The 113,164-nt window shown below is 64.2% G+C and carries 110 protein-coding genes and 2 tRNA genes (2 of these 112 running past the window's edge); 75 read left to right on the top strand and 37 right to left on the bottom strand.

Annotation, left to right across the window (positions count from 1 at the left end; genetic code table 11):
• From ruvB to gloA, 14 genes are all read left to right on the top strand, one after another.
• A protein-coding gene (gene ruvB / locus A8950_RS18760; RefSeq protein ID WP_208109935.1) for a Holliday junction branch migration DNA helicase RuvB crosses the window boundary here: on the top strand, positions 1-503 show its 3' portion. The gene continues 562 nt to the left of window position 1, outside the view; the window shows 503 of its 1,065 coding nt (coding positions 563-1,065); its start codon lies beyond the left edge, outside the window; its stop codon occupies positions 501-503.
• Positions 503-946: a tol-pal system-associated acyl-CoA thioesterase gene (gene ybgC / locus A8950_RS18755; protein WP_133615216.1), complete on the top strand. Its 444-nt coding sequence runs from the start codon at positions 503-505 to the stop codon at positions 944-946. Before ruvB ends, ybgC begins: the two co-directional genes overlap by 1 nt.
• A gap of 9 nt (positions 947-955) precedes the next feature.
• The gene (gene tolQ / locus A8950_RS18750) at positions 956-1,744 is read left to right on the top strand and encodes a protein TolQ (protein WP_133615215.1); all 789 of its coding nucleotides are present in this window, start codon (positions 956-958) and stop codon (positions 1,742-1,744) included.
• Positions 1,744-2,223, top strand: coding sequence for an ExbD/TolR family protein (locus A8950_RS18745; RefSeq protein WP_133615214.1), 480 nt, complete (start codon positions 1,744-1,746; stop codon positions 2,221-2,223). Before tolQ ends, A8950_RS18745 begins: the two co-directional genes overlap by 1 nt.
• A gap of 2 nt (positions 2,224-2,225) precedes the next feature.
• Complete coding sequence (locus A8950_RS18740; RefSeq protein WP_133615213.1) at positions 2,226-3,137, top strand: hypothetical protein; 912 nt, start codon at positions 2,226-2,228, stop codon at positions 3,135-3,137.
• 101 nt (positions 3,138-3,238) lie between these two features.
• Positions 3,239-4,564, top strand: a complete 1,326-nt coding sequence (gene tolB, locus A8950_RS18735; RefSeq protein ID WP_133615212.1) for a Tol-Pal system beta propeller repeat protein TolB — start codon at positions 3,239-3,241, stop codon at positions 4,562-4,564.
• A gap of 161 nt (positions 4,565-4,725) precedes the next feature.
• Positions 4,726-5,232 carry a peptidoglycan-associated lipoprotein Pal gene (gene pal / locus A8950_RS18730; protein ID WP_133615211.1) on the top strand — a complete coding sequence of 169 codons (507 nt, stop codon included), beginning with the start codon at positions 4,726-4,728 and terminating at the stop codon, positions 5,230-5,232.
• Positions 5,233-5,406: 174 nt separating this feature from the next.
• Positions 5,407-5,919 (top strand): peptidoglycan-associated lipoprotein Pal, encoded by a 513-nt coding sequence (gene pal, locus A8950_RS18725; RefSeq protein ID WP_133615210.1) that lies wholly within the window; start codon positions 5,407-5,409, stop codon positions 5,917-5,919.
• 199 nt (positions 5,920-6,118) lie between these two features.
• Positions 6,119-7,126: a tol-pal system protein YbgF gene (ybgF, locus tag A8950_RS18720; RefSeq protein WP_133615209.1), complete on the top strand. Its 1,008-nt coding sequence runs from the start codon at positions 6,119-6,121 to the stop codon at positions 7,124-7,126.
• A 33-nt stretch (positions 7,127-7,159) separates the two neighbouring features.
• The gene (gene tilS, locus A8950_RS18715) at positions 7,160-8,473 is read left to right on the top strand and encodes a tRNA lysidine(34) synthetase TilS (protein WP_133615208.1); all 1,314 of its coding nucleotides are present in this window, start codon (positions 7,160-7,162) and stop codon (positions 8,471-8,473) included.
• A 119-nt stretch (positions 8,474-8,592) separates the two neighbouring features.
• Positions 8,593-10,488, top strand: a complete 1,896-nt coding sequence (gene ftsH / locus A8950_RS18710; RefSeq protein ID WP_133615326.1) for an ATP-dependent zinc metalloprotease FtsH — start codon at positions 8,593-8,595, stop codon at positions 10,486-10,488.
• A 71-nt stretch (positions 10,489-10,559) separates the two neighbouring features.
• Positions 10,560-11,609, top strand: a complete 1,050-nt coding sequence (folP, locus tag A8950_RS18705) for a dihydropteroate synthase (protein ID WP_243735708.1) — start codon at positions 10,560-10,562, stop codon at positions 11,607-11,609.
• Between the two features lie 32 nt (positions 11,610-11,641).
• Entirely contained in the window at positions 11,642-12,994 is a 1,353-nt protein-coding gene (glmM, locus tag A8950_RS18700; RefSeq protein ID WP_133615207.1) for a phosphoglucosamine mutase, read from the top strand.
• Positions 12,995-13,031: 37 nt separating this feature from the next.
• Positions 13,032-13,421, top strand: a complete 390-nt coding sequence (gene gloA, locus A8950_RS18695) for a lactoylglutathione lyase (protein WP_133615206.1) — start codon at positions 13,032-13,034, stop codon at positions 13,419-13,421.
• Positions 13,422-13,446: 25 nt separating this feature from the next.
• On the opposite strand, the gene A8950_RS18690 is transcribed toward gloA, so the two are convergent.
• On the bottom strand, positions 13,447-14,058 hold the full coding sequence (locus A8950_RS18690; protein ID WP_133615205.1) for a dimethylsulfonioproprionate lyase family protein: 612 nt from the start codon (positions 14,056-14,058) through the stop codon (positions 13,447-13,449).
• A 96-nt stretch (positions 14,059-14,154) separates the two neighbouring features.
• Positions 14,155-15,549 carry a citrate synthase gene (gltA, locus tag A8950_RS18685; protein ID WP_133615204.1) on the bottom strand — a complete coding sequence of 465 codons (1,395 nt, stop codon included), beginning with the start codon at positions 15,547-15,549 and terminating at the stop codon, positions 14,155-14,157.
• Positions 15,550-15,835: 286 nt separating this feature from the next.
• On the opposite strand from gltA, the gene A8950_RS18680 reads away from it, so the two are divergent.
• The 6 genes from A8950_RS18680 (at position 15,836) to A8950_RS18655 (ending at position 22,928) form a co-directional block, all read left to right on the top strand.
• The gene (locus A8950_RS18680; RefSeq protein WP_166645277.1) at positions 15,836-16,810 is read left to right on the top strand and encodes an ABC transporter ATP-binding protein; all 975 of its coding nucleotides are present in this window, start codon (positions 15,836-15,838) and stop codon (positions 16,808-16,810) included.
• Positions 16,807-18,234, top strand: coding sequence for an ABC transporter permease (locus A8950_RS18675; RefSeq protein WP_133615202.1), 1,428 nt, complete (start codon positions 16,807-16,809; stop codon positions 18,232-18,234). Before A8950_RS18680 ends, A8950_RS18675 begins: the two co-directional genes overlap by 4 nt.
• 129 nt (positions 18,235-18,363) lie before the next feature.
• Positions 18,364-19,719 carry a glutathione-disulfide reductase gene (gene gor, locus A8950_RS18670; protein ID WP_133615201.1) on the top strand — a complete coding sequence of 452 codons (1,356 nt, stop codon included), beginning with the start codon at positions 18,364-18,366 and terminating at the stop codon, positions 19,717-19,719.
• A 56-nt stretch (positions 19,720-19,775) separates the two neighbouring features.
• Positions 19,776-20,237: a hypothetical protein gene (locus A8950_RS18665; RefSeq protein WP_133615200.1), complete on the top strand. Its 462-nt coding sequence runs from the start codon at positions 19,776-19,778 to the stop codon at positions 20,235-20,237.
• A gap of 158 nt (positions 20,238-20,395) precedes the next feature.
• Complete coding sequence (locus A8950_RS18660; protein ID WP_133615199.1) at positions 20,396-21,775, top strand: class II 3-deoxy-7-phosphoheptulonate synthase; 1,380 nt, start codon at positions 20,396-20,398, stop codon at positions 21,773-21,775.
• On the top strand, positions 21,747-22,928 hold the full coding sequence (locus A8950_RS18655; protein WP_407644244.1) for a nicotinate phosphoribosyltransferase: 1,182 nt from the start codon (positions 21,747-21,749) through the stop codon (positions 22,926-22,928). The genes A8950_RS18660 and A8950_RS18655 overlap by 29 nt, the downstream gene beginning before the upstream one ends.
• On the opposite strand, the gene A8950_RS18650 is transcribed toward A8950_RS18655, so the two are convergent.
• Positions 22,929-23,243 carry a hypothetical protein gene (locus A8950_RS18650; protein WP_133615198.1) on the bottom strand — a complete coding sequence of 105 codons (315 nt, stop codon included), beginning with the start codon at positions 23,241-23,243 and terminating at the stop codon, positions 22,929-22,931.
• Between the two features lie 127 nt (positions 23,244-23,370).
• On the opposite strand from A8950_RS18650, the gene A8950_RS18645 reads away from it, so the two are divergent.
• From A8950_RS18645 to A8950_RS18630, 4 genes are read left to right on the top strand one after another with little or no spacing between them, the layout of a single operon-like run.
• The gene (locus A8950_RS18645) at positions 23,371-25,029 is read left to right on the top strand and encodes an NAD+ synthase (RefSeq protein ID WP_133615197.1); all 1,659 of its coding nucleotides are present in this window, start codon (positions 23,371-23,373) and stop codon (positions 25,027-25,029) included.
• A gap of 44 nt (positions 25,030-25,073) precedes the next feature.
• Complete coding sequence (gene gltX / locus A8950_RS18640) at positions 25,074-26,417, top strand: glutamate--tRNA ligase (RefSeq protein ID WP_208109933.1); 1,344 nt, start codon at positions 25,074-25,076, stop codon at positions 26,415-26,417.
• A gap of 11 nt (positions 26,418-26,428) precedes the next feature.
• The gene (gene cysS, locus A8950_RS18635; protein WP_133615195.1) at positions 26,429-27,805 is read left to right on the top strand and encodes a cysteine--tRNA ligase; all 1,377 of its coding nucleotides are present in this window, start codon (positions 26,429-26,431) and stop codon (positions 27,803-27,805) included.
• A gap of 25 nt (positions 27,806-27,830) precedes the next feature.
• Positions 27,831-28,304 (top strand): PAS domain-containing protein, encoded by a 474-nt coding sequence (locus tag A8950_RS18630; RefSeq protein WP_166645276.1) that lies wholly within the window; start codon positions 27,831-27,833, stop codon positions 28,302-28,304.
• A gap of 3 nt (positions 28,305-28,307) precedes the next feature.
• On the opposite strand, the gene A8950_RS18625 is transcribed toward A8950_RS18630, so the two are convergent.
• Positions 28,308-28,976: a LysE family translocator gene (locus A8950_RS18625; protein WP_208109932.1), complete on the bottom strand. Its 669-nt coding sequence runs from the start codon at positions 28,974-28,976 to the stop codon at positions 28,308-28,310.
• 77 nt (positions 28,977-29,053) lie between these two features.
• Here A8950_RS18625 and cimA point away from each other — a divergent pair, with 77 nt between their 5' ends.
• From cimA to rpsD, 5 genes are all read left to right on the top strand, one after another.
• Complete coding sequence (cimA, locus tag A8950_RS18620) at positions 29,054-30,655, top strand: citramalate synthase (RefSeq protein ID WP_133615193.1); 1,602 nt, start codon at positions 29,054-29,056, stop codon at positions 30,653-30,655.
• Positions 30,656-30,657: 2 nt separating this feature from the next.
• Positions 30,658-31,398: an RNA methyltransferase gene (locus A8950_RS18615; protein ID WP_322090937.1), complete on the top strand. Its 741-nt coding sequence runs from the start codon at positions 30,658-30,660 to the stop codon at positions 31,396-31,398.
• A 53-nt stretch (positions 31,399-31,451) separates the two neighbouring features.
• Positions 31,452-31,721, top strand: a complete 270-nt coding sequence (locus tag A8950_RS18610) for a MoaD/ThiS family protein (protein ID WP_133615192.1) — start codon at positions 31,452-31,454, stop codon at positions 31,719-31,721.
• A gap of 11 nt (positions 31,722-31,732) precedes the next feature.
• Positions 31,733-32,797 carry a WD40/YVTN/BNR-like repeat-containing protein gene (locus tag A8950_RS18605; RefSeq protein WP_133615191.1) on the top strand — a complete coding sequence of 355 codons (1,065 nt, stop codon included), beginning with the start codon at positions 31,733-31,735 and terminating at the stop codon, positions 32,795-32,797.
• 170 nt (positions 32,798-32,967) lie between these two features.
• Positions 32,968-33,582 carry a 30S ribosomal protein S4 gene (gene rpsD, locus A8950_RS18600; RefSeq protein WP_133615190.1) on the top strand — a complete coding sequence of 205 codons (615 nt, stop codon included), beginning with the start codon at positions 32,968-32,970 and terminating at the stop codon, positions 33,580-33,582.
• 60 nt (positions 33,583-33,642) lie between these two features.
• Here the strand turns inward: rpsD and metC are convergent, their stop codons facing one another.
• The gene (metC, locus tag A8950_RS18595; protein ID WP_133615189.1) at positions 33,643-34,812 is read right to left on the bottom strand and encodes a cystathionine beta-lyase; all 1,170 of its coding nucleotides are present in this window, start codon (positions 34,810-34,812) and stop codon (positions 33,643-33,645) included.
• A 291-nt stretch (positions 34,813-35,103) separates the two neighbouring features.
• Here metC and A8950_RS18590 point away from each other — a divergent pair, with 291 nt between their 5' ends.
• The 4 genes from A8950_RS18590 to A8950_RS18575 all read left to right on the top strand — a co-directional run bounded on the left by A8950_RS18590 (position 35,104) and on the right by A8950_RS18575 (position 39,404).
• Positions 35,104-36,141, top strand: coding sequence for an amino acid ABC transporter substrate-binding protein (locus A8950_RS18590; protein ID WP_166645275.1), 1,038 nt, complete (start codon positions 35,104-35,106; stop codon positions 36,139-36,141).
• Positions 36,142-36,232: 91 nt separating this feature from the next.
• Positions 36,233-37,447: an amino acid ABC transporter permease gene (locus tag A8950_RS18585; RefSeq protein WP_133615188.1), complete on the top strand. Its 1,215-nt coding sequence runs from the start codon at positions 36,233-36,235 to the stop codon at positions 37,445-37,447.
• 7 nt (positions 37,448-37,454) lie between these two features.
• Positions 37,455-38,609, top strand: a complete 1,155-nt coding sequence (locus A8950_RS18580) for an amino acid ABC transporter permease (protein ID WP_243735707.1) — start codon at positions 37,455-37,457, stop codon at positions 38,607-38,609.
• 15 nt (positions 38,610-38,624) lie between these two features.
• Positions 38,625-39,404, top strand: a complete 780-nt coding sequence (locus A8950_RS18575; protein ID WP_133615187.1) for an amino acid ABC transporter ATP-binding protein — start codon at positions 38,625-38,627, stop codon at positions 39,402-39,404.
• A 15-nt stretch (positions 39,405-39,419) separates the two neighbouring features.
• On the opposite strand, the gene A8950_RS18570 is transcribed toward A8950_RS18575, so the two are convergent.
• The 4 genes from A8950_RS18570 to A8950_RS18555 form a co-directional block, all read right to left on the bottom strand.
• A complete protein-coding gene (locus tag A8950_RS18570) occupies positions 39,420-39,950 on the bottom strand; it encodes a thiamine phosphate synthase (protein WP_133615186.1) in 531 nt (176 codons plus the stop codon).
• 86 nt (positions 39,951-40,036) lie between these two features.
• Positions 40,037-40,957 (bottom strand): class I fructose-bisphosphate aldolase, encoded by a 921-nt coding sequence (locus A8950_RS18565; protein ID WP_133615185.1) that lies wholly within the window; start codon positions 40,955-40,957, stop codon positions 40,037-40,039.
• Between the two features lie 133 nt (positions 40,958-41,090).
• A complete protein-coding gene (locus tag A8950_RS18560; protein WP_133615184.1) occupies positions 41,091-41,444 on the bottom strand; it encodes a hypothetical protein in 354 nt (117 codons plus the stop codon).
• Positions 41,441-41,875, bottom strand: a complete 435-nt coding sequence (locus A8950_RS18555; RefSeq protein WP_133615183.1) for a group III truncated hemoglobin — start codon at positions 41,873-41,875, stop codon at positions 41,441-41,443. Before A8950_RS18555 ends, A8950_RS18560 begins: the two co-directional genes overlap by 4 nt.
• 245 nt (positions 41,876-42,120) lie before the next feature.
• On the opposite strand from A8950_RS18555, the gene A8950_RS18550 reads away from it, so the two are divergent.
• The 9 genes from A8950_RS18550 (at position 42,121) to A8950_RS18510 (ending at position 50,945) form a co-directional block, all read left to right on the top strand.
• Positions 42,121-43,827 carry an ABC transporter permease gene (locus A8950_RS18550; RefSeq protein WP_243735706.1) on the top strand — a complete coding sequence of 569 codons (1,707 nt, stop codon included), beginning with the start codon at positions 42,121-42,123 and terminating at the stop codon, positions 43,825-43,827.
• A complete protein-coding gene (locus A8950_RS18545) occupies positions 43,824-44,957 on the top strand; it encodes an ABC transporter ATP-binding protein (protein ID WP_133615181.1) in 1,134 nt (377 codons plus the stop codon). Before A8950_RS18550 ends, A8950_RS18545 begins: the two co-directional genes overlap by 4 nt.
• 127 nt (positions 44,958-45,084) lie before the next feature.
• On the top strand, positions 45,085-45,306 hold the full coding sequence (gene tatA, locus A8950_RS20040; protein ID WP_133615180.1) for a twin-arginine translocase TatA/TatE family subunit: 222 nt from the start codon (positions 45,085-45,087) through the stop codon (positions 45,304-45,306).
• A gap of 102 nt (positions 45,307-45,408) precedes the next feature.
• Entirely contained in the window at positions 45,409-45,930 is a 522-nt protein-coding gene (gene tatB / locus A8950_RS18535; RefSeq protein WP_133615179.1) for a Sec-independent protein translocase protein TatB, read from the top strand.
• Positions 45,931-45,948: 18 nt separating this feature from the next.
• On the top strand, positions 45,949-46,752 hold the full coding sequence (tatC, locus tag A8950_RS18530) for a twin-arginine translocase subunit TatC (RefSeq protein ID WP_133615178.1): 804 nt from the start codon (positions 45,949-45,951) through the stop codon (positions 46,750-46,752).
• Positions 46,753-46,872: 120 nt separating this feature from the next.
• On the top strand, positions 46,873-48,150 hold the full coding sequence (serS, locus tag A8950_RS18525; RefSeq protein ID WP_133615177.1) for a serine--tRNA ligase: 1,278 nt from the start codon (positions 46,873-46,875) through the stop codon (positions 48,148-48,150).
• The gene (gene surE / locus A8950_RS18520) at positions 48,143-49,027 is read left to right on the top strand and encodes a 5'/3'-nucleotidase SurE (protein WP_133615176.1); all 885 of its coding nucleotides are present in this window, start codon (positions 48,143-48,145) and stop codon (positions 49,025-49,027) included. Before serS ends, surE begins: the two co-directional genes overlap by 8 nt.
• Positions 49,024-49,701, top strand: coding sequence for a protein-L-isoaspartate(D-aspartate) O-methyltransferase (locus A8950_RS18515; RefSeq protein ID WP_133615175.1), 678 nt, complete (start codon positions 49,024-49,026; stop codon positions 49,699-49,701). The genes surE and A8950_RS18515 overlap by 4 nt, the downstream gene beginning before the upstream one ends.
• A gap of 74 nt (positions 49,702-49,775) precedes the next feature.
• Positions 49,776-50,945: a LysM peptidoglycan-binding domain-containing M23 family metallopeptidase gene (locus A8950_RS18510; protein ID WP_166645274.1), complete on the top strand. Its 1,170-nt coding sequence runs from the start codon at positions 49,776-49,778 to the stop codon at positions 50,943-50,945.
• On the opposite strand, the gene A8950_RS18505 is transcribed toward A8950_RS18510, so the two are convergent.
• The 3 genes from A8950_RS18505 to choX all read right to left on the bottom strand — a co-directional run bounded on the left by A8950_RS18505 (position 50,942) and on the right by choX (position 53,519).
• Positions 50,942-51,802, bottom strand: coding sequence for an ATP-binding protein (locus tag A8950_RS18505; RefSeq protein WP_133615173.1), 861 nt, complete (start codon positions 51,800-51,802; stop codon positions 50,942-50,944). The genes A8950_RS18510 and A8950_RS18505 overlap by 4 nt on opposite strands.
• Before the next feature lie 82 nt (positions 51,803-51,884).
• Positions 51,885-52,439, bottom strand: coding sequence for a PAS domain-containing protein (locus A8950_RS18500; protein ID WP_166645273.1), 555 nt, complete (start codon positions 52,437-52,439; stop codon positions 51,885-51,887).
• 141 nt (positions 52,440-52,580) lie between these two features.
• Positions 52,581-53,519, bottom strand: a complete 939-nt coding sequence (gene choX, locus A8950_RS18495; RefSeq protein ID WP_133615171.1) for a choline ABC transporter substrate-binding protein — start codon at positions 53,517-53,519, stop codon at positions 52,581-52,583.
• A gap of 142 nt (positions 53,520-53,661) precedes the next feature.
• Here choX and betI point away from each other — a divergent pair, with 142 nt between their 5' ends.
• Complete coding sequence (betI, locus tag A8950_RS18490; protein ID WP_133615170.1) at positions 53,662-54,270, top strand: choline-binding transcriptional repressor BetI; 609 nt, start codon at positions 53,662-53,664, stop codon at positions 54,268-54,270.
• A 12-nt stretch (positions 54,271-54,282) separates the two neighbouring features.
• Here betI and A8950_RS18485 read toward each other — a convergent pair.
• Positions 54,283-54,357 (bottom strand) — tRNA-Thr (locus tag A8950_RS18485).
• Between the two features lie 198 nt (positions 54,358-54,555).
• On the opposite strand from A8950_RS18485, the gene A8950_RS18480 reads away from it, so the two are divergent.
• From A8950_RS18480 to A8950_RS18420, 13 genes are all read left to right on the top strand, one after another.
• Positions 54,556-54,759 carry a hypothetical protein gene (locus tag A8950_RS18480; RefSeq protein ID WP_133615169.1) on the top strand — a complete coding sequence of 68 codons (204 nt, stop codon included), beginning with the start codon at positions 54,556-54,558 and terminating at the stop codon, positions 54,757-54,759.
• A gap of 166 nt (positions 54,760-54,925) precedes the next feature.
• Complete coding sequence (dcd, locus tag A8950_RS18475; protein ID WP_133615168.1) at positions 54,926-55,480, top strand: dCTP deaminase; 555 nt, start codon at positions 54,926-54,928, stop codon at positions 55,478-55,480.
• Between the two features lie 18 nt (positions 55,481-55,498).
• Positions 55,499-56,782, top strand: coding sequence for a UDP-N-acetylglucosamine 1-carboxyvinyltransferase (gene murA / locus A8950_RS18470; RefSeq protein WP_133615167.1), 1,284 nt, complete (start codon positions 55,499-55,501; stop codon positions 56,780-56,782).
• A 37-nt stretch (positions 56,783-56,819) separates the two neighbouring features.
• On the top strand, positions 56,820-57,293 hold the full coding sequence (locus A8950_RS18465; protein WP_166645272.1) for a DUF2948 family protein: 474 nt from the start codon (positions 56,820-56,822) through the stop codon (positions 57,291-57,293).
• Between the two features lie 2 nt (positions 57,294-57,295).
• On the top strand, positions 57,296-57,946 hold the full coding sequence (hisG, locus tag A8950_RS18460) for an ATP phosphoribosyltransferase (RefSeq protein WP_133615165.1): 651 nt from the start codon (positions 57,296-57,298) through the stop codon (positions 57,944-57,946).
• A gap of 9 nt (positions 57,947-57,955) precedes the next feature.
• Entirely contained in the window at positions 57,956-58,456 is a 501-nt protein-coding gene (locus A8950_RS18455; RefSeq protein ID WP_133615164.1) for a UPF0262 family protein, read from the top strand.
• Between the two features lie 6 nt (positions 58,457-58,462).
• Positions 58,463-58,909 (top strand): arsenate reductase ArsC, encoded by a 447-nt coding sequence (locus A8950_RS18450; protein ID WP_133615163.1) that lies wholly within the window; start codon positions 58,463-58,465, stop codon positions 58,907-58,909.
• A gap of 166 nt (positions 58,910-59,075) precedes the next feature.
• Positions 59,076-59,294 carry a translation initiation factor IF-1 gene (gene infA, locus A8950_RS18445; protein ID WP_133615162.1) on the top strand — a complete coding sequence of 73 codons (219 nt, stop codon included), beginning with the start codon at positions 59,076-59,078 and terminating at the stop codon, positions 59,292-59,294.
• Positions 59,295-59,342: 48 nt separating this feature from the next.
• The gene (locus A8950_RS18440) at positions 59,343-59,945 is read left to right on the top strand and encodes a Maf family protein (RefSeq protein WP_133615161.1); all 603 of its coding nucleotides are present in this window, start codon (positions 59,343-59,345) and stop codon (positions 59,943-59,945) included.
• Positions 59,945-60,904 carry a ribonuclease E/G gene (locus A8950_RS18435; protein WP_166645271.1) on the top strand — a complete coding sequence of 320 codons (960 nt, stop codon included), beginning with the start codon at positions 59,945-59,947 and terminating at the stop codon, positions 60,902-60,904. Before A8950_RS18440 ends, A8950_RS18435 begins: the two co-directional genes overlap by 1 nt.
• Positions 60,897-61,082 (top strand): DNA gyrase inhibitor YacG, encoded by a 186-nt coding sequence (locus tag A8950_RS18430; protein WP_133615159.1) that lies wholly within the window; start codon positions 60,897-60,899, stop codon positions 61,080-61,082. The genes A8950_RS18435 and A8950_RS18430 overlap by 8 nt, the downstream gene beginning before the upstream one ends.
• Positions 61,083-61,171: 89 nt before the next feature.
• Positions 61,172-61,247: transfer RNA gene (locus tag A8950_RS18425), tRNA-Phe, on the top strand.
• A 111-nt stretch (positions 61,248-61,358) separates the two neighbouring features.
• A complete protein-coding gene (locus tag A8950_RS18420; RefSeq protein WP_133615158.1) occupies positions 61,359-62,486 on the top strand; it encodes an acyltransferase family protein in 1,128 nt (375 codons plus the stop codon).
• On the opposite strand, the gene A8950_RS18415 is transcribed toward A8950_RS18420, so the two are convergent.
• On the bottom strand, positions 62,483-63,178 hold the full coding sequence (locus A8950_RS18415; RefSeq protein WP_133615157.1) for a ChrR family anti-sigma-E factor: 696 nt from the start codon (positions 63,176-63,178) through the stop codon (positions 62,483-62,485). The genes A8950_RS18420 and A8950_RS18415 overlap by 4 nt on opposite strands.
• Positions 63,175-63,711, bottom strand: coding sequence for a sigma-70 family RNA polymerase sigma factor (locus tag A8950_RS18410; RefSeq protein ID WP_133615156.1), 537 nt, complete (start codon positions 63,709-63,711; stop codon positions 63,175-63,177). The genes A8950_RS18415 and A8950_RS18410 overlap by 4 nt, the downstream gene beginning before the upstream one ends.
• 382 nt (positions 63,712-64,093) lie before the next feature.
• Here A8950_RS18410 and A8950_RS18405 point away from each other — a divergent pair, with 382 nt between their 5' ends.
• From A8950_RS18405 to A8950_RS18385, 5 genes are read left to right on the top strand one after another with little or no spacing between them, the layout of a single operon-like run.
• A complete protein-coding gene (locus A8950_RS18405) occupies positions 64,094-65,524 on the top strand; it encodes an NAD(P)/FAD-dependent oxidoreductase (RefSeq protein WP_133615155.1) in 1,431 nt (476 codons plus the stop codon).
• A 4-nt stretch (positions 65,525-65,528) separates the two neighbouring features.
• Complete coding sequence (locus tag A8950_RS18400) at positions 65,529-66,356, top strand: DUF1365 domain-containing protein (RefSeq protein ID WP_133615154.1); 828 nt, start codon at positions 65,529-65,531, stop codon at positions 66,354-66,356.
• Positions 66,340-67,563 carry an SAM-dependent methyltransferase gene (locus A8950_RS18395; RefSeq protein ID WP_208109930.1) on the top strand — a complete coding sequence of 408 codons (1,224 nt, stop codon included), beginning with the start codon at positions 66,340-66,342 and terminating at the stop codon, positions 67,561-67,563. Before A8950_RS18400 ends, A8950_RS18395 begins: the two co-directional genes overlap by 17 nt.
• The gene (locus A8950_RS18390) at positions 67,560-68,867 is read left to right on the top strand and encodes an MFS transporter (RefSeq protein ID WP_133615153.1); all 1,308 of its coding nucleotides are present in this window, start codon (positions 67,560-67,562) and stop codon (positions 68,865-68,867) included. Before A8950_RS18395 ends, A8950_RS18390 begins: the two co-directional genes overlap by 4 nt.
• Positions 68,868-68,890: 23 nt before the next feature.
• The gene (locus tag A8950_RS18385; protein WP_133615152.1) at positions 68,891-69,511 is read left to right on the top strand and encodes a DUF3833 domain-containing protein; all 621 of its coding nucleotides are present in this window, start codon (positions 68,891-68,893) and stop codon (positions 69,509-69,511) included.
• Here the strand turns inward: A8950_RS18385 and A8950_RS18380 are convergent.
• The 13 genes from A8950_RS18380 to A8950_RS18320 all read right to left on the bottom strand — a co-directional run bounded on the left by A8950_RS18380 (position 69,470) and on the right by A8950_RS18320 (position 80,253).
• Complete coding sequence (locus tag A8950_RS18380) at positions 69,470-69,919, bottom strand: nuclear transport factor 2 family protein (RefSeq protein ID WP_133615151.1); 450 nt, start codon at positions 69,917-69,919, stop codon at positions 69,470-69,472. The two genes, A8950_RS18385 and A8950_RS18380, sit on opposite strands and share 42 nt — an antisense overlap.
• A gap of 16 nt (positions 69,920-69,935) precedes the next feature.
• Positions 69,936-70,676, bottom strand: coding sequence for an SDR family NAD(P)-dependent oxidoreductase (locus A8950_RS18375; protein ID WP_133615150.1), 741 nt, complete (start codon positions 70,674-70,676; stop codon positions 69,936-69,938).
• Positions 70,673-71,395, bottom strand: coding sequence for a DUF6134 family protein (locus A8950_RS18370; protein ID WP_133615149.1), 723 nt, complete (start codon positions 71,393-71,395; stop codon positions 70,673-70,675). The genes A8950_RS18375 and A8950_RS18370 overlap by 4 nt, the downstream gene beginning before the upstream one ends.
• 76 nt (positions 71,396-71,471) lie before the next feature.
• Entirely contained in the window at positions 71,472-71,630 is a 159-nt protein-coding gene (gene ccoS / locus A8950_RS18365; RefSeq protein ID WP_133615148.1) for a cbb3-type cytochrome oxidase assembly protein CcoS, read from the bottom strand.
• Positions 71,627-73,999, bottom strand: a complete 2,373-nt coding sequence (locus A8950_RS18360) for a heavy metal translocating P-type ATPase (protein WP_243735704.1) — start codon at positions 73,997-73,999, stop codon at positions 71,627-71,629. The genes ccoS and A8950_RS18360 overlap by 4 nt, the downstream gene beginning before the upstream one ends.
• Positions 73,996-74,493 (bottom strand): FixH family protein, encoded by a 498-nt coding sequence (locus tag A8950_RS18355; protein WP_133615146.1) that lies wholly within the window; start codon positions 74,491-74,493, stop codon positions 73,996-73,998. The genes A8950_RS18360 and A8950_RS18355 overlap by 4 nt, the downstream gene beginning before the upstream one ends.
• A gap of 14 nt (positions 74,494-74,507) precedes the next feature.
• Entirely contained in the window at positions 74,508-75,917 is a 1,410-nt protein-coding gene (gene ccoG, locus A8950_RS18350; RefSeq protein ID WP_243735703.1) for a cytochrome c oxidase accessory protein CcoG, read from the bottom strand.
• Between the two features lie 25 nt (positions 75,918-75,942).
• Positions 75,943-76,812: a cytochrome-c oxidase, cbb3-type subunit III gene (gene ccoP, locus A8950_RS18345; protein ID WP_133615144.1), complete on the bottom strand. Its 870-nt coding sequence runs from the start codon at positions 76,810-76,812 to the stop codon at positions 75,943-75,945.
• On the bottom strand, positions 76,805-76,987 hold the full coding sequence (locus tag A8950_RS18340) for a cbb3-type cytochrome oxidase subunit 3 (RefSeq protein ID WP_133615143.1): 183 nt from the start codon (positions 76,985-76,987) through the stop codon (positions 76,805-76,807). The genes ccoP and A8950_RS18340 overlap by 8 nt, the downstream gene beginning before the upstream one ends.
• The gene (gene ccoO, locus A8950_RS18335; RefSeq protein ID WP_133615142.1) at positions 76,987-77,727 is read right to left on the bottom strand and encodes a cytochrome-c oxidase, cbb3-type subunit II; all 741 of its coding nucleotides are present in this window, start codon (positions 77,725-77,727) and stop codon (positions 76,987-76,989) included. The genes A8950_RS18340 and ccoO overlap by 1 nt, the downstream gene beginning before the upstream one ends.
• 13 nt (positions 77,728-77,740) lie before the next feature.
• Positions 77,741-79,219: a cytochrome-c oxidase, cbb3-type subunit I gene (gene ccoN, locus A8950_RS18330; RefSeq protein ID WP_133615141.1), complete on the bottom strand. Its 1,479-nt coding sequence runs from the start codon at positions 79,217-79,219 to the stop codon at positions 77,741-77,743.
• Positions 79,216-79,404 (bottom strand): hypothetical protein, encoded by a 189-nt coding sequence (locus A8950_RS18325; RefSeq protein WP_133615140.1) that lies wholly within the window; start codon positions 79,402-79,404, stop codon positions 79,216-79,218. Before A8950_RS18325 ends, ccoN begins: the two co-directional genes overlap by 4 nt.
• Positions 79,405-79,443: 39 nt before the next feature.
• Positions 79,444-80,253, bottom strand: coding sequence for a DUF2189 domain-containing protein (locus A8950_RS18320; protein ID WP_166645270.1), 810 nt, complete (start codon positions 80,251-80,253; stop codon positions 79,444-79,446).
• A gap of 237 nt (positions 80,254-80,490) precedes the next feature.
• Here A8950_RS18320 and A8950_RS18315 point away from each other — a divergent pair, with 237 nt between their 5' ends.
• Positions 80,491-81,240 (top strand): sulfite exporter TauE/SafE family protein, encoded by a 750-nt coding sequence (locus A8950_RS18315; protein WP_133615138.1) that lies wholly within the window; start codon positions 80,491-80,493, stop codon positions 81,238-81,240.
• 9 nt (positions 81,241-81,249) lie between these two features.
• Here the strand turns inward: A8950_RS18315 and A8950_RS18310 are convergent, their stop codons facing one another.
• Complete coding sequence (locus A8950_RS18310) at positions 81,250-83,403, bottom strand: ATP-binding protein (protein ID WP_166645269.1); 2,154 nt, start codon at positions 83,401-83,403, stop codon at positions 81,250-81,252.
• A 179-nt stretch (positions 83,404-83,582) separates the two neighbouring features.
• Between A8950_RS18310 and shc the strand changes: the two genes are divergently transcribed.
• Entirely contained in the window at positions 83,583-85,565 is a 1,983-nt protein-coding gene (gene shc, locus A8950_RS18305) for a squalene--hopene cyclase (protein ID WP_133615136.1), read from the top strand.
• The gene (locus tag A8950_RS18300; protein ID WP_133615135.1) at positions 85,565-86,209 is read left to right on the top strand and encodes a phosphorylase family protein; all 645 of its coding nucleotides are present in this window, start codon (positions 85,565-85,567) and stop codon (positions 86,207-86,209) included. The genes shc and A8950_RS18300 overlap by 1 nt, the downstream gene beginning before the upstream one ends.
• Here A8950_RS18300 and hpnH read toward each other — a convergent pair.
• Positions 86,180-87,334 carry an adenosyl-hopene transferase HpnH gene (gene hpnH / locus A8950_RS18295; protein WP_133615134.1) on the bottom strand — a complete coding sequence of 385 codons (1,155 nt, stop codon included), beginning with the start codon at positions 87,332-87,334 and terminating at the stop codon, positions 86,180-86,182. The genes A8950_RS18300 and hpnH overlap by 30 nt on opposite strands.
• A gap of 70 nt (positions 87,335-87,404) precedes the next feature.
• Positions 87,405-88,346 (bottom strand): 4-hydroxy-3-methylbut-2-enyl diphosphate reductase, encoded by a 942-nt coding sequence (gene ispH, locus A8950_RS18290; protein ID WP_133615133.1) that lies wholly within the window; start codon positions 88,344-88,346, stop codon positions 87,405-87,407.
• Between the two features lie 434 nt (positions 88,347-88,780).
• Here ispH and dxs point away from each other — a divergent pair, with 434 nt between their 5' ends.
• A complete protein-coding gene (gene dxs, locus A8950_RS18285) occupies positions 88,781-90,694 on the top strand; it encodes a 1-deoxy-D-xylulose-5-phosphate synthase (RefSeq protein ID WP_133615132.1) in 1,914 nt (637 codons plus the stop codon).
• Complete coding sequence (locus A8950_RS18280; protein ID WP_133615131.1) at positions 90,691-91,317, top strand: ABC transporter substrate-binding protein; 627 nt, start codon at positions 90,691-90,693, stop codon at positions 91,315-91,317. Before dxs ends, A8950_RS18280 begins: the two co-directional genes overlap by 4 nt.
• On the opposite strand, the gene A8950_RS18275 is transcribed toward A8950_RS18280, so the two are convergent.
• The 4 genes from A8950_RS18275 to A8950_RS18260 all read right to left on the bottom strand — a co-directional run bounded on the left by A8950_RS18275 (position 91,301) and on the right by A8950_RS18260 (position 96,668).
• Positions 91,301-93,895: an MMPL family transporter gene (locus A8950_RS18275; protein ID WP_133615130.1), complete on the bottom strand. Its 2,595-nt coding sequence runs from the start codon at positions 93,893-93,895 to the stop codon at positions 91,301-91,303. The two genes, A8950_RS18280 and A8950_RS18275, sit on opposite strands and share 17 nt — an antisense overlap.
• Before the next feature lie 4 nt (positions 93,896-93,899).
• On the bottom strand, positions 93,900-95,561 hold the full coding sequence (locus A8950_RS18270; RefSeq protein ID WP_133615129.1) for a copper resistance D family protein: 1,662 nt from the start codon (positions 95,559-95,561) through the stop codon (positions 93,900-93,902).
• A gap of 11 nt (positions 95,562-95,572) precedes the next feature.
• The gene (locus A8950_RS18265) at positions 95,573-95,941 is read right to left on the bottom strand and encodes a copper resistance CopC family protein (RefSeq protein WP_133615128.1); all 369 of its coding nucleotides are present in this window, start codon (positions 95,939-95,941) and stop codon (positions 95,573-95,575) included.
• A 154-nt stretch (positions 95,942-96,095) separates the two neighbouring features.
• Positions 96,096-96,668 (bottom strand): ABC transporter substrate-binding protein, encoded by a 573-nt coding sequence (locus A8950_RS18260; protein ID WP_133615127.1) that lies wholly within the window; start codon positions 96,666-96,668, stop codon positions 96,096-96,098.
• Positions 96,669-96,696: 28 nt separating this feature from the next.
• On the opposite strand from A8950_RS18260, the gene A8950_RS18255 reads away from it, so the two are divergent.
• Complete coding sequence (locus A8950_RS18255) at positions 96,697-97,779, top strand: NAD-dependent epimerase/dehydratase family protein (RefSeq protein ID WP_243735702.1); 1,083 nt, start codon at positions 96,697-96,699, stop codon at positions 97,777-97,779.
• Positions 97,780-97,782: 3 nt separating this feature from the next.
• Here A8950_RS18255 and A8950_RS18250 read toward each other — a convergent pair whose 3' ends face one another.
• On the bottom strand, positions 97,783-98,328 hold the full coding sequence (locus A8950_RS18250) for a CHAP domain-containing protein (protein ID WP_243735701.1): 546 nt from the start codon (positions 98,326-98,328) through the stop codon (positions 97,783-97,785).
• Between the two features lie 430 nt (positions 98,329-98,758).
• Between A8950_RS18250 and sucC the strand changes: the two genes are divergently transcribed.
• The 8 genes from sucC (at position 98,759) to A8950_RS18210 (ending at position 111,815) form a co-directional block, all read left to right on the top strand.
• On the top strand, positions 98,759-99,952 hold the full coding sequence (gene sucC / locus A8950_RS18245; RefSeq protein ID WP_133615125.1) for an ADP-forming succinate--CoA ligase subunit beta: 1,194 nt from the start codon (positions 98,759-98,761) through the stop codon (positions 99,950-99,952).
• A gap of 3 nt (positions 99,953-99,955) precedes the next feature.
• On the top strand, positions 99,956-100,828 hold the full coding sequence (gene sucD / locus A8950_RS18240) for a succinate--CoA ligase subunit alpha (protein WP_133615124.1): 873 nt from the start codon (positions 99,956-99,958) through the stop codon (positions 100,826-100,828).
• Positions 100,829-100,981: 153 nt separating this feature from the next.
• Positions 100,982-104,089: a phosphoenolpyruvate carboxylase gene (locus tag A8950_RS18235; RefSeq protein ID WP_166645267.1), complete on the top strand. Its 3,108-nt coding sequence runs from the start codon at positions 100,982-100,984 to the stop codon at positions 104,087-104,089.
• 110 nt (positions 104,090-104,199) lie between these two features.
• The gene (locus tag A8950_RS18230) at positions 104,200-105,702 is read left to right on the top strand and encodes a leucyl aminopeptidase (protein WP_133615122.1); all 1,503 of its coding nucleotides are present in this window, start codon (positions 104,200-104,202) and stop codon (positions 105,700-105,702) included.
• Positions 105,703-105,983: 281 nt separating this feature from the next.
• A complete protein-coding gene (locus A8950_RS18225) occupies positions 105,984-107,048 on the top strand; it encodes a putative 2-aminoethylphosphonate ABC transporter substrate-binding protein (RefSeq protein ID WP_133615121.1) in 1,065 nt (354 codons plus the stop codon).
• Between the two features lie 222 nt (positions 107,049-107,270).
• The gene (locus A8950_RS18220; protein ID WP_133615120.1) at positions 107,271-108,356 is read left to right on the top strand and encodes a putative 2-aminoethylphosphonate ABC transporter ATP-binding protein; all 1,086 of its coding nucleotides are present in this window, start codon (positions 107,271-107,273) and stop codon (positions 108,354-108,356) included.
• Positions 108,349-110,091: a putative 2-aminoethylphosphonate ABC transporter permease subunit gene (locus A8950_RS18215; RefSeq protein ID WP_133615119.1), complete on the top strand. Its 1,743-nt coding sequence runs from the start codon at positions 108,349-108,351 to the stop codon at positions 110,089-110,091. Before A8950_RS18220 ends, A8950_RS18215 begins: the two co-directional genes overlap by 8 nt.
• Positions 110,092-110,180: 89 nt before the next feature.
• Positions 110,181-111,815 (top strand): Na/Pi cotransporter family protein, encoded by a 1,635-nt coding sequence (locus A8950_RS18210; protein WP_208109929.1) that lies wholly within the window; start codon positions 110,181-110,183, stop codon positions 111,813-111,815.
• A gap of 3 nt (positions 111,816-111,818) precedes the next feature.
• Here the strand turns inward: A8950_RS18210 and A8950_RS18205 are convergent, their stop codons facing one another.
• On the bottom strand, positions 111,819-113,164 hold the 3' portion of the coding sequence (locus tag A8950_RS18205; RefSeq protein ID WP_133615118.1) for a DEAD/DEAH box helicase. 385 nt of this gene lie beyond the right edge of the window; the window shows 1,346 of its 1,731 coding nt (coding positions 386-1,731); its start codon lies beyond the right edge, outside the window — the gene reads right to left on this strand; it ends in the stop codon at positions 111,819-111,821.

Below are 113,164 nucleotides of genomic sequence, written 5' to 3'. Positions count from 1 at the left end.
ATACCCATGCCGAGCTGGAACTGATCGTGCGGCGTGGCGCCCGTGTCCTCGGCCTTGATCTTGCCGACAGCGGCGCCCTCGAGATCGCGCGGCGCGCGCGGGGAACGCCGCGCGTCGCCGGCCGCCTGCTGCGGCGCGTGCGCGATTTTGCGGCGGTCGCCAAGGCGGGCAGGGTGGACGCCAAGCTTGCCGACCAGGCGCTCAACCGACTGGAGGTGGACCAGTTGGGCCTTGATGCCATGGACCGGCGCTATCTCACCTGCATCGCCGAGAATTACGACGGCGGGCCGGTCGGCGTGGAGACCATGGCGGCCGCTCTCTCGGAACAGCGCGACACGATCGAGGATGCGATCGAGCCCTATCTGATCCAGCAGGGCCTGCTGCAGCGGACGCCGCGCGGCCGCATGCTGACCCTGAATGGCTACAAGCATCTGGGGCTGACGCCCTCTTCAAACGCTGCGCAGGCCGATCTGCTGGGACCGAATGTGGGGGAGGAGGCGTGATGACCCTCACCGCCCTGAAGCCGCAGCCCGAGCCAGCGCACATTTTCCCCATCCGTGTCTATTACGAGGACACCGATGCCGGCGGCATCGTCTATTACGCCAACTATCTGAAATTTGCCGAGCGGGCGCGGACCGAGATGCTGCGCGAAGCGGGCTTCCATCACACGGCGATGCTGGAGCAGGACGCCATCATCCTCGCTGTGCGGCGCTGTTCGGCCGAGTATCTGAAGCCCGCGAAACTCGATGACCAGCTCAGCGTTTCGACGCGGATCGGCGGCCTCGGTGCCGCCACCATCGATCTTGCCCAATCCATCCGGCGCGGCGGCGATGAACTCTGCCGCGTCGATGTCACCATTGCCTGCGTGGGCCGCGACGGGCGGCCGGTCCGGCTGCCCGCGGCCCTGCGCAGCGTTCTCTCAACCGACCCAGCCCTACGGAAGTGAAGACACCCCATGGATCCGCAAACCCCGCCAGCCGTACCCGTTGAAGCCGTCGATGGCGCTGCCCTCGAAGGTGTGCAAGCCGCCGCCCAGGGCGCCGTCGGCCTGCCCAGCGTCGCGCATGACCTCTCGGTCTGGGGCCTGTTCCTGCAGGCCGACTGGATCGTCAAATCAGTCATGATCTTCCTGATCCTGGCCTCGATCTGGTCCTGGGCGATCATCTTCGACAAGATCATCCGCATCCGCCGCCTGCGCGAGCAGGCCCGCCAGTTCGAGGAAGCGTTCTGGTCCGGCGGTTCGCTGGAGGACCTCTACGACCGCATCAGCAATCGGCCGGCCGACCCGATGTCCTCGATCTTCGTCGCCGCCATGCGCGAATGGCGCCGCTCGGCCGCCAAGGGGCTGCTCGCCTCCGAGCATCTGCGCGAGAACCTGCAGGACCGCATCGAGCGCGTCATGAACATCACGCTGGGCCGCGAGATGGACCAGATCGAGCGCTATATGGGCTTTCTCGCCTCGGTCGGATCGGCTGCCCCCTTCATCGGCCTTTTCGGCACGGTCTGGGGCATCATGAACAGCTTTGCTGCCATTGCCGGTTCGAAGAACACGACGCTCGCGGTCGTGGCGCCGGGCATTGCCGAGGCGCTGTTCGCGACGGCCCTTGGTCTCGTCGCCGCCATCCCGGCGGTGCTGGCCTATAACAAGCTTTCCGGCGACATCAACCGCTACGGCAACCGCCTGGAGGCCTTTGCCGGCGAGTTCGGCGCAATCCTCTCGCGCCAGCTTGAGGAGAAGCACTGATGGCGATCAAGCTCGGCGGCGGCGGCAGCCCGTCCCGCGGGCATTCGGCCCGGCGCAAATTCACGCCGATGTCCGAGATCAACGTGACGCCGATGGTCGACGTCATGCTGGTGCTGCTCATCATCTTCATGGTGACGGCGCCGCTGCTGACGGTCGGTGTCGAGGTTGAGCTGCCCAAGACCAGTGCCGAGGCGATGCCGAACCCGGAAGAACCGCTGGTGGTCACCGTGCGGAGCGACAATGTCGTCTTCCTGCAGGAGACCCAGATCAATATCGAGGAATTGGGTCCGCGCCTCGTTGCCATTACGTCGAACAAGCCGGACACCACCATCTATGTCCGCGGCGACGCCCAGGCCAATTGGGACGGCATTGCCCAAGTTTTGGCGGAATTGCAGGCTAATGGATTCACCAAGGTCGGCATCGTCACCGATACCAAGGACGGTGCGGCCACGGGCGAGCCGGCGCAGGATGCGAACTAGGCATGAGTTTTCTTGAGGAAAAGCTGGGCTGGGAACCGGAGCTTAACCAGGGCCTGATGGCCTCGGTGGTATTCCACATTGCCTTGCTTCTGGTGGTCTATTTCGGCGTCCCCAACATCTTCGAGGATGAAATCATCGTGGCGCCGATGGGGATCGAGGCGGCCCTCGTTTCCGACATCACCGCGGCGCCGAAGGTCGACAAGGCGGGCAAGCCGACGGAAAAACCGAAGCAGCAGCAGGCCGAGCAGACCAAGAAGAAGGAAACGGCACCGGCACCGGAAAAACCGAAGCAGACCGCCTCCGTGACGCCGCCCCCGCCACCACCCGAGGAAAAAGTGGTCGCGTTGCCGGACAAGGAAAAACCTAAGGAAGAAGAAAAACCGAAGGAAAAAGAGCCGGAAAAACCCAAGGCAGAAGAAAAGCCAAAGGAAAAGCCCAAAGATAAACCCAAGGAACAGCCCAAAGAAGAGCCGGATCCGCTTGCCGCATTGTTGAACACCGTTCTGGACGAACCGGCGGCGGAACCTACTCCGGAGAAGCCTAAGAACCAGGCCAGGCCGGAGCCGGCCGAGCCGACCACCGGACCGCAGACGGCGGAGCTCTCGGTCGTGCCGCTGAGTGCGATGGATGCCGACAATATCGGCGCCCAAATCGGCAAAAACTGGTCGGTGGACATTGGTTCGCTGCCGGACCCATCGCAATATCTTGCTTGGGTCAGGGTGAAGTTCGACGGGGCCGGTAGGGTTCTCGGTGTGGAATTCATGGAGCCGGGCCGCATGTCCGATCCGCGCTACCGGATGGTGGCGGAATCCTGCCGGCGCGCTTTCATGATCACGGAACGTGTACAGTTCCCGCCCGGCAAGGAGCAGCCGGTCATTCAGTTCGGTTGCGATCCCCGTTATGCCGGCTTTTGAGCGAACCGCAGCCGACATCGTCAGGCGATGGACAGAATCGCCGGTTCCTGCTGTGATTTGTACAGATATGCGCAATAGCCAAGCGAAGTGAGGCAAGAGCAATGACGCAAGCTATGAGGCTGGCGATTCGGGGACTGAGTGTTCTGCTCGTAGTCCTGATGCTGCCGATGACGGCATCGGCCGAGCCGAGGATCATCATCCAGCCCGGCAAGCAGCCGACCCCCATGCCGATCGCGGTCCCGGATTTCTTCGGCGCCTCGCCGGCCGATGGCCAGGTGGCCCGGGACATCGCCATGGTGGTGGCGGCCGATCTCGAGCGTTCGGGCCTCTTTGCCCCCATCGACAAACGCGCCTTTATCCAGGATTCAGCCTCGTTGCAGCAGGGGCCGCGCTATCAGGACTGGCGCCTGATCAATGCCGAGGCGCTGGTCTCCGGCAACGTGACGACCCAGTCCAGCGGCCAGATCTCGGTCGAGTTCCGCCTGTTCGACGTCTTCGGCGAGCAGCAGATGACCGGCTTCCGCTACAACGCGGTCGCCACCAACTGGCGCCGGGTCGCCCACAAGATCGCCGACGAGATCTACAAGCGTATCACGGGCGAGGAAGGGTATTTCGATTCGCGCATCGTCTACGTGTCCGAGACCGGGCCCAAGCAGCAGCGCATCAAGCGCCTCGCCATCATGGACCAGGACGGCGAAAACCATAAGAACCTGACCGACGGCTCGTCCCTGGTGCTGACCCCGCGCTTCTCGCCGTCGAAGCAGGAAATCACCTATATGTCCTATTACGGCAACAAGCCGCGGGTCTATCTGTTCAGCCTCGATACCGGCCAGCAGGAGATCCTGGGCGATTTCCCGGGCATGACCTTCGCCCCGCGTTTTTCGCCGGATGGCAGTCGGGTGATCATGAGCATGGCGCAGAGCGGCAACACCGACATCTATGTGATGAATCTCGCCACCCGCAGCAGCCAGCGCATCACCAATTCGCCGGGCATCGATACGGCGCCCAGCTATTCCCCGGACGGGTCGCAGATCACCTTCGAGAGCGATCGCGGCGGCTCGCAGCAGATCTATGTGATGAATGCGGACGGCTCCAACCCGCGCCGCATCAGCAAGGGCCAGGGCAATTACGGCACCCCGGTCTGGTCGCCGCGCGGCGATCTCATTGCCTTTACCCGTATCTTTCAGGGCAGCTTCTATATCGGTGTCATGCGCCCGGACGGCTCGGGCGAGCGGATGCTCTCCCAGGGCTGGCTGATCGAGGGGCCGACCTGGGCGCCCAATGGGCGCGTCCTCGCCTTCTTCAAGCAGGAGCAGAGCGGCAAGACCCAGCTCCACAGCATCGACCTGACCGGCTTCAATGAGCGCGTCATGAAAACGCCGCTGGATGGTTCGGATCCGGCCTGGTCGCCCTTGCTACAGAACTGAGAATGGATTATGTTCCGCCCCGTTTCCTAGGTCAGCTTGACCATGGAATAGATTGATTCAGCGCGGAAAATTCTCGGCTTCGGGCCGTTCATGTCTTGCAACCGGGGGGTGCAGGCAGGGCGGTACGCGAAGTCAAAGATGGACACAGAGGAAACTTAGAAATGCGTCTTTCGATCCTGTCGGCCTTTGCTGCGGCCGCTCTCCTGGCAGCCTGCTCCTCCGACGTTCCCGTTAACGATGCCGGCGGCGCCGGTTCAGGTGCCCAGACGGCGGGTACCACGGACAGCTCGGGCATTACCCAATATGCGCCGGGCTCCAAGGAGCAGTTCGACGCCGAAGTCGGCAACACTGTCTATTTCGACTATGACAGCTACAGCCTGACCTCGGAGGCCCAGAGCCAGTTGCAGCGCCAGGGCGCCTGGCTGCAGCAGTTCCCGGCCGCGACCCTCACCATCGAGGGCCATTGCGACGAGCGCGGCACCCGCGAGTACAACCTCGCCTTGGGTGAGCGCCGCGCCAATGCGGTCGCCAACTACCTGGTTGCGCTCGGCGTCAACTCGAACCGCCTCAGCGTGATCTCCTACGGCAAGGAGCGTCCGCTCTGCGTGCAGTCCGACGAGTCCTGCTGGTCGCAGAACCGTCGCGGCGTGAGCGCGATCAACCAGTAATTCGCCGCCTTCCAGGTTGGTGAATTGGACGCCGGCCCGGGGCAACCCGGGCCGGCGTTTCGTTTTGCGCACGATCACTTTTTCGTGATCTCGCGCCACTTCCGCCGCAATCCGGCCCATTTTGCCGTCGAGTGTCTCCCGGTTGGAAAATTCAACCTTGAATAGGGGACACCCATGATGAAGAAGCGCGGCCGCCGGACTTTTGCCCGGTCGGTCTTGCCCATGGTTCTGCTGCTCGCCGCCTGCCAGGGCAGGCAGGTTGCCGACACCGCCACGACCCCGCCCGAGATTCCGCCAGTTATCGATGGCAGCCCGACCGCGATGACCGTCGACCCGCTGGCCGAGTTCAATGGAACGATCGGCAACACCGTCTATTTCGAGACCAATTCATCGGTCTTGACGGCCACCGCCGAGGCCGTCTTGCAGCGCCAGGCGCAATGGCTGGCCCGGAACCCGACATATACGTTGACCATCGAGGGCCATGCCGACGAGCGCGGGACGCGCGAATACAATCTGGGGCTCGGCGAACGCCGGGCCAATGCGATCGCCGGCTATCTCGCCGCCCTGGGCGTGATTCCGGGCCGTCTAAGCACACTCTCCTTTGGCAGGGAAAGGCCCCTGTGCAGCGAGGCGGCGGAGGCCTGCTGGGCGCAGAACCGGCGCGGTGTCAGTGCCCTCAACCCCTAGATGCCGGATGGCACCGGGGGCGGCCTGGCCGGCCCCGGCGCCAACTTGCATCCGACCGAGTCCCTTTGGCATTGTCGGCTCGCCAATTCGTGATGCCGGAGGTCGTCCGCAAGGCCGGCGCACGCCATATTTCTGCCGGTTTCCGCCCGCAGCATCGGGCTTGGGACCCTGCTGCACGGGACGGGAAGGTGATCATCCGATGGGTATGCATGCTCTGATGCTGGGACGACACATGAAGGGGGTTCTCCGCGCCTCGCTGGTCGTCGCTGTCCTGGCAATGGCCGGTGTTGGGTCGGTGCAGGCGGACGAGGTCGACGATCTGCGCGCCGAGGTGGAACGCCTCAAGCAGCAGATGCTGTTCCTGCAAAACCAGATCCCGCAGGGCGGGGCCCAGACCGGGGTAGCCGCCGGCGGTACCGTAGCGGCGCAGAACGAGGTCCGCTTCCAGCAATTCGACCAGCGCATCGCGCAAGTGGTCGGCCAGATCGAACGGGTCGAATTGCAGCTTAACGATCTCGCCCAGAAGATCGAGCGCATGCAGAAGGATACCGAATTCCGCCTGAGCGAACTGGAAAGCCGCGCTGCCGGCATGCCGATGGGCGCCGACGCGATGGCAACAGGCGAGGCGGGGGCAGCCACCGCCGGAGCCGCGCCCACCAGCGGGATGGGGACGGAAGCGACCGCGGCGCCGCCCGCGCCGACCCAGCCCGGCGTCCTTGGCACTTTAAGCGCCGAGCAGATGCAGAACCTGCCGCAGGCGCCGGCTGGTGCCGCCGAGCAGGCCGCCAGTGCCGCGGCTGCTACCGTGGTGCTGCCCGGCAATACGCCGCAGGAGCAGTACAATTACGCCACCGGCCTGCTCCAGCGCGGGGCCTATGCCGAGGCCGAGATCGCGCTCAAATCCTTTGTCGAGCAGTATCCCGGCGATCCGCTGGCTGGCAATGCGCAGTACTGGCTGGGCGAGACCTATTACGTGCGCAGCGATTTTAAGAATGCGGCTGTCGCCTTTGCGGCCGGCTTCCAGAAATATCCGCAAAGCAGCAAGGCACCGGACAACCTCCTCAAACTCGGCATGTCGCTCGGCCAGACCGGCCGCAAGCAGGACGCCTGCACGGCCTTCGCGCAGTTGGACAAGCGGTTCCCCGACGCCTCCCAGGCGATCAAGGACCGCGCCCAGCGGGCCAAGCAGCGCTACGAGTGCAAGTGAGCCTGACTTGGGGATAAGTCCCGTCCACCTTCATTGAGCGAGTCGCCGGCAGAATTGTCGGATGCCGGCTTTGCCCGGGTGATGGATTGCCTGGGGCCGTTCGAGGCGCGCCCGCATATCGCGGTGGCGGTCTCCGGCGGGCCGGATTCCCTAGCATTGATGCATCTGCTGACCGCCTGGTGCCGCGCGCGAGGGGGGCATCTGACTGCTGTCACGGTCGATCACGGCCTGCGCCCGGAATCGGGCGCGGAGGCGCAAAAGGTCGCCGGCTGGGCGCGCGGGATCGGCGCGTCGGCGGTAATTCTCACCTGGCTGGGGGAGAAGCCGCAATCGGGGCTGCAGGCCGCCGCGCGGCAAATGCGGTACGAATTGTTGACGGATTGGTGTCGCCGGGCCGACGTGCTGCACCTTGCCCTGGCGCACCAGGCCGACGACCAGCGCGAGACCGTCGCCATGCGGCAGGCGCGGGCAGGGAAGGACGAGCCGCCGGGCCCGGGACTCGCCGGCATGAGTGCCATCACCGTGCGTCACGGCATCCGGCTGCTGCGGCCGATGCTCGGCTTCTGCCGCGCCTCGATCGCCGCCTATCTGGACCGGATCGGCCAGGACTGGATCGAGGATCCCAGCAACCGGTCCCTGCGCTTCGAGCGCGTCCGCTGGCGCAGCGGGCTGATGGGCCGGTTGCCGGATGGGGCCGACATTCAGACGGCCGGTGAGCGGCGTCGGAGGCTTGAATTTGCGGCGGCAGATCTGCTCATGTGCGCGGCGGAAATTGCGCCCGCCGGATATGTGCTGCTCGATCCGGTGCCGATCCGGGCAGCGGCGGTGGAGGTTGCTGAATGGGCCCTTGGTCAGGTTCTCATGATGGTGGGTGGCGGCTCCTACCGTCCGGCCCGGGCAGCGCTGCGCCGCGACATGACGGTCGCCCTGGCCGGAAAAGGGGTGCGGTCGCTCGCCGGATGTCTCTTCGGGCTCTGGCGGCAGCGACTCCTCATCTGCCGCGAAACCGGCGCGGCGGCCGGGATCGTCGAGGGGCCGGGCTCCTTCATGTGGGATCGCCGCTTCCGGGTGACCTGCGGCGCCGGAGGTCCCGCCGGCTTTCCGCTTGAGATCGGGCAATTGGGCGAGCGAGGCCTGCGCGAACTGGAAAAAACCCCGGAATCCAGCCAGTTTCTGGGGCCGATTCCAGCCCTGGCGCGCCCGTCGCTGCCGGTTTTCAGGGATGCGACAGGTCGCCTCATCCTGGTCCCGTTTACCGGATATGACCCCGTTGGCTGCCGGAATGAACTGAATTGCCGATTCGACCCGTATAATTCGGCGACATCAATCGGCTTTACAGTTGCGTAAATCGTGCCTCACACTATTTAACTGTCGTGGACAGCGGTCGGCCTATGGCTTGAGCCGGGGTGCCGTTGCCAGATCGCCACGGGATAGGGATTAAGATTGTGAACTGGGGTAAGAACCTGATGATCTGGGTGGCGATCGGCCTGCTGCTGATCGCTCTCTTCAAGATGTTCGAGGGTGATTCACAGCGCAGCGGCTACGCGCAGCTCAGCTACTCCCAGTTCCTGGCCAAGGTCAACGAGGGTGCGGTCAGCGACGTTACCATCCGCGGCCCCGAGATCACGGGCCATGCCAGCGGACAGCAATTCACCACCTATGCGCCCGAGGACCCCAAGCTGGTCGAGACGCTGTCTGCCAAGGGCGTTGAGATCAAGGCCGGCCCGCTGGAGGACGGCACCAGCCCGTTGATGCAGATCCTGATCAGCTGGGCACCGCTCATCATCATCGTCGGCATCTGGATCTTCTTCATGCGCCAGATGCAGGGCCAGGGCGGCAAGGCCATGGGTTTCGGCAAGTCGCGCGCCAAGCTTCTGACCGAGCGCACCGGTCGCGTCACCTTCGACGACGTCGCCGGCATCGAGGAGGCCAAGGGCGAACTCGAGGAGATCGTCGAGTTCCTGAAGGACCCGCAGAAGTTCCAGCGCCTGGGTGGCAAGATCCCGAAGGGCTGCCTCCTGGTCGGTCCTCCGGGTACCGGCAAGACGCTGCTCGCCCGCGCCATCGCCGGTGAGGCCAACGTGCCGTTCTTCACCATTTCCGGTTCCGACTTCGTCGAGATGTTCGTCGGCGTCGGCGCATCCCGCGTCCGCGACATGTTCGAGCAGGGCAAGAAGAATGCCCCCTGCATCATCTTCATCGACGAAATCGACGCGGTCGGCCGCCATCGCGGTGCCGGCCTCGGCGGTGGCAATGACGAGCGCGAGCAGACTCTCAACCAGATGCTGGTCGAGATGGACGGCTTCGACGCCAATGAGGGCGTCATCATCATCGCCGCCACCAACCGGCCGGACGTGCTGGACCCGGCGCTGCTGCGCCCGGGCCGCTTCGACCGCCAGATCACCGTGCCGAATCCGGATATCAACGGCCGCGAGCAGATCCTCAAGGTCCATATGCGCAAGGTCCCGCTGGGCCCCGATGTCGACGCCCGCGTGATTGCGCGCGGAACGCCCGGCTTCTCTGGCGCCGATCTCGCCAACCTCGTCAACGAGGCGGCGCTGATGGCGGCCAGGTTCGGCAAGCGCGTCGTCACCATGTCCGATTTCGAGCAGGCGAAGGACAAGGTGATGATGGGTTCCGAGCGCCGCTCGATGGTCATGACGCCGGAGGAAAAGCTCGCGACGGCCTATCACGAGGCCGGGCATGCCATCGTCAATCTGGAAGTGCCGGAGGCCGACCCGCTCCACAAGGTGACGATCATCCCGCGCGGTCGCGCCCTGGGCCTGACCATGTCGCTGCCGGAGAAGGATCGCTACAGCATCTCCAAGCGCTGGCTGGAAAGCCGCATCGCGATCTGCTTTGGCGGCCGCATTGCAGAGCAGTTGATCTATGGCGAGGAGCACCTGAATTCCGGTGCGTCCAACGACATCCAGCAGGCGACCGAGATGGCGCGGCGCATGGTGACCGAATTCGGCATGAGCGACAGGCTGGGCCCGCTGCGGTACACAGACAACGATCAGGACGTGTTCCTCGGCTACCAGATCGGGCAGCAGCGCAAGAACATGTCCGACGAAACCAGCAAACTGATTGACCAGGAAGTCCGCCGCATCGTCGAGGCGGGCGAAGGCAAGTGCCGCGACATCCTCACCGCCAATCTCGAAGCACTGCACAAGGTAGCGAAGGCCCTGGTCGAGTTCGAAACCCTGAGCGGCGAAGAAGTACGCGCCCTGATGAAGGGCGAGGACATCCGCCGGGATACGGGCCAGGGTGGCGGCGCCGCGGCTCCCGCCAAGCCGCGCTCGCCGATCCCGACCAGCACCGTGGTGCGGCCGCTCGATCCGAAGCCGCAGCCGGGTACCTGATCGGGCCAGCCTGCCGTGACGCAACGCGAAGCCCCGCTTGACCGGCGGGGCTTCTGCATTGAGGGAAAGACGTGTCCGCAGATTATCTCGTTCCAACGGGAATGCTGACCGGGGCCGCCGCCGCGCGGGCGATCGCGGCTGGGACTGCGCTGCCGCTGGCCGGCGGGCCGGTCGCCTTCGGCGGCGGGGAAATCGTGCGTCGTGATGGAGCCGGGCAGGGCGTGCGCGAGGCAGCCTCGCTGACCGAGATCGAACGTCATTCTGCCGACCTCCTGGCTGGCTTTCTGCGCCCGCGCGCCCAATGGGCGGGCCTAGACCTCGGCATGCCGCGCATCATGGGCATCGTCAATGTGACGCCGGACAGCTTCTCGGATGGCGGCGACTATGCTGACCCCGCGGCGGCGATCGCCCGGGGCGTTGCCCTTGCCGCAGCCGGCGCCGACATCCTCGATATCGGCGGGGAATCGACCCGGCCGGGCGCTGCCCCGGTGACGGTCGAGGAGGAACTGAACCGCGTCATCCCGGTGATCCGGGCGCTGGCGGAACGAGGCCATTGCGTCTCGGTCGATACGCGCCATGCCGCGGTCATGGCGGCGGCGGTCGAGGCAGGCGCGCGCATCATCAATGACGTGACGGCCCTTACCGGCGATCCCGCGGCGGAGGCGGTCGCTGCCCGTTCCGGCGCCGCCATCATCCTGATGCACATGCAGGGCGAGCCGCGGACCATGCAGGCCGATCCGGTCTATGCCGATGCGACGCTGGACCTCATCGACTATTTCGCGGCGCGGATCGCCCGGCTTGAGGCGCTGGGTGTCGACCGCGCGCGGGTGTCGCTCGACCCCGGCATCGGCTTTGGCAAGAAGGATCCGCACAACCTGCTGATCCTGAACGAGCTTGCCGCCTTTCACGGATTCGGCTGTCCGCTCACCCTGGGCGTCTCCCGCAAGAGTTTCATCGGTCGCCTGTCGCGGGGCGAGGCGCCGAAGGAGAGGCTGGGAGGGTCGGTTGCGATTGCCGCACTGGCCCTGGACCGGGGCGTCCAGATTGTCCGGGTGCATGATGTCGCGGCGACCTTCCAGGCCCGCGCTATGGTTCTGGCGCTGGCCGGCGCCGGGGCTTAGAGTACGCGCCAGATCATGAGGCAAATTCCCAGATGACCCGCAAATTCTTCGGTACCGATGGTGTGCGCGGGCTCGCCAATGCCGAGCCCATCACGGCGATGACCGCGCTGAAGCTGGCGCTGGCCGCCGGCGCGCATTTCCGGCGCGGGCGCCATCGGCATCGCGTCATCATCGGCAAGGACACCCGCCTTTCCGGCTACATGCTGGAAACGGCCCTCACGTCCGGCTTCCTCTCCATGGGCATGGACGTGATGCTGCTGGGGCCCCTGCCGACCCCCGCGGTCGCCATGCTGACCCGCTCGATGCGCGCCGATATCGGCGTCATGATCTCGGCCTCCCACAATCCCTATGAGGACAACGGCATCAAGCTGTTCGGCCCCGATGGCTACAAGCTCTCGGACGAGATCGAGGCCGAGATCGAGGCGCGCATGGCGGCGGACGAGGTGCAGAACCTGGCGCCATCCGCCCAACTCGGCCGCGCCAAGCGCATCGATGATGCGCCCGGCCGGTATATGGAATTCGTCAAGGCCAGCTTCCCCAAGGGGCTCAGCCTGGAGGGCCTCAAGGTCGTCATCGATTGTGCGCACGGCGCCGCCTATAAGGTGGCCCCCACCGTCCTCTGGGAATTGGGTGCCGAGGTGGTGGCGATCGCGAATGAACCCAATGGCACCAATATCAATGCCGGCTGCGGGGCGGTTCATACCGAAAAGCTGTGCCAGACCGTGATCCGCGAAAAGGCTGATCTCGGCATCGCCCTCGATGGCGACGCCGACCGGGTGATCGTCGCCGACGAGACCGGTGCCGTCATCGACGGCGACCAATTGATGGCGCTGATCGCGGCCGATTGGCGGGCGACCGAACGGCTTGCAGGCGGCGGTATCGCGGCCACCGTCATGTCAAACCTCGGGCTGGAACGCTACCTGCAGGGTCTCGGCATCGCCCTCTATCGCACCCCGGTCGGCGACCGCTATGTGGTCGAGGCGATGCGCCGCTTCGGCCTCAATCTGGGGGGCGAGCAATCCGGCCATATCGTGCTCAGCGATTTCGCGACTACCGGCGACGGGCTTATCGCCGCCCTGCAGGTCTTGGCCGTACTGAGGAAGTCCGGGCGTGCCGCCAGCGAAGCCGGGCGCGCCTTTGCGCCACTGCCGCAAATGCTGAAGAACGTGCGCTTCGGCGCGGGTACGCAACCGCCGCTCGACCAGCAATCGGTCAAGGCAGCCATCGCGGCGGGCGAGGCCGCGCTCGATGGCTGCGGTCGCCTGCTGATCCGCAAGTCCGGCACCGAGCCGCTCATCCGAGTCATGGCCGAAGGCGAGGATGAGGCTCTGGTCGCCCGCGTCGTAGACGACATCGTGGCTGCCGTCGAGGCGGTCGCCCGCTGACGGTTCTGCCGCCAAGCCCAGGAAAGAGGAAGAGAGAATGCCCAATCGCCTGCTGCATACCATGATCCGCGTCATGGACATGGACAAGTCGATCGATTTCTATACGCGCCAGCTCGGCATGCAGCTGCTGCGCAGGAAGGATTATCCGACCGGCAAGTTCACCCTGGCTTTCGTCGGCTATGGCGGCGAGGACGACAATGCGGTGATAGAGCTGACCCATAACTGGGGCCGCGAGGAGCCATACGAGATCGGCACGGCGTTCGGCCACCTCGCGATCGGCGTCGATGACATCTATGGCACCTGCGAGCGCCTCGCCAAGGAAGGCGTCAAAATTCCGCGCCCGGCCGGTCCAATGGCCCATGGCGGCTCGGTCATCGCCTTCATCGAGGATCCGGACGGCTACAAGATCGAGCTGATCCAGAAATAGCGGCCCTCCGCCGGCACGGAAAGGTCTAGAGATAGACCGACGGCGCGTCGAGATCCCCCTGCCACGCATAGACTGCCAGCAATGGCTCGCTATGGGTCTGCATGGCATGGGGCTGGCCAGACCGGTGCAGCACAAAGCCGCCCGGCGGAACCACGCGCGCTTCGCCCGGAACCTGCCAGGTCGCATGACCCGACACGACCAGGTAGAGCTCGACGGCCGGGTGCGCGTGCATCGGATAGAAGGTGTCCGGCCCGATCAGCGTAAAGCCGAGCCGTGCGTGTGCGGTCTGCAGCGGCCCCATCGGGCCGGCGAATTCGGCAAAGGCAATGTTCGCGCCGAGGTCCTGATCGCCGTCATGGGCGGGATAATTGTAGTGCCAGGGCAGTGCGCCCATCACGGGGCGCGTGGCGCGCGCCACATCTGCCAGCACAAAATCCTCGGCCAGATCGAGCGCGGGCTCGAGAAGGTGGTTGTAGGTGCGCAAGGGGACAGTGGGCGTATAGGCCGGATTGGGCCTTGCCTCCAGCGCCGATCGGGCCATGTGCCGGATGGCAGAGTCGAGCTCGCCATCGGCGGATTTCTGGCGCGAGGTGAAGTCGTACAGCGCCCGGGCGATGGCGATGAAGTATTGACTCACGCAACGATCCGTCGGCCAGGAGTAATTCGTGTCGGAAAGTGGCGATGGCCGGCGGCAGCCCGGCCATCGCCCTTTTCGGAATAGTGCCGGCTCGGCCTATTTGCGCTTGTTCATCGGCACATAGGGCCGTTCGCCATAGCCGGTATAGAGCTGGCGCGGGCGGCCAATGCGCTGGCTGGGATCCTCGATCATCTCCTTCCACTGCGCCACCCAGCCCACGGTGCGGGCCAGGGCGAACAGCACGGTGAACATCGAGGTCGGGAAGCCGATCGCCTGCAGAATGATGCCGGAATAGAAGTCGACGTTCGGATAGAGCTTGTGCGAGATGAAGTACTCGTCATTGAGCGCGATCTTCTCAAGCTCCATGGCCAGCTTCAGCAGCGGGTCGTTGCGCATGCCGAGCGCGTCCAGCACCTCGTGGCAGGATTTACGCATCACCGAGGCACGCGGGTCGTAATTCTTGTAGACGCGGTGGCCGAAGCCCATCAGTCGGGTGTTGTCCTGCTTCGACTTCACCTTGGCGATGTATTCCTTGATGTTCGCGGTCGAGCCGATCTCGTGCAGCATCTTGAGGACCGCCTCGTTGGCGCCGCCATGGGCGGGACCCCAAAGGCAGGCGATACCGGCGGCAATGCAGGCGAAGGGATTGGCGCCGGATGACCCAGCCATGCGCACGGTCGACGTGGACGCGTTCTGCTCGTGGTCGGCGTGCAGGATGAAGATCTTGTCCATGGCCTTTGCCACGACGGGGTCGACCTTGTAATCCTCGGCCGGCACCGCGAAGGTCATGTTGAGGAAGTTCTCGGCATAGGACAGCTTGTTCTGCGGATAGACGAAGGGCTGGCCGACCGAATACTTGTAGGCCATGGCAGCGATCGTCGGCATCTTCGCGATCAGGCGGTGCGAGGCGATGGTGCGTTGGCGCGGGTCATGAATGTCGGTGCTGTCGTGATAGAAGGCGGAGAGCGCGCCCGCCACTGCTACCATCACCGCCATCGGATGCGCGTCGCGGCGGAAGCCGGAATAGAAGCGCGTGATCTGCTCGTGCAGCATTGTATGATAGGTGATGTTCTTCTCGAACTCCGCCTTCTGCTTGGCGTTCGGCAGTTCGCCTTCCAGCAGCAGATAGCAGACTTCCATGAAGTCGCTGTGCTCGGCCAGATCCTCGATGCGATAGCCGCGGTGGGTCAGGATGCCTTCGTCGCCATCGATATAGGTGATGGCCGACTGGGTCGAGCCGGTTGAGCCATAGCCGGGGTCATAGGTGAACAGGCCGTGTTCGCCATAGAGCTTGCGGATGTCGACGACGTCGGGACCGACCGTCCCTTTCAGGATCGGCAGTTCGAACTTCTTTCCGGTGCGGCTGTCGACGACCGATGCGGCGGCATAGGGCTTGGGCGCTGCCGGCAGGATTCCGCTGTTCTTGGTCTTTGAGACGCCGGCTTTCGCATTTGCCTTGGCGGCCTTCTTCTTTGTGGTCTTCCCAGCCATTGTGCTTCCCCTTTTCAAACCGAATATTCGATGCAGATGCGCGACGACACGGCCGAACCGCCGAATGCCACAGGCAAGTCTCCTACCGCGGGCGACAGGGCGACTGCCGGGCCCCCGTTGCTGCACATGCTAATGGGGTAAGGTTAACGGATGGTGACGTATCTGTCATCTGGCGAGAATGGCCTTGTCGCGATTGTTGCGCCCCGTACCATATCCTCTGAAAAACAATGGGTTACTGGCGAGAGTGGGGCTTCCATTCGCGGCGCAAAGCCGCGACACTGGCGCCATGCTGAGGGTAGAGAATCTGATCTACGATTATCCCGGCCATCGAGCCCTGGACGATGTCTCCTTCGAGGTCGAGGCGGGAAGCATCACGGCATTGGTGGGCCCGAATGGCGCCGGCAAATCCACGTTGATGCGCGTCTGCGCCGCCCTCGAGCGACCCTTCGCCGGAAGGGTCCTGCTCGCCGGCGCGAACGTTCACGACAATCCGCGCGCAGCGCATCGGCGCATGGGCTTTCTGCCGGATTTCTATGGCCTTTATGACGAACTGACCGTGGCGCAATGCCTCGACTACCGGGCCGCGGCCCAGGGCATCGCCCGGACCGAAAGGGCGGCGATCGTCGCGATGGCGGCTGCCCGGCTCGAGATCGCCGACCGTATCGACCAGCGGGCCGGGACGCTGTCGCGCGGGCTTCGCCAGCGCCTCGCCATAGCCCAGGCTATCCTGCACGATCCTGCCTTCCTGATGCTGGACGAGCCGGCTTCCGGCCTCGACCCGGCGGCGCGGATTGGCCTCTCCGCCGTCTTGCGGCAGTTGGCGGGCGAGGGGATGACCATCCTTGTCTCCTCGCATATCCTCGCCGAATTGCAGGATTATTCGACCCATATCCTGATGCTGAAGGCCGGCCGGGTGGTGGAGCATGCCTCGCTGGAACGTATCGCCGCCGAGGGCGGTGCCTCGCGTGACATCCGCCTTGGATTCGCGGCGAACATCCCGGACCTGCGCCGACGCCTGTCAGCCATAACGGAACTAGAAGTGATAACCTGCGGATCGGACGAGGCGCTGGTGCGTTTGACGGACGATCCCGCGATCCGGGCCGCTATCCTCGCCAGGCTTGCGGCAGAGGGATTGGGGCTGACCTGTTTTGCACCGGAGCGGCGCAGCCTGCAGGATATCTATCTTGAGCGCATGCGCGACCGGCCGCCAGCAAGGCCCGGCCTGCTGACCGGGCCGGAAAACGGCGAGGCCGGAACATGATGCCGGAACTCAACCCAGAACTCCGCCGGAACCTGTGGCTGCAATGCGGCTGGCAGCGTCTCGCCGGCGCCTTGGTCGTCGGCGTTACTATTGCCTATGCGCTCTATGCCTTCGGCGGTTTTGCCCGAGTTCTTTTCGGGGCCAATCTTGCCATTCTGGTCATCTTCGGCATGTGGGGGCCGCGCCGCGCCGCGGATTCGCTGGCCGAGGAAGTGGGAACCGGCACCTGGGAAATGCAGCGCATGTCCGGCCTCTCGGCATGGTCGATGGTCTGGGGCAAGCTGGTGGGCGGTACCGCTTTCGTCTGGTATTGCGGTGTACTTGCGATCCTCGCCTATGTGCTGGCCGGCCAACAACTCGATTTTCCGCCTGGCCGCGCCGGGAACTTCTGGCTCGGGGTCTATCTGGCCCTGATCGGCGCGGCACTCGCACATACCACGGCCTTCGCCATCGTGCTGCTTTTGATGCGCAAGACGGTATTCTATCGGCGCCTGACCATCACCCTGGCGCAGACCATCGGCTTCTTCGTCTATGTCGTCGTCAGCGGGGTAGAATCGGTGCGCCTGCTGGAGCAGGTCGACGTGGCGCCCCGCATCGGCCGCATCGGCGAGAGCGAAGCCACCTGGCCGCTGATCGGGGCCATTCTTGGCAGCTTCCTCTTCCTCTGGGCGATCATCGCGGCCTATCGGCTGATGCGCAACGAACTGCAATACCGGGCCTGGCCCTGGGTCTGGCTGCTGTTCCTGGCCTTCGCCATTTTTGCGGCGGAGCGCGTGGCGCTCTGGCCCGGCAGCAGCGATCTCGTCGGGATCGTTTCGGTACCGCTCATCCTGATGCTGATCGTCTATGCCGCCGCCCTGGCCGATCCGCGCGACCCGATCCGCTACCGCTCCGGCCTGATCGCGCTGGCGCAGTGCGATCTGCGGCGCGGTCTCGCCGAGACTCCTTGGTGGCTGTCCGGCTATGTCGTCTTCCTGGCCTATTGCGCGGTGATGGTGACGACCATCCTGACCATGCCGCAGGACGGCCTGCCGCGCGGGTTGCTCTACGCCATGCTGCGCTTCGACATCTTCCTGTCCTTCGAGAATCTGGCGCATTCGGGAGTTCTGCTGGCGCTTTTTGTGCTGCGCGATCTCCTCGTCCTGCTTTGTCTCAGCTTCGGGCCCTGGCGCCATCGCGCGGACATGACCTGGCTTGTCTATCTCGCCCTGGTCTACTGGCCACTAGCCGTCATTCTCACCTTCGGCGGCTATCTCGACTACATCACCCTGGTTCTGCCGGTGGCGGGTGACAATGCCTGGCTCAATTTTGCCCCGATCATGCTCCAGGTCGCCGTGGCGGCCTTCGCCGTGCGGCATTTCTGGCGCCAGGCAACAGGACATGGCGCGTCGGGCCTGCCGCAAGTTGGGGCGGAGACGGCGTAAAAGTAGCCGGAGGGCGAAATCCATTTCGTCCTTACGGGTTATGCCGCAGATCCGGAATGAATGGCCGAAATGATTGACCCAATCATGGGGTAACGTGCAAAGCTGCCGGCCAAAGGCAGGAGCTTTGCGATGTCCCAGTTCGATTACGACCTCTTTGTCATCGGTGCCGGCTCGGGCGGCGTGCGCGCGGCCAGGATCGCCGCCGGGTATGGCGCCAAAGTCGCCATCGCCGAGGAGAGTCGCGTCGGCGGCACCTGCGTCATCCGGGGCTGCGTGCCGAAGAAGCTGCTCTCTTATGCCGCCCATTTCCACGAGGATTTCGAGGATGCCCGCGCCTATGGCTGGTCGTCGGGCGAGGCGAGGTTCGACTGGCCGACCCTGATCGCCAACAAGGACAGGGAGATCGACCGCCTCAATGGCATCTACAAGAAGCTGTTAGCGGGTTCGAACGTGGCGCTGCTGGAAAGCCGCGCCGTGCTGCTCGACCCGCATACGCTGGATGTCGGCGGCAGGCGCGTTACGGCACGGAACATCCTGGTCGCCGTTGGCGGCTGGCCGGAAATGCCGCCGGTGCCGGGGATCGAACTTGCCATCACCTCGAACGAGGCCTTCCACCTGGAGCAAATGCCGCGGCACGTCGCCATCGTCGGCGGCGGCTATATCGCGGTCGAGTTTGCCGGCATTTTCAACGGCCTTGGTGCCGAGACCCATCTGCTCTATCGCGGCGAGCAGATCCTGCGCGGCTTCGATGACGATATTCGCCATTTTGCGGCTAGTGAGATCGTCAAGAAGGGCATCAATCTGCAGACCAAGGCGGATGTCGTGAAGATCGAGGCGGTCGGGGCAGGGCGGCGGGTGACGCTGAAATCCGGCGCCACGATCGAATGCGACGCCGTCATGTACGCGACCGGCCGCAGGCCAAAGACGGATGGCCTGGGACTGGAAGCCGCCGGTGTGGCACTCGGCAAGGGCGGCGCCATCGCGGTCGACGCGTTCTCGAAGACCAATGTCGACAACATCCATGCCGTGGGCGATTGCACCGACCGGGTCAATCTGACTCCGGTCGCGATCAAGGAAGGCCATGCCTATGCCGATACGGTGTTCGGCAACAGGCCCTGGTCGGTCGACCATGCTGTCATTGCCACCGCCGTCTTCAGCCATCCGCCGATCGGCACCGTCGGCACGACCGAAGCCGAGGCGCGGGGCGAGGGCAGGGAACTCGACATCTACAAGGCGGATTTCAAGCCGTTGAAACACACGCTCTCCGGCCGTGACGAGCGGACCTTGATGAAACTCGTGGTGGATCGAGCGAGCCAGGTCGTGCTGGGCGCGCATATGGTGGGCCAGGACGCGCCGGAGATCATCCAGGCCCTTGGCATCGCCGTGAAAATGGGCGCCACCAAGCAGCAATTCGATGCCACCATGGCGGTGCACCCGACGGCTGCCGAGGAATTCGTCACCATGCGAAATCCCGTGGCGGCGTGATGGCATTCACGGCGTCGTGATCAGCCAGCGTCGCCATCCGGACTAAACTGGCTGACATGAAGCAGTTTCTTGCCACCGCGACCTTGTTCTTGTTGCCCTTGTCCACGGCCTGGGCGGATGTTGATACCCTTGAATGCAATACCGCGGCGGCGATCCGCATCACCTATGCCGAATCCAGCCAATCATCCATCGACGACCTTTTCGGGGCGCACTCTAACGGAGAGATCTGCCTTGTCCGCGATGCGCCGGCAACCGTGATCGATCTCGGCGGCTATCCGATCTCGCTCCGCTATGTCGTACAGCACGGGAGCCCGGACCGTGCGGCGACGACATTGGCCGCGAAGTCCTTCTCCAGCGAGATCGTGTTTACGCCGGATGATCTTGCCGGCGGGTCCTTTATCCACCGTCGGATGATCAACAAGCCGCATTACTCGGAAACAGACGGTGACTGGCGGTACACGCCTTTACGGATGGTGTTGACGGAGCCGACACTGTTCATATTCGGCGGCGATGGTTGACCCGTCCGTTTGGGATTAAATATCAACTATTTCAATGAATTGCGCGCCTTTCTTGCATCATTTGCAAGGCCGGCCCATAAATCGTATATCGAAGGCGGCTGTTATCCACAGCCTGTCAGGTTCAACCCATGAGCGCGGGCGCGCGCAGAGGCTGCAAGATGAGCACGAAATGGTCGCCGGAGAGCTGGCGTGGCAAGCCGATCTCCCAGGTTCCCGAATATCCGGACGCCGCCAAGCTGGCGTCGGTCGAGGAGCGCCTGCGCGCCTATCCGCCGCTCGTTTTTGCTGGCGAGGCGCGGCGCCTCACCGAGGTGCTGGGCAATGTGGCTGAAGGGAAGGCCTTCCTGCTGCAGGGCGGCGATTGCGCCGAAAGTTTCGCCGAGTTCTCGGCCAACAATATCCGCGATACCTTCCGCGTCCTGCTGCAGATGGCGGTCGTGCTGACCTTCGGTGCGGCCATGCCCGTGGTGAAGATCGGCCGCATGGCTGGCCAGTTCGGCAAGCCGCGCTCCTCGCCGACTGAGGTGATCGACGGCGTCGAACTGCCGAGCTATCGCGGCGACAATGTGAACGGCATCGAGTTCACCAGGGAGGCGCGCATTCCGGACCCGGAGCGCCTCATCCAGGCCTATAACCAGTCGGCGTCGACGCTCAATCTGCTGCGCGCCTTCGCCCAGGGCGGCTTTGCCGATCTTCACAAGGTGCATCGCTGGAACCTCGATTTCGTGGCCGACAGCCCGCTCGGCCACCGCTACAAGGAACTGGCCGACCGGCTTTCGGAAACACTTGAGTTCATGGCCGCCTGCGGCCTCACCTCCGAGACGGTGCCGCAGATCCGCGAGACCGAATTCTTCACCAGCCACGAGGCGCTGCTGCTCAATTTCGAGCAGACGCTGACCCGCGTCGATAGCCTCACCGGCAAGTGGTATGCCTGCTCGGCGCACATGCTGTGGATTGGCGACCGCACGCGCCAGCTGGACGGCGCCCATGTCGAGTTCATGCGCGGCATCCAGAACCCGATCGGCGTCAAATGCGGGCCCACCATGGAGCCGGACGAGCTGCTTCGCCTGATCGACATCCTCAACCCGCAGAACATACCGGGTCGCCTCACCCTCATCGCCCGGATGGCGCATGACAAGGTGGAGCAGAAGTTGCCGCCGCTGGTCCGCGCCGTGAAGCGCCACGGCGCCAAGGTCGTCTGGTCCTGCGATCCCATGCACGGCAACACGATCAAATCCTCGACCGGCTACAAGACGCGGCCCTTCGACCGGATCCTGGCCGAGGTGAAGGGCTTCTTCGCCGTGCACCGCGCCGAGGGCACCCATGCTGGCGGCGTGCATTTCGAGATGACCGGCCAGGACGTTACCGAATGCATCGGCGGCGCCAAGGCGGTGACCGAGGATGCCCTGGCCGACCGTTATCATACCCATTGCGACCCGCGCCTCAATGCGACGCAGGCCCTGGAACTTGCCTTCCTGATTGCCGAGCAATTGAAAGCGGAGCGCGCCGGTGGACAACGCATCGCCGAAGCCTCGTAACGACAATGCCAGGTCGGAGGCGGGGCCGGTTGCAGGCCCTGCTTCCGCTGCCATTGCCGACTGGTCCGACCAGTATTTCCTGAAGACCAAGGCGACCGTCGAGAAATTCGGCGATTGCAGGGTCACCTATGCCGTCTTCATGCGGCGCCCGGTGGTCTCGGCGCCGCGTCTCGCCATCGACTGGCTGCACGGCATCGCGGCCGAACGGGGCGCCGAATTCAAGATCGATCTGCAATATGACGAGGGCCGCTGGGTCGGTGCCGGCGAGCCGATCATGTATGTCAGCGGCTCCTTCGTGCATCTGGCCGACCTCGAGACGCTGCTGCTGATGAAACTGGGGCCGGCCTGCGTTGCCGCGTTCAACGCCTTCACCATGTGCGCCGATCTCCCCAAGGTTGCCTTCCTCGCCATGGATGCACGCCATTGCGCCGGGCTGGAGATGGCAGAGATGATGGCCTATGCCGCCTCGGTCGGGTCCGACCGGGCTCGGCGCAAAGTGGGCGCCACCGGCTTCGTCGGCAATGCCACCCAGGCGACGGCGCATTATTTCGGCCAGGAAAGGGCGTTGGGCACCATGCCCCATGCCCTCATCGGCTATGCCGGCTCAACCCTGCGCGCGGCCGAGATGTTCAACGAGACCTTCCCGGACGAACCGATGACGGTGCTGGTCGATTATTTCGGCCGCGAAGTGACCGATGCGCTGACTGTCGCGCGCCGCTTTGCCGCCATGGCATCGCAGGGGAAACTCTCGGTCCGCATCGATACACCGGGCAGCCGCTTCATTGAGGGCCTCGACCCGCCGGCTTCCTATGCGGTGCTCGACCGGCATGTGCCCAACGTGATCCGCGGCTATCGCAGCGAGGCGGAGTTGAGGAGCCTGGTCGGCGCCGGCGTCTCGGCCGCCGCCATCTGGCACCTGCGCGACGCACTCGACCGCGAGGGCTTCCACAAGGTGAAGATCGTCGCTTCGTCGGGTTTCGATCCGGCCAAGTGCAAGGTGATGGCAGAAGCCAAGGCACCCATTGACGTGGTCGGCACCGGGTCCTTCCTGCCGCAGCGCTGGACCGAGACCTACGCCACCGCCGACATCATCGAATACAACGGCGTCAAGCGGGTGAAGGTCGGTCGCGAGTTCCTGTTCCGGAAGGAATGATCATTTCGGTGCCGCGGCGAAGGGGATCTCCGACCAGACATATCCGCGTTCATTGCTGTTTGGCTTGACACCCCATTGCAATACCCAGGTCTTGCCGGTGCGGGTATCGAGCAGGACATTCACGGTCGAGCGCGACTTGGTGAGGTCGAAATCGGCCTGATCGAGTACCATCAGCACATAGCGGCCGCCCGCCTGTTCGATCACCGGGGTGGGGGTCAGGGTGCCGGGCAGGTCCTGCGCGGCGGTGGGCAAGTGCATGGCCGAGGCGACCAGCGCGGCGACCGCAGCAATAATTACAGGGCGATAGCGTTTCATTATCCTGGCTCCGGCATGGGATGGCTGTTGCAATCCTAGCATGTGCCGTGCCGGCCCCGCGTGCCCCTCGCCAATTGACTTGGGAAATCAAAAAGTTAAGTTTGCCGCGACGAGAGGCAGGAAAAGCATGACCGAAACCAGCAGGATCGCTCTGGCCCAATTGAACCCGAAGGTGGGCGACATTGCCGGCAACCTGTCGCGCATCCGGACAGCGAGGGTCGAAGCGCGGGCCAAGGGTGCCGATCTGGTGGTTACTGGCGAATTGGGTGTTTCCGGCTATCCGCCGGAGGACCTGGTCCTGAAGCCAGCCTTTCAGGTAGCTTGCCGCGAGGCGGTCGAGGCGTTGGCAAGGGAGACGGCCGATGGCGGGCCGGCCGTCATCGTCGGCGCGCCATGGCTGGAGGAGGGGAGGCTGCACAATGGCGCCTTTCTGTTGGGCGAGGGCAGGGTCCTTGCGGCGCGCTTCAAATACGATCTGCCCAATTATGGGGTCTTTGACGAGAAGCGCGTCTTCCAGCCGGGTCCATTGCTGGAACCGGTCGCCTTTGGGGGCCTGAATATCGGCCTGATGATCTGCGAGGATCTCTGGTTTCCGACCACGGCGGCGCATCTCAGGGCGCGGGGTGCCGATCTGTTGGTGGTGCCCAATGGCAGCCCGTATGAGCATGACAAGATCGACCAGCGCCTCGACATCGCCCGTGCACGTCAGCGGGAAACCGGCCTGCCGATCATCTATGTGAACCAGGTGGGCGGGCAGGACGAACTGGTCTTCGACGGCGATTCCTTCGTACTCGACCGCGGCGGCGCGATTCGCTGGCGCCTGCCGGCCTTCCGGGAGGCGGTCGAGGTGAGCGAATGGCGGCGCGGCAAGGAGGGCTGGCAGTGCCTGCCGGGGGTGACGACCGAGAGCCTGCCGCGGCTGCACTCGATCTATCAGGCGATGGTGCTGGGCCTGCGCGATTACGTGCGCAAGAACAACTTTCCCGGCGTGATCCTGGGACTTTCCGGCGGCATCGACAGTGCCTTGTCGGCGGCGGTTGCGGTCGACGCGCTTGGGCCGGACAAGGTGCGCGCCGTCATGATGCCGTCGCCCTATACCAGCCGGGAGAGCCTTGAGGATGCGGCTGCCTGCGCCCAGTTGCTGGGCATAGCCTATGACGTCGTTTCCATCGAGCCTGCCATGCGGGCCTTCGAGGGGATGCTGGCCCCCCTGTTCGCGGGGCGCCAGACGGACACGACCGAGGAAAACATCCAGAGCCGCGCGCGCGGCCTAACCCTGATGGCACTCTCCAACAAGCTCGGCCACATGCTGCTGACCACCGGCAACAAGTCGGAAATGTCGGTCGGCTATGCGACCCTCTATGGCGACATGTGCGGCGGCTATTCGGTGCTCAAGGACATCTACAAGGTGACCGTCTTCGCCTTGAGCCGATGGCGGAACGACCACCAGCCGGCGGATTGCCTGGGGCCGGCGCGCGCGGTCATGCCTGAACGGGTCATTTCCAAGCCGCCCTCGGCAGAATTGAAGCCCGACCAGACCGACCAGGACACCCTGCCGCCCTATGACATCCTCGACGGCATCCTCACCTGCCTGGTCGAGGAGGAGATGGCCGTGGACCAGATCGTCGCCAGGGGCTATGACAGGGCCACGGTCCACCGGGTCTGGCGCATGCTGGATCTGGCTGAATACAAGCGTCGCCAGGCCCCGCCCGGGGTCAAGATATCGCGCCGCGCCTTCGGCCGGGACCGACGGTATCCGATCACCAACGGCTTTCGTCCTGGTTAGGATTGGCCGGGCTGACGGGGTCAGATTGATGGAAGTCGAGTGTTGTGATGTCGGTTCGCGTTCGCTTCGCACCCAGCCCCACGGGCCGGCTGCATGTCGGCAACATCTACGTTGCCCTGAATAACTGGCTGTTCGCGCGCCAGCGCGGCGGCTCGTTCCTGTTGCGCCTCGACGATACCGACATCGAACGCTCCACCGCCGAGTTCGCCGCCGGCATCGAGGCGGATCTCGCCTGGCTGGGTCTCGCCTGGGATCTGTTCGCCCGCCAGTCCCAGCGCCTCGCATCCTATGATTCCGCCGCGGCCAGGTTGAAGCAGAGCGGCCGCCTCTATCCTTGCTATGAAACGGCCGAGGAACTGGCGCTGAAGCGCAAGGTGCAGTTGAGCCAGGGCAAGCCGCCGGTCTATGACCGGGCGGCGCTGAAACTGACCGATAGTGACCGGGCGCGCCTGGAGGCGGCGGGTATCACGCCGCATTGGCGCTTCCGGCTGGAGGGTCGCCGCGTCGAATGGCACGACCACGTGCGCGGGGCCGAGCATATCGACACCTCGAGCCAGTCGGACCCCGTCCTCATCCGGGCCGACGGGACCTATCTCTACACCCTGCCATCCGTGGTGGACGACATTGAGCTCGGTGTCAGCCATGTGATCCGCGGTAACGACCACGTCACCAACACGGCGACCCAGATCCAGATCTTCGAGGCATTGGGCGCCAAGGCGCCGGAGTTTGCGCATCTGCCGTTGCTGGTGGATGCCGCCGGCGAGGGGCTGTCGAAGCGGCTCGGTTCGCTCTCCATTGCGGATCTCAGGGCGCAAGGGCTCGAGCCCATGGCGCTCAACGCCTATCTCGCCCATATCGGCACTGGCGATCCGGTCCTGCCGGTGCGCCATCTCGACGAGCTGGTCGCGGGCCACGACCTGGCCAAGTTCGGTAAATCTAGCCCGCGCTTCGACCCCGTCGAGTTGCTGCACCTCAATGCGCGCCTCCTACACCTGTTGCCCTTTGCCGAGGCGCAGGCGCACCTTGCCAGCCTCGGCCTCGGCAGTGTCGATGCGGCACTCTGGGACGTGGCACGATCCAATGTCGAGAAGGTCGAGGAGGTTGCCGAATGGTACCGGATCTGTCGCGGAACCATACCGCCTCAGGTGACCGATCCGGCCTTTGCCGGGGCAGCGGCCGATGTCCTGCCGCCCGAGCCCTGGGATGAGGGCACCTGGAAAAGCTGGACTGATGCGGTCAAGGCTGCGACGGGCCGCAAGGGCAAGGATTTGTTCATGCCCCTGCGCCTCGCGCTCACCGGCCTCGACCACGGCCCGGAACTGAAGCTGCTGCTGCCGCTGATCGGCCGCGACAAGGCGCTGCGCCGCCTGCGCGGCGAGAGCGCGTGAGGATTGGGATTATGACGATTCATCTCTACAACACCCTGCTGCGCGAGAAGCAGGTGTTCCAGCCGATCGATCCCCTGAACGTGCGCATTTATGTCTGCGGCCCGACGGTCTATGACTATGCCCATATCGGCAATGCGCGCCCGGTCGTGGCGTTCGATGTGCTCTATCGCCTGCTGCGCCATGTCTATGGGCCGGATCACGTCACCTATGCCCGCAACATTACCGATATCGACGACAAGATCATGGCGGCGGCCGAGAAGACCGGCGAGAGCATCGAGAGCATTACGACGCGCACGGCCGGATGGTATCATGACGACATGGCGGCGCTGGGGGCACTGCCGCCGGATCGCGAGCCGCGCGCGACCGCCTATGTCCCGCAGATGATCCGCCTTATCGAGCAACTCATTGCCAAGGGCTTTGCCTATGAGGCCGAGCGGCATGTCCTCTTCAACGTGCCGGCAATGCAGGATTACGGAAAATTATCGCGACGCAGCCTCGACGACATGATCGCGGGTGCCCGCGTCGACGTGGCGCCCTACAAGAAGCACCCGGCCGATTTCACGCTGTGGAAGCCCTCGGCCGACAACCAGATCGGCTGGGACAGCCCCTGGGGCAAGGGGCGGCCCGGCTGGCATATCGAGTGCTCGGCCATGTCCGGCGATATCCTCGGCGAGGTATTCGACATCCATGCCGGCGGGATCGACCTCATCTTCCCGCATCACGAGAACGAGATCGCCCAGAGTCGTTGCGCCCACGGCACGCCGGTCATGGCCAATTACTGGCTGCATAACGGCTTCGTCCAGGTGAACGGGCAGAAGATGTCGAAATCGCTCGGCAACTTCTTCACGGTGCATGAATTGCTGGAGGAGGGGTTCCGTGGCGAGGCGATCCGCCTCGCGCTCCTTTCGGCGCATTACCGCCAGCCGATCGACATCACCCGCGAGGGCATCATCGAGGCCAAGGCGCAACTCGATCGCTTTTACGGCGCCCTGGCCAAGGTGGCGGATATGGCCGTTGATCCGGCGCCGACGGATCACGTGCTGGCTGCCATCGCCGACGATCTCAACACGCCCCTGGCGCTGAGCGAGCTGCATGAGTTGGTAACGAAGCTTAACAAGGCGACCAATGAAACTGAGAAAAAGGTCGCCAAGACTGAGCTATTGGGTGGCGCGCAGCTGCTTGGCCTGCTCTGGCAAGATCCTGCCAAGTGGTTGCAATCAGGTGGTTCCGGCATCGAGACGGCCGAGATCGAGGCGCTGATTGCGGCGCGGCTTGCTGCGAAGAAGACAAAAAACTTTGCGGAAGCAGACCGCATCCGTAATGACCTTGCGGCCAAGGGCATCTTGTTGGAAGATAATTCCATGGGGACGACGTGGCGCCGGGCGTAAACGCGGCTTAGCAGGATGCGCTGATATGACCTATCAGCGGCTCACGTCGGAGGACTTTCTGGAACGTTGCTCACTCCGGACGGCGGCACTCTACCGCTACTGGAGCAAGAAGAAGTGCGGCCGCAAGCTGCCGCGACGCTGCGACATCGATCCCGTCGAAATGAAACCCTGGCTGCCCGGCATCGTCCTCGTCGACGTCAAGCCGGCGCGGAAGATCGTTTACCGCGTGGTTGGTACGGCGGTGTGTCAGCACCGCGGCTTCGATCCCACCGGCCGACCGGTGGAAGAGGGCCTCTACGGAAATGTCCGTGAAGAGGTGCTGGAAAACTATCGCCTCGCCATCGACGAGCAATCCATCGTGTTCGACTACGATTCCACACCCTCGCGCTCCGGGTTTGCGCGCGAGATCGGCACCCTGTTCCTGCCCCTTTCCAGCAGCGGCGAACGCGTCGACCAGGTGCTGATCTACCAGGACATCGAACCGCTGCCGCTGCGCTGAGTGTCAGCGGCGTTCGGCAAGGGCGAGGCGCAAGGCGAGGCCGACGAAGACCAGTGCCGTCAGCCGGTTGAGCCACAGCCCGACCATGGCGGAGCCCTTCAGCAGCTTCGCGGCCGTTGCCGCGGAAATGGCGACGGCGCAGTTCACCGCCGTGCCGCTGATGTTGAAGAGGGTGCCGAGGACGAGTATCTGCAGCCAGACGGGTCCGGCCCTGGGATCGACGAATTGCGGCAGGAAGGCCAGGATGAAGAGGGCGACCTTGGGGTTGAGCACGTTGGTCAGCGCGCCTTCCGCGAAGACCCGCCACAGGCCGGCTGGTGCTGGCGCGCTGCAGCCGGAGAGTCGGGCCTTGCCGGCCTTCAGCGCCTTCCAGGCGAGATAGAGCAGATAAGCCACGCCAGCCGATTTCACCGCGACAAAGGCCGCTTCGGAATGGGCAAGCAGGGCAGAAACTCCGAAGGCGGCAAGGGCGGTATGGACCAGAGACCCGCCGGCGATGCCGAAGCTGGCGGCAATACCGGCGGCGCGGCCCTGTGCCGCGGCCCGGGCGATGACATAGGTCATGTCGGCGCCGGGTGTCAGGTTCAATGCCAGGGCGGCGATGAAAAAGGGGACAAGGGCAACAGGATCCGGCATTTCCGAGGCCTCGAAGGCGGGTAACAATCTGTCCATGGGCTGCTTGACGGGCAGAGTCCCATATGGTCATTAGCCGGTCAATCACCGGAAATTGCTGGAAAAGCCGGCCGATCATGGCAGACGACAATCGCGTATACCTTTTCGACAGCACCCTGCGGGACGGTGCCCAGACCCAGGGCGTCGATTTCAGCGTCAACGACAAGCTGGCCATCGCCCAGGCGCTGGATCGGCTCGGGGTGGACTATGTCGAGGGCGGCTGGCCTGGCGCCAACCCGACCGACGATGCCTTCTTCGGGGCACCTCCCGCCTTCAACAGGGCCAGGTTCGTCGCCTTCGGCATGACGCGCCGGCCCGGCCGCTCGGCCGCCAACGATCCCGGCCTCAACGCCCTTCTCAACGCGAAGACTCCGGCAGTCTGCATGGTCGGCAAGAGCTGGGATTTCCATGTCGACGTGGCCCTCGGCATCAGCCGCAGCGAGAACATCGACATGATCAGGGAAAGCGTCGCGCATGCCGGCAAGAGCGTGGACGAGGTGATGTTCGACGCCGAGCACTTCTTCGACGGTTACAAGGCCAATCCGCAATACGCGCTGGATTGCGCCCTGGCCGCCTACCAGGCCGGTGCGCGTTGGATCGTGCTCTGCGACACCAATGGCGGCACGCTGCCGCACGAGGTGGAACGCATCGTCGGCGAGGTGACGGCGAAAATCCCTGGCGCGCGGCTTGGCATCCATTGCCATAACGATACCGAGAATGCCGTCGCCAACTCGCTCGCCGCCGTGCGGGCGGGCGTGCGGCAGATCCAGGGCACGCTCAACGGCCTCGGCGAGCGCTGCGGCAATGCCAACCTGGTTTCACTCATCCCCTCGCTGATGCTGAAATCGAACTTCAAGGTCGGCCTGACCGAGCAGGACCTGAAGCAGCTGACCCATGTCTCGCGCCTGCTGGACGAGCGTCTCAACCGCGCGCCCAATCGCAGCGCCGCCTATGTCGGCGAGAGCGCCTTTGCCCACAAGGGCGGGCTGCATGTCTCGGCTGTGGAGAAGGATCCGCGGACCTACGAGCATATCGAGCCTGAGCTGGTCGGCAACCGCCGCCATATCGTCGTCTCCGACCAGTCGGGCCGCGCCAACATCCTGGCGCGCTTCCGCGAGGTCGGGCTCGATGTCGAGGCGGATGACGGCAAGGTGGCGGCGCTGGTCGAGACGGTGAAACTGCGCGAATACGAGGGCTATGCCTATGACGGTGCCGAGGCATCGTTCGAATTGCTGGCGCGGCGCGCGCTGGGCTCGGTACCCGGCTATTTCCGGCTGGCACGCTTCCGCGTCATGGACGAGCGGCGCTGGAACGTGCGCGGTGAACTGGTGACAGAATCCGAGGCCACGGTCACGATCGAGCTCAAAGGCGAGCAGCTGATGACGGTCGCCACCGGCAATGGCCCGGTGAACGCGCTGGACACCGCGCTCAGGAAGGCGCTGCTGCCGCATTATCCCGAGCTTGGCGACATGCGGCTGGTGGATTTCAAGGTGCGCATCCTGACGCCCCAGGCCGGTACCGAGGCCATCACCCGCGTTATGATCGAAAGTGCCGACAATGCCGGCGAGCGCTGGAGCACGGTCGGCGTCTCGCCCAATATCATCGATGCCTCCTACGAGGCGCTCAACGACGCGATCACCTGGAAGCTCCTGAAATCGGGCGCGAAGAGCGCCGAATAACCATGAGCATGGGCGGTCCCGCCATCATCCTGGTTAGCCCGCAGATGGGCGAGAACATCGGCACGGCGGCGCGCGCCATGCTGAATTGCGGCCTCACCGATTTGCGTCTGGTCGGGCCCCGCGACGGCTGGCCAAATGTGAAGGCCGAGCGCGCCGCGGTGGGAGCGTTCGAGATGATGCCCCCGGTCCGGGTCTTCGAGAAGACCGAGGACGCGCTCCGGGACCTGACCTATGTCTATGCCACCACGGCGCGGGACCGGAAGATGGTGAAGCCCATCGTGACAGCCCGATTTGCCGCGGCCGAGGCGAAAGAAAGGATCGCGGCCGGTGGCAGAATCGGTTTCTTGTTCGGCGCAGAGCGCATGGGCCTGGTCAATGACGATGTGGCGCTGGCGGATGCGCTCCTGACCGTGCCGCTCAACCCGGAGTTCACCAGCCTCAACCTGGCCCAGGCGGTGCTGCTTGTCGGATACGAGTGGTTTCAGGCCGGCGATACCACTCCACCGTCACAACTCGACACCAATGGGTCGCCGCTGGCGACAAAGGAACAGCTTCACGCCTTCTTTGCGCATTTCGAGCGCGAACTCGATGCCTGCGGGTTCCTGCGCAACCAGGAAGCCCGGCCCAGCATGGTGCGGAACCTGCGGAACATGTGGTCGCGTACGCATCTGACCGAACAGGAGGTGCGGACGCTGCATGGCGTAGTGAAGGAATTGACAACGCTGCGTGTGCCGCGAAAATAACCGCCGTTCCGAACCCAGCGGAAGCGGTCCAAACCGGGCCGGACAAGGTCAGGATGGCACGCGTCTCATTCACGTCGCATCTGCGCAAGGTCGCACCAACTGAAGCTGTCCACATTGCGGCCGGTAATCTTGGTAATGCGCTGGAGCCCGTCTTCGCCCGATATCCGAAGCTCCGCGGCTATGTGGTCGACGAGCAGAACCGCCTGCGCAAGCATGTCGTCATCTTCCTGAACGGTGAACGCCTGGCTGCCGCCGACTGGCCCTCGCATCTCGTGGATGAGGACGACGAGATCCATGTGCTGCAGGCTTTGTCCGGCGGCTGAGGGAGAACGATATGGCAAGCAGACTGGCAGTCGCGTCACGCAAGGGGCTTATTCTCTATCGCCTGAAGGACGGCGGCTGGCTTTACGAGGGTGTCCACTTTCGCGGCACGCCGGTCAGCATGGTGATGCGCGACCCGCGTGATGGCCGCCTCTATGCGGCCCTCGATCACGGCCATTTCGGACCCAAGCTGCACCGCTCGGACGATGACGGCGCAAATTGGCGCGAAATCGCGACGCCCGCCTTCCCGAAGATGGAGGCCAGCAACGCACCTGCGGTTCTCAACATCTGGGCGCTGGAAGCGGCGGGTGCGGATCGGCCCGGCACGATCTATGCCGGCACGGTGCCCGCGGGGATCTTCCGCTCCGACGACGCGGGCGAAAGCTGGACCCTGAACCAGTCCTTTATGAACCTGCCGGAACGCACCCAATGGGGCGGCGCCGGCAATGATACCCCAGCCGTCAGTTCGATCTCGATCCATCCCAACGACAGCCGGCGCATGGGCATCGCCATTTCCGCCGGCGGGGTCTGGCAGACCGAGGATGAGGGGGCGAGCTGGCGCAATACCTCGAAGGGATTGTGGGCCGCCTATATGCCGCCCGACCAGGCGGAGAACCCGAACGTGCAGGATGTGCACCAGATGCGCCGCGCGCGGCAGGATCCCGACCGGCTCTATATCCAGCATCACAATGCCGTCTTCACGTCGTCCGATGGCGGGTCGACCTGGCAGGAGATCTCCAAGGCCTTCGGCTTCGCCGTTGCCGTTCATCCGCGGGATCCGCTGACCGCCTGGTTCGTCCCTGGCGAGAAGGACCAGTACCGCATGCCGAAGGACGAGACCTTCTGTGTTGCCAAGACCAGCGATGGCGGGCGGAGCTTCCGGACCATCACAAAGGGCCTGCCGGAAAAGCCGGCCTTCGACCTGGTCCTGCGCCACGCCATGGATGTGGACGACACCGGTGAGAAGCTGGCATTCGGCTCGACCACGGGCAATCTCTGGACCAGTTCCGATGGCGGGGAGGCGTGGCAACTGCTCTCCAGCCACCTGCCGCCCGTCTATTGCGTCAGAATTTTCTAGATATTTCAAATTGTTATGCCAATTTATCGGCGCTTGACGGGGCGGAATTAGCCGCTATATTCCGCCCGCTCCCGTGCCGGACCGCCTTTGGGCCCAGTCCAGCCGCCGGTTTCGACCGGGTCGGACAGCCGGGACATGAAAAACGTCGTGCAAAAACGAGAGGATTATCCATGTCGAAGCGTATTCAGGCCAAGCACAAGATCGACCGCCGTTTGGGCGTCAATCTGTGGGGCCGTCCCAAGAGCCCGGTCAACGATCGCGAATACGGCCCCGGCCAGCACGGCCAGCGCCGCAAGAAGCCGACCGATTACGGCATCCAGTTGATGGCGAAGCAGCGCCTGAAGGGCTATTACGGCTCGATCGGCGAGCGCCAGTTCCGCAAGCTCTATGAAGAAGCCGCCCGTCGCCGCGGCGACACCTCCGAAAACCTGATCGGTCTGCTCGAGCGCCGCCTGGAGACTGTCGTCTACCGCGCCAAATTCGTGCCGACCGTTTTCGCCGCCCGCCAGTTCGTCAACCACGGCCACGTCCTGGTGAACGGCAAGCGCGTCAATATCGGCTCCTACCAGCTGAAGGAAGGCGATGTCGTGGAAGTCCGCGACCGCGCCAAGCAGCTGGCCATCGTTCTCGGCGCCGCGCAGTCGCAGGAGCGTGATGTGCCGGAATATGTCGAGACCGACCACAAGAAGATGACCGCGAGACTCGTGCGCGTGCCGCAGCTGGGTGACGTGCCGTACCCGGTCAGCATGGAACCGCATCTGGTCGTCGAATACTACTCGCGCTAAGTCGGCGCGATCCCACGCGAAACAAGAAGGGCCGGTCCTTGGGGACCGGCCCTTTTTCTTTCAGTTGCCGCGCAGCCGGTCGAGGCCGCGGGCCAGATCCGCGATCAGGTCGTCGGGATCCTCGAGCCCGGCATGGATGCGCACCGTCGGCCCCGGCTGCCGCCATCTGGTGGCGGTTCGCGCGCTGCCGAGGCTGGAGGGCACCATCAGGCTTTCATAGCCGCCCCAGGAAAACCCGAGGCCGAAAAGCTCCATGCCGTCGATCATGGCGGCTACGCGCGCATCATCGAACGGGTTGAAGACCACGCCGAAGAGGCCGCTTGAACCCAGGAAGTCGCGTTTCCACAAGTCATGGCCGGGATGTTCCGGCAATGCGGGGTGCAGCACCCTGGCCACTTCCGGCCGTCCCTTCAGCCAGTTGGCGAGGGTGAGTGCCGTTTGCTGGTGCTGGGCGAGGCGGGCGCCGATCGTACGCAGGCCGCGCAGGGCCAGATAACAATCGTCGCCACCGACGGCAAAGCCCATGCCGTGAACCTGGGTCTTCACCTGCGTAAAGAACCGATCGCGCATGGTGATGATGCCCATCATCACGTCCGAATGGCCGACGATGTATTTGGTCGCCGCATGCACCACGACATCGACTCCGTGGCGGTAGGGTTTGAAGAAGAGGGGGCTGGCCCAGGTATTGTCCAGGATGACGACGCAGTCCCTTTCATGGGCGGCGGCGGCGATCGCGGGCACGTCCTGGATCTCGAAGGTGTGGGAGCCGGGACTCTCCAGATATACGACTTTGGTATTGGGTCGGATGAGCGCGGCGATACCGGCGCCGACCGACGGGTCGTAATAGGTCGTCTCGATGCCGAACCTTCGAAGCTGCGTGTCGCAGAACACGCGGGTGGGCTCGTAGGTGGAGTCCACCATCAGCACATGGTCCCCGGCGCCGAGAAAACTCAGCAGGGCGCCGGACACAGCGCCAAGCCCGGACGGCACGGCAACGGCCCGGTCGGCCTCTTCCAGGGCGGCCACGGCTTCTTCCAGGGCGAAGGTCGTCGGGGTGCCGTAACGCCCGTAATAGACCGTATTGAAACGCTCCTTGTGGCGCGCCCGCATGTCGGCGACGCTGTCATAAAGTACCGTCGAGGCGTGGTATACGGGCGGATTGACGATGCCGTGATGGGCCTTCGGGTGATTGCCGGCATGGGTAGCCAGGGTGCGGTCGCGCTTGGTCATGGGTGTGGTCCGGATATGCTGGAGACCCTGCAGGCTTTACCATTCCTGCCCGGCCGTTCCTAGCCCGGCGCCACCTCGGCAAGGCGCCGGCCGGCGCCTCCTGCGTGGCGAATAGCCAGTCTTTTCAGGCATTCCGCCGGGCTTAACAGGCGGTCAGGATGCTTGTAGGGCAACAATCCCTGTGTTAGAGAAAATTCAAGCCAGTTGGCATCTCTGGGAACTGCACCCGTAAAAATGGGGCATTGATGCCGCAGGTGACGAAGAACAATTAATCCAGGGAAGGACATCCAGATGAAACAGATGAAGTATGTCGTTGCTGGTGCCGCGCTGCTGGTTGGCATGGCCGCAGCGGCCCAGGCCGCGACGCTTGACGACGTCAAGGCGCGCGGCAAGCTGGTTTGCGGTGTTACCACCGGCTTGGCCGGTTTCGGCGCGCCCAACGACAAGGGCGAATGGGCCGGGCTCGATATCGACCTCTGCAAGGCCGTCGCCGCCGCCGTGTTCGGCGATGCGACCAAGGTCGAGTACAAGCCGCTATCGGCAGAACAGCGCTTCACGGCGCTGCAGGCGGGTGAAGTCGACGTCCTGGCACGCAATTCGACCTGGACCCTGTCGCGCGACACCCAGCTCGGTCTCGATTTCGTTGGCGTCAACTACTATGACGGCCAGGGCTTCATGGTGCGCAAGGACCTTGGCGTCAGCAGCGCGCTCGAACTGAAAGGTGCCACGGTCTGCGTGCAGGAAGGCACCACGACCGAGAAGAACATGGGCGATTTCGACAAGGCCAACAGCCTTGGCTTCGAACCGGTCAAGTTCAAGGAGAACGACCAGGCCCGCAGCGCCTATGACGAAGGCCGTTGCGACGCCTACACCACCGATGCCTCCGGCCTGGCCGGCGAGCGCACGGCGCTCAAGGACCCGGCTGCGCACATCATCCTGCCGGAGATCATCTCCAAGGAACCGCTCGGCCCGGTCGTGCGTCATGGCGACAACCAGTGGGGCGACATCGTCCGCTGGGCCCATAACGCCACCCTCGTGGCCGAGGAAAAGGGCATCACTCAGGCCAATGTCGATGACGTAAAGGCGGCCAACGGTGCCGACAACACGGCGGCTGATGCCGAGATTCAGCGCCTGCTCGGCATCACCGACAAAATGGGTGAGGGCCTCGGCCTTTCGGCTGATTGGGCCTATAACATCGTCAAGGCGGTCGGCAATTATGGCGAAATCTTCGACCGCAACATCGGCCCGAACACGCCGATCGGCCTGGAACGCGGCCTCAACGCGCTGTGGACCAAGGGCGGTCTGCAATACGCACCGCCTGTGCGCTAAGCCAATCATTCGCTGAAAACCTACGCCCGGCCAAAAGCCGGGCGTAGGCACATATATCTGTTCTCACGCAACCCGGTGGGGAGGCGTTGACATGGCGTCAGCAAAATCCGCGGCAGCAGCAGCCAACGGCGAAAATTCCATTCATCAAAAGAGAATCGCATTCTGGCGCGATGAGCGGACACGCGGCGTCATTGCCCAGGTCGTGACCATTCTCGTCCTCGCTGGGCTCTTTTGGTTTCTTATCTCGAACTTCCTCGAGAAGCAGGCTCGCAGTGCCGGCCCCGCGATCAGCTTCGATTTCCTCAACAACGTCGCCGGTTTCCAACTCAGCTTCTCCCTGCTGCCGATTACGCTGGATTCGCCCATCGGCCTTCTCATTGTAGCAGCCGGCATCAGTACGCTGCTCGTCGCCTTCTTTGCGGCCATAATTGCAACCCTTCTGGGTCTGGTTGTCGGCGTGCTACGCCTTTCGCACAACTGGCTGATTTCGCGCATCGCCGCGACCTTCATAGAAATCATCCGCAACATCCCGCTGCTGCTGCAACTGGTGTTCTGGTACACCGCGGTTCTGACAGTACTGCCGCGCCACAAGGACAGCCTCACTCTGTTCGACGTCGCGTTCCTGAACATCAAGGGCATGTTTCTGCCGCGCCCGTTCCTGCAAGAGGGGGCGGGCATACTCCTCTTCGTCGTCGTCGTGGCGATCGGCGCCGCAGTCATGGTCGCGCGCTGGGCACGGAATCGGCAGATGCTTACTGGCCAGCAATTCCCCGTCTGGTCGGTTAACCTGCTAATCGTCATGGGGCTGCCGCTGCTGGCCTATCTCGCCCTGCACGAGCCGATCGGCTGGGAAATCCCGGAGAAGGGCGGCTTCAACTTCAAGGGGGGCTTGACAGTCCAGCCTGAAATGACGGCCCTCATTGTCGGCCTCGGCGTCAGCACCGCGGCCTATGTCGCAGAAATTGTGCGAGCCGGCATCATGTCGGTAAGCCATGGGCAGACCGAGGCCGCATCTGCACTCGGCCTTAAGGCGAACCTGACGTTGCGCCTGGTGGTCTTGCCTCAGGCACTGCGCGTCATGATTCCGCCGATGATCAGTCAGTATCTCAACGTCGTGAAGAACTCCACGCTGGCTGGTTTCATCGGGTTTGCTGACCTCTTCTCGGTCATCAGTACCTCGCAGAACCAGACCGGCAGGGCGATCGAATGCATCATAATCCTAATGGCGTTCTACTTGATGATCAGCCTGATCATCTCCAGCATCATGAACGTCTATAACAAGCGCGTCGCGCTCGTGGAAAGGTAAGGCGGCCATGAGCGATACGTCGATGGAAAAGGTGATTCCGGGCAACCGCCCGAGCCTGCCGCCGCCGGTGACCGAATCCGGCGTGCTGGGCTGGATGCGCCACAACCTTTTTTCCAACTGGTGGGATACTCTTCTTACGCTCGCCGCAATCTACATCCTCTACCTCGTCATTCCGCCTTTTCTCAACTGGGCAGTATTTGACGCGATCTGGCAGTTCTCGCCGGAGGTCGTGCAGGACGGCAAACAGCCGCAGTTCGCCGATTGCACCGCGATCAGCAGTGGCGCCTGCTGGATCTTTGTACGGGCGCGCTTCTGGCAGTTCATTTTTGGCTTCTACCCTGACGAAGAACGCTGGCGTGTGGTGCTGACCTTCATCCTGCTGGTGGGTTCGGTCTATGGTCTGCTGTCGCAACGCGTTGCCAACAAGAAGCCGGTTGCGATCTTCTTTTTCGTGATCTTTCCTTTCCTGGCCTTCTTCCTTTTGCATGGCGGGCTGGGGCTCCCGGAGGTACCGACTTCGCGCTGGGGCGGTATCATGCTGACCCTGATCATTGCCGGCATCGGCATCCTGTTTTCGCTGCCGCTCGGCATCCTGCTTGCACTCGGCCGGCGCTCGCAATTGCCGATCGTCCATCTGCTCTGCGTCCTGTTCATCGAGTTTGCGCGCGGCGTGCCACTGGTCACGATTCTGTTCATGGCGAACATCATGCTGCCGCTGTTCCTGCCACCCCAATTCGAGCCGGACATCCTGTTGCGCATCCTGGTAGGCGTTACCATGTTCGCGTCGGCTTATATGGCCGAGGTTATCCGCGGCGGTTTGCAGGCACTGCCCAAGGGTCAATACGAGGGCGCCATGGCAATGGGGCTCGGTTACTGGCAGATGATGCGCCTCGTCATCATGCCGCAGGCGTTGCGCGTGGCTATTCCAGGTATCGTCAACAACTTCATCAGCCTGACGCAGGATACGACCCTGGTGGCAATCGTGGGTCTTTACGACTTCCTAAACATTGTCCGGGCCGGTTCGCGTGACTCCAACTGGATCGGGACGGAGATGGAGGGCTACGTTTTCTGCGCCTTTGTCTACTGGGTCTTCTGTTTTGCGATGTCGCGTTACTCGATGCATATCGAGCGCAAGCTTCATACCGGCCACAAGCGCCACTGATCGGGAGGATTTGGGATGAGCAACGCACAGCCTGCCGCCGGTGAGATGATCGTCACCGACGAGGTGATGATCCAGTTGGCCGGGGTGAACAAGTGGTATGGGCAGTTCCACGTTCTCAAGGAAATCGACCTGACCGTGATGAAGGGCGAACGCATCGTCATCTGTGGACCCTCTGGTTCCGGCAAGTCGACCCTGATTCGCTGCATCAACCGACTGGAGGAGCACCAACGCGGAAAAATCATGGTCGATGGCGTCGAATTGACCCACGATCTGAAGAACATCGAAAAGGTGCGCCGCGAAGTCGGCATGGTGTTCCAGCATTTCAACCTGTTCCCGCACCTGACCGTGCTTGAGAACCTGACCTTGGCGCCGATCTGGGTGAAAAAGGTGCCAAAACGCGAAGCGGAAGAGACCGCCATGCATTACCTCAACCGCGTCAAGATTCCGGAGCAGGCGCAGAAATACCCCGGGCAACTCTCGGGCGGCCAGCAGCAGCGCGTCGCCATTGCGCGGTCGCTGTGCATGAGCCCCAAGGTGATGCTGTTCGATGAACCGACGTCGGCACTGGATCCCGAGATGATCAAGGAGGTGCTGGACGTGATGATCGAGCTGGCACAATCCGGCATGACGATGATCTGCGTAACCCACGAAATGGGTTTCGCCCGCACGGTTGCGAACCGGGTCATCTTCATGGATCGGGGCGAGATCATCGAGCAGAACGAGCCCGAGGAATTCTTCAACAACCCGCAATCCGACCGCACCAAGCTGTTCCTCAGCCAGATCCTGCATCACTGATTGGCGGCACCGCGTTCAGGCCGCAGCCAGCATCTCGCGCAGCAGGCGGATTGGATCCGGCCGGGACCACAGGTCAGCATCCGGTGCCATGAAATCGGCGCCGGCTGCCATCACTGTTCCGGCGGTGACGGGTTCGGGCGGCAAGGCAACGACGCTGGGCACCGTCATCATCTCGCTCCACCAGGCGATCAGGTCGAGCGACTCCCCGGCCCGCGCCAAATCGTAATCGAACTGAACATAGTCGGCGCCGGCTTCCGCGGCTTCCATCGCCATGTGGCGTTCCAGCGGACAGGCGACGCCGATGCTTGCCCGGTCGCCGAGTACCCTGCGCGCCGCCGCATAATCCATCGGATCGGCGAGATGCACGCCATCGGCGCCCAGACTTTTGACAAGTTCGACGGAATCCAGCAATACGGCGATTCCGGCATCCTGCGCCGGTTGCAGAATTTCCCTGGCGGCGATCCTGACGCGCGCCTCGTCGAGCCCCGCAATGCGCAGGCAGGCGACGTCCAGTTCTGCCGCCGCGCGCAATACCAGCGCTACCATCGCCGGGACGGCAACGCCGCCCGAGATGAACTCGGGCGGCGTCGTCAGATAGAGCCGGCAGGCGGAAGTATCGGCGGCGATCGCCGTTACTCCTTGCCCTGATAGATGCGGATCAGGGTATCCAGCATCTTCAAGGCCTCCTCGCGCGGACGCTGGAAGGTGTTGCGGCCGATGATCGAGCCGTTGCCGCCGCCGTCGCGGATACCACGGACCTCGTCATAGAGACCGTCGAGCCCCTTGGCGGCACCACCCGAGAAGACGACGATGCGCTTGCCGTTGAAGCAGGACTGCACCACATGGCGGATGCGCGCCGCCATGGTCGCGATGTCGATCTTTTCCTTCTCATAGACCTTCTTCGCCTCGCCCTGTTCCAGGAAGGCGGTGGGCGGCTTCACCTTGATGATGTGGGCGCCGAGCAGCGCCGCCATGTGCGCCGCGTAGGCGCAGATGTCCATCGCCGTCTCGCCATCCTTGCTGATGGCGTCGCCACGCGGGTAGGACCAGATCACGACGGCAAGGCCCGCGGCCTTGGCTTCCTCGGCCATCTCGCGGATCTCTTCCATCATCTCGAAGGCATAATCCGAGCCCGGATAGATGGTGAAGCCGATGGCCGAGCAGCCGAGGCGGAGCGCATCATTGACCGAGGCGGTGATGGCCTGGTCCTTGAGGCGCGCGAGGCTGTTGGAACTGTTGACCTTGAGGATGGTCGGTATCTGGCCGGCGAAGGTGTCGGCGCCGGCCTCGATCATGCCGAGCGGTGCGGCATAGGCGGAAAGGCCGGCCTCGATCGCCAGTTCGAAATGATAGTGCGGGTCATAGGCGGCGGGGTTCGGCGCGAAGCTCCGCGCCGGGCCGTGCTCGAAGCCCTGGTCGACTGGCAGGATCACCAGCTTGCCCGAACCGCCGAGGCGGCCCTGCATCAGGATGCGGGCGAGATTGGCCTTGGTGCCAGGATTATCGGATTCGTAACAGGAGAGGATCTTGCGGACTTTTTGGGTGGTTTTCATGCGTTGGCTCCCGCTGCCGGCCGGGGCGGTCCGCCGGCCGGATGGTGATAGGTCGGGCCCGGTTCATAGCCAGATTTGGCCGTGAGTTCAATGCAAGGCGGGGGCATTGCCATCAGCCCGCAAGTGCGCGGTTCTATCCGGCCGGGATTAGAACCACCCTTCCGCCCAATTGATCTGCAATATCAACCACTTTGTCGGCAACCGGGGAGCGGGCGGCGAGGGCCACGGCAGGCAGGCCGGCGCGCAGCGCCTCGATCGCTAAATCGGCGCGGCCCCCACAATCGACCACCAGGGTAAAGGGCCGGTCCCGGCAGCGGTGACGCAGGGCGTCCTGCATGGCGACGAACCACAAGATTCCCTGGGTGCCGGCGGCGTTCGGCGGCGACCACAACTCAACCATTTTGTCGGGCGGCGTGCCCGACAAGGCTGCCTCGGCGGCGCCGAGATTGCCAATGTCGCGATGAATGACCGTTTTTCCGGCGCTCACGGCCTGACCAGCGGCGGCAAGCCGGCGGCCCATTGCGCCGGGTCGGGCGAATGGAACGCGAAGGCCAGCTTGAAGCTCTCGGCGATCTTCTTCGCGCGCTCGACGAAGGCGGCGGCGAGGGCAGGGGGAAACAGGTCATGGGCCGTCGCCTCGAACAGGGACAGCCATTGCGCGAAATGCCGCGGCTCGATGCCGCCGATCTTGAGGTGCGCCGGTATGGGGCGGCCCTTGTACTTGCCCGTGGTCAGCATGACGGAGGACCAGAAGCTGCACATCGTCCGCAGGTGGGGGCCCCAATCCTCGCCGATGGCCTGGCGGAAAATCGGCCCCAATTCGGGGTCGCTGCGGATGCGGGCGTAAAAGGTGGCGACCAGATCCTCGATCTGGCTTTCGCTGGGCTGGGTATAGATTGCGTCGCTGGAAAGAGACATATCGGATCCCGATTAAAGCGCCATGCAAGATACCTGATTGATGCACGTCCCGTCATCAATGCGACATCATGAAGCTTGGGCCAACCTGGCCAACCGCTTATTGTTGTAAGTCAGAATAACTCGCAATATTATTGCTTCTCAATTGCAGAAAGCCGCGGCATCGGAATCCGCCCGGTGGCGGTCCAGCGAGAGTGTGAGTCTTGGTCTCGAATGAAAGTGTGACGGCCGCAGGACGGCGCTCTCGGTTGGGCCTTTCCTGGCAGGGTCCGCTGTGGATTGCCGCCGTCTGGTTGGTGGCGGCTTGCGTCGCGTTTCCGATTTTTGTCGTCCTCTCGCATGTCTTTGCGCCGAAGGGCGAGGTCTGGTCCCACCTCGCCGAAACCGTTCTCACGGAGTATGTCGCCAATTCCGTGCTGATCGCCCTGGGAGTGGGGTGCGGTGTCCTGCTCCTGGGCGTGCCGACGGCCTGGCTCGTCACACTCTGTCGCTTTCCCGGTCGGCGCTGGTTCGACTGGGCCCTGTTGCTGCCGATGGCGATGCCCGCCTATGTCATCGCCTATACCTATACCGGGCTGCTCGACTACGCCGGGCCGGTGCAGTCCTTTCTGCGCGAAATCCTGGATGCACCGGGCGGTCTGCGCTGGCTGCCTGACATCCGGTCGTTGCCGGGTGCCATCATCATGCTGGTCCTGGTGCTCTATCCTTACGTCTATCTGCTGGCGCGCGCGGCCTTCCTCGAACAATCGGCCTGCGTACTCGAAGTTAGCCGCACATTGGGCTGTTCCCCCTGGCGCAGTTTCTGGCGCGTCGCCTTGCCCCTGGCGAGGCCGGCACTTGTCTCGGGCGTCGCACTGGCGCTGATGGAAGCGCTCAACGATTTCGGCACCGTCGACTATTTCGGGGTCCAGACGCTGGCGACCGGAATCTATCGCGTCTGGCGTGGCATGGGCGACCCCGTGGCGGCGTCGCAGATTGCCGCCCTTCTCCTGCTTCTCGTTTTTCTGCTGCTGGGTCTCGAGCGCTGGTCGCGCGGCCGTCGCTCGTTCGCCCATTCAACCAACCGCTACCGGCCGCTGCCGCGCTTTCGCCTGAAGGGCAGCCGGGCCGGCATCGCCATTGCCGTCTGCGCCCTGCCGGTGCTCCTGGGCTTTATCCTGCCTGCCGCGGTGCTGCTCAGCTGGGCGGTCGCCAATGCCGACATGTGGCAGTTCGATCGATTCGGCGCGCTGGTCCGCAATTCCTTCCTGATGGCGGGCTTTGCCGCCTGCCTCGCCGTGGCGATTGCCGCCATCCTTGCCTATGCGCTGCGTCTGCGACCCTCGGTCCCCACGCGGGCCGCCGTCCGCATTGCCGGGTTCGGCTATGCCATACCGGGCCCGGTCCTGGCGATCGGTATCCTGCTGCCATTCGCCGCGATTGATCACATGCTCAATGCCTGGAGCCAAGCCGGGTTCGGCATTGGCGTCGGTCTCGTCTTCAGCGGCACCCTGTTTGCACTCACATTTGCCTATCTGGTCCGCTTCATGACCGTCAGCCTGAATGTCGTCGAGGCCAGCCTCGGCAAGGTGACTCCGTCCATGGATCATGCGGCGCGTTCGCTCGGCCGCAGCCCGTTCGGCACGCTGACCAGCGTGCATCTGCCCATCATGAAGGGCAGCCTGCTTACCGCCGCTATCGTGGTGTTCGTCGATGTGCTGAAGGAACTGCCGGCAACCCTGGTGCTGCGGCCGTTCAACTTCGACACGCTCGCGGTCGTTACCTACAATCTTGCCAGCGACGAGCGGCTGGCCGAGGCGGCCGGCCCGGCCCTTGCCATCGTCGCGGTCGGAATCCTGCCAGTCTATCTCATGGCCCGCGCCAGCGCCGTGGCTCGTCCCGGCCGCGATGCCCGGGTCGGAACCGAGGCCATGGGCAGTACCTCCTGGCGCAGCGCCAGGGTCGGTGCCGAATGACTGTCGCCGTCGCCGCACTCGAACTGCACGACATCAGCCATGCCTATGACAACAACCTGGCAGTGGCCGGAGCGTCGCTGCATGTCGATGAGGGCGAGGTGGTCTGCCTGCTGGGACCATCCGGCTGCGGCAAGTCCACCATTCTGCGCATCGCCGCGGGTCTCGAACCGCTGCAGCAGGGCGAAGTGCGTATGGGCGGCGTCACGGTAGCCGGCGGCGGGCTGATCCCGGTACCACCGGAGCGGCGCGGCGTTGGCCTGGTCTTCCAGGATTTTGCCCTGTTTCCGCATCTGAACGTCGCCGGAAATATCGCCTTTGGCCTGAGCGATCTCGCCCCGCGCGAGCGGCCGCACCGGGTGGCCGAAGTGCTGGCCCAGGTCGACATGAGCGATTTTGCCGAAGCCTATCCGCACGCGCTTTCCGGCGGCCAGCAGCAGCGCATTGCGCTGGCGCGGGCGCTGGCGCCGCGGCCGCGCATCCTGCTGCTGGACGAGCCGTTCTCGGGGCTCGATGCGCGCCTGCGCGAACAGATCCGGGAGGATACCCTGCGGGTGCTCAAACAGAGCGGCGCCGCGACGCTGATGGTGACGCATGACCCGGACGAGGCCATGTTCATGGCCGACAGGATCTATCTGATGAAAGGCGGGCGCGTGGTGCAGAGCGGGTCGCCGGACGCGCTCTATCGCCGTCCCGTCGACCCCTTTGTGGCGCGGTTCTTCACTGCGGTGAACGAGTTCGCGGGGGTCGTGACGGCCGGCCGGGTCGCAACGCCGCTGGGCGTGCTGCCGGCACCCGGCTTTCGCGATGGCATGCGGGTGCTGGTCCTGGTGCGGCCGGAGGCCATCCATCTGGTGCCGGCGGGAACGGGCTCGGAGCCTGTGGTCGCTGGTACCCTGACCCAAGCCCGGTTTCTGGGCGGCGTTCACTGGCTCGAGGTCAGCCTGCGCGGCGCAGACGGTGCGGGCGTAACGGTCAAGGTCCACCATGCCGGGCGCGACGTGCCGGAAGCCGGCGGCCGGGTGCTGCTGACGCTCGACCCGCGCGACGCGCTGATCTTTGCCACCACGTCCGCCGGCGACGCCGAGGCGGCTCGTGGCTCTGACGAAATCTCCGTCTTGTCAAATAGTTAGGCCGGGGTCAAAGATATCGTGAAATGGCGACAAACTATTGTGGCCGGACAGCGGATTTGCGATAGTCCGCCCGGGTCCGGCGCCCTTCGCCGGTGGCAAACTCGAATTCTAGGGAGAGGACCCGATAATGGGTAGCTTCAGCATCTGGCATCTTCTGATCGTCCTGGTCGTCGTGCTGGTCCTGTTTGGCGGCGGCGGCAAGCTGTCCAAGATCATGGGTGACCTTGGCGCCGGCATTAAGGACTTCAAGAAGAACATCAAGGATGGCGGCAAGGGCGACGGCGAGGTCGAAACCACGGCCGCCAAGAGCGAAGAGAAGTCGCGCGAAACCATCGTCGATCGCAGCTGATCGAACGAGTGCGGAGCGCTTCGGCTCCTGCCGCGGCGAGTGCCATGGCGGTAGCGGCGGCGGTGCCACGTATGCTTCATCGATGATAAAGGGTAAGGTCGGATGTTCGACATCGGCTGGAGCGAGATGGCGATCATTGCTCTCGTCATCCTGGTTGTGCTCGGCCCCAAGGAATTGCCGCATGCGCTGAAGACGGTCTCGCACTGGATGCGCGCAGCCCGCAAGTTGGGCGCCGAATTCCAGAGCGGCGTCAACGAGATCGTGCGCGACGCCGAATTGGAGGACGCCCGCAAGCAGTTGCAGGGGATCGGCAAGCATACGATCGAGAAGAAGATCGAAAAGGCGATCGACCCGGCCGGCGACATCAAGAAGGCCATGAATGAAGTGGCCGCCGAGACCAAGATCGAAACCGAGGGCGAGAGCAAGGCGCCGGCGAGTGTTGCTGCCCCGTCGGCATCGGCTCCTGCCGTGGCGGCGATTGCAGACCGGCCGGCGGCCTCGGTTGACGCTGCGACGAATGGTGCCGCGACAGGCGCGGCCCCGTCCGGCGGCAATGCCGGTTCCGCACCCGAGCGCGCCCCCGCGCCGGCCGATGCCGCGCCCGGCGTCGCCGAACGAAACTGATCGCGTGAGTATCCTTCCATGAGTGGCGCCGAAGAAGACAAGAAAATGCCCCTGCTCGACCATCTGGTCGAGTTGCGCTCTCGCCTGCTCTATTCTGCGGCGGGTTTTGCGGTCGCCTTCGTGATCAGCTTCTACTTCGCGCAGCCGATCCTGGATTTCCTGCAGCGGCCGCTGGCCGAGTTGCTGCCGGCCGGCCGGCGCATGATCTTTACCGACCTCACCGAACCGTTCTTCACCCAGCTCAAGATCGGCGCCTTTGGCGCGCTGTGCGTGTCCTTTCCGGTCATCGCGTCGCAGATCTGGGCCTTCATCGCGCCCGGCCTCTACAAACACGAGAAGCAGGCCTTCCTGCCTTTCCTGGTGGCGACGCCGATCATGTTCACGCTGGGGGCCACCTTTGTCTATTACGTCCTGATGCCGATGGCGTGGCGGTTCTTCCTGGGTTTCGAGACGCAGGGCAGCGAAAGCACATTGCCGATCCAGCTCGACGCCAAGATCGGCGAATATGTCAGCCTGGTGATGAAGCTGATATTCGCCTTCGGCCTCTGTTTCCAGTTGCCCGTCCTGCTGTCGCTGCTGGCCAAGGTCGGCATCGTTTCGTCCCAAGGTCTGCGGGAAAAGCGGCGATACGCGGTTGTCGGTGTCACCGTCGTGGCCGCGGTGGTGACGCCGCCCGATGCCATCAGCATGCTTTCGCTGATGCTGCCGATGGTGGCGCTCTATGAGGTGTCGATCTGGACGGCGCGCCTTATCGAGAAGAAGCGGACCGAAGCGGCTGCGGCTGACGATGACACCGCCGGCAAGGACGTGACACCGGCATAGCCGAACCATCGCGCGCGCCTTCTTGCCACGACCTTCACGGGTCGGCCTTCACGCTTTGACCGTCCGCCGCATCCGGCATATAAGTTGAGCCGAATCGTCGCTTTGGAGCTCAGCTGCTAGATGTTTGATCCGAAATGGATTCGTGACAATCCGGATGCCTTCGACTCGGGTCGTCGGCGGCGCGGCCTGCCGCCCCTTGCCGAGGCCGTGCTTGCCCTCGATACCAGGCGGCGCACGGCGCAGACTGCCTGGCAGGAGATGCAGGCCCGGCGCAACGAGCTTTCCAAGCAGGTCGGCCAGTTGAAGGCCAAGGGCGGGGACGCCAGCGCCGTCATGGCCGAGGTTGCCGCGCTGAAGGACCAAATGGCAGGTGCCGAGCTGGACGAGCAGCAGGCGGCGCGCGAGCTTGAGGATCTGCTTGCCCAGCAGCCGAACCTGCCGGCTGCCGAGGTGCCGGACGGCGCCGACGAGAGCGCCAACCGCGTCGAACGAGAGATTGGCCAGCGCCGCAATTTCGCCTTCCAGCCGAGGCAGCATTTCGAATTGGGGGAAGCCCTCGGCCTGATGGATTTCGCCACGGCCGCGAAGATCTCCGGGGCGCGCTTTGTCGTGCTGAAAGGCGCATTGGCGCGGCTCGAGCGGGCGCTGGGCCAGTTCATGCTGGACATGCACACGACCGAGCACGGCTATACCGAGATCAATCCGCCCTTCCTGGTGCGCGACGTCTCTCTCTACGGCACCGGCAATCTGCCCAAGTTTGCCGAGGATCTGTTCCGCACCGAGCAGGGGCACTATCTCATCCCGACCTCTGAGGTGCCGCTGACCAACATCGCTGCCGACGAGATCATCGACGAAGCGCGGTTGCCGCTGCGCTTCACGGCGTTGACGCCATGTTTCCGCTCCGAGGCCGGCGCCGCCGGGCGCGACACGCGCGGCATGATCCGGCAGCACCAGTTCCTCAAGGTGGAACTGGTCTCGATCGCGCATCCGGATGAATCCGATGCCGAGCATCAGCGCATGACCAAATGCGCCGAGAACGTCCTGGCGCGGCTCGAGCTTCCCTATCGTGTCGTGACACTGTCGACGGGTGACATGGGCTTTGCCTCGCAGAAGACCCATGACATCGAAGTCTGGTTGCCGGGGCAGGGCATGTTTCGCGAGATCTCGAGCTGCTCGAATTGCGGCGAGTTCCAGGCGCGACGCATGAAGGCACGCTGCCGCAAGCCGGGCGAGAAGGGCACACGCCTGGTCCATACCCTGAACGGCTCCGGGGTCGCCGTGGGCCGCGCCCTGATCGCCGTGATGGAGAACTATCAGCAGGAAGACGGTTCCGTCCTGATCCCGGCTGCCCTGCAGCCCTATATGAACGGTCTCGAGGTCATCAAGGCTCATGCTTGAACTGCCATTCGATCTGAAGAAGTCGCGTATCCTCGTTTCCAACGATGACGGGATCCATGCACCGGGCCTGAAGGTGCTTGAGCGCATCGCCCGGTCGCTGTCGCCCGATGTCTGGGTGGTGGCGCCTGAAAGCGAGCATAGCGGCGCTTCTCATTCGCTGACGCTGCGCCGGCCGTTGCAGATCAGCAAGGTGGGCCCGCGCAGGTTCGCGATCTCCGGCACGCCCAGCGATTGCACGCTGATCGCCGTCAACCATCTGCTGAAGGACCGTCGGCCCGACCTGGTCCTTTCCGGCATCAATCGGGGCGGCAACCTCGGCGAGGACGTGCTCTATTCGGGCACGGTCGCCGCTGCCATGGAAGGTGCCATGCTGGGCATTCCGGCGATTGCCTTCAGCCAGGTGCGTGTCAGGGACAAACTGCATTGGGAGACGGCAGCGGCCTTCGCGCCTGAAGTAATCCGCCGCCTTACCTCCGTCGCCTGGCCGAAGGGCGTGCTGATGAGCGTCAACTTCCCGCCGGTAGCGCCGCGGGAGGTGACGGGTATCGAGACCGGACGCCAGGGACGCCGCATGTCCCATGTCGAGGTGGTGCATGCGCGCGATCCGTTCGAACGCGAAGTAACGTGGATCGGCGATTTCCCGACCGATGAGCCGGAACACCCGGAAACCGATCTCGGCATCGTTCTCAACAAGGCGGTCTCGGTCACGCCGCTGCATTTCGACCTGACGCATCATGCCATGCTGCGTCGTATCGATGGTCTCTTTGCCGGCGCCAGGGGAACGAAACCGGCGTCGCGTAGCGCCGCTAAGAAGACTGCTGCCAAGAGGACTTCCGGCAAGAGAGGCCCGGGAAAGAAGGATGCTGGCCGGCGATGAGCCTGCATGCCCGCAAGATCCGCATGATCATGAACCTGCGGCGCGCGGGCCTGACTGACGGTGCTGTTCTGAACGCGATCGAGCGCGTTCCGCGCGAACTTTTCGTGCTCGACCATTTCCACGACCAGGCCTATGAGGACCAGGCGCTGCCCATCAGCCATGGCCAGACCATCAGCCAGCCGCAGATCGTGGCGATGATGACCGAAGCCCTGGAGGTGAGAAAGAACCACAAGGTGCTCGAAATCGGCACCGGTTCCGGCTACCAGGCCGCTGTGCTGTCGAAACTGTGCCGTCGGGTCTACACCATCGAACGCTACAAGTCGTTGCTGGCCGAGGCCGAGCAGCGCTTTCATCACCTGCGCCTGCACAACATCACCAGCCGTTGCGGTGACGGTAGCAAGGGCTGGCCGGAACAGGCTCCGTTCGATCGAATCATCGTCACGGCCGCCGCGGCCGAAATCCCGCAGACGCTGGCGGATCAACTGGCGATCGGTGGTATCATGGTGATCCCGGTCGGCCCCGAACGTGGCGAGCAGGTTCTGGTCAAGCTGGTCAAGAACGAAGACGGCAGCCTCGCCTCGAAGATCATCGCAGATGTGCGTTTTGTGCCGCTGGTGGCTGGTGCCTTGCCCGAGGGCGAAGCGCGCACGGCAGCGCGGCGGGCGGAGAATTGACGATGCGCAGGCTCCGGAAAGGCCGGCTTCCGGCCGCCTTGCTGGCTTGCGGATTGCTTGCCGGTTGCGGTGGCATGTCGGCGCCGAGCCTGGGCCTGCCGGGGGATTCCGTCGTCCCGCCACCCAATGCGAAGATGGGGCAGATCGTCGATGGCGACTACATCGTCGCCTCGGGCGACACGCTGGCGACCGTTTCTTCCCGTACCAATACCCCGATCCGCGCGCTGATCGACAACAATGCGCTGCAGCCCCCTTATATCCTGAAGCCGGGGCAAAGGCTGCAGATAGCCCAGCGGCAGGACTATGTCGTGCAGGCGGGCGATACCCTGAGCGGGATCGCGCAGCGTTTCAATGTTTCGCAGAGCGCCCTGGTCGACCTCAACGATCTGGTGCCGCCCTATGTCATCCGGATCGGGCAGAGTTTGGTCCTGCCGAGTACGATCGAGGCACCGCAGCAGACCATGGTGGCGCAGCAGCCGATTGAGTCTGCGCCGGCTGGTGAAATTACCGCGGCACCGCTTGGCTCGACCAGTGCGCCACTTCCCTCATCGGGTGCCGTGGCCGGCGGCGCAGCGGCGCAGCCCGGCGCGAAGCCCTTCCAGCCATCGGGGACCGTCAATGCGACATTGCCGGCCGCCGGTGCCACCACAGGCCCATCGACCAGCCAATCGACGGCGGTGCCGCTGGAACCGGACCTGACAGCTGCCGAAGAGGCGGCCGAGCGCGCCTATGAAGAATCCCGCAACCAGGCCGCTGCGACCGGGGCGCCGGCACCTGTCGCGCAACCGGCACCTGTCGCGCAACCGGCACCGGCTACCGCGCCGACGCAAACCGCGGCGGCAACAATCGCCCCCCCGAGCAAGGCCGGCTTTTCCTGGCCGGTGCAGGGCAAGGTCATTGCCCGTTTCGGCACCACCTCGGACGGGCTGCGCAATGACGGCATCAATATTGCGGCACCGGCCGGCGCCCCGGTCATGGCGGCTGCGGACGGAACCGTGGCCTATGCCGGCAACCAGCTGCGCGGTTTCGGCAACCTTATCCTGCTGCGGCACGAGAACGGGCTCATCACCGCCTATGCGCATAACCAGTCGATGCTGGTGGAAAAGGGTGCCAAGGTGAAGCGGGGCGATGTGATCGCCCGCGTCGGTTCTACCGGCAGCGTCGATTCACCCCAACTGCATTTCGAGATCCGCAAGGGCGAACAGGCGGTCGATCCGCTGAAATATCTCGATGGCGGGGTCTAGGGCTCGATTTTCCTGCCGAGGCGTCCGGCAAGGTCCTGGATGAACTGCCAGGCGACGCGGCCCGACCGCGCGCCGCGCGTTACCGACCATTCGACCGCCTGCGCATGGGCGTCTTCCGGCGAGATGTCGAGGCCGAAGCTGCGGCAATAGCCATCGATGATGGCAAAATAGGTTTCCTGGTCGCAGTTATGGAAACCGAGCCACAGGCCGAATCGATCCGACAGCGAGACCTTTTCTTCGACCGCTTCGGAGGGATTGATGGCGGTCGAGCGTTCGTTGTCGATCATGTCGCGCGGCATCAGGTGCCGCCTGTTCGAGGTTGCGTAGAACAGGACGTTTTGCGGCCGCCCCTCGATCCCACCCTCGAGCACCGCCTTCAGCGACTTGTAGCTGGCGTCGGCGGCATCGAACGACAGATCGTCGCAGAAGATGACGTAGCGATGCGGACGTGCGCGCAGCAGGGTCAGGAGCCTGGGCAGGGTGACGAGGTCCTCGCGGTGGATCTCGATCAGTTTCAGGGGTTCGCCGCCATCCTGATTGATCGCGGCATGCACCGCTTTCACCAGCGAGCTCTTTCCGGTGCCGCGCGCACCCCAGAGCAGGGCGTTGTTGGCTGGCAGTCCCCGGGCAAAGCGCCGGGTATTGTCCAGCAGGATGTCCTTGTTGCGGTCGATTCCCTGCAGCAGGTTGATATGAACCCTCGAAACTGCCGGCACCGGCTCCAGCCACGCCGTGTCGGGATGCCAGACGAAGGCATCGGCGGCTGCCAAATCGACCTGGTGCTGCCGGGTCGGCGCCAGGCGCTCCAGCGCCTCGGCAATCCGTTCCAGCAGCGGGCGCATCTCGTCATAGCTCATGGCATGTTCCTCTTGCGGACAGCCGTGTTCTATCGGCTTCCGGTCGCGCGCGCCAGTACCGGAGCGGCGAAGCGGCTGGCCGCTACTGCGCCCAGGGGCGCCTGGGTTCGTGCATCAGGTAGTGGATGAAGCCGAACAGGGTCTCGATTGAGTCACCGCCACGGCGCAGCGGCAGGAGCAGGATCAGATAGTCGACATGGTCCCGGCTGTCGTCACGAGTCCAGCGCAGCGAATCCTGCCGCAGTTCGATGGTTCCGGCCGCGGCATTCAGGTGGTGCTCCCAGATGTGGCGGAAGGTGCTTGTGCTGGGCACCATCTCGCTCAGCTTCGAGCCCCGGTAATCGACGCCATCGACCTCGACGATCGCGGTCCCCAGCAGGCGATAGTGGAAATCATATGCCGGCTGCCCGATCACATCGATCAGCAGAACGTTCGGCAGCAGTTTTGGAATCTCCACGGGGTCGATCGCCGCCCGATCGGGTATCCCGCCCTCTCGTTTCGACTCCCAATAGGCCATGAAGTCGCACAGATCCTGGTGCTCAGGCTGACCCATCGCCGCATCGAATTCAGGCGTGCCCTGAGCGAGGCGCCTGACCGGTGCGGTCTCGATCAGAACCGGTGTCATCGCGTGTGACACGATCTGGCTCCTGTCCGGTGCCGGCTGGCCGGCCCGCAGCATGGCGGAACTGCAGTCCCGCGCTGTTCCCTTGAGCCAATATAAGCAGGGAATCGTGTTGAACCAAGAATTTGTGGTCTTTAGCGCCCAACCGGGCCGGTGCTACAGACCCAGCGAGGCCCGGACGGCACCCAGTCCCTCGGCCCCATCCCGAGCCTTTACGCCGCTGAGCCAGGCATCAAGATAGTGCGGGTTCTCGCGCAATGCCTTCCTGGCCGCATCGATCCCGCTCAGGTTGTCGCGGATCAGGTAGCCCATGCCCTGGTTCTCGAAATCGAGTTCGAAGGTGACGTTGCCCAGCAGTTGGGCAACGTTCGGGCATTCCTCCAGATAGCCCTGACGGACCTGGGTATGCACCGTGGCGGCTCCGAAATCAGGCCCGTAATAGGCGTCGCCCCCGGTCAGATAGGCGATCTTGAAATCCGTGTTCATGGGGTGCGGTGCCCAGCCCTGGAACACGATCCATTGCTGGTTGCGCACCGCCTTTTCGACCTGGGCCAGCATGCCCTGTTCGCTCGATTCGACCACTTCCCATCCGTCCAGCTTGAACGCCGGGTCGTTGACGATGTCGAACATCAATTGGTTGGAACCGGGCTCGATTCCGTACATCTTCCGCTCGAACTTGTCGGCATGGGCGGCGAGGTCGGCGATGTCGCGGATTCCGGCGTCGTGAACATATTGCGGCACCGCAAAGGTGTATTTGGCGCCGGTCAGGTTCTGCTGCACGGTTTCGACCGAGCCGTCGGCCTTGTAGGCCTCGTAATAGGTCACCATGGCCGGGTCCCAATATCCCATGAAGACATCGAGATCCTTGTTCTTGAGCCCCTGATAGATCACGTCGAGGCCGAGCAATGTGGACTGCGTCTGATAACCGAGGCCCTGGAGCAGGACTTCGGCAACGCCGGTGGTAAAGGCGAGGTCGTTCCAGCCGGGCTCCGCCAATCTGACGGTGGTGCAGGAATCCGGCTCGTCGGCGACTGCGGGAATTGCGATGCACATCGATGCTCCGGCAAGGCCGGCAATCACGCGCAGTCTCGACATATTGCGTCTCCCTTCAGGTACCATGCCGTCGCATGGATCGTTGACCGTTTGGTCTGTTTATTATCCCTGTGGTCAATTTATAGACCAACTGGACAATACCGGCAAGAGCCAGTCATAATGGCGGCCGAAAGGGAGGGACCGCGTGCCGCGTCTCAGCATCGAACAATTGCGCCGCCAGGAACTGGCCGCTGCCGCCTACGAGATCCTGCAGGAGGAGGGTATCGCCGGAACGACGCTTGCCAAGGTGGCCGAGCGGGCAGGCATGTCGAAGGGCATTGTCGTGCACTATTTCGGCGGCAAGGATGCGCTGCTCGAAGCCGTCATGCGCCGCGCCAACAGCATGCTGCGCGATGAGGTGATTTCCCGCATGAACCAGGCCAGCACGCCTCGCGGAAGGCTGGACGCCATCATTGCCGGCAATTTCTCGCCGGATTTCTTCAAGCCGGAGATCTGCAATGCCTGGCTGTCGCTTTGTGCCGAGGTGCCGCGGAATCGCGAATTTGCGCGCATCCAGCGGGCGATTCATGCCCGCATGCGCAGCAATTTGCTCTCCGCCCTGCGCCATCTGCTGGCGCCGGAAAGGCGCGAGGCTGCGGTCATCGGCATCACCGCCATGATCGACGGGTTGTGGCTCCGTTTTGGGCTCAACCAGGACGGCCTCGACCTTGCCGAGGCCAGGCGGCAAATGGACAGCATCCTCGCCCTGCATCTCGGTCCGAGAGACGCAATACCGACCGGCGACTACACGTGAAGTTAGGGAAAATGGTGCCGCCGAGATGAATCGAACATCCGACCCCGTCCTTACCAAGGACGTGCTCTACCCCTGAGCTACGGCGGCAACCGGGTGGGGCGCAGCGCGGCCCCCTCTGAAGCGGCGCGGAACATGCCAGAAGGGGCGGGGGATGGCAAGGCTTGATTGCCGCCTTCGCGGTAGCCACAAAAGACCTTGGCCGGACCCCAATTTGGCCGTAATTAAATGTTTGAAATTCAGGGCGTTGACGCTTGCCTCGGCGCCCGTGGCGCGGGGGGATCGAGGATGCAGGACAAGAAGGACGCGCGCCCGGCCGACAAGGCCCCGGCCGGGCCGGATTTGGCCGAATCCGGTCGCCGGGCTCAGCTTCGGAAGCAGGAGCGCCAGGCAGCGGCCCTGCGGGCCAATCTGCGCCGCCGCAAGGAACAGCAGCGCGGTCGCGCCGCGGCCAGGGTCGCCGCCGATGACGACCCGGGCGACTCCGCCTGAGACATGCTAGGTCTTGGGGCGACCTAGTTCTTGAGGCAAGGGGGGGCTTCCGATACAAACGGCGCGATCGGGCGGCCCGCCTGGGCCGTCCCTGGATCAGGTCGCCGGACCACGATTCAGCACCATTTCGAACCACCGACCGAGAACCGAAGGGACCCGCCGCCAAATGTCGATCATGCCAGATACCTGGATCCGCGAGATGTCGCAAAAGCATGGCATGATCGAACCGTTCGTCGAAAGCCAGAAGCGCGACGGCGTCATCTCCTATGGCGTCTCGTCCTATGGCTACGACGCCCGCGTCTCGCGTGAGTTCAAGATCTTCACCAACGTGGATTCCGCCATTGTCGACCCGAAGGAATTCAACCCGAAGAGCTTTGTCGACCGGGACACCGATGTCTGCATCATCCCGCCCAATTCCTTCGCGCTTGCGCGCACGGTTGAGTATTTTCGTGTCCCCCGCGACGTGCTGGTGATCTGCCTCGGCAAGTCGACCTATGCGCGCTGCGGGATCATCGTCAACGTGACGCCGCTGGAGCCGGAATGGGAAGGACATGTCACGCTGGAGTTCTCCAACACCACGCCGCTGCCGGCGAAGATCTATGCCAATGAAGGAGCCTGCCAGTTCCTGTTCCTGAAGGGCGAGGGCGCCTGCGAGACGTCGTACAAGGACCGCGCCGGGAAATACATGGGTCAGCGCGGCGTGACCCTGCCGCGACTGTGAACATGGGGAACTGACCGCATGGATCGCATTCGCATTCGGGGCGGGCGCCAGCTCAACGGCCAGATCAGGATCAGCGGGGCCAAGAACGCGGCCCTGCCGCTGATGGCGACCTGCCTCCTGACCGACGAAGACGTGCGCCTCGACAATGTGCCCGACCTTGCCGACATCACGACGATGACCAATCTGCTGACGCATCTTGGCATCGAGGTGACGACCCGGCAGTCGCTCAAGGAACGCTCTGTCATCCTCTCCGCGAAATCGCTCAGCGACACGACCGCGCCATACGACCTCGTGCGCAAGATGCGCGCATCGGTGCTGGTCCTCGGGCCGCTGGTGGCGCGGCACCGCCAGGCCAAGGTGTCGCTGCCGGGCGGTTGTGCCATCGGCACGCGGCCGGTCGATCTCCACATCAAGGGATTGCAGCAGCTCGGCGCCGAGATCGAACTCGATTCCGGCTATATCCTGGCGAAGGCGCCCAACGGATTGCGTGGGGCCGAGGTCACCTTCCCCAAGGTGTCGGTGGGTGCCACCGAAAACCTGTTGATGGCGGCGACACTCGCCGAAGGGGAAACACACCTGATCAACGCGGCGCGCGAGCCCGAGATAACCGACCTGGCGCAATGCCTCAACGCCATGGGGGCCAGGATCGAGGGCCTCGGCACCGACCATCTCAAGGTGACCGGGGTCGAGCGCCTGCAGGGCTGCACGCACCGCGTGGTCGCCGACCGGATCGAGGCCGGAACCTATGCCATGGCCGCGGCGATCACCGGTGGCGAGGTGGAACTTGTCGGCCTGCACCATGAACTGATCGGGGCGGCGGCCGCTGTCCTGACTCAAGCAGGTGTGTCGCTGTCCGAAACGGCACAAGGCGTGCTGGTCAAGCGGACCAACGGCGCGCTGACCGGCGTCGACGTCATGACGGAGCCGTTCCCGGGTTTTCCGACCGATCTGCAGGCCCAGATGATGGCGCTGATGACGACCGCAGACGGCGCTTCGATGATTACCGAGACGATCTTCGAGAACCGGTTCATGCACGTGCCGGAACTGGCGCGCATGGGGGCCAGCATCAATGTGCACGGCGCCTCGGCCATGGTGCGCGGGGTGAAGAAGCTGACCGGCGCGCCGGTCATGGCGACCGATCTCCGAGCCAGCGTTTCGCTGGTGCTAGCCGGCCTCGCCGCCGAGGGGGATACCTTCCTCAACCGGATCTACCATCTCGATCGCGGCTACGAGAAGTTGACCGCGAAGCTCTCCAATTGCGGTGCCGAGATCGAGCGCCTCAGTGACGGCGCGGCGGAGTAGAATGATGTCTGGCGGGACCGTCACAGATTTCCGCGTAATGGCGAAGGACCGGGACGATCTGGCCGTCATCGCGGCCTGCCTCCAGGACGCGCTGGTGCCGTTGTCGGAAATCCGCTACCTCGCGCAGGAAAACCGCTTCATCATGCTGCTCAACCGCTTTCGCTGGGAGCGCAATGCCGAGACCGGCCAGCGCCGGTCGCCGCAGAAGGGGGATGACGCCAGTTTCCACGATGCCGACGACTATCACGATACCGAGCAGCGCATCCATTGCGGGCTTTGTGTCGATCTGGTCAGTTCGGTGCGCAGCCGCGGTATCGACCTCAAGAAGCGCGGCGCCTTCCTGTCGCTACTGACCATGCAGTTCGATGACGGGCAGCTGACCCTGCTATTCTCCGGCGGCGGCATGATCCAGCTGACGGTAGACGAACTTAGTGTCTACCTTAAGGATATGGGCGAGGGCTGGCCGACTCAGTGGCGCCCCGATCATCAATTGGGCCGGGCAGGTTCCTGATCATGCCGGAGGTCTTCGTTCTGGCCCTGCCGAAGGGCCGCATCCTGAAGGAAGTGCTGCCGGTCCTGCGCAAGGCGGGCATCGAGCCGGAGGCCGAATTCGCCGACGAGAACTCGCGGGCGCTGCGATTCCGGACCAACCGCCCTGATCTCGAGATCATCCGCGTGCGTTCATTCGACGTCGCCACCTTCGTGGCGTTCGGCGCGGCACAGCTTGGCGTTGCCGGCAACGACGTACTGCTGGAGTTCGACTATCCCGAGATCTATGCCCCGGTCGACCTCAATATCGGCCATTGCCGTCTGTCGGTGGCCGAGCCGGCCGAGCTCTCGGCCAGCGACGATCCCAGCCGCTGGTCCCATATCCGCGTCGCCACGAAGTATCCCAATGTGACGCGGGCGCATTTCGCCGCCCGCGGCGTGCAGGCCGAATGCATCAAGCTGTCCGGCGCCATGGAACTGGCCCCGACCCTGGGTCTCTGCCGGCGAATTGTCGATCTGGTCTCTTCCGGTGCCACGCTGCGCGCCAACAACCTGGTCGAGATCGAGAAGATCGCCGAGGTGACGTCGCGGCTGATCGTCAACCGCACCGCGATGAAGACGTTCCCGCGCGAGATCGGCGGCCTGGTGGAAGACCTGCGCCGCGCGGCGGCGTGAGGCGAGGCGATGGCAGGCGATCCCGGCGACGAGCGGCAGGACCGGAACGGGCGCCTCGTCAAGATCGAGCTTGACGAGCAGTCGACCGCAAGGCGTTCCGCCGAGGTTGATCGCGAACGTGCGGTCGCCATCTTCGACCTTCTGGAGGAGAACGAGTTTCGGCCCGCGCTCGAGCAGGAAGGACCCTATCATCTTTTCCTGGCGATCGAGGAAAACCGGCTGGTCTTCGATATCCGCGATACGGCCGACGCGCCGCTCTACAAGTTCATCCTGTCGCTCTCTCCCTTCCGGCGCATCGTCAAGGAATACTTCGACATCTGCGAGAGCTACTACCAGGCCATCAAGTCGGCCTCGCCATCGCAGATCGAGGCGATCGACATGGGCCGCCGCGGCCTGCACAACGAGGGTTCCGAGATCCTGCGCGAGCGCCTTGGCGGCAAGGTAGAGGTCGATTTCAACACGGCGCGGCGGCTGTTCACGCTGATCTGCGCGCTCCATGTCAGGATGTGAGGACGCATGCCGCAGGGATTGCCCGGCAGCGTTCTTTTCTGTTGCACCTTCAACGCCGTGCGCTCGCCGATGGCCGAGGCGATCCTGAAGTATCTGCATGGCAGCCAGATTTTTGTCGATTCCGTCGGCGTCCGGGCCGAGGAGATCGATGGCTTCGCGATCGCCGTGATGGATGAGATCGGCATCGACCTGACCAAGCATCGCGCCAAGACCTTCGACGATCTCGAGGACGAATCCTTCGACCTCATTATCTCGCTCTCCCCCGAGGCGCAGCACAAGGCGGTGGACATGACCCGCACCATGGCCTGCGATGTCGAGTTCTGGAACACCCTCGACCCGACCATCGTCGAGGGCAGCCGCGAGGAGCGGCTCGAGGCCTATCGCCAGGTGCGCGACGGCCTGATGAAGCGAATCCGCGACCGTTTCCCGGCTCAGGGCGCGCCGTCGATCTAAAACACGATATAAATCAACTGGTTAAATCGAAAATACCGCGCCAATTGAGGTTTCTGGCGATTTGAGTATGATCCGCGCCAAATCGGGGGCCGGCAATCATGCCTGTCACCCCAATACCGTTGCGGCCGCCCTGCGCAAGCCGATGCGGCCATGAATGAGGAGCTGAATGGCAAAGGAAGACCTGATCGAGTTTCCGGGTACCGTGTTGGAACTGCTGCCCAACGCGATGTTCCGGGTCAAGCTCGACAACGATCACGAAGTCCTGGCGCACACGTCGGGCAAGATGCGCAAGAACCGCATCCGCGTTCTTGCTGGCGACAAGGTGAACGTCGAAATGACGCCCTATGACCTGACCAAGGGTCGCATCACCTTCCGTTTCAAGTAGCGCGCGCCGGCGCAGTGTTGTGCGCGACCCCGGCATGACGCCAGCGACATGAGCAAGAATGAACCCGCGTTGACAGGTCTCGTGCTGGCGTCGGCTTCGCCCCGCCGGCTCGATCTGCTGCGGCAGATCGGCATCCTGCCGGTTGCAGTCGACGCGCCGTCGATAGACGAGGCCGTGTTGCCGCGCGAACAGCCGCTGGCCTATGTCCACCGCATGGCGCAGGCAAAGCTCGATGCCGTGGCGCCGCGCCATGCCGGTGCGTTCGTCCTGGCAGCCGACACGGTCGTCGCCTGCGGTCGCCGCATCCTGCCCAAGGCCGAGGATGCAGCCACCGCCCGCGACTGCCTGGAACTGCTCTCCGGCCGGCGGCACCGCGTGCTGGGCGGCATCGCCATCGCCGGGCCGGACGGACGCCAGGCCATCCGCGTCGTCACGACCCAGGTGGTTTTCAAGCGCCTTTCCGCGGACGAGATCGCGCACTACGTCGACAGCGGCGAATGGCGGGGCAAGGCTGGCGGCTATGCCGTTCAGGGCTTCGCTGCAGCCTTTATTCCGTCGCTCAATGGCTCCTACAGCAACGTCGTCGGCCTCAGCCTGTCCGACGCCTATGCCATGCTGACGGGTCTCGGCTTCGCCTCTCGGGAACGATGATGGGCGACCAGATCTTTCTCAGCATCGACGAGGCGCGCAGCGCTTTCTACCGCTGGTCGGATGGCCGCCTGGCGCAGGTCGCGATCGAGCGGCGCGGGGAGGAAAGCCCGGTCGGAGCGGTCATTCTCGGCCGGGTGGTGAAGGTCGAGCCAAGCCTCAACGCCGCCTTTGTGGAAATTGGCCTTGCGCGACCGGGTCTGTTGCCGCTGAAGAAGCAGGGACGCAATCCCGGCGAGGGCGATGCGGTCATCGTCCAGGTGCGGCGCGAGGCGCGGGAGGATAAGGGCGTCCGCCTCACCACCAGCCTGCGCACCAAGATGGACGCTGAGGCCGTCGCCTGGGGCAAGCAGCCCCCGGCCGTCCTGGTTCCGGCGCCCACGCTGTGGCAGCAGGCGCTGGAAAGTCTGGCGCCTGAGCAGGTCGAGAGTATCACCTGCGACCGTCGCGTCGATGTTGCCGTGATCGACGACTGGTGCCGCCGCCATCACCCCGCTCTCGTCGGCCGCGCCGCATTCCTGGCGCAGCGGGATTGGGTTCCGTCGCCGGGCGATATCGCCGAGGCGGTTGCGGAGGCGCTTGACGAAACCGTGCCGTTGCCGGGCGGCGGGCAACTGCTCATAGAACCGGTGCGGACATTGACCGCGATCGACGTCAATTCCGCCGGCGCCGTGGCCGAACGCGGCATGGAACGCACGGCGCTGGCCGTCAATCTGGCAGCGGCGCGGGAGATCCCGCGTCAGCTCGCCTTGCGCAATATCGGCGGCACCATCGTCATCGACTTCATCGATCTGGAGAACCGCAACAAGCGCGAGCAGGTGCTGGCGGCTCTGCGCGAGGCGGTCGGCATCGACCCGGCCATCGAATGGGTCGGCAACATGTCGCGCCTTGGCCTGGTCGAACTGTCGCGTCGGCGCACCGGGCCGACCCTGGCCGATATGTGGCGGGGTGGTGATGCCTAGTTGCCCCATCTGCGGCAAGGCGGCGGACCCCGCCTATCGCCCGTTCTGTTCGGCCCGGTGCAAGCAGGTCGACCTCTCGCGCTGGCTCAACGAAGTCTACCGGGTCCCGGCCGATACCCCGACCGATGACTTGCCCGACGACTCGCCCAGCCGGCCGAATGAGCCGACAACCAATTGATTCCGGAGATAAAACTAGTTTCGGGCGGTCCGCATTTGCGGCTGGACAAGGTGGCGCAAAGCCATTAAATATCCGCCCGTCCATTGGGCGCCCAGGTAGCTCAGTTGGTAGAGCATGTGACTGAAAATCACAGTGTCGCTGGTTCGATTCCGGCCCTGGGCACCATCCTTTCCCGATCATTGCAGCTGACGCACGTTTTTCCGCACGGTCCCGGTCCGTTGTGGCTGCCTTGCCGCGCCACTATCATCGGCCCACCGCAGATGGGGAGATAACGGCATGTCGGGAACAATGCGCGCGGCGGGCGCGGAGCGGGTCGTGGCCGTCGACGTGGCGCGCGCGCTCGGATTGCTGCTGGTCTATCACGGCCACGTCGTCGAGCGGATGATGTATCTGGGCCATGAGGCGGCGGCTTACCAGTACAAGTTCATCTATGCCTTCCACATGCCGCTTTTCTTCCTGCTGGCCGGCTGCATCGCCAAGGATCTGAGCGACCTGAAGCCGCTGGCATTCCTCTGGTCGCGCATTGCCTCGCGGCTGGTTCCGTTGCTGGCATTCAATTGTCTGCTGGCTCTGACCAGCCTGGTCTTTCCCCGCGATTTCCCGCCGATTCCGCTGGAAAGTGCTGCCGATTACGGCAATGCGACCCTCATGAGCCTGACCTGGCTGACCGTCTTCAATGTGCCGACCTGGTTTCTGATGGCGCTGACCACGGTCGAGGTGGTGCATTACATCCTGTTCCGGTTTCTGCGCGGTTCGAATCTTGCCCTCCTTGGGGTGATCGTCGCGGGGTTCGCCCTAGGCGCTTGGCTCAATGGCCGATACGCCTTCTTTCCAGGCAGGAACTGGTGGCTCTGGAACGAGGCGCCGATGGCCTATGCCTTCTACCTCGCCGGCATCCTGGTGAACCGTGCCGGCATCATGGCCGGGTCGTCACGCACGGCAGCGGCGGTTGCCCTCGCGGCCGCGGGCTTTGCTGCGCTCTATCTGGTCTATGATCTCAACCAGGGCCCGTTCCGTCTCGACATCAAGGCCGTCGTCATCCTCGCATCCGCCTATGGTGACCCGCTCTGGTTTGCACTGGGGGCCATGGCCGGCATCGTCGGCACGCTGGCCCTGGGGCGGGCGCTCGCTGCGTCAAGCTGGCTGGCGCATGTTGGCAGCAATGCGCTCATCGTCTTCGCGCTGAACGGCGTCTTCTACCATCACGTCAACGGGCCGCTCGCCACCTGGTATATGGGCGCGATGCCGCAGGACGGCTGGACGCTGGCGGCATTCGCCGCCGCCTCCAGCCTTCTCTCGATCCTTTTGACGCTGCCGCTGGTGCGGTTCTGCCAGACCTGGCTGCCGCAGCTCGTCGGCAGGCCGCGGGCCAGCGGCCCGCTCCTGCCGGCGCTGATGCGCTAGATGCCGATGAAGGGCTGCATCACGCGGCCCAGAAAGTTGCCGAAGCGCAGCGGTGCATCGGTCACGGCCAGGCAGACGCAGATGTCCTCGCTGCCGGCAACGGGGCGATGCGAGACGGTGCCGTCGGCCATCTCGAGGTCGCCTCGGCGGAAATTCTCGCCGCCGGCCGAATAGCTGCCGCGCAGCACGATAGTAATTTCATTGCCTTCATGGCTGTGTTCGAACACCGAACGGCCTGGCGCGATGCGCAGCAGACGGGCGCTGGCGGCGCCGTCGGCAATCAGCGGCATGTGGTGAATACCGGGGCCGAGGGGCCGCCATTTTGCCGCCGCAAGATCGCCGCCGACATAGTACTGCAGCGGTAGCGGGAGCAGGGAACTGCCGGCAGTCGCGACCGTGGACGGCTGTGGCCGCATGACGGTCGCCACGCCAGAATCTGCAACGCCTGAATCTGCAACGCCTGACCCCGCCGCGCGAATCATGCCAAGCGTGGCGGCGAGCGCATCCGGCTTCAGGGTATCGGCGGCATTCTCACAGACCAGCACGCCGCCAAGCGCCTCGAAATCGTCATGAACCGCCCGGCAGGCGGGGCAGAGCGTCAAATGCGTCGCCATGGCCAGCGAGGTCGCCTCGTCAAGCGATCCGGCGGCATAGGCCGCAAGCAGTTCTTCAGCAGGATGATGTGTAATCATGACTCAGGCTCTCCTAGGGCCTTGCGAAACCGCTGGAACGCAAGCCGCATGCGCGACTTCACGGTACCGAGTGGTATCCCCAATTGTTCGGCGATAACTGCATGCGGCTTGTCCTCGAAAAAAGACAAGTGAACGATCCGGGCTTGCTCCGCGGGCAGGGTCGCCAAAGCGGCGCGCACTGCTGCGGCCTGCTGGCCGCGATCCATTTCCCGTTCGGGCGATTCCGGCCCATCGGGCACGAGGGTGGGGTCGTTCATCAGGACCTCCGGCCGACGCTGGCGCCGGAAGGCGTCAATCCGAAGATTTCGCGCGATCGAGAAGATCCAGGTGGAGGCGCCGGCCCGCTCGGCGTCGAACAGGTGGATCTTGCGCCAGACCATCGCCATTGATTCCTGGGCAAGCTCTTCAGCCTGGTCCTCCGGTGCCCCCAGCTTGCGCATGTAGGATTTTACGCGCGGCGCGAAGAAATGGAACAATTCGGCGAACACCGTTTCGTCCTGGTTTTCCTTCAACCGCAGGAGCAGGGTGGTCATCCGTTCGGGGTCTTGGCTGCGGGGGGGCGCGCCAGCCACGGGTGCGTCAGCTTCGGTCACGCTAGCACCCGACCGATGGTCGTTCGATCTGCATGTCTTTATCTTAGTCTGGGCATGCCTAGCGTGCACGGCTTTCCGCGCCGTCGTCCAGGCGCCGCGGTCTGCCCTGCCGAGATAATCAATTTCGCCAGTTGCGGCGCTGCGTGCCAGGATATCCATGATGCCGTTACGCATCATCGGGCGGCTTGGATCTCTGTCGACGATATCCAGCGATTATTGCCGGGTGATCCGTCGAATTCCGGCCGCCGTAAGAAAGTTACCCATCCCACCAAGCCAGATTGATCGCGGAGAGTGACTTGGCGCCCAATTGGACGAACCGCCCATGAGCCCGAACGATCAGGCTAATTTTCCTATACCCGCTCACCCCGGTGCTGCCGCCACGCTTTGCGTCGAGCGCCCCGGCCGGTTGCGCGTTGCGGTGATCGGCAGCGGTATCGCCGGCATGAGCGCTGCCTGGGCCATGGCAGCGCGGCATCGCGTTACCCTTTTCGAGCGGGACTCCCGGCCAGGTGGGCACAGCAACACGATCGATCTGGCCCTGCCCGAGGGCAGGGTGCCCGTCGATACCGGCTTCATCGTTTACAACGAGAAGACCTATCCAAATCTGACTGCACTCTTTGCGCATCTCGGCGTTCCGACAAGAGAGACCGAGATGTCATTTGCAGCCTCCCTCGGGAACGGCGCCTTCGAATATTCCGGCTCCAGCCTGGGCGGGCTGTTTGCGCAAAGGCGCAACCTGTTGCGTCCGCGGATGTGGCGCATGCTGGCCGATACCATGCGCTTCTATCGCGAGGCACGCAGTGCCGCCGCACTCGGTAACGATGACCTGACACTGGGGGCCTATCTTGACGGGGCAGGGTATGGCGAGACCTTCGTCCGGGACCATCTGCTGCCGATGGGTGGGGCGATCTGGTCGAGTTCGATCGACCAGATGCGGGATCATCCGTTGCGCGCCTTTGTCCGGTTCTGCGACAATCATGGTCTGATGCAACTCAGCAACCGCCCACAATGGCGCACGGTCGTTGGCGGCAGCCGCGCCTATGTGAAGCGCCTGTTGGCCGACCGGCCGCTGGATCTGGCGCTGTCGGCGCGGATCGCGCGGGTCGAGCGCGGCCATGCGGGACCGCAAGTCGTGATGGAGGACGGAAGCCGGCGCATCTTCGATGCCGTGGTTCTCGCCACTCATTCCGACCAGGCGCTTGCTTTGCTGGAGGCGCCGAGCGCAGAGGAAAGGCAATTGCTCGGTGCGCTGCGCTACCAGCCGAACCGCGCCGTGGTCCATGGCGACAAGGATCTGATGCCGAGGCGCCGGGCCGCCTGGTCGAGCTGGAACGTCATCGGCGGTCCGGTCGATGATGATGCGCTGATCTGCGTCACCTATTGGATGAACCGCTTGCAGCATCTGCCGACCGAACAGCAGGTTTTCGTCACGCTCAATCCGAACCGGCCGATCGCGGCCGAGAAGACATTCGCCACCTTCGACTATGCCCACCCCCTGTTCGATCAAGCCGCCCTGCGCGCCCAGGCTGCGCTCTGGCGCCTGCAGGGTGTCGGCGGTGTGTGGTATTGCGGCGCCTATTTCGGCGCCGGCTTCCACGAGGACGGGCTGCAATCCGGCCTTGCCGTTGCCGAAGCGCTTGGCGGCGTGCGCCGGCCCTGGCAGGTCGCCGGCCAGTCCGATCGCATTGCCGCCATCGGTGAAACCCCGCCGCTGCGGCTGCCGCCTGCGGCACTACCGGTGCCGGCGGAGTAGGCGGATGCCGGGCGCCTTGGTTTCGGCGATCTATCGCGGCTCGGTCATGCATCGTCGCCTGAGGCCGAAGGCGCATTACCTGCGCTATCGCATGTTCTATCTGCTGCTCGATCTCGACGAGTTGCCGAGACTTGGTGGCTTGCGCCTGCTGGGGGTCGAGCGCCGGGCGATCATGTCGTTCCGCGCCAGGGATCACGGCGACGGCAGCGGCGATCTCAAGGCCTGGGTCGGTGGCCAGCTTGCCAGGGCCGGCCTGCATTTTGCGCCGGGGCGGGTGCGTTTGCTTACCCTGCCGCGGGTCTTCGGCTTCGTTTTCAACCCGATTTCGGTCTATTTCTGCCACGACCTCGCGGGTGAATTGCGTGCGACGATTTACGAAGTGAACAACACCTTCGGCGGCCGCCATGCCTATGTACTGCCGGCCAGCGCCCATGACCGGGTGGTGCGCCAGCAATGCGCCAAGGCGCTGTTTGTGTCGCCCTTCAACGACATGTCCGGGGGCTACCGGTTCTCGCTGCTGCCGCCAGGTGACCGCGTGGCACTTGGCATTGATCAATACGACGAGGGTGGCTCGTTGCTGCGCGCGGCATTTGCCGGGCAGCGGGTCATATTGAGCGATGCTGCGTTGCTGAAATTGCTCGTGATCTATCCCCTCCTGACCATCCAGGTGATCGCCGGCATCCATTGGGAAGCCCTCAAGCTGTGGTGGAAGGGAGTTCCCTTGCAGCTTGAGAAGCGACCGCGAAACCCCGATACTGCGCCGGGGGAAACGGCGCAGCCCGTGGCGGCGCGCCTCGCGGCCTTGGGGGGAGAGAATGCGCGGACAAGATGACGGACGGGGCGGGCCGACATTGGCCATGGCGCCATTTGCCGGATTGTGGCGGAACCTGTTCGAGCAAGCCCTGTCGCATCTTCAGGTTGGCAGGCTGCGCATCGTCTTTCCGGACGGCCGGCGCCATGCGGTCGAAGGACGGGAATCCGGCCCCGAGGCCGAACTGGAAATCCGCGACATGCGCGGCATAAGTCGCCTCCTCAAGGGCGGCGACATGGGCTTCGCCGAGGCCTATATGGCCGGCGAGGTGGACAGCCCGGATCTGACCGACCTGATCGAACTGGCCGCCCGCAACCAGAATGCTCTGGCACGCGCGCTCAACGGCAAGGCCTGGGTGCGGGCGCTCAATCGCATCGGCCATTTAATGCGCGCCAATACGCGGGCCGGGGCGCGGCGCAACATCGCCTATCATTACGACCTCGGCAATGCGTTCTACCGTGAATGGCTCGACCCCACGATGACCTATTCCGCAGCCTGGTTCGAGGACGGCGCCAACGATCTGCAGGCGGCGCAGACGGCGAAGTACCGGCGCATGGCAGCACTGGCTGAACTGGGCGCCGGCCAGCGCGTGCTGGAAATCGGCTGCGGCTGGGGTGGCTTTGCCGAGATCGCTGCGCGCGAGTTCGACTGTCATGTCACGGGTCTTACCCTGTCGCGGGAACAACTGGCCTTTGCGCAGGATCGGATGCAGCGCCAGGGCCTTGCCGACCGCGTCGAACTGAGGCTGGAGGATTACCGCGATTGCCGCGACACGTTCGACGGCATCGTCTCGATTGAAATGTTCGAGGCGGTCGGGGAAGCGCATTGGCGCCGGTATTTTGGCGTTTTGCGGGATCGGTTGCGGGCCGGCGGCAATGCCGCCCTGCAGATCATCACCATCGCCGAGGACCGCTTCGACAGCTATCGCCGCAACGCCGATTTCATCCAGCGCTACATTTTTCCGGGTGGCATGCTGCCGACGCGCTCGGCGCTGCGGCAGCTGGCCGCCGAGGCAAGTCTGGTCCTTGCCAGCGAAACCGGGTTCGGGACCTCCTATGCGCGGACATTGCGGGAATGGCGCAGCGCCTTTCTTGGCGCCTGGCCGCGGATCCAGCCGCTCGGCTTCGACGAACGATTCCGCCGCATGTGGACCTATTACCTCGCCTATTGCGAGGCCGGCTTTCGTGCCGGATCGATCGATGTCGTGCATCTGAAGTTGTGTCGGTGACGCAGGCTGGCCGGCTGCAGCATTGTCTCTACGGCCTGCCGGCTCTGGCATTGATGGTGCCGACCCTGCCGGCACATGTGCTGATTCCGACCTTCTATGCCCAGGAGCTGGGGCTGGGGCTGGCGGCAACCGGTGCCGCCATCTTTGCCGCGCGGGCGCTTGACGTCCTGACCGATCCACTGGTCGGCCAGGCCAGCGACCGGGTCGGACGGCGCAAGCCTTTCATAGCAGTGGGTGCCATACTGGCGGCGATCGCGCTGGTGGCCGTTTTCGCCCCGCCAGGCGGCGCCGGCGCCATCTATCTGGGCCTATGGTATGCGCTGCTTTATGTGGCCTGGTCGCTGGTCATGGTGCCCTATACCGCCTGGGGCGCCGAGCTGACGGCGGATTATGCCGAGCGCACCAGCATCACGTCCTGGCGCGAAGGGTTTGGCCTGGTCGGTATTACCGTCGCCGCCAGCTTGCCGGCATTGTTGCAGCAGGGCGGGCGGTCCTTGTCCGATGCCATGACAGCGACCGCGCTGGTGGCCATAGCACTCGGCGCGCCGGCGCTGTTCCTGCTGCTGCGCTTTGTGCCGGAAGGCCGTCGGCGTCCCGCGGCGCGGGTGATCGGCTGGCGTGAGGCCTGGACCGTGATCGGCCGCAATGCGCCCTTCCGCCGCCTGCTGGCGGCCTGGTTCATCAATGGCGTCGCCAATGGATTGCCGGCAGGTCTGTTTCCGTTATTCATCACCCTTGCCCTTGGTGCCGACGACGGGCAGATGGGGATCGTCCTGCTGATCTATTTCGCGGCGGCCCTGCTCAGCCTGCCGGTCTGGCTGCGACTGCAAGCGCGGGTGGACAAGCATCGGCTCTGGTGCGGCGCCATGGTGGCGGCCATCCTGGCCTTTCTGGCTGTGCCCCTGCTTCCGGTCGGAGCAATCCCAGCCTTTGCCGTAATCTGCGTCATCACGGGCTTCGCGCTTGGCGCCGATCTCGCTTTGCCGCCGGCCCTGCAGGCGGATGTGGTCGACCTCGACCGCCTGCGGCAGGGTGGGGAGCGAGCCGGGCTGTTCTTCGCGCTTTCCAGCATGTCGGCAAAACTCGCGGCAGCGATTGCCGTCGGTATCGCCTTTCCAGTCCTGGATCTTTTCGGACTTGACCTGTCGGCGGCGCAGCCGGGAACGGGCCCGGCGATCATCGCCCTGGCGGTGATCTATGCCTGGGTCCCCTGCGTATTCAAGACAATAGCGGTGTTGATGATGTGGCGCTATCCGCTCGACCGGACTGCCCATGCCGACATCGCCCGGGCTCTGAACATCTAGTCAAAAAGATCGGTTGGGCGAAAATGCGCCGGCTAAACCTTGTGGTTCCGCGACTTCGTGCCTTGCGGTTGGGGTTGGCCTTGGCCTTCGCCGGACTGGTCGGCGGGTGCAACAACATGAAGATCGACGAATTTGCGGCATCACAGCCAACCCTGAAGCTGGAGGAGTACTTCCTTGGCGACCTAAAGGCCTGGGGCATGTTCCATGACCGCTTCGGCAATCTGCGCCGGCAGTTCGTGGTCGACATCAACGGTAGCCTCGAGGGCGACGAACTGATCCTGCGCGAGGATTTTGTCTACGACGACGGGGAAACGCAGCAGCGGATCTGGCGCATTCGGGCATTGGGCGGCGGCCGCTACGAAGGGCGGGCAGACGATGTCATCGGCGTAGCCGCCGGTACGGCAAGTGGCAACGCCCTTAACTGGACCTACAAGATGGATCTCAAGGTCGGTGACGGCAGCTGGCGCGTGTCATTCGACGACTGGATGTTCCTGCAATCGGACGGCATGATGCTGAACCATGCGACGGTCAGCCGGTGGGGCTTCGACATCGGCGTGGTGACGATTGCCTTCCGGAAGCTGCCCGACGCAAACCAGGCGGCCTCAGCGCTTCAGCCGCAATCGCATGCGCAGGCGGCGGAATAGCCCGCCGATCAGCGGAAAATGCTCGAACAGGCCGCTGGCGAGGTCCCAGTGGTCCTCATGCTTGACGATCAGGCCCCGCTCGTCGAAACGGATGTCACTCATCCCCGTAACTGACCAGTTTGGCAGACTCAATCGCCTGATGGTTCCGGCATAGTGCCATTTGACAAAGGCGCGCCGCTGGTCGACCCAGGCGATGCCGTCGATGCGCACGTCGCTGTCGGCGACACTGTGGTGGCTGTCGGCAAAGAGAGCCTTCAGCCCGTCACGGCCGTGAACCTCCTGGATCGGGTCGCGAAAGACGATGCTCTCGGTGGTGAGCCCATCCAGTCTATCCAGATCTCGATCCGGCGACGGGTCGGCCCAGAGGGCGAGGTAGTCCTGCAGCGTTGCCGCGGCGTCTATGGCCATGCCGGCTTCCCTTCAGTCACAACATTCGGCGCGTCAGGGCGAAATAAAGCCGATAGGGCAGCAGGCGCGCTACCTTCAGCAGCATGACGAAAGGCCAGGGAAAGGCAATCTCGAATCCGTCCCGCCTCAGCCCGGCGAGGATGTGGCGGGCCGCCTTTTCGGGCGAGATCAGGAAAGGCATTGGAAAGCGGTTCGCGGCGGTCATCGGGGTTTCGACAAAGCCTGGATTGACCACCTGGATGATGACGCCGTCTGCCGCAGCGCCTGGCCGCAGGCTTTCGGCCAGATTGATGAGGGCTGCCTTGGTCGGACCATAGGCGGCTGCCTGCGGCAATCCGCGATAGCCGGCAACCGAGGCGACGAGCGCGATCCGTCCTTTGCCCCGGCGCCGCATCCGGGCCAGCAGCGGCGCCAGGCAATGTGCCACACCCATCACATTGGTCTCGATGTGGTCGCGAAAACCGGCAAGGTCGAAATCAGCCGCGTCCATCGCCTGGTATCGGGCGGCATTGAGGACCGCGATATCGACGGGACCATGTTGCGCCTCGATCGCGTCCAGGGCGGCATCTACCGCGGCCGCATCGGTCACATCGAGCATGGCGGGAAATATGCGTGAGTGACCCCGCCCGGTTTCTTCCAGCGCATCCTGGCGCCGGCCGCTGACCGAGACCACCATGCCCTCAGCCGCGGCAACGTGGGCGAGGGCGCGTCCAATGCCGCTGCCGCCCCCGGTGATCCAGAGATGGGGCTGATTCACCGGCCGTCGCCGGCCAGGGATGCCATTTCGGCGCGACAGGCCCGGCAGCGATATTCGATGGTCGAGCCGTCCCGCGCCAGGAAACGCATGCCAAGCCAGCGGCCGGCGTCGTCGTACCAGGTCTCCAGCTGGATGTCGCCGTCGATCCGGAAGCGCGCTGCGGGGGCTATGCCGGCCGCCATCGGCACATAGGCGCTACCCAGCGGTTCGACGTCGATCCGGTTGACGGCGCCGGTGATGGTATTGAGCTGTTCCTCACCGGCAATGAACCGCTGCCACCAATGCTCGGACAGGGGATGGAGGGGTGTGATGGGGGATTCCCCCGAGGGACCCGCGGCAATCAGGCCGTCATTGGCTGGCGCCACGCGAACGACGCTGCGCTCGCCGTCATCATCCGTCTTTGCCTCGAGCGTCAGCAGCTGGCCGTCCTGCCAGTGTGACTGGGCCACATAGGAAAAGCTGTAGGCTGAGAGGAACAGCAGCCGGACCTCGATATCGGACCGGCTTTCCACGGCCAGGATATCGCCGGACCGGGTGAATTCGATGCGATGCGATCCGACCGGCTCGCCATTCCGCAAGATGTCATAGCTTGCAGTGGGCCCGTAGACTGCAAGCGGATCGAAAGCCTTATCGGCACGGGCAGCCGATTGCTCCATGGCCCAGGCGCCCTGGCCGAGCCAGCCGCAAAACAGCAACACCGGCAAAATGAGACGTCGCATTGGAACCTCCCCGGTGCTTTACGCGGCGGGTGAGACGGTGGATCACCCCGGCCAGAGTTGCCGGCTGGCGGGGTGGTCATTTACCGGGGGGATTGTCCGGCTCGTCGAACAGGATCCGCCTGGCAGCCCCTTCCAGGTCATCATATTGCCCCGAGCGCAGCGACCAAAGAAAGGCGACCAGGCCGATACCCCCGAGGCAAAGGGCGATCGGGATCAGGAAAAGGAGGACGTTCATGCCTTGCTTCCGCCGCCGGCGCGGCCCAGGCGCAGGCTGTTGAGGATTACCAGAATCGACGAAGTCGACATGGCGAGTGCCGCGACCAGCGGCGTCACATAGCCAAGCACGGCCAGCGGCACGGCGGCAAGGTTGTAGAACAGAGCGAGCCCCAGGTTCTGGCGCATCAGGGCATTGGCCGAGCGTGCCACGCCGAGGGCGGTGATGATCGGCTGCAGGCGATCGCCCTGGAAGACGATATCCGCGGCGGATTGGCTGATGTCGGCCGCGCTGGCGGGTGCCATCGATACGTGAGCGGCGGCCAGCGCAGCTGCGTCGTTGAGACCGTCGCCGACCATCAGGATGCGGCGGCCCTGGGCTGCCAAGCGCTCGAGATGGGCGACCTTGTCGGTTGGGCGAAGGTGGGCGTGTGCGGTGCGGATGCCGAGCTGCGCGGCGAGGGCGTCAACCGGGGCGGATCGGTCGCCTGAGCAGATCTCCACGGTCAGGCCGAGCTTGGCCAGAGTGGCAACCACGGCCTTGGCATCGGGCCGGACCTGATCGGCCAGGATGAATTTCTCCCTGGCATTGCGCGGACCGGTCAGCCAAAGGACACTGCGGGCCTCGCCATCGTCACGCTGACCGGTGAAGGTGGCGGAGCCGAGGCGCCATTCCCCCACGCCATCCCGCCATGACAGGCCCTCTCCCGGACGTTCCTGCACGTTCTCGAGTACTGGTGCCGCGGTGACGGATTGGGCGATGGCCCGGGCCAGCGGGTGTCTTGAGTTTGCCGCCATGCCGGCCGCGATGCGGTGCAGGCGCGGTGTCGGCTGGTTGACCAGGACGAGGCGGCCGAGCGTCAGCGTACCTGTCTTGTCGAAAACCACATGATCGATGTCCTTGAGCCGCTCCAGCGCGTCACCCGATTTGAGCAGGATGCCGCCCTTCATCAGGCGCTGGCTGGCAACGACCTGGACCACCGGCACCGCCAGGGCCAGGGCGCAGGGACAGGTGATGATGAGGACGGCGACGGCAATCATCATCGCCGGCTGCCAGGCCATGCCGCCCAGGAAGATCCAGGCGAGGAAGGTGGCAAGCGCCGTCACATGGACCACCGGGGCATAAAGGCGCGAGACCCGGTCCGCAATCCGGACGAAGCGCCCGCGTCGGGTCTCGGCGGCCTCCATCAGGCGAATGATGTCCGCCAGCAGCGTCGCGTCACCGGCGGCCGCCACGCGTATCTGCAGAGCAGCACCGAGGTTGAGCGTACCGGCATAGACATGCTGGCCAGTGCCATGCAACTGCGGCACGGATTCTCCGGTGACGGTGCTGGTGTCGATATCACTGCGGCCGCTGGCGATGATGCCGTCCGCCGGAATGCGCTGGCCGGCACCGACCAGGACCAACATGCCGGGGGCCAGTGCCGAGGGTGGCAATTCGCGGCGGCTGCCGTCTTCGGCGAGCACAGTGGCCGCAACGGCGTTGAGCGCCAGCAGCTGCTCGGCCAGGGCGCGGGCGCGATGCCGGGCCCGGTGGTCGAGGTAGCGCCCGATCAGCAGAAAGAACAGCAGGGTAACCGCGCTGTCGAAATAGGCATGGGGGCCGGAGCGGAAGGTTTCCGCCATGCTGACGGCGGGCGCCAGCAGGATGGCGAGCGAAATCGGCACATCCATATTGGTGCGCCCGGCCCTGAGGACGCCCCAGGCCGAGCGGAAGAAGGGCCGGCCGGCATAGGCGATGGCCGGAAGGGCAATCAGCGCCGAGATCCAGTGCAGGAAATCCCGTGTCGGTTCGATCATGTCTTCGGCATGGCCGGACCAGATCGAAACCGAGAGCAGCATGATGTTGCCGGCGGCGAAGCCGGCCACGGCGAGACAGCGCAGCAACTCGCGGGATTGGCGCTGGTCGGCCGAGGCGAATCGTGTCGGATCGCATGGTAGAAGGCGATAACCCAGCCGCTGTACCAGCGTCACAAGCCGGCCGGGATCGGCGGCACCGGCCTCCCACACCAGGGTCAGGCGCCGCGTTGCCAGCGACACGCGGGCCTGGCGCACACCGGGCTGGCGCAGCAGGGTCTGTTCGATCAGCCAGACACAGGCGCCGCAGGTGAGGCCGTCGACCATCAGGGCGAGGCTCAGCCCATTGTCGCCGGCAGGGCGGATCCAGGCGGTGAGATCGATGCTGCCGTCATCAGAGTCCGGGCGCAGCCGCGAAAAATCAGCGTCGCCCTCCAGGCATCTCTTTTCGTAGTAGCTCTCGAGGCCAAGGGCGTTCACCAGGGCGAAGGCGCCACGGCAGCCGGCACAGCAGAACTCACCGCCATCCGGCACGGCCTGACCGCAATGTCGGCAGGCGCTATCAACCGCGGCGCCCGGCGCCGTGTTGTTCATGGCACAATGACCCGATCCGTCCATTGCCAGGCTGTGCCACCCGGCGCGTTACCGGCGACGAGCCGCAGTTCCCAAATCCCGCCGGCGGGCAGATCGAGTTCCGCTGCATAGCGGCCGGGATGCGCCGGATCGGCCGACAGGGTGATCTCGCGGTCCATCATCGTGGTTGTCGGACGCACGATAGCACCCTGCAGCGCCAGGTCGGGCACCGGGCTGCCGGCGGCATTCCTGACATCCACTGTCAGGCGTCCGTCGCTGACGGCCGCACTGGCGGTCCAGCCCAGGGCGTCGCTGGCGGCGGCACGGCGCAGGGTATCGTTGTAGGCGAGGCCGTGGACATAGGCCTTGTCGGTGTCGAGCCCGGGGAAGGTCGAGGTGGCGAAATAGACCATGACTACATTGACGGCGACGACAAGTCCCATGGCGCCGACAAAAGTGGCGGGGATCCAGGCCGATTTCCGGCTCGTGGATGAAAGGGCACGGTTTGCAGTCATCGGAACCTCGTCATTCACTGCTGCGGCGCGTTGAAGGTTGCATCATGAATGCTGACCTCGCCATTTGCCAGGTTCGTCACCCTGACGGTGATGGGGCTTGACCCGGAAGGGGCGGCTCCCTTGGGCACCAGCAGCAGCAGGCGGAAGGTGCCGACGTCATCCGGCGCAACGGCGATGCGCGACGAATCCGCGCCGATCAGGCGAGTCTCGATACCCGGCAGGCCTTCAACCTCGAGGCTGAACGTGCCTGGCTCTCGCAGCATGTTGAGGATCTTCAGGGTATAGCCGTTCTGGATGCCGCCGTCCTTCAGGCGCACGAACAGCGGCGCGCGGTCGGCCAGCAGCGAAACATCAAGGCGCGCGCGCTGGCTCAAAGTGGCCAGCATGCCGATGCCGACGGCCAGGATCATGACGAAGTAGACCACCGTGCGTGGCCTGATGAAGCGGCGCTTCGGCGGCCGGCCCGCGGCGCGATCGGCCTGGGCGGAAAGGGCGTCGTAGGTGATGAGTTCAAGCGGCCGGTTGATCTTGGCCATGACCGAGTTGCAGGCATCGACGCAGAGGCCGCAGCCGATGCAGGCCAGTTGCTGGCCCTGGCGGATGTCGACGCCGGTCGGGCAGACGCGAACGCAAAGGCCGCAATCGATGCAGTCGCCCTGCGGCTTGTCCTCGGCCGCGGCTCGCTTCAGCGGACCTCTCGGTTCGCCACGCCATTCCTCATAGGTGACGAGCATGGTGTGCTCGTCGAACATGGCCGCCTGGAAGCGCGGCCAGGGGCACATATAGATGCAGACCTGCTCGCGTGCCCAGCCGGCCAGGATATAGGTGGTCGCCGTGAACAGGCCGACGAAGACGTATTGCAGTTCGCCAGCCTGGCCGGTGAAGAAGTTGCGCAGCAGGGTGGGCGCATCGTCGAAATACATCGCCCAGGCGCCGCCGGTCGCCAGCGCGATCAGCAGCCAGATGCCGTGCTTGGTCAGTTTGCGGACGGATTTCCCGAGGCTGACCGGCTCGCCATCCAGCTTGATGCGGGCGTTGCGGTCGCCTTCGACCCAGCGCTCGACCTGCATGAAGAGGTCGGTCCAGACCGTTTGCGGGCAGGTGAAGCCGCACCAGACGCGTCCCAGCAGCGAGGTCGCAAAGAACAACCCGAAGGCGCCGAGGATCAGCAGGCCGGCCAGATAGTAGACCTCCTGCGGCCAGATCTCGATCCAGAAGAAATAGGCGCGCCGGCCCGCCATGTCGATCAGGACGGCCTGGTCGGGGGCGTCCGGGCCGCGATCCCAGCGGATCCAGGGAACCAGATAATAGATCAGCAGCAGCATGGCAAGAATCGCCCACTTGATGCTGCGGAACTTGCCCCAGATTCGCTGCGGGTAGACCTTGACATGATCGGCATAGAGTTTGCTGCCGCCGGCTAGCATGGCTGGGCGAGCTCCTTGGGGCGGACTATTCGCCGCCCCCGAGGGAGTGGACATAGACCGTCAGCATCTTGATCCGGGCGGAATCTAGCCGGCCGATCCAATGCGGCATGACGCCCATCTTCGGGTTGTGAATCTGGGCGATCACTTCCTTCTTCTCGCCGCCATAGAGCCAGATCTCGTCGGTCAGGTTGGGTGCGCCAAACTCGCGCAGGCCCTGGCCGGCCGGACCATGGCAGGCGGCGCAATTGTCGGCAAAGATCTGCTGGCCGGCCTCGGCCGCCGCCTGGTCCGTGGCGCGGCCCGACAGCGAGAGAACGAATTCGGTCACGTCATTGACCTGCGTCCGGTCGAGCAGCCCGTCGATGCCGAAACGCGGCATGTCGGTGATCCGGGTCTCGGCGTCGTCGGCGGCGCGGATGCCGTGCTGGATGGTCTGCTGGATGTCGGCCAGCGTGCCGCCCCAGATCCATTCGTCATCTGCCAGCACGGGGAAACCCGGGCGACCGGCGCCGCCGGTGGCGTGGCAGGGCGCACAATTCTCGTTGAAGGCGGCGCGGCCGCCGGCCATGGCGAAATTGAGGAGCTCGGGATCGCCCTCGATCGCCTCGACCGAGTTCTGGTCGATTCTCGAGAGCCACTGGCTCTGCGCGGCCTCGGCGGCGGCCAGATTCTCGGCCAGTTCTGCACGGCTGTTATAGCCGAACATGCCCTTGGTGTAATTGGTGAGGCTCGGCCAGGCGGGATAGACCACCCAATAGCCGATCGACCAGACGATGCAGGCATAGAGGACCAGCAGCCACCATCTCGGCAGCGGCGTGTTGAGCTCGCGAATACCATCCCACTCGTGGCCGGTGGTCGGTTTGCCGGTTACCTCGTCGCGGTTGATGTCAGTCATGGCGCTGCGGCTCCTCGCCGTCGGCTTTGAAGGGAATTTGGGCGCAATCGTCGAAATGGCGCCGGTTCTTGGGGCGGAAGGCATAGAACCCGATGCCGAGGAAGATCAGCATCAGCCAGGCCGGCCAGATCTGCCGCGCGAAATGTGCGGCTTCGGCAATGCTGGGGAAATCCATCACTGCGCTCCTGCTTCTACCGCGCCGGCATAGTCAGGGCGGTAGGTGGTGAAATCGACCATCCGGCCAAGCACCTGGAGATAGGCGATCAGCGCGTCCATCTCCGTGACACTTGCGGGGTTGCCGTCGAAATCACCAATCACCGCCTTGGGATAGCGTGCCAGCACGCCTTCGGTATCGGCGTCGGGCGTCGCCTGCGCCAGGAAATCTGTCCGCGCGTTCTCGATCATCTCGTCGTTGTAGGGCACACCGACGATGCTGAGCGCCTTCAGGTGCTCGGCGATATCCGGCATGCGCAATTCACGAGCGGCCAAATGGGCATAGCTCGGCATGATCGATTCCGGCACCACGGCGCGCGGGTTGATCATGTGCGCGACATGCCAGTCATTGGAGTATTTGCCGCCGACGCGGGCGAGGTCCGGTCCGGTCCGCTTCGAACCCCACTGGAATGGATGGTCGTAGATGCTTTCCGCCGCCAGGGAGTAGGGGCCATAGCGCTCGATCTCGTCGCGGAACGGGCGGACCTGCTGGCTGTGGCACAGATAGCAGCCTTCGCGGATATAGATGTTGCGGCCCTGCAGTTCCAGCGGCGAATAGGGCCGGACCCCCTCGACCTGCTCGATCGTCTCGCCGATGGTGAACAGCGGCACGATCTCGACCAGGCCGCCGATCGCCACGGTGACGACGATGCCGCCCAGCAGGATGATGGAGTTCTTCTCGAAGACTTCGTGTTTGATCATCGTGGTGAACTCCTCAGGCCCGGACCGGTGCGGTGGCGCCGCCGATGGCAGTTTCCTGCCGGCGGTCGCCGCGGATGGTCCGTGCGACGTTGTAGACCATGATCAGCGAGCCCAGCAGGAACAGGACACCGCCCAGCGCGCGGATCACGTAATAGGGATGCATGGCATCGACCGTCTCGACGAAGCTGAACTGCAGGAAGCCCAGGGTGTCGTAGGCGCGCCACATCAGGCCCTGCATGATGCCGCTGATCCACATCGACGTGATGTAGAGGACAATGCCGAAGGTGGCCGTCCAGAAGTGCCATTCGACCAGGCGCTGCGAATAGAGGCCCGAGCGCTTCCACAACACCGGCACCAGGAAGTAGACCGCGCCGAAGCTGACGAAGGCGACCCAGCCGAGGGCCCCCGAATGCACGTGGCCGATGGTCCAGTCGGTATAGTGGCTGAGCGAGTTGACCGCCTTGATCGACATCACCGGGCCTTCGAAGGTCGACATGCCGTAGAAGCCGACCGAGGTCACCAGGAAGCGCAGCACCGGATCGGTGCGAAGCTTGTCCCAGGCGCCGGAGAGGGTCATCAGGCCGTTGATCATGCCGCCCCAGGAGGGCATCCACAGCATCACCGAGAAGGTCATGCCGAGGGTCTGCGTCCAGTCCGGCAGCGAAGTGTAGTGGAGATGGTGCGGGCCGGCCCAGATGTAGAGGAAGATCAGGGACCAGAAATGCACGATGGAGAGGCGGTAGGAATAGACCGGCCGGTTCGCCTGCTTCGGCACGAAGTAATACATGATGCCGAGGAACCCGGCGGTCAGGAAGAAGCCGACCGCATTGTGGCCGTACCACCATTGCAGCATCGCGTCCTGCACGCCGGAGAAGAGCGAATAGCTCTTGGCGCCGAAGAAGGAGACGGGAATGGCGAGGTTGTTGCCGATATGCAGGATGGCGATGGTGACGATGAAGGCGAGATAGAACCAGTTGGCGACGTAGATATGCGGTTCCTTCCGCTTCATCAGTGTGCCGAGGAAGATCAGCAGGTAGACGACCCATACCAGGGTCAGCCACAGATCGACATACCATTCCGGTTCGGCGTATTCGCGGCCGCCGGTGATGCCGAGGACATAGCCGAGTGCCGCCATCACGATGAACAGCTGGTAGCCCCAGAACAGGAACTCGGCCAAGGCGTCACCGCCCCAGAGCCTTGCGCGGCAGGTACGCTGCACCACGTAGAGCGACGTGCCGAGCAGGGCATTGCCGCCGAAGGCGAAGATCGCGGCCGAGGTGTGGACCGGCCGCAGGCGGCCGAAGCTGGTCCATTCCAGGCCGAGGTTGAGAAAGGGGAAGGCCAACTGCAGGGCAATGACAACGCCGACCAGGAAGGCGACGACGCCCCAGAAGACTGTGGCCAGCGTGAACAGCTTGACGATCTGCTCGTTATAGGTCTCGTGCTTGGCGTGGACCGGGCCGGTGCCCGCCGCCGCGACGGCGCTGCTCATGACAGCTTCTCCTCATTGCCGTAGGCGTTGGTGATCAGGCGGAAAATCATCAGGATGCCGAAGAACAGCAATCCGGCACCGAAGATCTCCATGCCGATGTCGTGGGCGTGCGACCACAGGACCAGGCCGATCAGGCTGATGGCGGCCAGCAGGATTGTGGCAATCCAGTTTCCAATCCCGAACATGACGGTGAACCTCCGTGGAAAAATCTGGCGGCAGCGCGCTCAGCGCGGTGCCGCGACGATGTCGCGATAGGCATGCCATGAGGCATGCCCGAGAAGTGGCATGGTGACGATCAGCCCGATGCAGAGCGTGACGATCCCGGCAATGCTGAAAAGGACGATCAGTGCACCCCAGCCGAGGAGGACCCGCCAATTGACGATGCTGGCGGCAATGGAGGTCGCGATGGCCTGCGGCACGCCGATATCGCGATCGAGCAACAGCGGAAATGAAACCACCGAGATGGAGAACACAATTCCGGCCAGCACGGCGCCGATGCCGCATCCCACCAGCCAGAAGGGGATGTTCTTGGGGGAGAGCAGGGTGTCGAGCACGAAGCTGTTCCAGGAGACCGGCTGGCCGCCGAAGAACAGGGCATAGATGAGGATGGCGATGTAGATCCAGGCGACCTGGAACAGCATGAGAATGAGGCCGAGGGTGAAGATCTGACCCGGCCGCTGGCGCCAAGACAGCGCAATGTCGACCAGATTGAGCGGCAGCCCCTGTTCCAGCCGGCGGCTGGTCTCGTAGAAGCAGATGCCGAGGAGAGGGGCCAGGAACATGAAGCCGGCAGCCAGCGGCCAGACATAGGGCCAGAGATCGGCCTGCCAGGCCATGGCGAGGATCAGAAACGAGACGGCGGCGATGGCGATGCCGAAGCAGAAATCGACCGCCTGGGCGCGCCGGAAATCCTGCCAGCCGCGGCGCAGCCAATCCCAGGTATCGTCCACCTCGACCCGATTGATCGGCAGGACGATGCCTCGATAATCGCCCGTCAATTCGATGTCCGCGCGCTGCTGTTGTCCCCGGGCCATGACGCCCCCTCCCTCGTCGCAAGTCGGATCCGTCGCCGGCCGACGAATCCTCCCGCAAAAGCTAGGTTGAGAGGCCCGGCGGGACATTGATTTAGATCAATGTGGCGGCTCATGATGCAGTGCGAGATAGCGGCAGAATGACGCTGCCGGCAGGTGATCCGGCCCGGTTAACGGGACCCCGTTGGCGTGGTCCTTTCGTCCGGGTCCGCCCGGGCCGGAAACGGAGACAGAAGGTTCATGTCGGACGGCATATCCGCCTTTGCAGCATTGGCTGCCCATTGCCAGGACGTGGCGGTGGCGCATGGGCCGGTTTTCCTGGGCCTGCTGGTCGCCGGCTTTGTTGGATCGGCCGGGCATTGCGTCGGCATGTGCGGCCCCTTCGTGCTGGCCCAGAGCGGCGGCCGTATGGCCAGGGTGCCGCTGCAAGGTGGCGCCCTGCGGCTGGAACTGCGCCGGCTGCAGGCGGGTCTGGCGCTGCCCTATCAGGTCGGCCGCGCCACCACCTACATTCTTGCCGGCGCGTTGCTGGCGGCACCCTTCGGTGTGGCCAGCCATCTGACCGATTGGCCCTATCTCGCACCCTCGCTGCTGGCCTTTGCGGCCATCATTTTCGCCTGGCAGGCATGGCGCGGCTTCGGCCTGCCGTCGCCGCGCCTGTGGGGTGACGCCCTGCCACGCCTTGCCGGGCCCCTGCTGCAGGCGCCGTTCGGCTGGCGCGGCTTCGTCCTGGGGCTGCTGCTGGGTTTCATGCCCTGCGGCCTGCTCTATGGCGCGCTGGCAGCGGCGGCGGCCACGGCCGATCCGCTGGCGGCAGCCATCGGCATGGCGGGCTTCGTCCTTGGCACGATTCCGGCGCTGGGGGCGGTGGGCTATCTCGGCGGACGGGCCGCCTTGCGCTGGCGGCCGCTGGCGCAACGCGCGCTGCCATTCGTTGCCGGCTTCAACGCCTGCATCCTGCTGGCGATGGCCCTGCGCGACGCCCTCTGACCGCGGCCTCTATTCGGCCGCGTCGGCAACCTGCTCGGGCTCCGGCGTCCTATCTGGTTCTGGCGTCCTATCTGGTTCTGGTGCCCGCTTCGCGCCGAGCGGGGGAAACACGAGGCGCATGCGCGTGCCTGCGCCAAGACACGTTTCGACACCGATTTCGCCGCCATGCAAGCGGATCAGGCCCTGCGTAATGGAGAGGCCGAGGCCTGTGCCGCCCTGGCTCGATCCGGCGACCTGGGCAGAGCGAACGCCGAAGGGCGAGAAAAGGTGCGGCAGGAACTGCGCCGGGATACCGCAGCCGGTATCGGCGACGGTGACGGCAACGCCACCATCCTGCAATTGCTCCACCTCGACGGCAACCCGACCGCCTGCGGCGGTGTGGCGAACGGCGTTGCTCAGCAGGTTGATCAGCATCTGGCTGAAGGCGCGGCGGTCGCAGTTCAACTGTACCGACATGGTCGCGGGCGGCACATCCAGAACGATGCCGCGGGCATCTGCCGCCGGGCGCACCATGTTGATGGCATCCTCGATCAGCGGCCGAATGTCCTGCAGGGCGAAGGTGAGTTCGAACTTCTCCGCTTCGATCTTGGACAGGTCGAGCACGTCGTTGATCAGTTCCAGCAGGTGCTGGCCGCTGCGATTGATGTGCGCCACATATTCGCGATAGCGCGCATCGCCGAGCTGCCCGTAGAGCTCGAGGTTGAGCACCTCGGAAAAGCCGAGGATGGCGTTGAGCGGCGTGCGCAATTCATGGCTCATATTGGCGAGGAAATTGGATTTCGTGCGATTGGCGCGTTGCAGTTCGATGTTGCGGTTCTGCAACGCCAGCTGCGCGGCCTCGATCCGGCGCTGGGAAATGCCGATCCGGGCGGCCATGCCGTTGAAGGCGCTCGCCAGGCGCCCGATCTCGTCCCGGTTGTTGATGGCGGCGCGGCTGTCGAAATCCCCGTTTTCAAAGCGCTGTACGGAACCGGCCAACGCCCGCAGTGGCTTGATGACGCGACGCTGCAGCAGCATGTGGATCACCATCGCCACGATCACGAAGGCGATCAGCGTGACGATGGCCGAGCCTATGAAGGCCTGCGATACGCGGCCGGACACGCTGCTCACCGGGACCAGATGGATCAGGCGCCAATGCGGCTCCCGAACCTCGCTGGCGACGGCGAGGAATGGCTGGCCCAGGAATTCCGCGGCGACGATGTCGGAATCCGCGCCGTTGCCGGCGGTCAGACTTGCGAGGACCGGCGCCAGGGCCGCGTCGATCTCGGCCTTGTCGGCTGGGCCGAAGGCGGCGCTCTCGATATGCTGCTGCCATTGGCCCGCCAGCATGTAGTTGCCGTTGCTGTCGATCAGGAAATCCTGGGCGCGGGCGAAGGCCGGGTCGAGGCTCAGGCGCTCGAAGAGTCCCGCCAGGAGAAAGTCGTGGCCGATGGCGCCGATCCACTGCCCACGGATATCCAGGGGCCGCACGACGCTGACCACCCACGAATTCGAGATCGGGTCGAAGGTGGGATCGGTCCAATACAGATCGCGCGCCGGATTGACCTCCGGGTCGGCACCGGCAAGCCACTGGGGCGTGCCATGCTCGTTTTCGGGTGTGGCGTTGAAGATGTAGCGCGGTACGCGCGGCATCATGACGATCATCGACCGCCAGCGGGTCATCAGCCACATGGTGTCGAAGCGCATGAGCTGTGCCGTGCCGAACAACTCGATCATCGGCGCAAGGCGCGCGTGGAAAGCCCGGGTGAACGGTGTCTGGGGCGTGCGCGGGTCGATATAGGTGCCGGCCTGTGTCTTGCCATCGAAGCGCTTGGGGTCGGACCTGGTCGAGCCGTCGGGAAACGGCACGAATTGCAGCGCGAACCGGGTGTCATCTTCCAGCGTGGGCGGATCCGCCATTTCGCGATGGACGAAAGCTGCCAGCTTTTCCAGGCTGACCTCGGCCTGCTCCAGGGTTGTCTCGATTTCGTGGACCTTGCTCTGCTGGATTGCGTGGATGAGCTGCTTGGCGTCGTCGATCGCCCAGCGTTCGCTGAGTTGTTGCAACATCAGCGCTGACGGTACGCCAACCAGGAATACGCTGATGGTCAGCGCGGCCATGATCTGGCGCGACAGGCGCGCCTTGAGCCATCTGGATAGCCACCGAATTGAAACAGCCTGCATGGTTCCCCCGGGCAAAGCAGCCATTACTCTTGCGCATGCTGCTTAATAAACCATTGATTTTGCAGCTTATGCGACCTTTGGATGCGAAACACAAAAACGGCGTTAACGGGTTGAAAAAAAGGGAAAAGTCACGCATTCTCCGGGCGCGAATCACGGAAAAAATTGAAATGAATCAAGCAATGAGCAGTCGCAACCTTGCTGCCCAGGCGGTTTCCGCCGTCGTGGAGGAAACCCTGGTCGATGGTTCCCCTGATCGGCTGGCGGCGGAGCTTGCGCGCACCGTTGATCGTTCGGCCGAGGCCCTTCTGGGGCGGCAGCATCCGGACGGACACTGGGCCTTCGAGTTGGAGGCCGATGCGACCATTCCGGCGGAATATGTCCTGCTCAAGCATTTCCTGGACGAGATCGATCCCGCGACAGAAGCAAAGATCGTCCGCTATCTGAAGAACATTCAGGGCGACCATGGCGGCTGGCCGCTCTATCACGGCGGCGCGTTCAACATTTCGGCCTCGGTAAAGGCCTATTACGCCCTCAAATGCTGCGGCGAGGATATCGACGCGCCTCACATGGTGCGCGCCCGCCAGGCGATCCTGGATTTCGGCGGTGCGGTGAAGAGCAATGTCTTCACCCTCATCCAGTTGGCGTTGTTCGGCCAGATTCCCTGGCGTGGCGTCCCCGTCATGCCGGTCGAGATCATGCATCTGCCGCGCTGGTTCCCGTTCCATCTCGACAAGGTGAGCTACTGGTCACGCACCGTGATCGTGCCGCTCCTGGTGCTGATGGCGAAGAAGCCGCGGTCCCGCAATCCCAAGCAGGTCGACGTGCGTGAACTGTTCGTGGTGCCGCCGGAACAGGTGACCAATTGGTACAACATGGACCGCAAGGGGCCCTGGGCGGTCTTTTTCCGCGTGATCGACCGGATCCTGCAGCGGTCCGACTGGCTGTTTCCGAAAGGATCGCGTCAAAAGGCGATCGACAAGGCCGTCGCCTGGGTCTCCGAACGCCTCAACGGTGAAGACGGCCTCGGTGCCATTTACCCGGCCATGGCCAACTCGGTGATGATGTTCGACATCCTCGGCTACCCGAGGGACCATCCGGACTATTCCATCGCTCGCGCCTCGATCGAGAAGCTGATGGTATTCAAGGAGGACGAGGCCTATTGCCAGCCGTGTCTCTCGCCGGTCTGGGATACCGGTCTCGCCGCCCACGCGCTGCTGGAAGCCGGGGTCGACAAGGCCCGCGTCACGGCGGCGGCCGACTGGCTGAGGGATCGCCAGATTCTCGATGTCGTCGGCGATTGGGCGGTCAATGCACCCGGCATCCGCCCGGGCGGCTGGGCCTTCCAGTACAACAACGATCACTATCCGGATGTCGATGATACCGCGGTGGTGGTGATGGCGATGGATCGGCTGGATCACGCCCGCTACAAGGAGGCGATCGATCGCGCCGTGGAATGGATCCTGGGCCTGCAGAGCAAGAATGGCGGCTGGGGTGCCTTCGACGCCGACAACGAGTACTACTACCTCAACCATATTCCCTTCGCCGATCACGGTGCACTGCTGGATCCGCCGACCGCCGATGTCTCGGCGCGCTGCATCTCGATGCTGGCGCAGCTCGGCTATACGATGGATCACCCGAAGGTGAAGGCTGGCGTCGAATACCTGCTGCGCGAACAGGAGACGGATGGCGCCTGGTTCGGCCGCTGGGGCACCAACTACATCTATGGCACCTGGTCGGTGCTGTGCGCCTTGAACGCGATCGGCCTGCCGCCGGATCATCCGGCGATGCGCAAAGGTGTTGCCTTCCTGGCGTCCATGCAGCGCGCCGATGGCGGCTGGGGCGAGAGTGGCGATAGCTATTGGAGCGACAAGCCGCGTGGGCAAGGGCCGGAATCGACCCCGTCGCAAACCGCCTGGGCCGTGCTCGGCCTGATGGCGGCGGGCGAGGTGGACAGCGACGTGGTCACGCGCGGCATCGCCTATCTCAATGCGACGCAGAAGCCGGATGGCACCTGGGACGAACAGGAATACACCGCGGTCGGCTTCCCGCGCGTGTTCTATCTGCGCTATCACGGCTACAAGGCGTTCTTTCCGCTCTGGGCGACGGCGCGCTACCGCAACCTGAAGCAGGGCAATTCCCAGCAAGTCATGTTCGGTATGTGATGAAACTCGGCATCGTCACCGGCATGGTCTCGGAGGCGAGGCTGCTTGACGGTGTAGATGGCATCGTCGTTTCCGGCGGTGGCCATGCCGACGCGACCTTGGCGAAGATCGACGCTCTGGTCGGTAGCGGTGTCACGCATTTGGCGAGTTTTGGCATTGCCGGCGCGCTCGATCCGGCTCTTGGCCCCGGCGACCTGCTGATTGGTGCCGAGATCGTCCTGCCAGACAAGACGCGCCTCGCGGCGGATAACGCCTGGGTTGCGCGGGCGGCAACCGCCCTGCCGCAGGGCCGCGTGGCGCGGATCGCCGGCGCTTCCCATGCAGTGGCGAGCGTTGCCGACAAGAAGGCCTTGTACGATACCACGGGGGCGGCGGCGATCGACATGGAAAGCCACCACGTGGCGGCGGCCGCCAGGCGACACAACCTGCCATTCATTGTCATCCGGGCAATCGCCGATACGGCAGTGGATGCGTTGCCGCAGGCGGCCCTGGTTGGCCTTAATAAAGAAGGACGGCCCGCGATCGGTGCCGTCCTTCTGTCGCTGCTGCGGAACCCGTTCCAGTTGCCCGCCTTGCTGCGGGTGGCGCGGCGCTCCGATATCGCGCTGAAAACCTTACTCGGCGGCCGCGCGGGCCTGCTTTAGGCGTTCCTTCTCGGCGTGGATGTCGGCCATCGCCTGTTCGACATGGCGCGAGAAGACGTATTCGGCCGGACGCTGCTTGTCGAGCGGGATGTCCGCCACCATCGGCTTCTCGGTCTCGATACCCTTCATCACGACCTTGAGCGCCTTCAAAGGATTGCGGATCGTGTCCTTGACGGCACTGCCCTCGAAACCCGAATGGACCATGCAATCGGCGCATTTCTCGTAATTTCCGACGCCGTATTTGTCCCACTCGGTGGTGTCCATCAGTTCCTGGAAGCTCTTGGCATAGCCTTCGCCCAGGAGGTAGCAGGGCCGCTGCCAGCCGAACACGTTGCGCGTCGGGTTGGCCCAGGGCGTGCAGTGATAGCTCTGATTGCCGGCCAGGAAGTCGAGGAAGAGGGTCGACTGGCTGAAGCGCCAGCGCTTGCCGTTACTGCCCTGGCGGAAGATCGCGCGGAACAGGTCCTTGGTCTTCTTACGGTTGAGGAAATGCTGCTGGTCGGGTGCGCGCTCATAGGCATAGCCAGGCGACACGGTGATACCGTTCACGCCCATGGCCATCACATCGTCGAAGAATTTCGCCGCGCGGTCCGGGTCGGTGCCGTCGAAGAAGGTGCAGTTGATGTTGACGTTGAAGCCGGCTTCCTTCGCCTTCCTGATGGCGGCGACGGCGGCCTCGTAGACGCCGGTCTGGCAGACCGATTTGTCATGCTCGTCCTTCGAGCCGTCGAGATGCACCGACCAGGTGAAATAGGGTGACGGCTTGTAGAGATGCATCTTCTTCTCGAGCAGAAGCGCATTGGTGCACAGATAGATCGAGCGCTTCTGTTCGTTGATCAAACGATCGACGATTTCCGGCAGTTCCTTGTGCAGCAGCGGTTCGCCGCCGGCGATCGACACGACCGGTGCGCCGCACTCGTTCGCGGCGGCAAGGGCGTCCTCGACCGAGATGCGCTTGTTCAGGATCTCCGCCGGATAATCGATCTTGCCGCAGCCGGCACAGGCGAGGTTGCAGCGGAACAGGGGTTCCAGCATGAGCACCAGCGGATAGCGCTTGCGGCCCAGCAGATGCTGCTTGACCACATAGGCGCCGACGCGGATGGCCTGACGAAGGGGAACGGACACGGCTGCAAACTCCTTTACTGAACCTAACTCGACTGGATGCTATGCAATCAGACGAAAAAGCGATTTGACCCTATTGTGCTGCGACCGGTGCGTCAGCTAGTTCCGGCGGCAGGCGGAAGCGGACATTCTCCTCCACGCCGGCCAGCAGTTCCAGGCGCACCTCGCGCAATTCCCTGAGGCGGGCCACCAGATCTTGGACCAGGACATCGGGGGCCGAGGCCCCGGCCGTGATGCCGATCGCCGCCACGCCGTGTAGCCATTCAGGCTGCAACTGGCTGGCGTCCTCGATCAGGTGGCTGCGCACGCCGAGTTCCTCGCCCAGTTCCTTGAGACGATTCGAATTCGAGGAATTGGGCGCACCCACCACCAGGATCATGTCGACCTCGGTCGCCAGCTTGCGCACCGCCGTCTGGCGGTTCTGCGTCGCATAGCAGATGTCCTTGGTGTCCGGGCCGACGATGCTGGGGAAGCGGGCGCGCAGCGCCTCGATAATCCCGCGGGTATCGTCGACCGATAGGGTCGTCTGGGTGACAAAGGCCAATTTCTCGGGATCCGCCACTTCCAGCTTGGCTACATCCGCAGCCGTCGAAATCAGCAAGACGCCGCCTGGAATCTGGCCCATCGTCCCCTCGACTTCAGGATGCCCGGCATGGCCGATCAGGATCACCTGGCGCCCCTGGTCGGCATAGCGGGTACCCTCGTTATGGACCTTGGAAACCAGCGGGCAGGTGGCGTCGATGACATTGAGGCCGCGCTGGTGGGCGGAACTGACAACCGCCTTGGAGACGCCATGGGCGCTGAAAATGGCGAAGCGGCCTTCGGGAATTTCGTCCAGTTCCTCGACGAAGACGGCGCCCTTGGCGCGCAGGCCCTCGACCACGTGGCGATTGTGGACAATCTCGTGCCGGACATAGATTGGCGGACCGAAGCGCTCGATGGCACGTTCGACAATCTCGATTGCCCGCTCCACGCCGGCACAGAATCCGCGCGGTTGCGCCAGAACTACCCGCATTCGTATCAGACCTGCTTCAGTTTCACGTACCGATAATAACCTATTAAAGCGCTCGGTTTTTAGCGCCTGCTCGACCGGCGAGACGGATGCGGCGAAAATCTAGGTCAGGCGCCTGTTTACACAGAATCGCCATGTTTGCCTACTAGAAAGCAGTCCACTTGGGGTCCCCCTACAAGGGGGTGGAAGCTCTGGCGCAATAATATAATAAAATCGTCAACCATTTGGTGGGCAATGCATCGCAAATGGCGGAGTTGACGCCTAAACGGAGCCGGAAAGGGGTGGCACTGATGCGGCTATTTGCCTATAAGCAGCCGGATTCGCATGAACCGGAAATGCCAGAGATACCGGCCGCAGGGCTGCGCCCACAGCGCCCGGCCCCGGCAGATCCGGTATTTCTCGGACTGATTCCAAGATTCGGGTAGAAGGCCACTCCATTGACCAACAAGACCCCATTGCTCGACCGCGTGGCCACGCCGGCCCAATTGCGCCAGCTGGACCCCTCCGATCTGCGCCAGTTGGCCGACGAACTGCGCCGCGAGACCATCGATGCGGTTTCGGTGACGGGGGGCCATCTGGGCGCGGGCCTCGGCGTGGTCGAACTCACGGTGGCCATCCATTACGTCTTCGACACGCCCTATGACCGGCTGATCTGGGATGTGGGCCACCAGGCCTATCCCCACAAGATTCTGACCGGGCGTCGCGACCGCATCCGGACGCTGCGCCAGGGCGGCGGCCTCTCTGGCTTCGTGAAGCGCTCGGAATCGGAATACGATCCCTTTGGCACGGCGCATTCCTCGACCTCGATCTCTGCCGCGCTCGGCATGGCCGTCGCCAGCGAAATCCAGGGGAGGAAGCGCGCCTGCATTGCCGTCATCGGCGACGGCTCGATGTCCGCCGGCATGGCCTATGAGGCGATGAACAATGCCGGCTCGCGCGACACCAAGCTGATCGTCATCCTGAACGACAACAACATGTCGATCGCACCGCCCGTCGGCGCCCTTTCGGCCTATCTCTCGCGCTCGCTCTCCTCGACGTCGTTCCGCTCGCTGCGGCATTTCGCCAAGGACGTGTCGCGGATCCTGCCGGATCGTCTGCAGAAAATGGCGGCCCGCGCCGAGGAATATGCACGCGGCATCATCTCGGGCGGCGGCACGCTGTTCGAGGAACTGGGATTCTATTATGTCGGGCCGATCGACGGCCACAACATCGACCATCTTTTGCCCGTTCTGCAGAACCTGGCACAATCCGACGAGCCGGGACCGGTTCTGGTCCATGTCGTGACGCAGAAGGGCAAGGGCTATGCACCGGCCGAGAATTCGGCCGACCGCTATCATGGCGTGGTCAAGTTCGACGTCGAGACCGGCGTCCAGCAGAAATCGTCCCCCAAGGCGCCGAGCTATACCGGTGTCTTCGCCAAGGCGCTCATCGCCGAGGCGAAGGCCGACGAGCGGATCGTCGCCGTGACGGCGGCGATGCCTTCCGGCACGGGCCTCGACGCCTTCGGCAAGGAATTCCCGGATCGCGCCTTCGACGTCGGCATCGCCGAACAGCATGCCGTCACCTTCTGTGCCGGTATGGCGACCGAGGGACTGAAGCCGTTCTGCACCATCTACTCGACCTTCCTGCAACGCGGCTATGACCAGGTCGTGCATGACGTGGCGATCCAGAGCCTGCCGGTCCGCTTCGCCATTGACCGGGCCGGTCTGGTCGGTGCCGACGGGCAGACCCATGCCGGCAATTACGATGTCGCCTATCTCGGCTGCCTGCCCAATTTCGTCCTGATGGCGCCGGCGGACGAGGCGGAACTGATGCATATGGTGGCGACTGCCGCCGCCATCGACGATCGGCCGTCGGCCTTCCGCTATCCGCGCGGCGAGGGAATCGGCGTCGAACTTCCGGCCCGGGGCGAAGTCCTGCCGATCGGCAAGGGCCGTATCGTTCGCGAGGGGTCGCGGATCGCACTTCTTTCCTTTGGCACCCGGCTTGCCGAGACACTGAAGGCGGCCGACGAACTTTCCGCCAAGGGCCTGTCCTGCACCGTCGCCGACGCGCGCTTCTGCAAGCCGCTGGACGAGGAACTGATCGGCCGGCTGGCGCGGGAACACGAAGTCTTGATCACCATCGAGGAAGGTGCGATTGGCGGTTTCGGCTCTCACGTCCTACATTTCCTGGCGCGGGCCGGTTTGCTCGATCGCGGACTGAAAGTGAGGCCGATGGTGATTCCCGATATCTGTATCGACCATGATGCGCCGCAGAAGCAGTATGACGTGGCCGGCCTGAATGCCCGCCACATCGTCAGCGAAGTGCTGGCAGCACTTGGCGTTGCCGAGGCGAGCGCCCGGGCATGATCTCGCGGCGTACCCTGCTAGGCAGCCTCGCTGTGGCCGGGGCCGGTATGGTGCTGGGTCCGCGCCGGGTCCTGGCCGATGCCGGCGTCGAGGCGACGGCTCGGATCACGGCGTTCTATGACGCGTTGCTCGAATGCATGCGCAACGGCGCCGAACTCGGTTTTGACGGGCGTTACCGGATCATCCAGCCGGTGCTCAATGACACCTTCGATGTGGCCACGATGTGCCGCATATCCGTCGGCCCGGACTGGACCGCGATGTCTGGCGAGGACAAGGGTGCCGTGCTGCAGACCTTCGATCGCTACATCGTCACGACCTACGCCGCCCGGTTCCGCAGCTACAGCAACCAGAAGTTCGAGATCGGTGCCGTCAAATCGGCCGGCGAGGACCGGGTGCTGGTGGAAACCAAGCTGGTTCGCTCGAATGGCGAGCCGGTGGAGTTGAACTATCTGTTCCGCCTCAATGAAAATGCCTGGCGTGTGATCGACATCTATCTTGCCGGATCGATCTCGCAGATGGCGCAGCTGCGCGCGGAATTCGCGCAGAGCCTGCGCCAGGGCGGCGCCACCGCCCTCGTCGCCCAGCTCGAGCAGAAGATCCAGGACCTCAAGAAGGAAGCCTGATCCCCGGGCGAGACTGAGGATGCGGCGGCCGGCCCAGCATCGCCGGCAGGAAGCCGAACACGACCGCCAGCAGCACGCCAAGCGAGATCAGCAGCAGCAGCCCCATGCGCGACGTGCCGGGATGGCTCGACATGGCGAGGCTGCCGAAGGACGCCGCCGTCGTCAGCGCGCTGAACAGGACGGCGCGCGCCGTTCCGGTCGACAGCGCATGCTCGACCCCGCGCCGCCAGTTGACGACAAAATAGATGTTGAACGCCACGCCGATGCCAAGCAGCAGCGGCAACGCGATGACATTGGCGAAATCGAGCTTCAATCCGATGCTGACGCAGACCACGATCGTCGCCAGCGTCGCCACTAGCAATGGCAGCAGGACGTAGATGACATCGCGCAGGCGCCGCAGAACCACGGCCATCAGCAGCGCGATCGCAACGATCGCCGTCGCTGTGGCAATCTGGAAGGCGCGGGTGACGGCCCGCCCGGATTCATAGATCTGCACGGCGGGTCCGGTGGCATGGGGGGCGACACTGCGCACCGCGGCCACGAAATCCGCCAATACCTCGTTGTCGTCGCTGTCGCCCTTCGGCATGACGGTCAGCCGCCAAGAGCCATCGGCGGCGATCCAATCCTTGCGGATCTCGTCGGGCAGGGTCGCGACGCTGAGCGGTTGGGCGGTGAGTGCCGAGGCAAGCGCGGAAATGCGCGGCATGAGGCCGCCGACCAGCATACGGTGAAGCTCGGGATAGATCGCGGGGTCTGCGTCTGCCGCCTGGTCGAGTAGCCGCGCCAGTTCCTGGGCGCGGCTGGAATCGGGCAGGGCGATGCGCAGATCGGCGGCGCATTGGCGGAAGGCGGCCCGGATCTCATCGACGCTGGGTGGGGCGCGCTGATCCAGCGGCGTCAGGCTGAGCCCCAGCAGCAGGTCCAGATCGGCCAGGATGGCGAGCTTCTCGTCCTGATCCTTGGGTACGAACGTGCTGGCGGACAGGACGGCAAAGACCTCGGGCAGGTCGGCGATGGATTGCTTCAGTGCCTCTGCCTGCTCGGCATCGGGCGCCAGTACTTCGATGGCATAGGGGGTGCGCAGAGGATCCTTCATCAGGTCATAGATCGCCGCCATCGATTCGACATTGGGATCCTTCAGATGCAGCGGATGGAAGTCGAAGGCGAGGCGGGGCGACAGGGCCAGTCCGGTCGCCGCCAGCGCCAGCCAGAAGGCGAGCACCAGCGGCCGGCGGTGCGCCAGAAAGGCGTCCAGGCGCCTGGTCCAGGGCATGGCCATCTCGCGCCCGCCGATCCGCGGCTGCAGCAGGGCCAGCAGCGCCGGCAGCAGGGTAACGTTGAGGACCAGTGTCACGGCCATGCCGGCGCTGGCGATGCGACCGAGTTCGGAGACGCCGCTGTAATCCGTCGGAATGAAGGCGGCGAATCCGACCGCGGTAGCGATTGCCGCCAGGGTCAAGGGCCGGGCCATCGCGGCGCCGGCGCTGACCAGCGGCGCGGGCGTGCCCTCGATCGCTTCCTGGCCGAAGCGGACACCGTATTGGATGCCGAAATCGATCGACAGGCCGATGAACATGACCGCGAAGGCGATCGAGATCAGGTTGAGGCTGCCGACCGTCAGCGTGGCGAAGGCGAAGGTCAGGATCAGGCCGACGATCAGGGTGGCGAAGGTGGCGAGAATCAGCTTGAAAGAGCGCAAGGCGATGAAGAGCAGACCGAGCACCAGGACCACCGAGAGCACCAGGGCAAAGCCCATGCCTTCCCTGACCGTCGCAAATTCGTCGTCATTGAGCGCTGCCTGGCCGGTCAGGCGGACGGTGACGCCGGTCTCCGGTACCAGGTTGAGCTCGATGGCCGTTTCGCGGATGAAGGCACTGGCCGCCGCGGATGGTTTCAGGCTGGTGAAGTTGCGGTTGGGCTGGGTCAGGATCAGTTTGCGCAATTCGCGCGGCTCGGCGTCGCGGTTGAGCATCAGCGCCTGCCACGACATCGCCTGGCGACCACCGGCCAGGGCTTCGCTCAGGGTCGCGGCAATCTGCGACAGCGGCCGTTCCAGCCGCTCCATGCCGGTCGCCCGTTCACGCACGCCCTGCATCGCGAGGCTCAGTACGTCAAAGAGCCCGCGCAGGCTGGGATCCTGGCTGATGGCGCCGATGAAGGGCTGCGCCTCGATCACCGCATCGGCGATCCTGCGGACTTCCTCCGTCTTCAGGAACAAGAGCCCATAACGCTGGAAGAACGGCCCGCCATCGGCGCGCCGGGCGGTCGCAAACAGGTCTGGGCGTGCGGCGATCCGCTGGAACAGGGCGGCGGCCGCGTCCTCGGCGATGTCGGGCGTGGCGCCGTCGACCATGACCACCAGCAGGACGCTGTTCTGGGGAAAGAGATCGTTGAACTTCGCCAATTCCTGCCGCCAAGGCAATTCCGGCGAGATCATGTTGGTGGTATCGGTATCGAAGCTGATGTTGCGCGCGGTATAGTAGCCGGCCAGCGCCGTCAGCAGCAGCATGGCGGGCACGAACAGCCTGGCAAAGCGCGTACTCCAGGCGACGATTGCGGCGAACAGCCGGTCCAGCATCGGTTCAGATCTCTCGATAGAGCAGGAGGATGGTGCCGACGAGGGCCACCAGAACGGGCCATGCCCAGCCGCCGACGCGCTGGATCGTACCGTCAAGCCGGAGTTCCAGCCAGCGCGCCCAGGCGGCCCAGATGCCCAGCACCGCAATCGGCAGGTGAGACATCTCCAGCAGCAGCAATTCCTTCACATTGGCGATCGAATGCGAATGGGTCAGCAGCATGGTGCCGCCGACCGCCGACAGAAGCGGGAAGACATAGCTCGCCCAACGCCGCGTGAGCATGCCCGCCCGCACACTCCATTCGAACAAAGCAAAGGCGCACATCAGCACCATGAACATCTTGTGCTGGACGTATTCCGGGTCGCGCAGACTCTCGCTAAGCGACAGCGCGCCGAATGGCCATCCTTCCGCTTCCGAGCGCAGGAACAGAAAACCTGCCATGCCGACGAAAAGCAGCGGCCAGTGCCTGGCCCATGGCGCGCGCCCGGTCTTCTCGACTAGTGCCAGGAGGCCGATCAGCAGAACGAAAATGCCCGAGATGTGATGGTTGTATTCCGACCAGGCGATGTCCTCGGCATTGCGCGGCAGGGGGATGCCGGCGCCCGGCACATAGGCCTGCAGGTGTTTGGCGCCGATTCCGTCATCGCTGCTCTGCTGGCGCAGCTCCTCATAAAAGGCAAGGTTGTCCTTGTCGGGACTGACAAGTGCCGGCCAGCGCGGCTCCAGCCGCTCCAATATCTCGGCGGCTGTGGCGCGCCCGTCGACCAGGTCGATTGCCGGCGGCAGCGAGGTGATGGAGGCCGCGACCAGCAGGATCGAGATGCCGATGCCGATCTCGACCTCGACGAAACGCTTGAGGCGGGGCAGGGCGGCGAAGACGTCGCCGGCAAGCTGCCGCACCGCCAGGGCATTGCCGAGGCCCAGCAGCAGCAGGCTCAAGAAGAGCGCGATTTTGGTGCCCAGCATCATGCCATAGGCGGTGCCGTACATCGCCTCGCTGGAGCCGACATAGAACACCAGCATCAGGACGCCGGAAACAAGGATGCCGCCCACGCCCGCCATGGACATGGCGGAATAGCGCTGCGCCACGGCGGCGAGGGCGGAACCGCGCGGCAGCAGGTTTAGGCTGCAAAGAAAGGCCGGCAGGCCGCCGATCCAGATGGCGGCGCCGAGATGATGCAGGCCAGTGGCCAGGTAGAGCACGGCCTGGTTCTCGAGCCGCGCCGCGGCGTGACTGGTAGCCATGCCGGCCAGGAGGTCGACGGCCGCGCAGAGGATAAGCAGGCGAAACCCGGCGGTCGTGCGTGTGGCGGCGCCGGAAAGCAGCATGGCGAGCGCCAGGCCGCCGGCACCGAAGCGCGCCAGCTGGGCGACTGCATAGCTGCCGCCCATGGCGTGCAGATAGCTGCCATCGGTGGTTCCCGCCAGAATGACGACATGCGACGAAAGGCTGATCAGAAGGATTGCCAGCAGGGTGGCGAGGGCAAGTATGCCGGTACGACGGGCGAGGGCCGCGATCGCCTGGCCATCGGCGCCCAGTTGACCGGCCAGGGGGCGTACCAGAACGAGCAGGAACAGCACGGCGCCCAGATAGAAGCATTGCGCCGCGCGGCCGAAACCGGCGAGCAGCACCGCTAGAAAGCCGAAGATATCGAGGAACAGCTCCACGCCGGCGGTACTCAGGGCGCCACGGTGAACGGAATGTCGCCGCGCGTAATATGTCCGTCCGATGCCAGAACCTGCCAATGAAGAATATAACTGCCGGCGGCAAGATCGGTCAGGGTGGCGGTCAGCTTTTCCGGCGCGCTGTCGGTCGCAATAGCGATGCGGGATTCGGCGCCGGTTGGGTCGCTGAGGGAAAGCCTGGAACGGGTTGCATCAATCCGGACGTTATAGCTGAGGGACACTTCGATCACGGGGCCGGCTACGACGGCGTCGCGCGCGGGAACCGATTGCACGATGATCGCATGAGCCGAGGCCTGTGGAACGCCCGCAGCGACCGAGAGGATCAGGAAAAGGATAATATTCCTTAAACTTTTCTGCCGCATCTCAATATCTTAGCTTCACGTCCCACCGTTCTGTCAGCGGCGGTTTGTAGCAGAGCCGGATTGCCAAGTCATCAGGCGCCGGGTTGCCAGGGGTCATCGGGATGACCGCCGAGTGATGCCCGGATCACGACCGGATGACGGTTTGCCGCGCCGATCAGGGGTGCCGATCGGGCAGGGCGAGATCAAGTGCGCGCTGCCATGGACGCAGAATGTCGGCCGGTGCGTTAGCCGGCACCCGGGCCGCCAGTCCCCGCAGCATGATGGCAAGAGACACGCCCAGCACCTTCATGTCGGCCAGATGGGCTGCGCCGGACGGATCGGCAACCTGCCAATCCACCGGCCAATCCTTGCCGCCGGCCCGAACCGACGAGCGGACCCAGGCCATCCTTGGGCCGTCATTCCGCGACGGTTGGACATGGGTATCGATGACCGAAAGGGCGAGATCCGGATAAAGCCGCCGCAAGCGGGTTAGGGCAACCGCCGCCAGTTCGCAGAAACCACCGGCAAATGCGGCGCGCGCGCCGGCATCGAAACCGCGCCAATGCTGGCCGGCGGCGAAACGGCCGAGCGGTGTGAAATAGCTGCAGGCTTCTGCACCGTCTGGCGCCGAGATGGTTGCGTCGAACAGGTGGCGAATATAGCTTGCCGCGTCTGCCCGGGCTGCGACAGCGCCGGAGAGCGGGCTCAGGAAAAGGACAAGGCTGAGGATAGTCAGGATGCCGCGCATCCATCAGCCCTAGCATGTTTGGAACAGCATGGCACAGATGGAACATCCGATCGAACATCCGGCACAGCAGGGATCGGACGGGCGCCTTGTCCTGGTGACAGGCGGCTGCGGCTTCATCGGCCGACATCTCGTCTCGCTGCTTGCCGCGCGGGGCGACCGGGTGCGTGTCCTGGATCTTGCCGACTGGCCGCGCGCGGCCGAGCCGCCGCCGCCTGGGGTCGAATTGCGCCAGGGTTCGATCCGTGACCGGGCGGCGCTCAACCGGGCCTGCCGCGAGGTCGACCTGGTTTTTCACCTTGCTGCCAATCCCAATCTATGGGCACCGGATCCGAGGACGTTTGACGAAGTGAACTATGAGGGCACCATGCGTGTGCTCGAAGCGGCCGCCGATGCCGGGATTGCGCGTTTCGTCTATACCTCGACGGAATCGATCCTCAAGAACATCAACGCCCCGCGGACTTCGCGATCGGCCCTCATAGACGAGAGAGTGGCGCATGGCGAGGAGGACGTACCCGGTCCCTATTGCCGCTCGAAGTTCCGTGCCGAGCGTGCGGCAAGCGAGGCGGCGCAATCCGGCCTGCCGGTGGTGATCGTCAATCCGACCATGCCGATCGGGCCGGGCGACCTTACCTTGACGCCACCCACCAGGATGCTGCTCGGCTTTTTGAACGGCACCACGCCGGCCTATCTCGATTGCGACTTCAACCTGGTGGATGCGCGCGATGCCGCGATGGGGCATCTGCTGGCCGCCGAACATGGCAGGATCGGCGAGCGCTACATCCTCGGCCACGAGAACGTTAATCTCGGCGATCTGCTGCGGGTACTGGAGCGCCTTACCGGCCAGGCGATGGCGAAACGACGTGTGCCGTATTGGCTCGCCTATTTCTCCGCGCTGGTCAGCGAAGGCATCGCCAATCTGACGAAAGCGCCGCCGCTGGCACCGCTGACGGGCGTCCGCCTTGCGCGCTCCTCGATGGCGTTTGACTGCCGCAAGGCGCGGGCCGAGTTGCATTGGCAATGCCGGCCGCTGGAGAAGTCTCTGGTCGATACGATCCGCGATCTGGCGCAGCGCGGCCTGCTGACGCGGCTGCCGCAGCAGCCGCTCTGGTGAATGTCAGGGGGTTAGGCCCGACACCAGCGGCGGCAGGCTGCCCTGGGCGGCGACGTTATAGATGAATCCGTGGGCCGGGTAGATGCTGCCATAGACCTGGTGCTCAAGGTTGTAGAAGCGGGGCATGGTCCAGTCGTTGTTGGGCGAAGCATCGAATACGGCTTGGTTCTCGAGTACCTGGCCGGGAATCCAGTTGGCGTGGCTTACTAGGATCTCGCGTGAATTGAGCACCTGCGACACGACGGCGACATGGCCGCTGCGCAGCCGGTCGGTCTGGCTCAGCACCAGCACCGCACCGGGCGCCGGCAGTGGGCCGCGCTGATAGCGTCCGGCGGCGCCGTCCCACCAGCTATACGCGTCGCCGTATAGTTCGATGCCGGAAACCAGCCGGGCATAGGGGACGCATTGCGCGCCGTCATAAAGGAAGGTCGGCCTGCTAGGATTCGGTCCCGTGATGTCGAGGAAGACACCCGAATAGCGCGGCTCGACTTGCGGCGGCTCAAGCGTCGGACCGCAACCGGCCGCCCCCAGCGCTGTCAGCGCTAACACCGACAGGCGCCATCTGCAGCGCTTGGTTATCGCCTGATTCCGCATGTTTCCTGCGCTTGATCGACTCGTGACGCTTTCTCTGCCATGCTAGTCGAAATTGAGACAGTGACAAGGCGTGTCGCGGCTAAGATGGGGATGGGCAGCGGTGACGCGCCCGGACGAACGACCGGACAAGCCCGCATATTGTTGAACGGCGGGACAAGAATATAAGTCGTCATCCGTCCATGCGACCAGAGTGATCGCATGCCGGGCGCGGGGGTCGGGTAAAGCCCGGCCGCTTGGTCGATCGCCCTGCTGTACGCAGCCCTTCATGACAGCCGAGTTTGGTTGCGCTTTTGCGCCGTCAGGACCATTTCGTCCGGCTGGCGGCCTGCACAACTCATCCTCGCTACATCACCTGACGAAAAAGTCCTTAAGGGGAGTGGCGGCCATGAACATTCATGAATACCAGGCGAAACAGCTGTTGCGACGCTTCGGTGTGCCGGTGCCGCGCGGCGATGTCGCGCACAATCCGGCCGAGGCTGAATCGGTGGCCGAGGAACTCGACGGCCCGGTCTGGGTGGTTAAGGCCCAGATCCATGCCGGGGGGCGCGGCAAGGCAGGCGGCGTCAAGGTCTGCCGCTCGATCAAGGAAGTGACGGCGACCGCCGACCAGATGCTCGGCATGAAGCTGGTCACACACCAGACCGGCCCCGAGGGGCGCCTGGTACGCAAGGTCTATATCGAGCAGGCGAGCGACATCGCGCGCGAGCTCTATGTGGCCCAGCTCATCAACCGCACGACCGGCGGTGTTACCCTGATCGCCTCGACCGAAGGAGGCATGGATATCGAGGAGGTGGCGGCCAGCCATCCCGACAAGATCATCCGCCTCGACATGCCGCCGGCGACGCCGATGCGCGCATTCCAGGCGCGCCGGGTCGCTTTCGCCCTCGGCCTCAAGGAGCGCGAGGTCCACAAATTCGTGCGTCTCGCCATGGCGGTGAACAAGGCATTCCGCAGCCTCGATGCGGTGATGATCGAGATCAACCCGCTGGTCGTAACCGGCGTCGGTCGCCTGGTGGCGCTTGATTGCAAGATGGTGTTCGACGACAACGCCCTGTTTCGCCACAGTGACATCCAGGATCTGCGCGACGACAACGAGGTCGATCCGCTGGAACTGGAGGCCGCCCGCCACGACCTCAACTATGTCAAGCTCGACGGCGATATCGGCTGCATGGTCAACGGCGCCGGCCTCGCCATGGCGACCATGGACATCATCCAGCACTATGGCGGACAACCGGCGAATTTTATGGATATCGCTGGCGCCGCCACCAAGGAACGTGTCGCCTGCGCCTTCAAGCTGATCTTCAACGATCCCGGTGTGCGCGGCATCCTGGTCAACGTCTTCGGCGGCATGATGCGCTGCAATTCCATCGCCGAGGGAATTGTGGGGGCGGCGCGCGAGGTCGGGCTCGACCGCCCGCTTGTGGTGCGCCTCGAAGGCACCAATGTCGAACTTGGCCGCGAGATCCTGCAGAAGTCCGGTCTGCCGATCATCACCGCGACGACGCTGGCCGATGCCGCGCAGAAGATCGTCGCCGCCACCAGCGGCAAGGTGGTTGCAGCAGGTCAAGGGAGGGTTTGAGCCATGTCCATTCTGGTCAACCGCGATACCAAGGTCATCTGCCAGGGCTTCACCGGGACGCAGGGCACCTTCCATTCGCAGCAGGCGCTGGAATACGGCACCAATCTGGTGGGCGGCGTGACGCCGGGGAAGGGCGCGACGCGGCATCTCGACCGACCGGTCTTCGATACCGTGCACGAAGCGCGCGAGAAGACCGGCGCCAATGCGACCATGATCTATGTGCCGCCGATCTATGCCATGGATTCCATCATGGAGGCGATCGATGCCGGCATCGAAACTATCGTCGCCATCACGGACGGGATCCCTGTCCACGACATGGCGCGGGTCCGCAAGGAGCTGAAAGGCACCAGGTCGCGGGTGATCGGCCCCAATTGCCCGGGCATCATCACGCCGGCGCAATGCAAGATGGGCATCATGCCGGGTTACGTTCACAAGCCGGGCCGTGTCGGCATTGTCTCGCGTTCCGGCACGCTGTCCTACGAAGCGGCGACGCAGACGACCGCGGCGGGGCTCGGCCAGTCGACCGTCGTCGGTATCGGCGGCGATCCCGTTAACGGTTCCAGCTTCGTCGACATCCTGGAACTGTTCCTCGGCGATGACGAGACCGAGGCCATCATCATGATCGGCGAGATCGGCGGCACGCCGGAAATCGATGGCGCCGAATTCCTGCGGCGCGAGAAGCGCAAGAAGCCGGTGGTCGGTTTCATCGCCGGCAAGGCGGCGCCGGCCGGTCGCCGCATGGGTCATGCGGGGGCGATCGTCTCTGGCGGCGGCGAAAGTGCGGCCGAGAAGATCGAGGCATTGCGATCTGCCGGCATCCAAATCGCACCTTCGCCGGCGGAACTGGGCGAGACCGTCCGCGCCGCCCTCGGCTGAGGTCGCAAGCGGAACAGGAACCGGCGCTTCCATGCTGCGCCGCACAAAATGCTTTGGCGCCGGCCGGTCGAGCGTTTAGGCTTGGCCGGTCGGCACCAATGCCGGGCTCATCGATTGCAACGCAGACAACAGCAGGGTGGAAGGCGGACGGATATGGCCGGTCGGGCAGGAAAAGCGGGCGAGAATGCTTTGGCGCTGCGGGTGAAGGCGAACCAGCGCAAGCCGGATAACGGCCGCGCCCGCAAGGCACCCTTGGAGCCCGGCCTGAAACCGCTGCCGCGCATGTTCCCCTTGGATGCGAAATTTGATGCGGCACGGGCCGAGCGGGAACTGACTTCGGTCTTCAGCGACCTCGCTTCCCTGCGCGAGCGCAATCCTTTCGGCAATTCCGTGAAGCTGCTGGCCCTTGAGGTGGGCAAGCGGCTGGAGCGGGGCGGGCTCAGCCTCGGTGGTGTCGAAACCCTGATTCAGGAACTCACGGCGGGCGCCTTCCGGCACCGGGCTCAGCGCCTTGCCGCCTATCTCGGCGAATGCGATCCGGCGCGTAATGAACAGCGCCTGCGCGCCGCCTTTCACGCCCTCGCCGCCGGATCGCGCCGGCCGCAGGGCGGGAAGGGGGGCAAGAGCCAGAAAATCTCGTTCGCCAGTTTCAAGGCGGCGGTCGAGCGCGAGCTCTTCGGCATCGTCATCACGGCGCATCCCACCTTCAGCCAGTCGCACGAAATGGTTCGCCTGCTGGCCGAACTCGGCATGGGGCGCGATGCCGGCGGCGGCAGGCTCGCTCCGGCGCGCCGGCGCAAGATCGAGGCGGATATCCGCGGCGTCGAGCACCGGCCGCCGCAGCCCCTCGACCTTGCCTACGAGCATGACATGTCGGTCGCCGCCATCGCCAATATCCAGGATGCGATCCGTCGCGCCTACGAGATCGCGCTCGAGGTGGCGGCCGAATGTTACCCGGGCGAATGGGAGAATCTGGCGCCGCGTCTCGTCACGGTGGCAAGCTGGGTCGGCTACGACCTCGATGGCCGCTCCGACATCAAGTGGAGCGATACGCTGTTCAAGCGCCTGAAGATCCAGGTGCTGCAACTGCGCCGGTACATGCGCGCAGTGGAATCGCTGCGCGCGGGTCTCGGTGGTCGCAAGGGCAAGGGCGAAATCCAGAACCTGCTGGAACTGCTGGAAAGCCGCCTGGCGCTGGCCGTCAAGGAGGCCGAGGACGAGATCGACGTCTTCCAGAATGGCAGGAAGGAGGGCGAATCGCCCTCCGCCTGGGCGGAAGAGGTGCGGCGCATTGCCAAGCGCATGCATGATGGCAGGGAACTGCGCCTGATCGATTCCGCGCATCTGCTGGAACTGATCGAGCGCGCGCTTTCCTTGTGCGAGAAGCCGGAGCACCGCCGGCAGCTGATCATCCTCCGGGCCGAGATCGGCAATCACGGCCTCGGTATGGCGCATACCCATGTGCGCCTCAACGCCGTGCAGATCCATAACGCGATCCGCAAGCTCATCAACATGGAAACCGCGCCGGACGATCCCGCGCGCAAGCGCTCCTACATGGCGGCGCTGGCCCGGCTACTGAAGGACGTCAAGCCGGTCCAGATCAACTTCGCCTCGATCCTGGCCGAACGCACCTCGGCCAAGCGGCTCTTCATGATCGTCGCGAAGATGCTGAAATATATCGACGCCAATGTGCCGGTCCGCTTCCTGATCGCCGAGACGGAATCGCCGCTGACCCTGCTGGCGGCCCTCTATTTCGCCAAGCTTTTCGGGGTCGCCGACAAGGTCGATATTTCGCCGCTGTTCGAGACCACCAAGGCGTTCGAGCGTGGCGTCCGTGTCATCGACGAATGCCTGCAGAACCCGACCTATGCCGCCTATGTCCGGGCGCGCGGGCGGCTTTGCATCCAGACCGGCTTTTCCGATGCCGGCCGCCATCTCGGCCAGACCGTGGCGGCGATCTCGGTCGAATGGCTGCGCCTGAAGCTCGCCGAGCTGATGCGCCAGCGCGGCTTCGACGACATCGAGCTGGTGATCTTCGATACGCATGGCGAATCGATCGGCCGCGGTGGCCATCCGGAGAATTTCCAGGCGCGCCTCGAATACATCGCCTCCCCGGTCAGCCGGCAGCATTTCGCCCAGTCCGGAATCCGCGTGAAGGAGGAGGCCAGCTTCCAGGGCGGCGACGGCTATCTCTATTTCATCACGCCGGACATCGCGCTGGCCTCGGTCGCGCGCATCCTCGAATACATGCTGCCGATTCCGACCGAGAATGTGGAATCCGATCCCGCCTACCGCCAGGACGAGGACTATATCAAGGAGTTCTTCATCACCATCCGTCGCTTCAACGAGGAGGTGATGGACGATACAGCCTATGCCGCTCTGCTCGATACATTCGGCGGCAACCTGCTCTTCGTCGGCGGCTCGCGCCCGGTGAAGCGCGAGCATGAGGGGCTGGCGCAGCGCGTCAACCTCACCCATCCGACGCAGATGCGGGCCATTCCCCATAACGGCATCCTGCAGCAGTTGGGATTCTTCGCCAATACTTTGGGCGGCGTGGGCCAGGCGATCGCGCGCGACCCGGAACGGTTCCAGCGGCTCTACCAGTCCTCGCCGCGCTGCCGCCGGCTGCTCGGCATGGTCGATTGGGCTCTCGCCTTCACCGATCTCGAGGCCTTCAAATGTTATGTCGATCTGTTCGACCCCGGCCAATGGCTGTCCCGCGCCTATCAGGCCAAGGACGCCGAACGGGCGGCCGAACTGCGCCATGTCGCCGAGCATCTCGAGGAAGAGCGGATCTATGAACAGCTGGCCCGGATCTATCGGACGTTCCAGCGCGACATGCTCGACCTGCGCGAGGGATTGGCCCTGGTCGGCCTGCCGACGCCGAAGATCGACGAGGCGGCACGCCAGAATCTGCGCCTGATGCACGGCCTGCGCATTGCCCTCATCATGCGCATCTTCACGCTTAGCGCGCATGTTCCCGACTTCTCGGACCAGCACAACATCACCCGCGCGCAACTGATCTCGAAGATCTTCCATCTCGAGATCGACGACGCCATGCGCAAGCTGATGTCGATCTTTCCGAAAGTCGAGCAGACCCGCTTCGAGGGCGACTTCGGCGAGACCGCGACCTATGTCGGCGACTGGAGCCAGACCTACGAGCGCGAGCACCAGGTCATATTCGGGCCGATCGCCGGGCTCTATACCCTGGTGCGGCGCCTGAGTTCCGGCATCATCCACACCATCGGCGCCATGGGCTGATCCCGCGCCGGCCGCGCGACCACATGCGGCCGGTTTGCCCGGCTGGCTCTTGCCCGGCCGGCCCCCCTTCGTGCTAATGCTGGACTGGCAACTGTCCGTTGGGGGGGAACATGAAGGTCGCCTTTGTCGCGAAGGCAGGCGCCGGCGCGCCGGTCCTGGTGCTGCTGGTGGGGGAGGAGCGCAAGCTGGGCGCCCGCGGGAGCGAAATCGACCGCATCTCGGGCGGCGCAATCGGGCGCGCCCTGGCCGCACCGCGCTTCAAAGGCAAGAAGGGCGAGGTGCTGGATCTCGTGGCACCGGCCGGGGTATCGGCACGGCGACTGCTGCTGCTCGGATTGGGCCCCGTCAAGGAACTGACCTTTCACGTCGCGCGCGAATGCGGCGGGGCACTTGTTGCCCACCTCCTGTCCGAGCGCGAGACCGAGGCGACCATTCTGCTCGACCTACCGAGGGGCGCCAAGCTGGACGAGGCCCGGCTGGCGGCGGAACTCGCCGGCGGCGCCAGGCTCCGCAATTATCGCTTCGACCGCTATCTCACCCAGAAGAAGGAGGATCGCCCGGCCCCGATTGCCGGGCTCGACCTCGTGGTTGCCAAGCCCGCGGCGGCGGAACGTGCCGCCCGCAGGACTGCGGCACTGGCTGCCGGCGTGGCTTTCGCCCGCGACCTCGTCAATCTGCCGCCCAATGCCCTCTATCCGGAAAGCTTCGTCGCCGAAATGCGGGCGCTCAAATCGCTCGGGGTAAAGGTCGAGGCACTGGACGAAAAGCAGATGGCGAAGCTCGGCCTCAATGCCCTCCTTGCGGTGGGGCAGGGCTCGGTGCGACCGCCAAGGTTGCTGGTCCTGCAATATGAAGGGGCGCGGCCCGGCAAGGACGGGCCGATTGCCTTTGTCGGCAAGGGCGTCTGTTTCGATTCCGGCGGTCTCTGCCTGAAGCGGCCCAATGGCATGATGGAGATGAAGGGTGACATGGCCGGCGGCGCCGCCGTGGTCGGTGTCATGCGCGCATTGGCGGAACGCAAGGCCAAGGTGCATGCGGTCGGCATCGTCGGCCTGGTCGAGAACATGCCCTCGGGCCGGGCCTTCAAGCCCGGCGACATCGTCACGACCCATGCCGGTCGCACGATCGAGATGCTGGATACCGATGCGGAAGGGCGCCTCGTCTTGATTGACGCGCTGCATTACACCGCCAAACGCTTCAAGCCTCGGGCCATGATCGACCTGGCGACGCTGACCTATTCGGTCATGGCGGCATTGGGATCGGTCTTCGCCGGCATTTTTGCCAGCGACGACCGGCTTGCCCAGCAATTGGTCGCGGCCGGCCAGGCGGTCGACGAGCGGCTCTGGCGGTTGCCTCTCGATAAGGGTTACGACGCCCATCTCGAATCCCGCATCGCGGATGTGAAGCATCATGCCGAGGATGCGGAATCGGCCGATGCCGCCCATGCCGCCGCCCTTCTCAAGATGTTCGTGGACGGCCGGCCATGGGCGCATTTGGATATCGCCGGCAAGGAATTTCGCCACAAGGACAGCAACTTGGCGCCGGCGGGGGCGACCGGGTTCGCGGTCCAGCTGCTGGAGGAATTCGTGGCACGGCTGGAGGGCCACGCCTGAGGCCCTCTCCCTTCCTACCGGCCTATCCGACTTGGAATTGAAATATTGTGACCGATTTGGCCGCGGCCCAACGGGCAGCGAGGGCCTTCGGCACCTCCGACGGCGCCGCCCCGGGACGTATTTCGCTATGGCCTCGTATAGGATTTGTCCATATATGTCATAGAGAAAGAAAAGGATGACGCGGAATTGTAACCGAAGCATCATCAAAGTTGCGCCATAGAGCGCCAAGTTCCGGCCACCGCGCAGAGCGGTCCGGATATACAGGGAAGGACGAGCGACTAATGACGATGGAAAAATTGACGCGCCGCATGGCGCTGATGAGCATGGCGGTGCTGGGTTCGGTCGCAGCGATCGGTCTGGCCGCCCACCCCGCTTCGGCCGAAGATGTCGTGGTGAAGGTCTACACCGCCATCGAGGAAGAGCAGATGCCCCCCTACAAGGAGGCATTTGAGGCGGCTAATCCGGGTATCAAGATCGAGTGGCAGCGCGATTCGACCGGCGTCATTACCGCGCGCTTGCTCGCCGAGAAGGACAACCGCCAGGCCGATGTTGTCTGGGGCCTCGCTGCCAGCTCGCTGATGGTGCTCGATCAGAATGGCATGCTCGAAGGCTACAAGCCCGAGGGCTATGACCAGATCAAGGACGACTTCAAGGATCGCCGCAGCGACAAGCCGACCTGGGTCGGCATGGACGCCTGGGCATCGGCCATCTGCTTTAACACGGTCGAGGCCGAGAAGCTCGGCCTGCCTAAGCCGGCAACCTGGAAGGACCTGCTCGATCCGATCTATGCCGGCCACATCGTGATGCCGAATCCGGGGTCGTCCGGTACCGGCTTCCTTTCGGTCGCGGCCTGGCTGCAGATCTTCGGCGAGGAAGAGGGCTGGAAGTACATGGACGCCCTCCATGCCAACATGAACTCCTACACCCATTCGGGTTCCAAGCCCTGCAAGGCGGTGGGTGCCGGCGAGTATCCGATTGGCATTTCCTTCTCCTATCCGGGCGTCAAGCTGATCAATGACGGCGCCCCCCTCGAAGTCATCCTGCCGACCGAGGGCCTCGGCTGGGAGATGGAAGCGACCGCCATCATGAAGGGCACCGACAAGCTGGAAGCGGCACAGAAGGTTGCTGACTTCTCCGCCAGCGTCGAGGCCAACAAGCTGTACAACCAGTCCTACCAGGTGCTCGCCCGCAAGGACGTCGATGCCGTCCTGCCGGAGAACTACCCGGCCAACGAGGGTGAATTGCTGCTCTCGCCCAACAATTTCGAGTGGGCGGCGACGAACCGCGAGGCAATTCTGACCGAGTGGCAGAAGCGCTACGGCGCCAAGGACCAGCCGAAGAGCTGATCGCAGATCGATGGATCACGGCACCGCCCGGCCCGGGCGGTGCCGTCTCTTCGTTTGCGGCTCGGATCAAATTTGGCAAAACCGACTGACGGCCTGAATCATGCTGGCCGGCCGGCGCCTGAGATGCTGCTGGCGCGTCTGCCAATTCCAGTTGGTTCCAGTTGTTCGACCCAAATCCGGTAGTTTGACTCTGTCTTTGTCGGTTTCCACCTGGGGGAATGAATGTCGATCAATCAGGGCGACGCCTATCTGCGCATAGACCATGTCAGCAAGTCTTTCGGCACTTTCGAGGCGCTGACGAACGTCACGCTGGAAATCTATGCCGGCGAGTTCGTGTGCTTCCTGGGCCCGTCGGGTTGCGGCAAGACCACATTGCTGCGGGCGATCGCCGGGCTCGACATTCAGACCTCCGGCCGGATCTTCCAGGGTGGCCGCGATATTTCCGCCCTGCCGCCATCTCAGCGCGATTTCGGCATCGTGTTCCAATCCTATGCGCTGTTTCCCAATCTCAGCGTCGCCGACAATGTCGCCTATGGCCTGGTCAGCACGCGGCGGCCCAAGGCCGAGGTCGAGGGGCGCGTGCGCGAGTTGCTGACGCTTGTCGGGCTTGGCGGCCAGGAACAGAAATTTCCCAGCCAGTTGTCGGGCGGCCAGCAGCAGCGCGTCGCGCTGGCGCGCGCCCTGGCCATGTCGCCCGGCCTGCTGCTGCTGGACGAGCCGCTTTCGGCCCTTGATGCGCGCGTACGCCAGCACCTCCGCAGCGAACTCAAGGAATTGCAGCGCAAGCTCAAGGTCACGACCATCATGGTCACGCATGACCAGGAGGAGGCGCTGGCCATCGCCGACCGTATCGTCGTCATGAATCACGGCGTCATCGAGCAGGTTGGAACGCCGCTCGACATCTATCGCCATCCCGGCTCCGCCTTTGTCGCGGATTTCGTCGGGCACATGAATTTCCTGCCGGTCGAGCGGGTCGCGGCAGACCGTGTGCGCTTCGGATCGTTCGAGTTCACGGCGCCGGTCAACGGTAATCAGGACGCAACGGCAACATTGTGTGTCCGTCCCGAGGATATCCAGATCCGCAACGTGATTCCCGGCCAGGACAATTCGCTGAAGGCCACCATCGACCATATGGAATTCCTCGGTTCCTTCTGTCGCGCCGAACTTGTGGTCAATGGTGGGCGGCATCTGAAGGCCGATTTTTCCATCAATGCCATGCGCGACCTGTCGCTCGAGCCGGGCCAGGAAATCCTGATCGCACTGCCGGCGGACCGTCTGCGACTGTTCCGGGGCGACGCCCATGTCTGACGCGACGCTGGCGCCGGCCGTGGCGCTGACCGGGAAGGTGGATCCGGCTGGCGGCCAGCCGCCGCGCATCCGGCCGCGAGCCAGCGGCGAGGACTGGGTGATGCGCGGCGCCATTGCGCTGCTGGCCGCCTATTTCGTGGTCACGCTGGTTCTGCCGCTCTACACGCTGCTGATCAAGAGCGCCGAAGACAAGGACGGCAATTTCATCGGCCTTGCCAATTTTGCACGCTACTTTGCCGACCCGGCCCTGACCCAGTCGATCGTCAACACCGTGACGGTCTCACTCATCGGCACCGTCATTACCATCTTCCTCGCCTTTCTCTATGCCTATGCTCTGACGCGGACCTGCATGGCCTTGCGCGGCCTGTTACGGGCAGTGGCACTGGTCCCGCTGCTGGCGCCGTCCCTGTTGCCCGGCCTTGCCCTCATCTATCTCTTCGGCAACCAGGGCATATTCAAGGGTCTGCTGATGGGCCACGACATCTACGGCCCCATCGGAATCATCATCGGCGAGGTCTTCTTCGCCTTTCCCCACGCCCTCATCATCCTGGTTACGGCATTGTCGGTGGCCGACCAGCGCTTGTACGAGGCGGCGGATTCCCTGCGCGCCAGCCCCTTCCGTATTTTCATGACGGTAACGCTGCCCGGCTGCCGCTATGGCCTGATCAGCGCCGGCATGGTGGTCTTTACCTTGATCTTCACCGATTTCGGCGTGCCCAAGGTGATCGGCGGCTCCTACAACGTGCTGGCGACCGACGTCTATCGCCAGGTGATCGGCCAGTTCAATTTCCAGATGGGGGCCGTCGTCGGCCTGCTGCTGCTGTTCCCGGCGGTGATCTCCTTTACCGTCGACCGCATCGTGCAGCGCAAGCAGGTTGCGCTGCTGTCGGCGCGGGCCGTGCCCTTCCAGCCGCAGCCACGCCCGGTGATCGACCGCACCTTCCTGATCATCTCAAGCGTCATCGCCGCGTTGCTGCTGCTGATCCTCGGTATGGCCTTTGTCGGCTCTATCATCACCTTCTGGCCCTACAACCTGGCGCCGACGCTCAAGTGGTATGATTTCACGCGCTTGGGGACCGACGGCTGGGGGCCGTATTTCAACAGCCTGCGCATGGCCGCCATGGTGGCGATCATCGGCACGGCGATCGTCTTCACGGGTGCCTACCTCACCGAGAAGAGCCGGGGCGCCAAGGGGCTGCGCGCCTCGCTGCATCTTCTCGCCATGGTGCCGCTGGCCGTGCCCGGAATCGTGCTCGGCCTTGCCTATATCTTCTTCTTCAATGCATCGGGCAATCCGCTGGGATTCATCTACAACACGATGGTCATCCTGGTGGTGAACACCATCTGTCACTTCTACACCGTCTGCCATCTAACCGCGGTGACGGCATTGAAGCAGGTGGATGCCGAGTTCGAGGCCGTCTCTGCCTCGCTCAAGGTGCCGCTCTACCGGACTTTCTGGCGCGTGACGGTACCGGTCTGCCTGCCGGCCATCCTGGACATCAGCATCTATCTGTTCGTCAATGCGATGACCACCGTGTCGGCCGTCATCTTCATCTATTCCGCCAATTCCAAGCTGATGTCGATCAACGCCATCAACACCGAGGATGCCGGCAATACCGCGTCGGCTTGCGCCATGGGCATGGTGATCGTGGCCACCTCGGCCGTCCTGAAGGGCCTGCATTCACTCCTGGTGCGTCGGATGCAACGCCGCACCCAGGCCTGGCGCCGGCGCTGATATAACGGTCGGTTCCGGTCGATTTCGGCCGGAATCCGTCCGCTATGTTACAGTTTAATGACAACACCCGAGTCGGGATTCTGGCCGGCATGATCTTCCTGCTTCATCTCTTTGGCGCTGCAGCCCTGCTTTTGTGGGGCTTGCGCATGGTCCGCACCGGCATTCTTCGTGCCTATGGGGCGCAGCTCCGGCAAAGCCTCAGCCGGGCCACCGGGAATCGCTTCTCGGCATTCCTGTCCGGGCTTGGAATCACCTGCCTGCTGCAATCCTCGAGCGCCACGGCGCTGCTCTCGGCCAGTTTCGCGTCACGCAAGCTGGTGACTACGGCCGGTGCGCTGGCGGTGATGCTGGGTGCCGATCTCGGCACCAGCCTGGTCGCCCAGGCCTATTCGTTGAAGGTCGACTGGATTTCGCCGCTTCTCATCATCGCCGGCTGGGTGATGTTCAACAAGTTCGAGGATTCCAAGGTGCGGGATCTGGGCCGCGCGATCGTCGGCCTCGGCATTGCCTTGCTCGGCCTGCATCTGATCACCCTGGCGGCCGAGCCGATACGGGATGCGCCATTGCTGCCGCTGGCCCTCCGGGTGATGAGCGACGCACCCGTCTTCGGTGTCATCATCGGGGCGGTGCTGACCGTGCTTTCGACCTCCAGCCTGGCCGTGGTGCTGCTCGTGGTCAGTTTCATGGCGCAGAACATGGTGCCGATCGATCTCGGCTTCGCGCTGGTGCTCGGTGCCAATCTCGGCAGCGCCGTGATGCCGATCCTGGCGACGTCGGGCGAGCCGCCGGAGGCGCGGCGGGTGCCCGTCGGCAACCTGGTGTTCCGAGCAATCGGCGTCGCCGTTGCGGTGCCGCTGATCGGCCTCGTGCAGCCCTATGTCGCCATGATCGAGAGCGATCCGGCACGCCAGGCCCTCAACTTCCACGTCGCCTTCAATCTGGTACTTGCCCTGGCCTTCATCGGTTTCATCGGCCCGGTCGCACGACTGACGGCGCGACTCCTGCCGGATCAGCCGGCGAGCGACGATCCGGGCAAGCCGCGTTATATTTCGCAGGAACCGGGTGACCAGCCGATCGTGGCGCTCGCCAATGCCGGGCGCGAGGCGCTGCGCATGGGCGACCTCGTCGGCCAGATGCTGCGCCAGTCGCTTGACGTCTTCCGCACCGACGATCGACGCATGCTCAAGCAGGTGAGCGATCTCGATACCCAGGTTGACCGGCTCAATGAGGCGATCAAACTCTATCTGACACGGGTCAGCCGCGAATTGATGGATCCGGCCGATCAGAAGCGCGTCGTCGATCTCATCACCTTCATCACCAATCTCGAGCATATCGGCGACATCGTCGACAAGAACCTGATGGAACTCGCCGCCAAGAAGGTGAAGTATCAGCTGAAGTTTTCGCCCGAGGGAAACCGGGAACTCAACGACATCCATGAGCGGCTGACGCACAATCTCGAACTTGCCATGAATGTCTTCATGTCGGGCGATCTCAAGCTGGCGCGGCAGCTATTCGCCGAGAAGCAGATCTTCCGCGAGATGGAGCGGATCGCGGCCGAGAATCACCTGGCGCGGTTGCGCTCCGGCCGCATCGACAGCATGCAGACCAGTTCGCTCCATCTCGATATTTTGCGCGATCTGAAGCGCATCAACTCGCATCTTGCCATCGTTGCCCAGCCAATCCTGGAAGCGGCCGGCGAACTCAGCCCGACGCGGTTGAAATAGGCGCTATTTGGCGCTGCGACGATCGCCGGCGGGCAGGCGCACCGGGCGGCGCAGGAAGGCCGGCAGGTGGTCGCCAAAGCCGTGGCCGGCGACCAGATCCGCTTCCTCCTCGCCCGACGCCTTCGACGCGGCGCGTCGCTGATGCCGGTTGTCGTGCGGCTGCACGGGTGACATTGGAGCCGGGGCGGATTGCCGGGCCGGTTTCTCGCGGCCTTCCGGCCGCAGATCGCCAGCCTTGTCGCCGAGGCTGGCCGGCTCGGTCAGGCCCGTCTTGTCGGCGAGCGCGGGCAGGGCGGTGCTGGCCTCGAGAAGGTCGTGGCGATGCAATTGCTCGCTGGGGTGCGGAATCGCGGCGTCGATGATGGCCTCGACGACCGCCGGCGCAGCTGGTGCCGCCTTGTTGCCGCGGCCGCGGCGCCGGCTGCGCGTCGGCTTGGCGCCGGCATCCGCCGTCGCCGTTTCGGCGGTGGTATCGGTCGGCGCCGGCGTCACCGCATCGTGCGCGGGCTCTGCCCGGCGGCTGCTGCCGCGGCGACCGGAATCGCGTGGGCTGGCGCGGCCACCGCGGCCGCGATTCCGGCCACGCCCGTCGCCTTCGGCAAAGGGCAGGTTCTCGAAGCCCTCGATGGTCACGAGGGGGATGTCCTTGCCGATCAGCTTCTGGATGGCGGCCACATGCTTGCCGTCATAGGGCGTTGCGAAGGTGAAGGCGCGCCCCTCGCGGCCGGCGCGACCGGTGCGGCCGATCCGGTGCACGTAATCCTCGGCATGGATCGGCGTGTCGAAGTTGAAGACATGGGTAAGGCCGGCAATGTCGATGCCGCGCGCCGCGACATCCGAACAGACCATGAGCGAGGCCTCGCCGCGCTTGAAGGCAGCCAGCGTGTCGGCGCGGGCCGATTGCACCATGTCGCCATGCAGGCGCACCGCCTTGAAGCCGTGCTTGGTCAGCGATTTGTAGAGGATGTCGACGTCGACCTTGCGGTTGCAGAAGATCAGCGCGTTGTCGACATTCTCGGCGCGAATCAACCGGCGCAGGGCTTCGCGCTTGTCCATTTCGTCGATGACGGCGAGACCCTGGGTCACCGTCGTCGCCGTGGTGGCGGGGGCCGAGACGGTGATCTCCTTCGGGTTCATCAGGAACGCATCCGACAGGCGGCGGATTTCCGGCGCCATGGTGGCCGAGAAGAACAGGGTCTGACGGATTTTGGGCAACAGGCTGACGATTCGCTCGACATCCGGGATGAAGCCCATGTCCAGCATGCGGTCGGCCTCGTCGATCACCAGGATCTTGGTGTCGATCAGCAGGATCTTGCCGCGGTCGAACAGGTCGAGCAGGCGTCCCGGCG

The sequence above is a fragment of the Dongia mobilis genome (assembly GCF_004363235.1).
GTDB lineage: Bacteria > Pseudomonadota > Alphaproteobacteria > Dongiales > Dongiaceae > Dongia > Dongia mobilis.
Note: the sequence above shows the minus strand (reverse complement) of the source record. Positions and strands in the feature narration are given on the sequence as shown.

Bases quoted from the DNA above. Each gene is read 5' to 3' on its own strand.
- shc (WP_133615136.1), top strand. From the start codon at position 83,583: ATGAGCAGTCGCAACCTTGCTGCCCAGGCGGTTTCCGCCGTCGTGGAG.
- gloA (WP_133615206.1), top strand. From the start codon at position 13,032: ATGCCCAATCGCCTGCTGCATACCATGATCCGCGTCATGGACATGGAC.
- A8950_RS18615 (WP_322090937.1), top strand. From the start codon at position 30,658: ATGAGCATGGGCGGTCCCGCCATCATCCTGGTTAGCCCGCAGATGGGC.
- A8950_RS18235 (WP_166645267.1), top strand. From the start codon at position 100,982: ATGGCCGGTCGGGCAGGAAAAGCGGGCGAGAATGCTTTGGCGCTGCGG.
- A8950_RS18650 (WP_133615198.1), bottom strand. From the start codon at position 23,243: ATGAAACGCTATCGCCCTGTAATTATTGCTGCGGTCGCCGCGCTGGTC.
- A8950_RS18645 (WP_133615197.1), top strand. From the start codon at position 23,371: ATGACCGAAACCAGCAGGATCGCTCTGGCCCAATTGAACCCGAAGGTG.
- ccoS (WP_133615148.1), bottom strand. From the start codon at position 71,630: ATGAACGTCCTCCTTTTCCTGATCCCGATCGCCCTTTGCCTCGGGGGT.
- murA (WP_133615167.1), top strand. From the start codon at position 55,499: ATGGATCGCATTCGCATTCGGGGCGGGCGCCAGCTCAACGGCCAGATC.
- tatC (WP_133615178.1), top strand. From the start codon at position 45,949: ATGAGTGGCGCCGAAGAAGACAAGAAAATGCCCCTGCTCGACCATCTG.
- A8950_RS18220 (WP_133615120.1), top strand. From the start codon at position 107,271: ATGTCGATCAATCAGGGCGACGCCTATCTGCGCATAGACCATGTCAGC.
- A8950_RS18450 (WP_133615163.1), top strand. From the start codon at position 58,463: ATGCCGCAGGGATTGCCCGGCAGCGTTCTTTTCTGTTGCACCTTCAAC.
- A8950_RS18370 (WP_133615149.1), bottom strand. From the start codon at position 71,395: ATGCGACGTCTCATTTTGCCGGTGTTGCTGTTTTGCGGCTGGCTCGGC.
- cysS (WP_133615195.1), top strand. From the start codon at position 26,429: ATGACGATTCATCTCTACAACACCCTGCTGCGCGAGAAGCAGGTGTTC.
- A8950_RS18555 (WP_133615183.1), bottom strand. From the start codon at position 41,875: ATGTCTCTTTCCAGCGACGCAATCTATACCCAGCCCAGCGAAAGCCAG.
- A8950_RS18430 (WP_133615159.1), top strand. From the start codon at position 60,897: ATGCCTAGTTGCCCCATCTGCGGCAAGGCGGCGGACCCCGCCTATCGC.
- gor (WP_133615201.1), top strand. From the start codon at position 18,364: ATGTCCCAGTTCGATTACGACCTCTTTGTCATCGGTGCCGGCTCGGGC.
- ccoP (WP_133615144.1), bottom strand. From the start codon at position 76,812: ATGACTGACATCAACCGCGACGAGGTAACCGGCAAACCGACCACCGGC.
- A8950_RS18215 (WP_133615119.1), top strand. From the start codon at position 108,349: ATGTCTGACGCGACGCTGGCGCCGGCCGTGGCGCTGACCGGGAAGGTG.
- choX (WP_133615171.1), bottom strand. From the start codon at position 53,519: ATGTCGAGACTGCGCGTGATTGCCGGCCTTGCCGGAGCATCGATGTGC.
- hisG (WP_133615165.1), top strand. From the start codon at position 57,296: ATGCCGGAGGTCTTCGTTCTGGCCCTGCCGAAGGGCCGCATCCTGAAG.
- A8950_RS18585 (WP_133615188.1), top strand. From the start codon at position 36,233: ATGGCGTCAGCAAAATCCGCGGCAGCAGCAGCCAACGGCGAAAATTCC.
- A8950_RS18505 (WP_133615173.1), bottom strand. From the start codon at position 51,802: ATGAGCTATGACGAGATGCGCCCGCTGCTGGAACGGATTGCCGAGGCG.
- A8950_RS18230 (WP_133615122.1), top strand. From the start codon at position 104,200: ATGAAGGTCGCCTTTGTCGCGAAGGCAGGCGCCGGCGCGCCGGTCCTG.
- A8950_RS18465 (WP_166645272.1), top strand. From the start codon at position 56,820: ATGGCGAAGGACCGGGACGATCTGGCCGTCATCGCGGCCTGCCTCCAG.
- A8950_RS18625 (WP_208109932.1), bottom strand. From the start codon at position 28,976: ATGGACAGATTGTTACCCGCCTTCGAGGCCTCGGAAATGCCGGATCCT.
- A8950_RS18745 (WP_133615214.1), top strand. From the start codon at position 1,744: ATGGCGATCAAGCTCGGCGGCGGCGGCAGCCCGTCCCGCGGGCATTCG.
- A8950_RS18575 (WP_133615187.1), top strand. From the start codon at position 38,625: ATGAGCAACGCACAGCCTGCCGCCGGTGAGATGATCGTCACCGACGAG.
- ispH (WP_133615133.1), bottom strand. From the start codon at position 88,346: ATGCGGGTAGTTCTGGCGCAACCGCGCGGATTCTGTGCCGGCGTGGAG.
- A8950_RS18455 (WP_133615164.1), top strand. From the start codon at position 57,956: ATGGCAGGCGATCCCGGCGACGAGCGGCAGGACCGGAACGGGCGCCTC.
- A8950_RS18675 (WP_133615202.1), top strand. From the start codon at position 16,807: ATGATGCCGGAACTCAACCCAGAACTCCGCCGGAACCTGTGGCTGCAA.
- A8950_RS18275 (WP_133615130.1), bottom strand. From the start codon at position 93,895: ATGCTGGACCGGCTGTTCGCCGCAATCGTCGCCTGGAGTACGCGCTTT.
- tatB (WP_133615179.1), top strand. From the start codon at position 45,409: ATGTTCGACATCGGCTGGAGCGAGATGGCGATCATTGCTCTCGTCATC.
- A8950_RS18740 (WP_133615213.1), top strand. From the start codon at position 2,226: ATGAGTTTTCTTGAGGAAAAGCTGGGCTGGGAACCGGAGCTTAACCAG.
- A8950_RS18315 (WP_133615138.1), top strand. From the start codon at position 80,491: ATGTCGGACGGCATATCCGCCTTTGCAGCATTGGCTGCCCATTGCCAG.
- ftsH (WP_133615326.1), top strand. From the start codon at position 8,593: ATGATCTGGGTGGCGATCGGCCTGCTGCTGATCGCTCTCTTCAAGATG.
- A8950_RS18610 (WP_133615192.1), top strand. From the start codon at position 31,452: ATGGCACGCGTCTCATTCACGTCGCATCTGCGCAAGGTCGCACCAACT.
- ccoN (WP_133615141.1), bottom strand. From the start codon at position 79,219: ATGAGCAGCGCCGTCGCGGCGGCGGGCACCGGCCCGGTCCACGCCAAG.
- A8950_RS18605 (WP_133615191.1), top strand. From the start codon at position 31,733: ATGGCAAGCAGACTGGCAGTCGCGTCACGCAAGGGGCTTATTCTCTAT.
- rpsD (WP_133615190.1), top strand. From the start codon at position 32,968: ATGTCGAAGCGTATTCAGGCCAAGCACAAGATCGACCGCCGTTTGGGC.
- A8950_RS18630 (WP_166645276.1), top strand. From the start codon at position 27,831: ATGACCTATCAGCGGCTCACGTCGGAGGACTTTCTGGAACGTTGCTCA.
- A8950_RS18300 (WP_133615135.1), top strand. From the start codon at position 85,565: ATGAAACTCGGCATCGTCACCGGCATGGTCTCGGAGGCGAGGCTGCTT.
- A8950_RS18545 (WP_133615181.1), top strand. From the start codon at position 43,824: ATGACTGTCGCCGTCGCCGCACTCGAACTGCACGACATCAGCCATGCC.
- A8950_RS18435 (WP_166645271.1), top strand. From the start codon at position 59,945: ATGGGCGACCAGATCTTTCTCAGCATCGACGAGGCGCGCAGCGCTTTC.
- dcd (WP_133615168.1), top strand. From the start codon at position 54,926: ATGTCGATCATGCCAGATACCTGGATCCGCGAGATGTCGCAAAAGCAT.
- A8950_RS18355 (WP_133615146.1), bottom strand. From the start codon at position 74,493: ATGACTGCAAACCGTGCCCTTTCATCCACGAGCCGGAAATCGGCCTGG.
- A8950_RS18310 (WP_166645269.1), bottom strand. From the start codon at position 83,403: ATGCAGGCTGTTTCAATTCGGTGGCTATCCAGATGGCTCAAGGCGCGC.
- A8950_RS18510 (WP_166645274.1), top strand. From the start codon at position 49,776: ATGTCGGCGCCGAGCCTGGGCCTGCCGGGGGATTCCGTCGTCCCGCCA.
- ccoO (WP_133615142.1), bottom strand. From the start codon at position 77,727: ATGATCAAACACGAAGTCTTCGAGAAGAACTCCATCATCCTGCTGGGC.
- A8950_RS18570 (WP_133615186.1), bottom strand. From the start codon at position 39,950: ATGGTAGCGCTGGTATTGCGCGCGGCGGCAGAACTGGACGTCGCCTGC.
- A8950_RS18380 (WP_133615151.1), bottom strand. From the start codon at position 69,919: ATGGCCATAGACGCCGCGGCAACGCTGCAGGACTACCTCGCCCTCTGG.
- infA (WP_133615162.1), top strand. From the start codon at position 59,076: ATGGCAAAGGAAGACCTGATCGAGTTTCCGGGTACCGTGTTGGAACTG.
- ybgF (WP_133615209.1), top strand. From the start codon at position 6,119: ATGGGTATGCATGCTCTGATGCTGGGACGACACATGAAGGGGGTTCTC.
- A8950_RS18420 (WP_133615158.1), top strand. From the start codon at position 61,359: ATGTCGGGAACAATGCGCGCGGCGGGCGCGGAGCGGGTCGTGGCCGTC.
- A8950_RS18395 (WP_208109930.1), top strand. From the start codon at position 66,340: ATGCGCGGACAAGATGACGGACGGGGCGGGCCGACATTGGCCATGGCG.
- A8950_RS18385 (WP_133615152.1), top strand. From the start codon at position 68,891: ATGCGCCGGCTAAACCTTGTGGTTCCGCGACTTCGTGCCTTGCGGTTG.
- A8950_RS18515 (WP_133615175.1), top strand. From the start codon at position 49,024: ATGAGCCTGCATGCCCGCAAGATCCGCATGATCATGAACCTGCGGCGC.
- A8950_RS18210 (WP_208109929.1), top strand. From the start codon at position 110,181: ATGATCTTCCTGCTTCATCTCTTTGGCGCTGCAGCCCTGCTTTTGTGG.
- A8950_RS18260 (WP_133615127.1), bottom strand. From the start codon at position 96,668: ATGCGCGGCATCCTGACTATCCTCAGCCTTGTCCTTTTCCTGAGCCCG.
- sucC (WP_133615125.1), top strand. From the start codon at position 98,759: ATGAACATTCATGAATACCAGGCGAAACAGCTGTTGCGACGCTTCGGT.
- A8950_RS18480 (WP_133615169.1), top strand. From the start codon at position 54,556: ATGCAGGACAAGAAGGACGCGCGCCCGGCCGACAAGGCCCCGGCCGGG.
- A8950_RS18280 (WP_133615131.1), top strand. From the start codon at position 90,691: ATGATCTCGCGGCGTACCCTGCTAGGCAGCCTCGCTGTGGCCGGGGCC.
- surE (WP_133615176.1), top strand. From the start codon at position 48,143: ATGCTTGAACTGCCATTCGATCTGAAGAAGTCGCGTATCCTCGTTTCC.
- A8950_RS18440 (WP_133615161.1), top strand. From the start codon at position 59,343: ATGAGCAAGAATGAACCCGCGTTGACAGGTCTCGTGCTGGCGTCGGCT.
- A8950_RS18400 (WP_133615154.1), top strand. From the start codon at position 65,529: ATGCCGGGCGCCTTGGTTTCGGCGATCTATCGCGGCTCGGTCATGCAT.
- A8950_RS18340 (WP_133615143.1), bottom strand. From the start codon at position 76,987: ATGGATTTCCCCAGCATTGCCGAAGCCGCACATTTCGCGCGGCAGATC.
- A8950_RS18410 (WP_133615156.1), bottom strand. From the start codon at position 63,711: ATGACCACCCTGCTCCTGCGGTTGAAGGAAAACCAGGACGAAACGGTG.
- A8950_RS18660 (WP_133615199.1), top strand. From the start codon at position 20,396: ATGAGCACGAAATGGTCGCCGGAGAGCTGGCGTGGCAAGCCGATCTCC.
- A8950_RS18665 (WP_133615200.1), top strand. From the start codon at position 19,776: ATGAAGCAGTTTCTTGCCACCGCGACCTTGTTCTTGTTGCCCTTGTCC.
- A8950_RS18255 (WP_243735702.1), top strand. From the start codon at position 96,697: ATGGCACAGATGGAACATCCGATCGAACATCCGGCACAGCAGGGATCG.
- A8950_RS18360 (WP_243735704.1), bottom strand. From the start codon at position 73,999: ATGAACAACACGGCGCCGGGCGCCGCGGTTGATAGCGCCTGCCGACAT.
- tatA (WP_133615180.1), top strand. From the start codon at position 45,085: ATGGGTAGCTTCAGCATCTGGCATCTTCTGATCGTCCTGGTCGTCGTG.
- A8950_RS18415 (WP_133615157.1), bottom strand. From the start codon at position 63,178: ATGATTACACATCATCCTGCTGAAGAACTGCTTGCGGCCTATGCCGCC.
- tolB (WP_133615212.1), top strand. From the start codon at position 3,239: ATGACGCAAGCTATGAGGCTGGCGATTCGGGGACTGAGTGTTCTGCTC.
- metC (WP_133615189.1), bottom strand. From the start codon at position 34,812: ATGACCAAGCGCGACCGCACCCTGGCTACCCATGCCGGCAATCACCCG.
- A8950_RS18405 (WP_133615155.1), top strand. From the start codon at position 64,094: ATGAGCCCGAACGATCAGGCTAATTTTCCTATACCCGCTCACCCCGGT.
- A8950_RS18565 (WP_133615185.1), bottom strand. From the start codon at position 40,957: ATGAAAACCACCCAAAAAGTCCGCAAGATCCTCTCCTGTTACGAATCC.
- pal (WP_133615210.1), top strand. From the start codon at position 5,407: ATGATGAAGAAGCGCGGCCGCCGGACTTTTGCCCGGTCGGTCTTGCCC.
- glmM (WP_133615207.1), top strand. From the start codon at position 11,642: ATGACCCGCAAATTCTTCGGTACCGATGGTGTGCGCGGGCTCGCCAAT.
- A8950_RS18225 (WP_133615121.1), top strand. From the start codon at position 105,984: ATGACGATGGAAAAATTGACGCGCCGCATGGCGCTGATGAGCATGGCG.
- A8950_RS18580 (WP_243735707.1), top strand. From the start codon at position 37,455: ATGAGCGATACGTCGATGGAAAAGGTGATTCCGGGCAACCGCCCGAGC.
- ybgC (WP_133615216.1), top strand. From the start codon at position 503: ATGACCCTCACCGCCCTGAAGCCGCAGCCCGAGCCAGCGCACATTTTC.
- A8950_RS18680 (WP_166645277.1), top strand. From the start codon at position 15,836: ATGCTGAGGGTAGAGAATCTGATCTACGATTATCCCGGCCATCGAGCC.
- pal (WP_133615211.1), top strand. From the start codon at position 4,726: ATGCGTCTTTCGATCCTGTCGGCCTTTGCTGCGGCCGCTCTCCTGGCA.
- gltA (WP_133615204.1), bottom strand. From the start codon at position 15,549: ATGGCTGGGAAGACCACAAAGAAGAAGGCCGCCAAGGCAAATGCGAAA.
- A8950_RS18325 (WP_133615140.1), bottom strand. From the start codon at position 79,404: ATGTTCGGGATTGGAAACTGGATTGCCACAATCCTGCTGGCCGCCATC.
- tolQ (WP_133615215.1), top strand. From the start codon at position 956: ATGGATCCGCAAACCCCGCCAGCCGTACCCGTTGAAGCCGTCGATGGC.
- A8950_RS18590 (WP_166645275.1), top strand. From the start codon at position 35,104: ATGAAACAGATGAAGTATGTCGTTGCTGGTGCCGCGCTGCTGGTTGGC.
- ccoG (WP_243735703.1), bottom strand. From the start codon at position 75,917: ATGCTAGCCGGCGGCAGCAAACTCTATGCCGATCATGTCAAGGTCTAC.
- serS (WP_133615177.1), top strand. From the start codon at position 46,873: ATGTTTGATCCGAAATGGATTCGTGACAATCCGGATGCCTTCGACTCG.
- sucD (WP_133615124.1), top strand. From the start codon at position 99,956: ATGTCCATTCTGGTCAACCGCGATACCAAGGTCATCTGCCAGGGCTTC.
- A8950_RS18265 (WP_133615128.1), bottom strand. From the start codon at position 95,941: ATGCGGCAGAAAAGTTTAAGGAATATTATCCTTTTCCTGATCCTCTCG.
- A8950_RS18320 (WP_166645270.1), bottom strand. From the start codon at position 80,253: ATGGCCCGGGGACAACAGCAGCGCGCGGACATCGAATTGACGGGCGAT.
- cimA (WP_133615193.1), top strand. From the start codon at position 29,054: ATGGCAGACGACAATCGCGTATACCTTTTCGACAGCACCCTGCGGGAC.